The sequence below is a fragment of the Terriglobales bacterium genome, from assembly GCA_035764005.1.
GTDB lineage: Bacteria > Acidobacteriota > Terriglobia > Terriglobales > Acidobacteriaceae > Gp1-AA112.
On record DASTZZ010000021.1, the window covers coordinates 1 to 107,387 of the forward strand.

Genomic DNA, 107,387 nt, shown 5'->3' on the forward strand with positions numbered 1-107,387 from the left:
TTAGGGCAGGTGCTCGCTCAGGTTCAGTGAGCTGTCACGTGTCCGGTGGTAGTCGGTTTGTTATTCGCGTGCGGTTTGGAGCTGTTGATTGCAGCAGCGCCATCTCCCGCGGAAACGAATTGTGCAAGCTGGGTCGCGATCTGGGCTGCAGAGGGCGATCCCAGACCGGTCGCAGCGTCCCATCCAGGTCCGGCGTTGAAGCCCGTAACTCCTGCGAAGGAATTATTGCCGCTGGTAACGTCAAAGAAGGACGTGGCGTAAGCTGGCCGCGCCTGACTCAGCTGGTACAGAGCTGCATTGATGAAGCCGAGGTTGTGCCCGGCCTTCTGGTCGGCGATCGCCGTGATTGCGGCCCACTGCGGTGATCCCGCACTGGTTCCTCCAAACAGCCACCAGCCGCCTCGAAAATTAACCAGCACGCCGTGGTAAACCGCAGCGTTATAGGAGACGTCGGGCGCTCCGCGTTGCTTTCCGCCATTTAGCGTGCCCTGCTGATTAAAGGGCTCATCGTAAACGACGCTGAATCCGCCGCCGGTGGCCTCGCCGCCAATGGCAGATTCGTTCCAGACGATCTCGCCCTGGTAGGCGCCGGCAGCAGGATTCTTGGTTGGATCGCAGCCGAGTTGAGCGAGGCAATAGCTTGCCGCATGCAGCTCGGTGCCGCCAACCGCAGTGACCAAAGGATCGGTCGCCGGCGACGATGCTGCCTTGACGAACGACTTTCCATCGCAGGATCCCTGCGTTGCGCCATAGTCTCCGGCAGACGCGAAGATGGTCATGTTCTTCGCCGTGGCGTCCGCAAACACCTGATGCTCCTGCCCAAGAAGAGTTGGGTCCATGCAGCTTTCGTTTTCTCCGAAGCTTTGCGAGATCACGTCGCCGAGATTGTGGTCGACTGCGTACTTGGTGGCGCTCAGCATGTCAGTGTCATAGTTGGTCTTTGCAACTACGAGGACGATATTTGCGCCGGGAGCGATGGCGTGGGCCCACTCCACGTCGAGCGTGGTCTCCTGTGCCCATCCCTCATCGAATACCGGAGAACCGTCCTTCTGAAGTTGGTAGCCGTCGGGCGCAATTACGGTAAGAGTTGGAGCGCTTGCATCCGTTGTATCGGCTCCGTTCATCTTGGGCAGACCGTAGAAGGTGTCGAACGCCGCCAAATCCGAGGGCAGGTAATAAGGATCCCCAAAGGCATCGATGATGACGATGGTCTTACCCTTGCCGGTATAGCCGGCGCTGATCAACTGGTCAGTTCCATAAGCGTGCCGCATCTGATACGGGTCGTAGCAGGTCGCCGACGACCTGCCCACCTGACAAGTGAAAAGACCGTAGTTGGAGCCAGCAGCAGCGGGAACCGCTTGAGGTCCGACCTTAGAGAAAGGTGAAGCCAGCGCGCGCTTCACGGGGTGTGCATCGGGGTTAAAGGTTTGGGCTGCCACAAAGCTGGTGCCTGTGGCGAGAACGAGAAGACACAGAAATCTTGGGGAACAGAATTTCATAGGGAATGGGGTCCTTACGTCCCGCGGATTTGAACTTGGCTTGCAACGGAGGAGTTCGGAAGGGACGTTGTACTACAAAGGTAGGGACGAAACGGACATCTTGTAAATGGCCGCGACATAGAAAAATTGCCCTAACCCCAGAGTTAGGTGAGAGGAACTGCTAGCTGCTAGCTCCTAGCTAACGGCCACAGCAACACCGGGGAAAACGGCACTCGGCAGTCGGCACTCGGCAGTCGGCGAAGGCAAGGGCAAAACCGATAACAAAGCTGCTGAGCTGCTAGCTCCTAGCTAACGGCAACAGCAACATCAGGAAACCGCACAACCACCACCTCACGAGCCAACTTCAGGCTCGCGGGGACCTCGCTACCGCAGGTGGGAGCAACACCAAAGGCAACGGCGCCACCCGCTACCACCCCACGAGCCAACTTCAGGCTCGCGGAGACCCCGGCTATTGCAGGTGGTTCTGTTAGACCCGCAGTGCACAGTCACAATTTGTGACAGACATTCCCTGTGTTTTTCCCTGATAGCTCGCGAGTTTTCGCGGTGAGGGTCGGCAAGTGCGCGGATTTCAACGGCATAGCTCGAAATTCTTTAAATACGCTGTTAATTCGCTGTTAATACGCTGGTTGGAGGGAAAATTTGCAGATTTTGGGCAGAATTCGAGGGTTTTTCGCCCGCCAATTTTTGATTTCGCTGTTTAATTCGCTGTTAACAGAAATGCGCAACTGATTTTGGCCCTCGATATCCGATGCTTATCTACCCTCTTCCTCCAAAAACTTCTCCACCTCCATAGCCGCCATGCAGCCTGTGCCGGCTGCGGAGATTGCCTGGCGGTAGCGGCGGTCCTGGACGTCGCCACAGGCGAAGACGCCGGGGACTTTGGTGAAGACGTAGTTTTTCGTCAGCAGGTAGCCATCTGGGTCGGTGTCCAGCTGGCCGTTGATCCACTTGGCGTTGGGTTCGTGGCCGATGCCCAGGAACATCGCGCTCGTCGGGAAATCCCATTGCGCGCCGGTCTTGAGATTGCGGAGGCGGAGGCCGGTGACTTCTTTCTTTTGCACGTCGTGAACCTCATCGACGACTGTGTCGATGAGGAATTCGATTTTGGGATGCTGGCGGGCGCGCTCGATCATGATCTTCGAGGCGCGGAAGACGTCGCGACGATGGATGATGGTTACTTTGCTGGCGAAGCGCGTGAGGAAGAGCGCTTCTTCCATTGCCGAGTCGCCGCCGCCGATGACGGTAATTTCTTTTCCGCTGAAGAAAAAGCCGTCGCAAGTCGCGCAGGAGGAGACGCCGTGTCCGATGAGCGCGTGCTCGCTGGGCAGGCCGAGCCATCGTGCGGAGGCTCCGCTAGCGATGATCAGCGTGCGCGTGAGCAACTGCTGGTCTTCGAGATTCAGTACAAATGGTCGCTTGGTGAAGTCAGCGCTGACCAAGTGCCCGATCTTGTAGTCAGTTCCGAAACGGGCCGCTTGCTTTTTGATGTTCTCGATCAGCTCAGGACCCTGAATGCCGTCGGGAAAGCCGGGAAAGTTCTCGACCAGGGTGGTCATGCTGAGCTGTCCGCCGGGCTCGTGGCCTTCGAGCACAAGTGGGTTCAGGTTGGCGCGAGCCGCGTAGATCGCGGCCGTAAGTCCGGAGCATCCGGAGCCAAGAATCACAACGTTGCGAACGGAATTGTCCATAAGTCTCGGAAGATTGGATTCGGCAGACTCGAATAAGACTCAAGCCGCGCGTTTTGGAACACACATTCTATAAGGTGAGCTCGTCAATGGGACGACACCGCATCGCGTGCGCCCTTCTTCGCGGGAGGCCGTGTGGATGATTCGGCGCTCAGCCAGACGATGTCGCTCGAGAGCATGCTTTTGAGGCGAAGGACGCGGCGATAGTCCGAGAGGATCGACGAGGCTTGCGAGAAGATAGCGTCGTACTTGGATTGATCGACGTTTTCGCATCTTGCCAGCGCGACCGTCGATTTGCCTGCACGCTCGACGCGAATGTGTGAGGCTGGTGTATCTGCAGCAAGCACGGCTGAGGGTTTGCTCACCGAGCTCGAAAGCTTGTCTTCGATCGATAGAGCGAGCAGATCTTTTACTTCGCGTCCACGGAAGACGAGCGTCTCTATCGTGTTGTCCGGATCGACGCTCAGCGAGTACTGCACGGTTGCCAGCGCGGACTCGCCCTTCACCTCACGACGCAGCCGGACGTATTTCGAGCGCGTTCCTTCTTCTACCGTCGCAACTCCACGGGAGATTTCATAGTCGGTATCGAACGCCGGAGATTTGGGCAGCTTTGCCAGCGCCGCTTTTAGCTCTTGTTGTTCGTCGGCGCTCGGAGTGCAAACGTTGATGACGTTCACCTTCACCGGTGGATTTTGCTCGTTCTTCGTATCGGGTGCCGCATTTTGAGCAAGCGCGGCGCAGGAGAGCAAAAAGATTGGCAACATTAAGCGCACGAAGCGGATTGTAGAACAAGAGCTGGGATGATCGCGCTTCTCGCGAGAAAGGACTCGAACATTAGCGCCGCATTGTAGGTTTGGGTGGAAGCCGCCGACTTTAATCGGGGGTGAGGCTGCAAGCCTCATCCATGGAAGGCACAGTTCGTGCGCGTGCTTTAGCGCTGGCGCACGCGCGAAGCGCGCTCATCATGCCGGCGTTCTGTACACGCGCGGTGCGTGCGCCAGCGCTAAAGCGCTTCCTTTTCTATGCTTTTGCATACGCACGGCTGCGCCGTGCGCCCCCGACTAAAGTCGGGGGCTTCCATCGAAGAAAAAAACGGCAGCCTTGCGGCTGCCGGCTTTCAATCGATTTGCCATTCATCTCTCGCGAATGTACTCGTTTGCGAGATTAGAACGTGATCTTCGCCGCTAACTGCAGTACTCGTCCCACATTGGCGCCGTTGTTGTTGATCGCCGCCGCCGATGCGAGTCCGAACGTGTTCACGCCCGCGCCGTTCGCGAGCGTTTGTGGGAGCAGGCAGCTCGTTCCCGTTGGAACGGCGCCGCACGCAGTTGTGCTGGTTGCGTACAGCGTGTTCTTCACCGCAGTAATGTTCTGGTGGTTGAAGAGGTTGAACGCTTCGGCAATCAACTGCAGCTTGGCGTGCTCGGTAATGGTTACGTTGCGCGTGATGCGCGGATCGAAGGTGTAGATCGCCGGCATCCGGAATTGATTGCGGACCGTTCCCGGCGCGCGCTCGTTGCGGCTGTTGCCGTCAGCATTGAGATCGCTGCTGACCAGCGCCGTGTATGGCTGCCCGCTCTGAGCGTTGAACGCTCCCGCGAGTTCCCATCCGCCGAGCAGTGCTCGCTCGTAACCGTTCATTCCTTGCGTGTAGTGATCGAGCTGCCACACGCCGCTAAGGATGAAGCGATTACGAACATCATCGTCGCCGGACGCACGATCCAGACTAATGTGTAGCGGATCGTAGACCATCTTGCCATCGTCGGTTCCGGGCACAACGGCGGTTGCGTCCGGACGATCGTCGATCACGTGACTCCATGTGTAGGAAGTCAGCACCTGGAAGTTGTGCGCAAAGCGCTTGTTCAACTCCAACGAGAGTCCGTTGTAATTCGACCCGGCGTTGCTCTCGAACTCGAAGATGCGGCTGAATCCCCCGATCGGACGCGCAGCGGGGAACTTGTTGTAGGTGAGCGTTGCGCCGGTTCCTGCAACCACTGCGGTAGCAGGAGTTTCCGCACTGCTCAGGTTGATGTCACGCGTGCGCTGGATGTGCACACCATGTACGCCGGTGTAAGCGAGCGTGACTGAAGTGTCCGCTGCGATCTGGCGCTCGACGGCCAGGTTGTACTGCTCAACATAGGGCTGCTGATAGTTCTTGGCGAATAGCAGGATGCTGGGCGTAGCCGTCGCGAAGCCTGTCGGAGGGGCGCAGCCTGAATTTGCCTGTGGAGCTCCGCAAAGAGTGTTCGGATACGAAACCGGGAGCTGTGTGACGTTCGTCGGTCCGGTGCCCACGGTGAGTGTGAGCGTTTGGACGTTGATGCCATTGTTCGACAAAGCCGTGCCGTACATGATCGACGGCGTATTTGCGAAGAAGATGCCGTAACCTCCGCGCACTACCGTCTGAGCGTTATCGAATGGCTGCCACGCAAAACCAAGACGTGGAGCGATGTTGTTGTGGTCGTTCGGAATCTTGCTCGTGTCAAGACCTGCCGCAAGCGCGGCTGGATTCTGCACGGTCGGCTGCTTCACCGTCTCAAGATCGTAGCGGAGACCGAGGTTGAGTGTGAGCCGGTTGCTGACGCGATAGTCGTCCTGGACAAAATAAGCTTGCTGCAGCAGATCGGGATGAGTAGTTGCTCCCGTTGTTCCCGCTCCGGGAAACGCCTCGAGGAAGGAATCTCCGGCGGTCTTTGCCGGCTGTCCGAGCAAGCTGTTGCCGAAATCGTCGAGATTGACGAATGTGTACGAGCCGGAGAAGTTGCCCGGAAAGAAGTTGAGAATCTTATCTACCAGTTCGTCAGCGCCCAGTTTGAACGAATGGCGTCCCCAGACATACGAGACCGTGTCGCCGTACTCCTGGCGGTGAATCGTGGTTTCGCGAGGACTGAACGAGTTGCGTCCGACGAACAGCGTCTGTCCTGAGAAGCGCACCTGCGCTTCGGGATTGATGCTGTTGGCTTGTCCTGGCTCGCTGTCGCGCTGGTAGCTGAACTTCAGCACATTCACCAGAGTTGGGCGAAGCGTTGATGTGAGCTGAGCGTTGAAGCTGTCGCTGTTCACGAGCGAGGCGCCGGTATGCTCAAAGGCGCTGGTGGTACCGCTATTTTCTAATCCCTGACCCGTGAATCTTTGAGCGTTGTAACGCGCAGAGAGTTGATGGCGATCATTAATATTCCAGTCGCCTTTGCCGAGGTATACGTCCTGATTAAAGGTGCGGTCGTAGTTGTTGATGCGCGAAGCAAGATAATTCACCGCAGCGGTTTGCGCCGGACCCACAGGCGTCGGCAGCGTTACCAAAACGGGATTGCCTGTCACGTTACGCTGTCCGTCGTAGTCGAAGAAGAAGAACAGCTTGTCCTTCTTGATGGGTCCGCCGACATTTCCGCCGAACTGGTTGAAGTGATAGCCCGGCTTGAGCGGAAGCGGCTTACCCGCTCCGGCTGCGAATGCGCGCTGCAGGCTGTAAATGGGATCGTTGGCGTTCAGGCCGCGATCGCGGAAGAACTCAAACGCCGTTCCGTGAAAATTATTGGTTCCCGATTTGGTAACCACGTTGATGACCGCGCCGCCGGCGCGTCCGAGCTCGGCAGAGTATCCGTTGGTGTTGACCTGGAATTCCTGCACGGCATCCTGGCTGAACTGATACGGTGCGCGACCGGAGCCGGTGCGTCCCAGCGTTTGTCCGAAGAAAGTGTTGTTGTTGTCGGTGCCGTCAACCGTGAGCGAGTTCAAGGTGCCGCGCTGTCCGGCAAAGCTCAGATCGCCGCCACGGACGTCGCGTACAACTCCGGGGGTTAGCAGAGTGAAATCGAGGAAGTTGCGGCCGTTTGTGGGCAGGTTCGCAATCTGACGATCGCCGACGGTGTCGCTCTGGCTGGTGCGCGTCGTCTCAACGACAGGCGCCTCGGCGGTCACCTGCACGCTTTGCACTCCGGTTGCGAGCGGCAACTTCAGGCTAAGGTCGATCTTACTGCCAACGGTGATCTGCACGTTCTGAGTCAGTGTGTTAAATCCGTCGTGGGCAGCGGCGACTTTGTATGGACCCACAGGCAAGAGCGGAAAGACAAACAGGCCGTCGCCGTTACTCGTTGTGTTGAACGTCTCACCAGTGGCCGTGTTGGTTGCCGTGATTTTGCTGTTGGTCAGCACCGCGCCTGATGGATCGGAAGTGGTTCCGGAAAGCGTTCCCTGGCTGACTTGGCCGAAGGCCCCGACAGCAAGAGCAATAAACATCAACGCAGCGACAAGCGATTGCGAGATCCGGCGAACGGTGGTTGAGCCGGGATCAAAGCACGCAGAAGACATAGTATCGACCTCCATCGGGATTGAATCGTCGCGGAACGGCGAGTGGCCTTGAGAATCTGGCCATCGAGTCTCTTCCGCAGTCTGAGAACTTCAGTGTTCTACCCAAAGAAGAACAGAAGATGAAAACCAGGGCATTGCACACGACACCAGGATCAGAAAACTCGAATCCCAACGCCAAAGCAGAGTAGAAGCTGTTTTGAAAAGAATACCCGAAAATCAGTTGAGGATATCTTGAGGATTTCTCGTGCCTCAGAATTCGTGCAACCGTGGGATGGGGCGGGCCCGTTGAAGGACAAACTGCAAACTAACTTATCCGCAGCTTGCGAAGCAATTCATCAACGCTCGCACGGGGGAATTGACCGGGCACAGCCTCTTCCCCGTCGTTCTCAACAACCACGTGGATGCCGGCGCCGGCCAGCAGATCGATCGCGCGCCTGTTCCAATTTGAAACAATTACAAGGTCGGAGACTGCTGAGCCGGCCGCATAGTTCTGAAGCACATCAAGAATGGGATCGTTTGAAGAGAGGCGAACTACCAGGCCTGCATCTCTCGATCGGCTCTCGCCAGGTGCGTGCAGCGCCTCGACAATCATTCCGGCAGCGATGGTGTTATTGCTGTCGGGGTCAATCAGAATGAAGCTGCCTGTCCGACGGTTCTGCGCATACCCATCAAAAATAATCGTGCGATCAGCTTCAATCGCTACAGTCCCAATATCGTTCATGTTTAACGAGCGTGCCGAATCGGAACGCAATGAGTGAATGTCTAGCTTAGTTTCCACTTGAACCCGTGCACGCGTCATCTGGGACGTATGTTTCAGGAGGTATTTTCGAGTACTGTCGAGCGGTTGCTCGGAGAACCAGATCAGTTGTGCACGAAGCGCCTGCGTAGTTTGCGGCGTATCCGACGATGAAGCGAGAACGTCGCCACGACTGATGTCGATCTCGTCGCCGACGGTTAACGTGACAGATTGAGGTGCGCTGGCCGAGTGGAGTTCTCCATCGTAGGTCACGATCGACTTCACACGCGTCCGTCGTCGCGACGGAAGGACGATAACTTCGTCGCCGACCGATACAGTTCCGGCAGCAATCTGTCCTGAGTATCCGCGGAATTGACTGGTGCGCTGAACGAGTTGGACAGGCAAGCGGAACGGCTGGGAGTGCTCAGCTTTTTGCAGGTCTACCGACTCCAGATAATCGAGCAGAGCCGGCCCTTTAAACCACGGCGTGACGGAACTACGGTGGACGACATTGACACCCGAATTGGCGCTTACGGGAAAGAACTCAACAGTTTCAAAGTCAAAATCTTGAAGAGCGTCCAACAACTGTTTGCGTAACGAGAGAAAGACGGCTTCAGAGTACTCGACCAGGTCCATCTTGTTGATCAACACCACAAGATGGCGAATTCCAAGAAGTCCGATGATAAAAGCGTGTCGCTTTGATTGTGGCTGAATTCCTCGGCTTGCATCAACTAGTAAGATCGCGAGGTCGGCAGTCGACGCTCCGGTGGCCATATTGCGCGTGTATTGCTCATGGCCAGGAGTATCGGCGAGAATGAATTTACGCTTTGCTGTGCTGAAATAACGATAGGCAACATCGATAGTGATGCCTTGCTCGCGTTCAGCACGCAGACCATCAGTTAGCAAGGCCAGTTCAAGGCCACCGCGGGAGGCACGTTTAACGGCGTGCAGTTGGTCCTCATAGACGCTCTGAGAGTCGTAGAGTAATCGGCCGAGCAGAGTAGATTTACCATCGTCCACACTGCCGGCGGTTACAAGACGCAGTAGGTCCTTCTGTTGCTCTGAATAGAGAAACTCTTCTGCAGTTAAAGCCGCCCTGGCAACTGTACTCAAAAGTACCCCGCTCTCTTCTTCAACTCCATCGAGCCATCCTGATCGTGATCAATGACACGGTTTTCTCGTTCCGACCGCCGGAAAGAGACGAGCTCCTCAATAATCTTCGGCAGGGTGTCCGCTTCTGAGCGTATCGCGCCGGTGCACGGACTGCATCCCAGCGATCGCATGCGGCACATTACGAGTTGCGGTGTTTCGCCTGGCAGCCGCGGAACGAACGACTGCTCGAGAGAGATCAACTGTTCGCCTCGCACAAGCACCTGTCGCGACTTGGCAAAATACATCGGCACGAGAGGGATGTTTTCCTCATGGATGTACTGCCAAATGTCCATTTCAGTCCAGTTCGACAGTGGGAAGACGCGTACGCTCTCTCCTGGACCAATACGGCTGTTATAGAGATTCCAGGGCTCGGGCCGCTGCCGCTTTGGGTCCCATTGTCCTTTGGCATCGCGGACCGAGTAGATGCGCTCCTTGGCGCGCGACCGCTCCTCGTCCCGACGGGCCCCGCCGAACGCGGCATCGAAGCCACCTTCACGTAGTGCATCAAGAAGCGATTGCGTTTTCAGCAGCTCGCAGCAACGCTGCGTGCCCACCTTAAACGGATTTGTCCCTGCATCGAGTGCGGCCTTATTTGTGTGCACGATCAGCTTCAGGCCAAGCTGTGCCGCCTGTCGGTCGCGGAATTCGATCATCTCGCGAAACTTGTAGCTGGTATCGATGTGCAGTAATGGGAATGGAATTTTTCCTGGATAAAAGGCTTTCTGCGCGATGCGCAGCATGACCGAAGAGTCCTTCCCAATCGAATACAGCATTACGGGTCGTTGAAATTCGGCGACGACCTCGCGAAAAATGTGAATACTCTCGGCTTCCAACGCCTGCAGGTGAGTCAGTTTCGTGCTCATCGAGCTGCTCCTGCTGAACGCGACGGAACAAGCTTGGGGCCTTCTGCTGTTTGTACAACGTGAAGTCCGCATTCTGTCTTCGCGAATCCCGACCAGCGGCCGGCGCGCGGATCTTCTCCTGGAAGCACAGCGCGCGTGCAATGTGTACAGCCGATACTGGGGTATCCGCGGTCGTGCAAAGGGTTATAGGGAACATTGCGTGAATGGATGTATTCCCAAACTTGAATTTCTGTCCAGTCCGCGATCGGATTTAGCTTCACTAATCCGAACTTCGCATCCCACTCCAGCTTGCGAGCGTTCGCGCGCGTCGGCGACTGCTCGCGGCGAATGCCGGTAATCCAGGCGGAGGAAGCTTTGAGTCTTTGCGTCAGCGGCTCCACTTTGCGAATTTGGCAGCAGAGATCGGGCTGGGTTTTCCAAAGCTCATCGCCGAACTTGCGAGCCTGAGATTCTGGGGTTAATTGGGGACGAAGGCGTTCAACGCTGATGCCGTATTTTTCCTCAATCCTGGAGATTAGCTCGTAAGTTTCCGAAAAAAGGAAATCGGTGTCGAGAGTGAAGACAGCGAAAGGAGCGCCGATTCGGGAGACCACGTCGATCAGCACCACATCTTCGGCTCCGAAGCTAGAGGCTAATGCGGCTTTTTCTCCAAAGTCGCGCGCAGCCCAGGCAAGAAGCTCTTCCGCGCTCCATCCCTCTGCCGCGGCTTGCGCCTTAACTAAGCTCTCCGTCATTTGTCACTCCCGGGCGACTCGCGCCCAAAACAAAACCCGCTCACTCGACGCTTACTTGCGTCTGGTGAGCGGGTTCGGGATCTCGAAACTTATCCGGACTCTAAATCATTGCTTTGCCAGAACGCAGCACAAGTGTCATCGCGCAACAACGACAACATGGCATCGCGTTCTGCAGGCGTTGATTCATCCGAGAAACTATTAGTACATTGGTGTTTGATGAAGTGTCAATCGAAAGCGTTGCGAACATTGCGCAAGCATGTTTCATATTGGCATCATCAGCAAATCAAATTTGTCCCATAGTCCAATTAAATTGCATCCCGCTTGACGTCTCGCGAATCTCTCCTGTACTTTGGCTAGGATGTCTAGTTCGACCTTACACATGGCTTGTCGATGCGCACTGTGCATCTGTACGTCGAAGTGTGGGTCGATGGAGGCGCCGTAGTATCTAGGTAAGCGCATAGGTTTTGCCAACGACCCACAAGCGATTTGTGGGTCGTTTTGTTTTTGGGCCACTTCCGCAGTTCACTCTAAAGAAAGACGCCGTAGACATGGAAGTCGTTCTCGGGTTTCTGATCGCAGCGACGGTCGGCATCACCGGCATCGGTGGCGGCAGTTTCACCACGCCCGCGCTGGTCCTGCTGATTGGACTTCCCGCGGGCGAAGCGGTTGGGACAGCGATGGTCTTCGCTGCTATCTTGCGATTGATCGCAGCGCCGTTCTACCTGGTGCGCCGGAGTGTTGACGCAAAATATCTACGTTTTCTCTTGATCGGTGCGGTACCTGGCCTGCTTCTCGGAACACTACTGCTCCGCCTGATGCGCACTCGAGCATGGAGCCCGCTAGCCTTGCTGATTATCGGGTTGATGCTCACGATTTCTTCCGGGTTGACCTTTGTTCCACGACTCCGGCATCCGCATCTCACGCGCGAACGCGGCCGCTGGCTCTCGCTTCTTGCGCTGCCGATTGGCATCGAGACTGGATTCTCTTCTGCTGGAGCAGGCGCGCTTGGCAGCATTCTCCTACTCAACTTTTCAGAACTGCCGGCGGCTACGGTGGTCGGGACGGATTTGCTTTTGGGAATCGTGCTTGCCGTTGTTGGCAGCATTTTTCATTTGAGTTGGGGATCGATTAGTACCGCCTCACTTGTGCGACTGCTCGCGGGCGGAATTCCGGGTGTGCTCGTCGGCTGCGCTCTGGCGAAGCGAGTGCCGGCGCAAAAGCTCCGATTAGCCGTAGCCGCAGTGGCGGTTGTGCTCGGGCTGCAGTTGATCTGGATCGGTGGTTCGCCGCTGGTTCGAACAGAGCAAGCAAAGACGGTCGTGCATCAAGGACCGAAGTCTTCAGAAACGGTTAAATCATCAGCATCAAACCTGCGCGCCGACGCTTCCCCGGGGGTGTTGCTCGAGTCCTTCTACTCCCTCCCAATCGGCGTCACTTTCATTGAGCGCTGTTGTCGATAACTAAGTTCCTGCCGCATACCCTTGCAAGAACTTTCCATCAACCGATTCGGAGAGAGAGCGTGTCGCGAAAAACTACAGTCTCGCAGCTAATTGCCTTTGCATTCCTCGCATCCTCGCAGGTTTTATTAGGGCAGGCCGTAGGCGCTTCCATTTCGGGAATCGTACTGGATTCCACGGGCGCATCGCTCCCCAAAGCGCAGGTGGTAATCAGGAATATTGAGACGGGCGCTCAACGCGAAGTTGTGACCGACGATTCCGGTCGATACTCGGCAGCGTCACTGCCGGTTGGAGCCTATGAAATACGCGTGCAAAAAGAAGGATTCAGTCCAGAGACGAAAGGCGGCATTCAGCTTGTCGTTGGCGAGAGCGCCTCCATAGACATCACGCTGCCGGTTGGCGAAGTGCGTGAAGAGGTGACGGTTGTAGAGGTTCCTCCGCTGGTGAGTCTCTCAACGCAGGACACGTCCGGGCTAGTGAATCAAAAGCAGGTGAAAGAACTTCCCCTCAACGGCCGCAGCTACGACCAGCTCCTCACGCTCAATCCCGGCGCAGTGAACTACACATCCGAGCGTTCGGGAGGAGTGGGAACGTCGAACTCAGCAGTCGGGAACATGTTTGCGATATCTGGTCATCGTCCACAGGAGAATCTGTTCCTGCTGAACGGAATTGAGTACACGGGAGCTTCGGAGATCAACATTACTCCAGGCGGAGCGAGCGGGCAGCTCCTCGGCGTCGATGCCGTGCGCGAGTTCAATGTTGTCGCGGGCACCTACGGCGCAGAATACGGCAAGCGACCGGGTGCGCAGGTAAGCATTGTGACCGCATCAGGTACGAACCAGATCCACGGCACCGCTTATGAATTTCTGCGCAACAACGCCTTCGATGCTCGCAATTACTTCGATCAGGGCGGCACGCCGCAGTTTCAGCGCAACGTCTTTGGCGGCGCGCTGGGCGGACCGATTCGCCAGAACAAGATTTTCCTTTTCGGCAATTACGAGGGCTTCCGCCAGCATCTTGCGTTGAGCGATGTAACACTCGTTCCCGACAACGCCGCGCGAGTTGGATACATTACCAACGCAAACGGCACTCAGACCTATGTTGGGGTCGCGCCTTCGGCCGCGCCACTGCTATCGCTGTGGCCGATTCAAAATGGGCCTCAACTCGGCGGAGGGATTGCCGAAGCGTTCAGCCATCCACTGCAGACGATTCGGGAAGATTTCGGCACAAGTCGGCTCGACTACAACCTCTCGGATAAGGACACAGCATTCGGCGTTTATACAGTCGATGACAGCGCGGACAATACTCCGTCGATTAATCCGTTGAGCCGCGTCGTCGAGAGCCTGCGCGAGCAAGTTGTGAGTCTGCAGGAGCAGCACATTTTCTCTGCATCGGTTGTGAACACTGCGCGACTCGGATTCTCACGCGCGAGCTACTTCTTTACCGGACAAACTCCGGCCAACATTCCCGGTTGGGTGACAGGTAAGCCGATCGGAGCAATCGTCATCGGCGGTGGTACAGCTCTGAACGGCGCATCACAGATCAGCCCGGCGGGAACTAACGCCGGAAGCAATCTGACAACGGCACGCAATCTGTTCACGTATGAGGATCACGTGAACATCTCCCGAGGCGCTCACCAGATCCAGCTGGGAGCATGGTTCCAGCAGATTCAGGCAAACGATAATCTCGCTCAGTACCAATATGGGCAGGCTTCATTTTCCAATCTTAAGAGCTTCCTGCAAGGAACCGTTTCCACCTTCACAGTAATTCCCGCGCCAACGCCTCTAAACTGGCGCTCATTGGAATCGGCCGGGTACGTTGAGGACACGATTAAGTTGAGGCCCAACTTGGAACTGCGAGCTGGCTTTCGCTTTGAATCGACGAATGGCTGGAATGAAGCGAATGGACGCGCCTCCAATTATCTGTTTGACAGCAATGGCGTAATCCAAACGCAGCCGCGCGTCAGCGGCTCTGCGTTTACCAGGAATCGCGCTAACTTTCTGCCGGAGCCTCGCATAGGACTGGCCTGGTCTCTTTTCGGGAATACAAAGACCGTCGTCCATGCTGGATTCGGCATCTATCGCGCGCTCCTCGATAATCTCGATTACCGTCTCGACCAAACTGCTCCGTTCAATGCGACGCAGACATTCAAGAACGTTCCGCTGGCGAGTCTGCAAATCGATCCGGGGAGCGCGGCCCCTACAGGCAGTCTGATCTCGCCCAGCGGAATCCAACCGGACGCTTTTACGCCAACCATCTTGTCATACACATTAAAGATCGAGCGTGAGGTCGCGGCGAACACATCGGTCAGTGTCGGGTACGTCGGCTCGCATGGATACCACGAGATGCTCTCCGTCGATGCGAACGAACCTGTGCCGACCATCTGCCCGGCAGCGCCTTGCCCGACGAATCTTGCTGCTGGAACGGTCTTTTACCCGAAAGGTGCTCCGCTGGCGAATCCGCAACTCGCAAACACGACCACCTGGCTTTCAGAAGGAGTCAGTTCGTACAGCGCGCTTGAAGTCGATGCTCGACGCGCATTCAGCGGCGGCTTGCAGTTTCGCGGAACCTACACATACGCGAAGAGCCTGGACGACGGGACAGCCTGGAACAGCAGCGTCGGAGCAAATGCGCCGGGGTTCGTGATGTATCCGGCGAATCCCAAATTGGATTGGGGACCGTCAACTACCGATGTCCGCCATCTTGCCGCGATCAACGCTACGTATGAGCTTCCAATGGGAAACGGAAAGCCTCTGTTTCGTAATGCTGAAGGTTGGCAAGGCAAGCTGGCGAGCGGATGGAGTCTGAGTGGAATTGAAACTCTGCAGTCTGGATTTCCATTTACCCCGCAGCTAGGCTTTAATCCCACGAACAATGGCGACAGCCGAAACCCGATTCGGCCATCGTGGAATTCTAACTTTACCGGGCCAGTGATCCTCGGAACTCCTAACCAGTATTTCAATCCAAACGCGTTCCTTGCTCCCAATTCGGGAACATACGGGAATGTAAGTCGCGATTCGTTCACAGGGCCTGGGCTCGTGCAACTGGACCTGGCGTTATCAAAAACCACAGCATTACTGGAAAAAGCTCGTCTGCAGTTTCGCGCTGAGTTCTTCAACGTGCTGAATCACACGAATTTCGCGACGCCCAATACGGTGGTGTTCTCTTCGGCTTCGCCGTCACCGTCGCCAACTGCGGGTGTGATCACGGCAACATCGACTTCCTCGCGACAGGTTCAGCTCGGGCTAAAAGTTCTGTTTTAGGCAATTCGTGCAGAACGTGAAGCAGTCCCTCAGTGGGGGATGGGCAAGGGTTACTCCCTGACCCATTCGCTACCGCGAACGGTACCGACACGCCAATACCGACACTCCAATCGCATGTGTTGAAATTCTGTGTTTGTGCGGCTATTGCCTGGCTCTGGCCAGATCCACTCTAGGCGGCAGTCCTTACGTGCACGGCTCTGGTTTAGTCACGCTCGGCTCGGTCATGAGGCGAGCGCGTGCGCTGCTGTTCGCTTATAGATCCGACATCATTCTTTAACCAGATTCTTCAGCGCATCCACATTTTTCTGATCATCACCAGGTTCATCGATCGGCGTCTCGGCGATGAATGCTGCGTGCGCTGTTCTAGGATCGTTGAGCAACCGGCGGAATGGCTCTAATCCGATGCTGCCTTGCCCAATATGTTGGTGCCGGTCGAGCTTCGATGCGCGCGCAGCTTTGGCATCGTTGCAGTGCCAAACTGGGATATTCGTTAGCCCGATCGTATTCTCCAGGTATTTCATCGTGAACTCATACCCGTCGGCCGAGACGATGTCATAGCCGGCGACATGGGTGTGGCACGTGTCGATGCATGCTGCTACCGGCAAGACAGGACGCAGACGATCCACCAACTCCGCCACCTGCTCGAACGAGCTTCCCAGCGAGTACTCCGCTCCGGCGGCGTTCTCGATTAGAACTTTGAACCCGCAGCTTTCCATCTCGAGGCGATCGGTAGCTTCGGCAATCGCGCTCCCAGCCCGTCGCAGTCCCTCTTCGCGCGTGAGCCCGCGATATGAGCCGGCGTGCAGCACGAGATATTGAGCGCCGAGTGCGAGGGCGCGTTCCACTTCGGCACGAAACGCTTGAATGGATTTGCCGAGGAACTCCGCCGTCGAACTCGCCATGTTGACCAGATAACTGGTGTGAATGACCAGCGGTTTGATGCCGTAGTTCTCATTCAGGCGAATCATCTCTTCGCACTGCGATTTCGAAAGCTGATAGGGCTTCCACATGCGCGGCGACGACGAAAACATCTGGAATGTATTACAGCCCAGGCGATAGGCGCGTTCGGCCGCAGTCTCCGGCCCCCCTGAGGTAGAGGTATGAATCCCAATTCGGCGCGACGTGAGCTTGGGAGGAGTCTCCGGAGCAGGGCGTTTCAGGATATCTTTCGCCTCGCGTTCCCACTTCGTCGCCATCAGTCGAGCATAGCAGGAGAAAACGTCCGGTCATTGCGATGCGCCGCGCACATTCATTAGACTGGCACTTCTCAAGGAGCAACGCAGATGTTGGTCGTAATGAAGGCGCAGGCCACAGAAGAGCAGGTGCGCGAGGTCTGTCATAAGATCGAGTCTCTCGGATTTCGCGCGCACCCCATTCCCGGCGCGCAGCGCACAGCGATCGGCATCACTGGCAACCAGGGCGCACTCGAGGCCGGCACTCTGGAGGAGATGCCCGGCGTCGGCGAGGTCATCCGAGTCAGCAAGCCTTATAAGCTAGTCAGCCGGGATGTGAAGCCTGAGAACTCAGTTATTCGCTTTCCCAACTCGCACGTAACCATTGGCGGGCGAGACGTTGTGATGATGGCGGGGCCTTGCTCGATCGAATCGCGCGATCAGGCGATGACGATTGCCGAACAAGTCGCCCGTAACGGCGGCCATTTTCTGCGCGGCGGCGCATACAAGCCGCGCACCTCTCCATATTCCTTTCAAGGTCTCGGCGAAGAAGGTTTAAAGATCATGGCCGAAGTGCGCGAGCAATTCGGTCTGCTGATCGTCACCGAAGCAGTAGACAACGAAACGCTCGATCTCGTCGAACAATATGCCGACATGATTCAAATCGGCGCGCGCAACATGCAAAATTTCTCGCTCCTCAAACGCGCCGGTCGATCACGCAAACCGGTGCTGCTTAAGCGCGGAATGTCGGCCACGCTTGAAGAACTTTTAATGGCAGCCGAGTACATTTTGAGCGAAGGCAATTACAACGTCGTGCTCTGCGAACGTGGTGTGCGCACGTTCGCCGACCATACACGCAACACGCTCGACTTGAGCATCGTGCCCGCAGTCCAGCGCCTCAGTCACCTTCCCATTTTGGTGGATCCAAGCCATGGCACCGGGAAGCGGAACAAAGTTCTCCCGCTTGGACGCGCGGCAATCGCCGTAGGCGCAGACGGCTTGATCATCGAAGTGCACCACGATCCCGATCGCGCCCTCAGCGACGGGCAACAATCGATCACTCCTGACCAGTTCACGGTGCTGATGTCAGAGATAAAGCAGATCGCCGCCGTGTTGGATCGAGGAGTGGTTGCGCCAGTGAGCATAGTGAAAGCCGACGCCCATCTGACGGTCGGGTAACGATTCCAGCTCGTAGGTATTGCTGCGACCTGAGAAGTGAAAGTTAAGCAAGAAAGGCCGCCATCTCTGGCGGCCTGCTTACATTCAGGAGGAGGAAGAACTAACTTTGGTCGTTGCTGGCGCGCTTCCAGTTCATGATCTCGCCTAGCGTTGTAGTCGAACTTGAGACTGGCTGCTTGTACGCTTCGACGTCCGCGCGGCTTGCTTCTTCCCCGACCGCCCGCAAACTGAGTCCGACCTTCTTCTCATCAGGATTCATCTTTATGATCTTGAAGTCGTGCTCCTGGCCAGGTTCGAGCTTGATCGGAGTGCCGTGGCTGTCGGTCGCCTCGGAGTTGTGGCAGAGGCCTTCGACTCCTTCGGAGATTTCTACGAAAGCTCCGAACTGAGCCGTGCGCAGAACCTTGCCGTGAACCACATCGCCGATGCGATGCGTCGCAAAGAACGTTTCCCAGACATCGGGCTGAAGCTGCTTGATGCCGAGTGACAGTCGGCGATGCTCCGGTTCGATCGCCAGCACCTGCGCTTTCACTTTCTCACCCTTCTTCAGGACTTCGGACGGATGCTTTACGCGCTTGGTCCAGCTCAGATTACTGACGTGAACAAGGCCGTCGATACCGTCTTCGATCTCGATGAAGGCGCCGAAGTCGGTCAAGTTGCGAACTTTGCCTTCGACTGTGCTGCCGACCGGATACTTGTCGTGCAACTGCTCCCACGGATTCTGCTCGAGCTGCTTGAGTCCGAGAGAAATGCGACGCTCCGCCGGATTCACGTTCAGCACAACGGTTTCAACTTCGTCGCCGGGCTTCACGATCTTCGACGGATGCTTCATCCGCTTCGACCACGTCATTTCGCTGACATGAACGAGACCTTCGATGCCTTGTTCCAATTCGATGAAAGCTCCGTAGTCGGTAACGCTCAGAACGCGTCCGCGAACGTGCGCGCCGATGGGATAACGCTCAGCAGCATCGAGCCACGGATCAGGCGTGAGCTGCTTGAATCCCAGCGAGACTCGCTGTTTGTCTTTATCGAACTTGAGAACTTTTACATGAATCTCATCGCCTACATTCACCAGATCGCGCGGATGCGTGAGACGCCCCCAAGACATGTCGGTGATGTGCAGCAAACCATCCAGACCGCCGAGGTCGACGAAGGCTCCGTAGTCGGTGAGGTTCTTGACGGTCCCAGTGAGGACTGAACCTTCTTCCAGGTGCTCGAGCGTCTTGGACCGCTTTTCCGCCTGCTCTTCTTCGAGGTGCTGCTTGCGCGAAACCACGATGTTGCCGCGCTTTTTGTTCAGCTTAATGACGCGGACGTCAATCTCTTGACCTTTGTATCCGTCGAGGTTGCGCACCGGCTTGAGATCAACCTGAGAGCCCGGCAGAAATGCACGAACTCCGCCCACGTCAACCGACAATCCGCCCTTTACGCGATCCACAACGTAGCCTTTGATGAGAGCCTTGTCGTTGTATGCCTTCTCGATGTCGTCCCATACGCGCACGCGCTGTGCCTTCTCGTGCGATAGAAGGACATATCCCTCTTCGGTCTCGCCGCGATCTTTGACAACGTCAATGCTGTCGCCCGGCTGGAACTTGGGCTGGCCGTCGCGTCCCATGACTTGTGCGATTGGGACCATGCCTTCAGACTTTGAGCCGATATCGACGACAACATACTTGTCGGTCAGCTTGACGACCGTGCCCTTCTGGACGTTGTCCTCGGCCGGAGCGGCAGCCTCGGCTGCAGACTGCTCGGCCTCGAAGCTCTCCAGAGCGGCGGCGAAATCCATCTCCTGAGCATCCGCGTGTGCGGTCTCGTGCTCGGCGACGGCGGGTTGAGGGTTTTCGGTGGCGAGTGCGGTGGTTTCGGTTTCGGTATTCAGGGTTGTAGTCTCGTGATTGGAATTTTGTGAGCGAGCCGACTCTCCCATCCCGTGAGCTGAATCTTCCGGGTTAGCAGTGTTCTCTTGAACGGCTGGATTGAAATCGCGGGCTGTGCTCTCGTCGAACGACATCGGTCCTTCTTAGTCGCGCTCGCGCCACGGGAATGCTCCCGAATGACAGTGGGTAAAAGCCCGGCTGCCCGCTTGAACGGACTGGTGGCTGCATAAGCTCTCTTTGTGTGTGGGCCCTTCAGGGGGCTAAAGGAAACTCTGCGGCCGGATCGACAAAAAGTGCTTCCACTCCGTATCGATGCTCTGACTATAGCAACCGCTCTGAGAAGGTGTCAAACCAAGTGAAGTGGAGCAGAAACAGTGAGTTAAGAAACGGATAAACGTGCGATTTGGATGCGCGTGGAACGAGGTTTTTTCATCGTTTCGCGCGCAAATCGCCGATTTCGTGATTGCGTGATTTCGCGATTTCGTGATTTGGAAATTCGCCCCAGCGATCATGGGGGAAAGAACTGTTAATCTCTAAGGTCTTTGACGGTCAAGCTGAGCAGCTTAGCCGCTAGCAGCTTCTTTATGGACTATCTCTGGACTCCCTGGCGGTACGCGTACATCACCGAGGCAAAAGACGACCTGCGCTGTGTCTTTTGCGACAAGCAGAATGAGAAGGACGATCGCACCTCATGGATCGTTCACCGCGGGAAGCATTGCTACATCTGTTTGAACGCGTTTCCATATACATCCGGGCACGTCATGGTTATTCCTTACCAACACCTGGATCAACTGCAAAAACTCCCCACAGAAGCGGCACACGAGATGATGGCCTTGTGTCAGCGCACCGAAACTGCGCTGCGTAATCTCTACCATCCTGACGGGATTAACTTAGGAATGAATCTGGGAGCCGCAGCCGGGGCTGGCGTCGCCGGGCACCTTCACATGCACGTCCTACCGCGCTGGGTAGCGGATGCCAATTTCATGACCGTAATCGGTGAAACGCGGATTTTGCCTGAGACGCTCGAGACCACATGGCAAAGGATGCGTGAGGAGTTCGGGCGCGAAACCAAGGGCAGTAAATCGCGGGCTGACGCTGCACCCGCAACAGCACGCGCCAGCAGAAAACAGCGAAAATAACAGGCAAGTGCTCGAAGATGAGGCGAGAACTCGCTCGATTCTGCCCAAAATCCGCAAATCTTTGCCGCAGGCAGGGAACTAACAGCGAATCCGATCTTTTTCCGGCTAAACCACCAGCAACAAACGATTTGCGCTCACTTCCGATCAACCGCGAAATCGGATCAGGGAAAGAACAGGGAATTTTGTGTCCCAAAATGGAACTAAGGCAAATGCGCCACTAAGGGCGGCCCTAAACAAACACTTCCTTGAGCCTGCCGGTCTCAACGTCAAACACGAACCCTCGCACCACGATTTCCTTTCGTACCCAGGGGTGGGACTTTAATTTCTCGAGCTGCTTGCGCACGTTTTCCTCCGGCGATTTGAAAGCGTAAAAGCGCTCCGGCGAGATGCTCGCGGTGCCGGCCTGGCGCTCGATCATCGTCCGCAGCTCTTCTTCGGTGGAGCGCATGAGACCGCAGTCGGTGTGATTGATAACCATGAACTCTTCTGTGCCGAGCGAATAGTGCGAGACCAGTAGCGAGCGCAGCGTGTCGTCGGTAATAATCCCGCCGGCATTACGGATGATGTGCGCGTCTCCCTCAGCCAGTCCCATGGTGGCTTTCGTAAGCCGCGTGTCCATGCAGGTGACTACCGCCAACCGCCGCGTTGGGCGGGGCGAAAGGCTGCGGGGTTTGTGTGTTTGGGCGTACTTCTCGTTGGCTTGAAGAACTTCGTCGATCGTGGACATATCTCTCATTGTGTCATTCCGAGCGGATGCTCACGCGTGGTGTTCGCGTGAGCAGGAGAGAGGAATCCCTACCGCCATATAAATGTTGATGCAAGTGGCATGTGCAGTCCGTAGGGATTCCTCACGCCAACTGCCGGCGTTCGGAATGACACCGAACATCACTCTTTCTCCTTCCCGCGAGTCTTGATCCAGATTGGCGTGCCTTCGAAGCCGAAAGCTCGGCGAATCTGGTTTTCAAGAAAGCGTTGATATGAAAAGTGCAGTTTGCCGCTGCGATTGGTAAAGGCAATGAATGTAGGCGGCGCCACCGCAGCCTGCGTCAGGTACTGGATTCGCACGCCATACCCAGGCGAAGATGCGCGCTCGAAATCGACTGACTTGAGAAAGCGATTCATCTCCCCGGTTGAGATGCGCTTGCGTCTCTCCTGCGCGACGCGCTGCACGGTCGCGAAGACGCGATCAACGTTCTTCCCGCTGGCCGCGGAGATAAACAGCACCGGAGCGTAGCTCAAGTACTTCAGCACAGTGCGAAGCTGTTTTTCGAACAGGATCTGGTCGGCAGGAGGCTTGCCATCTTTTCTCGCTGGTCCAACGAGGTCCCATTTGTTGACGACGATCACGACGGAGCGGCCACTTTCATGCGCGTATCCACCGATCGTCGCATCTGAAGACGTCACTCCTTCGGTCGCATCGATCATAAGCAATGCAACATCAGCGGCTTCGAGGTGCTTGCGCGCCATCACGACCGAAAGCTTTTCGGCCATCAGCTTGGTCTTCCCTTTGCGTCGAATGCCTGCAGTATCGATGAAGCGATACCGATGTTCGTCACGCTGCACTACTTCATCCACAGCATCGCGCGTAGTTCCCGCAATCGGAGACACGATCGCGCGCGATGTGCCCGTGAGTTGATTCAGCAGCGTCGATTTACCAACGTTTGGGCGGCCGATGATGGCAATCTTGGTTTCGATCGCAGAAGATTTTTCTGGCTCAGCCTCGTTCGCCCTCGCTCCGGATGTTTCCTCGATCTTTGAGGCGGCAGGTGCGAGTTCCACTACCTCATCCAGTAACTCGGCAACGCCTGTTCCATGCTCGGCCGACACGGGAAAAATGCGTTTGATGCCGAGCCGACGGAAATCTTCCACGACGGCCTCGAGCTTCGGGGTATCAATCTTGTTGACCGCCAGCAACACCGGCTTGCCGCTGCGAATCAGCAACCGCGCGAGTTCTATATCGGGAGCCGCGAGTTCGGTGCGGCCATCAACCACCATCGCGATCACGTCTGCTTCCTCAAGGGCAACTCGCGCCTGCCGGTAAATCTCCGAGGGGATGAGTTCTTTCTCATCAGGAATAATGCCGCCAGTGTCCACAACGCGAATCTCGCGTCCGTTCCAATTTGCCTTGCCATAGAGACGGTCGCGCGTGATCCCCGGCTCATCGCCAACGATCGACCGCCTCCTGCCGATCAGCCGATTGAAAAGCGTGCTCTTGCCGACGTTCGGACGACCCACGATGGCGAGCATGGGCGTTGCGCCGAATTTCTCGGCTCGTTTTTCGTTGGAAGAAAGTGTGGAAGTTCTCGGCAAAGTGAACTCGTTGCAGGCTGCTGGCTTCTGGCCACTGGCTGCTGGCTGAACCTAATCAAGGCTGTGCTGATTGCGCGTGATGTCCGTAAACTGGAATTGCATGTTTGGCTAGTAGCCAGAAGCCAGCGGCCAGCAGCCCCTACTCGGCAAACGGCGACCTAACTTTCAGCGTCCCACGCTATTATAGAGACTCACTCCGCGCTGCTCGTGCGTGGCCCTGGGCTGCTTTGTCTTCCGTTCCACAAAATGCGACTGCGCCGCAACCTGCGCGCGCCATGGGCTCGCTCTATTCCTTCTTCGCTCCCGGCGGAGCTTTGGCCGCTTCACATCCTGCGTATGAATTTCGACGCGGGCAACTGCAGATGGCCGAAGCTGTCGAGCAGGCGATCCAGGACCGCAAGCATCTGCTGGTAGAGGCGGGTACCGGAACGGGAAAGACGCTCGCCTATCTGCTGCCGGCTCTGCGTTCCGGCAAACGCGTCATCATCTCGACGGGAACTAAGAATCTGCAGGAACAGCTCTTCTACAAAGACGTTCCCTTTCTGGAGCAGGTGCTCTATCCAAACGGCGAAGGCAAGCTGCGCGTCTGCTACATGAAGGGGCGCAACAACTACCTGTGCCGGCAGAAGCTATACGATTTGAAAAACCAGCCGATTCTCACCGAACTCGGCGAAATCGATCAATATCGCGCTATCGCGGAATGGGAACAAAGCACTCAGACCGGTGACCGCGCGGAAATTTCAGGGCTGCCGGAATCCAGCGCGCTCTGGCACAAGCTCGATGCTCGGGCTGATGCGTGCGCTGGCCAGAAATGTCAGCAGTTTGATCGCTGCTTCATCACCGAGATGCGACGGCGCGCGCTGGAGAGCGACATTGTCATTGTCAATCACCATCTGTTCTTCGCAGATCTGGCGATCAAACGCGCTCTCGACGGCACTCCGGAATCCGGAGTTCTTCCCGAAGCCGGAATCGTGATCTTCGATGAAGCTCACGAATTGGAAGATGTTGCCGGAAGTTACTTCGGGGTCTCGGTCGGCAATCTTCGCTTCGATGAACTGGCGCGAGATGTCGAAACTACGCTGCGAATGAAGCAGGTGCTGCCCGCGTCCGTCGTTCAGGCATGCGCAACACTGCGGGAGCGCACGCAATTCTTCTTCGGCCTGCTTCCGTCGGGAGAAGGACGGTTCGCGTTCACCAATCGCCGCGAGTTCCTCGAAGAAAACGGCGATGAATATATTTCGCTGATGCACGCGCTCACGCGCCTCGCTGCTGAACTCCAGCAAATGAAAGAAAAACCGGAAGAGGTCTTTCAGTTTGTGCGTCGAGCTGAAGAAATTCGCGTCCAGCTATCGTTCATTCTGGAATCCCAAGATCGCAACACCGTTTACTGGATCGAGCGTCGCAGTGGCTTCAGCCGCCGTGGCGCCCGGGTCGTCTCATTACAAGCAACGCCGATCGATGTTTCGCAACTGCTGCGGCAGGCGCTGTTCGAAAATCTCGATACCGCGATTCTCACTTCCGCTACGCTTGCCGTGAGCAACGGATTCGACTACATCAAGGGTCGACTCGGGCTCGATCATGCGCGATCGCTGGTAGTGCCTTCGCATTTCGACTACTCGCGCCAGGCATTGCTTTATGTACCCGAGAATCTGCCCGATCCTCGCAGCGATCAATTTCCCGCTCGTGCTGCCGAAGTCATTCGCCGCGTGCTCGAAGCGACGCGCGGTCGAGCATTCTGCCTCTTCACCAGCTACTCGCAGATGCAGGACATCTACGAGCGGCTCCTCGGCGAAATTGAATATCCGATGCTCATTCAAGGTTCGGCTCCGCGCAATGCTCTGCTGGAAGAGTTCCGCACCACACGAAACGCGATTCTGTTTGCGACTTCGTCATTCTGGCAGGGAGTCGATGTGCAGGGCGAGCAGCTTAGCTGCGTGATCATCGACCGCCTGCCCTTCGCAGTTCCGAACGATCCCGTCGTTGCGGCTCGCATTGCGGCCATCGCCTCAGACGGCGGAAACGCGTTCATGGAATATCAGGTACCCGGCGCCGTAATCACACTGAAGCAAGGATTCGGCCGCCTCATTCGTTCACTTCACGATCGCGGTGTGCTCGTGCTCCTCGACAACCGCATCACTCGCCAACGCTACGGCCGAATTTTCTTCGAGAGCCTGCCGAAGTATGGCAATGCTCGAAGCATCGATGAGATTACCGACTTCTTCTCCGCCGAAAAAACGAGAGCTAGAATTTAGTAGGTGAAGCCTCTCACGGCAACGCGCATCTTCTGGACTGCCTGCATAGCTCTATTCATATCTGCCGTGGTGGGCTTGCGCTGGGGAGCGCAGATCAGCATTGCTCTGCTCCCGGCTGAACTGCGCACTTATGCCGACAGCGATCTCCTTCATAACATGTGGATCAAGCGCAGCATTTTTCTGTTTATGCTTTGCGCGGTCTGCGGGTTGATGGGCATCTACTTCAGTCTGCGCGCTTCCGACAGGGGCGAGCCTACGCGGTAGCGCATGTCAGGCGTTTCCAGCATTGGCACTTTCGTTCGTGATTGTTAAACTAAATTACCGGCCATCAAAAGGTTCTCCCTCCAGACTGGCTATCCTGCAAACGTAAGGATCGTGCGTGCAAAGCTACACCCGTCGTCAACTTAAGCAAGACAAATTCAAAGAAGCAACTGAAAGCGCTATTGCCCAGGCGCAGGCGCATCGTCGAGCGCTCACTATCGGCGCAATTATTGTCATCATCATTGTCTGCGCAATCGGCGGCTATTCCTATTGGCGCAACCAGCAAGACGAGCAGGCCAGCGCCGCTGTTGGCCAGGCGATGAACACGTTTTCCGCTCCAATTCGGACCGCCGGCGAACCGGTCGATCCCACCATCATCAGCTTCGCCAGCACCACGGAGCGCGATAAAGAAGCGGAGAAGCAGTTCCAGCAAATCGCCGATCAGTATCCGCATACGGATTCGGGAAAGAACGCTCTCTACATGACGGGAGTGGTCGCGCTCGATGCCGGCAACTACTCCGACGCGGAAGCCCGATTCAAGAAAGCCGCGGACAAAGGCAACAAAGACATCGCTTCACTTGCGAAACTCGGATTGGCTTCGGTGTACGAAGCGACCAATCGCGATCAGGACGCAATCAACATCTACAACGAGTTGATGAAAAAGCCGACGATCTCCGTGCCGCGTGAACGCGCGCAATTCGCGCTGGCATCGCTGTACGAAAGAAAAGATCCCGCCCAGGCGAAGAAAATTTACGATCAGCTCGCGGCAGACAAGTCGCCTTTGATCGCGCAAATGGCAAAGCAGCGGCAAACGGAACTGAAGTAAAACTGGGCTGCCCCCGATCGGGTTGTGCGATTTCGTGATTTCGCGATTGAAAAATCAAAATCACGAAATCGCGAAATCACGAAATCACGAAATCGGAAAATCGCCGATAGATCGACAGAGTTCAGACCATTCCAAAATCACTCCAAGACCTTTGAACCTCGTTCTCTCCGTTCGTTTTCGAACGAAAATCGCTTCAAAATGCGATTATTTCCAAAATAATCACAGAAAATGCGCGAAAAATGCGCTTTTGCCCTTGACACGGAGACTGTGCTCATCGCATCGTATCCTTCGTGACATCGCAAAAACCCGCATGAACACAGGCGAAAACGCTTCTGTTCTCAGGCATCGCGCGGTAAGATAAAGGGCGCGATTCGCAATCAAGTTTCCGATCAATCCCGCTAAGGAGGATTCATGGCAGCAGGCATGACCAAGACAGCTCTCGTCCGCAACATGGCCGAGAAACTCGAAATCAACAACAAACAGGCGGCGGCATTCCTTCAGCACCTCGCTGACACCGCTATCAAAGAGACCAAGAAGAACGGCGTGTTCGTGATCCCCGGACTCGGACGCCTGGTGAAAGCCGAGCGCAAAGCCCGTATGGGCCGCAATCCGCAGACCGGCGAGCCGATCAAGATCAAGGCGAAGACCGTCGTGAAGTTCCGCGTGGCCAAGGCCGCAAAGGACGCGATCGCTCCCAAGAAGGGATAACTGTTCCCATTGCAGGAAAGGCCGGCTTCGTGCCGGCCTTTTCGTTTGCAACAAATTGTTCAGATTCTATGCATATAGCCCTGCAGAAGCTTTGTACAATTGGGAAAGGATGTAGGATGACTTTGCAGCACACAATTAAAGCCGTAATCCGTCCAGGTGAGCAATCCGGTTTCGTGGCCGAGTGCGTGGACATTCCTGTTGTGACGCAGGGCGCAACATTGGAGGCGGCTTTTGCGAACTTGTGCGAAGCTGTCGCTCTTCATCTCGAAGGCGAAGATTTGAGCGAGTTCGGCTCGTGATTTCCAATCGCGAAATCACGAAATCACCCAATCACGAAATTCCTACGAAAACCCGGGCGAGGGCGCCCGGCTCCACGACGGCTTACTCAAGTATCATGGAACAGTAGCGATTCCTCTTACCGCGCACCGAGGCGGCGGAGATCCGCTCCGCTCGAATTGATAAGCACAGAAGGCTAATGGACCGCCAGTACATCCGGAATTTCGCGATTATCGCGCACATCGACCACGGCAAGTCCACGCTCTCCGACCGTCTGCTTGAACTCACGGGCGCGCTCACTGCGCGTGAGATGCAGGAGCAAGTGCTCGACGCGATGGATCTTGAACGCGAGCGCGGCATCACGATCAAGGCTCACGCTGTGCGCATGATGTACAAAGCCAAAGACGGGCAGGAGTATCAGCTCAATTTGATCGACACGCCCGGCCATGTGGATTTTTCCTATGAGGTCTCGCGCTCACTGGCTTCGTGCGAAGGAGCGTTGCTCGTGGTTGACGCTTCGCAAGGAGTCGAGGCGCAGACGCTCGCGAATGCTTATCTCGCGATCCACAACGGGCTTGAAATCATTCCGGTCATCAACAAGATCGATCTGCCCAGTGCGGACATTCCACGAGCGAAGGAGATGATCGAACATGCTGTAGGACTCGATGCTTCCGATGCGCTTCTCGTAAGTGCCAAAACGGGACAAGGCGTTCCTGACGTGCTCGAAGCCATTGTTAAGAGGCTTCCTGCCCCGAAAGCTCCGGCGGACGCACCACTTCAAGGGCTCATCTTCGATTCATGGTTCGATCCGTATCGCGGAGTGATCGTACTCACGCGTATTGTTGCCGGCACTCTGCGCAAGGGTATGAAGATTCGACTCTGGTCGAACGGGAGAGTTTTCGATGTCGAGCAACTGGGTGTGTTGACGCCGAAGCCAGTCGAGATCGATCAGCTCGAGGCCGGAGAAGTCGGGTTTTTGATGGCGAATATCAAGAACGTCGCCGACACAAAGATTGGCGACACCATTACCGACGATACGCGGCCTGCAATCGAGGCGCTTCCCGGATTTGAAGAACTCAAGCCGATGGTGTTCGCGGGACTCTATACGGTCGACGCCCATGAGCACACATTGCTCCGCGAAGCCCTCGAAAAGCTGCGTCTGAATGATTCATCGTTCTTCTTCGAGCCGGAGAGCTCTGCTGCCCTGGGATTTGGATTTCGCTGCGGATTTCTTGGACTGCTCCACATGGAGATCATTCAGGAGCGGCTGGAGCGCGAATTCAACCTGGATCTGATTACAACCGCTCCGGGCGTGCGCTATCGAATCACGAAGACCGACGGCAGCATCGTCGATGTCGATAATCCGTCGAAGTGGATTTCCCAAAGCGAGATCGCCAAAGTCGAAGAGCCGGTGATCACGGCGATGATCATGACCAACGAAGAATTCGTTGGTGGAATTCTGAAGTTAGTTGAAGAAAAGCGGGGAAAGCAGAAAAACTTCGAATACGTGAGCGCGAATCGCGTGATGCTCACCTACGAACTGCCGCTGAACGAAATCGTCCTCGATTTCTACGATCGATTGAAATCTGTTTCGCGGGGCTACGCGTCGTTGGATTATCACCTTTCGGGAACATGGGAATCGCCGATGGTAAAGCTCGATATTCTGGTTTCCGGCGATCCGGTCGATGCGCTCTCGGTCATCGTTCACCGCGATAATGCTTATGAACGTGGACGCGCGCTTGCAGCCAAGATGAAAGAGTTGATCCCACGGCAGATGTTCGAAGTGGCAATTCAGGCCGCGATCGGAGGCAAAGTAATTGCCCGCGAGACGGTTCCGGCAATGCGCAAGAACGTTCTCGCCAAGTGCTACGGCGGCGATATCACGCGCAAACGCAAGCTGCTCGAAAAGCAAAAAGAAGGCAAGAAGCGCATGAAACGTATCGGTCGCGTCGATATTCCCCAGGAAGCGTTTCTCGCAGTTTTAAAAGTTGGGGAGTAGGATTGCTCAGCCGTTTCGCATGAAGCTCCGGATTCTCGTTTTTTCATTCATAACCTTTGCCGCCGCTCCGGCGTTCTGCCAATCCGGTGAAAACACTTCTTCGCTGAGCTGCTGGGACAGCCACCACGGCGGCACGTTTCAGACTCGGCACGCAAAGACTCCGATCATGAAATCGAGCGGCGGGTCCGCCTATGCCGACGTGACGGCCGAAGCCTCGACGAACTCCGGTGAAGCTCAGTTCTGTAAAAACACAGTTCAGGTTTTCTTCGCCAAAGACGGCACGAACTACAAACCGGTCTATGAGAAGGCCGGACTCGATGATGAAGGCGTCGGAATTAGGTTATTGGGCTGGTCACAGAACGGCAGCAAACTGCTGATGGAAACTTCGGTATGGGGCTACGATCTCGATCGCGACGTTTCCAAATCCGCTCTGCTGCTCGATTCCAGCACAGGCGAGGTGAAAGAACTCCCGTTGGCGGATGCCTTCGAGCATGTCTTCGGCAAAGATTGCGAGTTCGATTCCTCTGTTGTTGGGTGGCAGGGTGATGAGCGCGTGCTGATCCGAGTGGGCAAGACGCCTCCAACCACCAAATATCAGCAGACCTTCTGCGTCGAGAAACCGACCATCTACAGCTTCAACTTGAAAGAAGGCAAGATCCAAACCGGCAAGCCGTGAAGTTATGGTTCGTCTTGAACTTAATGTTGTGTTCCCGATCTCTCGGCGGAGCCTTTACTGCATTACCCCCGACTAGATCGGGTCTTCCATCCGGAAGCGCGCGAGCGGCATGTCGATTCCGCTGGAATTCGCCTCCATCATCCTGTCTTCCACAACTTTCTCCTGCATCCCTAATCCGCTGCTCGCATCTAAGCCTTCTAGGGCGGAGTGTCTCAGAGGCGCCAGACGCGCACACGTTAAGACAACTGGATCAGGTTTCATGCCTGTCGGAGAGCGTGATATCCTATTCTCTCCCGGATAGGCGTGCCTACCAGCCATTCATTCTGAAGAACTTACGACGCTCTGCCGATATAAAGTCGAGCCGCGCACTTTATCTGTGTTCGGGCTCGCCGTCCGGCCATCTCGGCCTACAAGCTTTTTGAACTGGAGATGAGTGCTCTTGGCGCTTAACGACAAATTCGACGACATTCAAAAACTAATCGACACAGGCAAGGAAAAGGGATACCTCACCTACGGGGAGGTCAATGATCTTCTCCCTCATGACATCCAGTCGCCTGACGACCTTGACGATCTGTTTACTACCCTCGGCACACAGGGCATCGACGTCTTGGAATCCTCCAAGATGCCCGGCGCCGATCTGAAAGACAAATTCGAAGACATGGAGGCGGGAGAAGATGTTGAGCTCGATCTCACGCCTGGAACCCTGGAAAAAACCAACGATCCCGTTCGCATGTATCTGCGCGAAATGGGAACCGTTCCCCTGCTCACTCGTGAAGGCGAAGTTGAAATTGCAAAACGCATTGAACGCGGACAGCTCCGCGTTCTGAAAGCAATTTCGCGTTCGCCCATCGTCATCAACGAAGTGCTCGCCATCGGCGAAGACCTGAAGCGCGGCGTTCGCTCGATCAAAGAAGTGGTCATCTTCGACGAAGAAGAGATCACCGACGAGATCATCGAAGCGCGCATCAAGGCTACGACGCACCGCATCGACGAAATGCAGAAGCATTTCAAGAAGGCGGAGCAGCTCGAAGAAAAGATCCAGAACGTCGATAGGAAAAAGCGTCCTGGTGAGTTTCGCAAGTGCCGCTGGGCTCTTGGACGCGAGCGTGTGCGCGTTTCGCGCATTATTCGCGAGCTGCGCTACACCAACTCGCAGCGCAAGAAGCTCATCGATCGCGTCGGACACGTAGCTGAACAGATGCGTTCGCTCGACCGTCAGTTCCACAACCTGGAAAAGAAAGTCGACTCCACGCGCTCGGAAGAGCTGAAGAAGGAATACCGTCGTCAGCAGCGCAACTGCAAGGCTGATCTCGAGAAGATGGAGCAGGAGTACGGCATCACCTTCATCGAGCTCAAGCGCACGCAGCGCGAGATCACGCAGGGCGACATCGACGCCGAGTACGCCAAGCGCGAGCTCATCGAAGCTAACCTGCGACTCGTGGTTTCAATCGCGAAAAAGTACACCAACCGCGGACTGCAGTTCCTCGACCTGATTCAGGAAGGCAACATCGGCCTGATGAAAGCCGTGGACAAGTTCGAGTATCGTCGCGGGTACAAATTCTCGACGTACGCAACGTGGTGGATTCGCCAGGCGATCACGCGCGCAATTGCCGATCAGGCACGAACGATCCGTATTCCGGTGCACATGATCGAGACCATCAACAAGCTGATTCGCACGTCGCGTCAGCTTGTGCAGGAACTCGGTCGCGAGCCTACGTCGGAAGAGATCGCCAAGCGCATGGATATTCCCGTGGCGAAAGTGCGCAAGGTTCTGAAGATCGCGCAGGAGCCGATCTCCCTCGAAACTCCGATCGGAGAAGAGGAAGATTCGCATCTTGGCGACTTCATCGAAGATCGCGGCGTAGTCTCGCCGGCAGAAGCCGTGATCAATGTGAACCTCAAGGAGCAGACGGCGCATGTGCTGCGCACGCTCACTCCGCGCGAAGAGAAAGTAATCAAGATGCGCTTCGGCCTCGAAGACGGCTCCGAGCACACGCTCGAAGAAGTCGGCCAGTCGTTCGCAGTCACGCGCGAGCGCATCCGCCAAATCGAAGCCAAGGCGCTGAGGAAGTTGCGTCATCCATCCCGCTCGAGGAAGTTGCGAGCGTTCATGGATGGAGTGAGGGATTAACAGCAGCTTCTAAGCTGCTAAGCTCCTGAGCTTCTAAGCTGAAAGGCGCGACCTGACGGTCGCGCCTTTTCATTTTTTTCATTTTTCACAACATTGTCGGAACCGTTCCCGGTAGGGAATGGGTGAGTTAACGCGCACGTTCCGCTCGTACCGGCACATTCCGCTTGTACCCATTCGCTACCGCGAACGGTTCTGACGATCTGTGCTCTGCTGCCGTGCTCCGATCCAAGCTAACGCCAGTCTTCCAGACGCAACTTTGGAACTCGGCGAAACTCCTGCACATTGCTGGTTACCAAAATCGCGTCCAGGCTAATAGCTTGAGCAGCAATCAGCGTATCGAGTGGTCCGATTCCGGTTCCGGACACCTGTAAGTGGGAACGTATTCTTCCATAGCTGTGCATGACGTCCTTGGTCAATGGAAACCACTGGAATGGCTCGATGATTGTTGACAGCTTCTGTTCCTCACTTTCGCGCAGATGCGGGTATTTGTTGGCGCGAAGTTCAAGTCCAAATTGCAGCTCACAGAGCGTGATTACAGATAGGCCGACAACATGGTTACTGCACACGGTCAGTCTCTTTCGGACAGCTGACGAGTTGGTTCGCAGCAAATCGACAACGACGCTCGTATCGAGTAGATACGTCGGATCATTTGTCGTCATTCGGGAACAGGTCTTCTAGGCCGGGCCGCTCCTGCTGGTGCTGGTCACGGGGCAACTCGAAGTCGCGCGGAAATTCATCGAGAGCAGCGAATGCGGCCGACCACCGATCGGCCGTTTTTGGAATTAGCAGAATGCCTGTTCCCATCCTCTTGACGAACACGCTGTCTCCAGGGACGCGATACTCCTTAGGAAGACGCACTGCCTGGCTTCGTCCGGTCATGAAGACTCGGGCCTCTGCCACCGATTCGCCATGAACCGCTTTTTTGAGATTTTTCGGAACCTTTTTAGAAGTCTTTTTCACCTTACTCATCGCTCGCATCGATATCTATCAAATGATAGATATCATATCTCAATTTGCATTGCGAGCTATTTCTCGACTATAGGCGATAACCCACCAGCGTCCCCGGTGTCGTCTGCAAGAACAACATGTCAGCGATGTCGTCAACCGCGTACGCAGGCTCGTTCTCTTTGCCGAGATTCACGCGCGCTTGCGGCTGGGCTGTGCTCTTGTCGATCTGCAGCAGAACGTTCCCTTTTCCGTCCGGCGCTTTGGTCAGCATGAACACGAATTCAGGCAAATTGAGCGATGCTTTGAAACGCTTCGTTGCCATTGCTGCTGACTGCCGAGAGTAGCCCTGAAGCTGCTGGCCTCCCTGGCTATATGCGGTCGCAAGCTGGCCTGCTACGTATTGTGTGGATGGATCTGAGGACTGACGCGAGGCTTGAGCAAAGGCATCGCCATAGGCTGAGGCTGCGGCGCCGTCGAGGCCTGCGCGTACGGCATTGATGGCGTAGAGAGCTCGCAACAATCCAGGGAGCTGCGGAGCCGGGTAGTACACCTGCTGCTTGATTTGTCCATCTCTGCCTACGATCACAAGATTCTGTGGCGAGCTGAGCACGATCCCTTCGGGGCGAATCTCCATCGCGGTTGGATCTTCGCCGCCCTGCAGCTTGATTTCGCTGCTGAATGCCTTGAATGTTCCCGCTTCGCGATCGACGGCATAGAGCTTGTGGTCGCGGTTGGCGAAGACGTAGAGCAGCTTTCCTTCGACTGCATGATGCAGGTAATAGCGGGCGGCATCGTAGGCATCTTGATTCGATCTCAGAGGCTTCCCGCTCTCGATGGCATCCTGGAATCGCGGCTCACCAGTCGCGAGATCAATGATGTTGACTTCGGCGTTCACACTGGCATCCGGACGAGAGATGTAGAGCAAGCCTGCGGGCGTGAGTTCCGCATACGAAAGCTGGCCCTTGATCTTAGCGTCTTTCTTCAGGCGCAGCGTTGCCGTCGAGACATCGAGGACGTTCACGAACGTTTTCGATTCGGCATCGATCGTGAGCACCACGGAGTTGCCGGCGATCATCGCGTCGATCACGGTGCCGTGCATACGTACCGCTTTGGGAAGAACGGTTGTGCCGTCGTCATATCGGGCTACATTGAGTCCTGTCTGCACCACGCCGTTCACCACACGACGGCTGCCGGTGGCTTCGTTCTCCGGCGGAGCTTCGGGCAGCATCACGATGCCTGCGGGATGCTGCACGATGTCACGAATCCATCCATCCACCTTGGCAGGCTGCGGCCAGAGCGCCTGACCATCGGCGAGGCGATATGCCGTCAGGCTGTCATCGAAGCTCACGTAAATGCGATCAGTCTTGTCGACGGAGGGGTAGAGCTGAACATGGTGAGGAAGGGAGGCGAAGCGCCCTCTGGGCAATGTCGCCGACCAGCGTACGTTGCCGGTGCGCGCATCGAGTCCGCGCAATCCCGTGAGAGTGTGAACCACGATCATCTCGGGCCCGGCCTGGAGCACTTGCAGTTCGGTCGATTGTGATGCGAGTTGCGTCAGTCCCTGCATGAGCGCACCGAAGCCTCTCCTTTTCGGGGCTTCCTCGGGCGCGAACAATGATTCATTCGTCCAAAGTTGCTGGCCGGTGCTCAGGTCGTACAATGCAACCGCGGCTCCGCCGGAAGCACGTTGTCCATGGACAAGAAAGGTGCCGCTCTGCGGCAGCACGCGGCGCGTGATCACCTTCGTGAAGTCGGCTTTGCGCGAATCGAAGACCACAGCGCCAGTCACCGGGTCGAAGATCTCATCAAGGCCTTCCCGTGTCGCTTCCATCAGGAGAGAACCCTCGAGCGGATGGACGTTGTCGATTGCCATTCCTGCCAACTCAGGCTTCTCCCAGGAGAGCCGACCACCATCGGTGTCGATCGCGGAGAGCGCATTGTCGGTCGAAACCAGCAGCGCGCCGGCCGGAGTGACCTGCTGCCATCGAATCGCGCCGTTTACTTTTACCGTCCACGCCGCAGTAGCCGACGACGGCGTCGCTTTCGCAGACTGCGCGCAGGCGTAAAAGGACAGAAAAGCGAGTGCAGAGAAGAGGGCGGCAGCGCGAAGGCCTCGAATCGACGAAGAGGTCATGACGATCTCCGTTCAAAACCGGGAATGGCAGGGGAGAGAACCTCATATTCACTTATGTAGGTTACGTGTGCAAAACACGGAGAGACATGTACTACCACGCGAGCTGCGAATTCGGAGTCAGGCGGTCTTCACCCGATGCGGTCCTTATGCAGCTCTCGGTCCGTCGATCTTGCGCTTCACCTCGTGCTCTTCGCCTTTGATCTCAACGCGCTCGCGTTTGATGTTGAGCCTCAGCCGGTCGAAGATCGACATGTATTGATTCGCCATCCAGACCAGAGCAAAGAGTCCAAGCAGGTATCCGCGCCAATCCGGGAAAATCAGTTTGTAGCGGGTAATGATAAGGAAAAACGCCGTGACCCAATGGCTGAAGCAGTATTCGCAGGTAAACAGATAGAAGAACTTCCGAACGAGCACATGCCGAGCCTGCTTGCTGCATCGCGCGCAAAATTCGCGCGGCTCGCGGAAGACTTCCTCATGCGTGATGGTCCAGCTAATGCTCGCGATGGGCAGTGCGATCAATAGCAGTTCAATGATCTGCACGCCGAGTTGGCCGGGGGGCATACCAAATAAAGAGTCGAGAATCACGAGCGGTGTTGCATTTGGCATCGCCGATCGGCGGATGTTCCATTAGCGAGAACAGGTCGCGGGATGCAGGCAGAGCCATCGTGCTAATTTCAAACCGGTGTTTCTCTACTACATCACCGACCGAAAACAGCTCTCCACGAATGAACACGACGCATGCCGACTGCTGCTCAACCGCATTCGCATGGTCGCTACTGCCGGCGTGGACGCGATCCAGGTTCGCGAACGCGATCTATCCGCACGCGAACTAAGCGCATTGGGAAGACGCGCCGTCGAAATCGTGCGCGCGACGAATCCATCCACGAAGGTGCTGATCAATTCCCGATCCGACGTCGCCATCGCCTGCGGTGCCGACGGCGTTCATCTGCGCTCGGATGACATCTCGGCGGCAGACGCCCGCTCCATCTTCATGCACGCCGGAATTCTTTATCCCATGATCGGAGTCTCGTGCCATTCACGGGCAGAGGTCGAGTTAGCCGAAGGCAATGGCGCGGACTTCGCCGTCTTTGGTCCGATATTCGCGAAGGGCAGTGAAATCAAAGAAGAAGGGGTCGCGTCGCTGGAGGCCGCTTGTAGTCGCCACGCCGCCAAGCCGCCGATGCCGGTGCTTGCCCTGGGCGGAGTCAGCTTACAGAATGCGCATGGATGTCTGCAGGCAGGAGCTGCCGGAATTGCCGGTATCCGCTTATTCCAGAATGGGAATGTCGACGAGGTGACTTCGCAATTGCGAAAGATTGCAAAGTAAGCGCTATTCACCGATTTCGATGCGCTTCCGCAAGGAAATCCCTGCAGGAACAGCGCAAACCGTTTGCTATAATCGAACAGTCGCTCTCACCCAAGTGGCGCTATCGTCTAGGGGTTAGGACGGAAGATTCTCAATCTTCAAACCCGGGTTCGATTCCCGGTAGCGCTACCAGAACTTGCTGCCCATCTCTCGATTGTGGTTTTCATTGATATTTCTATATCTGGGTCCAGCTTAAAATCAGCATAAATGGTTTGATCTGGATTCCTCCGACATAAAGGCATTCAGACGACGCAGGTTCATGTGACCTATTCGCGCGGATTCTTCTCTTCCGTCCACAACTGCCCCAGCGGTCCCAAATCGAGATTCAGGTCCTCGGGTCGAAGGCCGAACTGGGAGGCTAGTTCACGGATTTTCTGTTCCAGCTTCATTAGCGCTAAGCCCATTTCTTCGATTTGAGCGTCGGCGAGGCTGCCGCCTTCCATGCGGCGGATCGCTTGCCGTTCCAGCAGGCGGCGGAGTAACTCGATCAGGCTTAGCACGAGTCGGGCGAGTCCTTGCTCGATGTTCTCGGAGTTGCAGTCGATGCGCTGCGTAGTGCCGCTGGAAAGGGAGGCAAGCTCCTGATTCAGGCCTGCAATCGCTTGCTCCATATCATCGGGCGAGATCTTTTTGGGTTCGTCCCTCAGTCTGGGACTCCCGTTGTGCGAAGGCAAATCCATCGGCGGAATGGCTGCATCCTGAGACAGCAGAATCTTGTCTCTCCCTCTATGCGCCTCCGTGTCCGCCGTGTTCAATGTTTCGCGGAATGCGGTTCGAAGAACTCGGTCGCGGGCCAAGGCCCACTTGCGCGCATAGAAATATGGTTGAGTTTCTCACGAAAGCGTTCAACGGATTTGCTCGAAATGAGAGCGTACAGCCGCATACCGTCGCCGGTTTCTCGTTCCCGCCATTCAATCACAGTGTCGGCGAGCTGATGCTTCACCTGCTGCGCGTGCTCGCTGACCGAGCGTAGCTGAGCGGCACGCGCTCGCAGATGCTCGGCTCCGCTTGTCGCTTCCGGCGTACTTCTGTCCGGGTTAGCGATTCGGAGTTCCATCTGCACATGGTCGGCATGCCTGATCAGAAAGTCTCTGTACCGCGGTGATTCCTGGCGCAGATGTGCCTTCACCTCCTCAGCAGTGAGCCACGTTGGAAATCGAAAGGGAATGACTGCGCTTTGCGCAAATGTGTTTTGAATAACGCGATGAAACTCGAGCGCCGCCTGCTGGAAGTTACTGGGAGTAATGGCACTTCGTTCCATTTCGGAGCAAAGGGCAACCAGGCCCGACTCGGCTATCGCCTCCGCCTTCGAACTCAGGACGCCTTGTCCGGGAAGGCTGATCGCACCGCCGTCGAGGAGAATGCAATACGCGAGCAGGGGCATCCAGGGCGGCTCACCTTCCGAGCTGCTCTGGGTTGATGTGCTTTAGGGCGGTCTCAACTGAAGTAAGGATCGCGTTCAGGCCGAGATAGACGAGATCGACACCGGCAATCGAGATCACCACGCTGCCATGGAGCACTATGCCAGCGTTTAGCACATGATCCAGAACTTCGAGCAGCGAGGCTTCCTGTTCGGGGGCCTGAGCTGGGATCAGGATCGGGTTTTGGTCAGTGCGCATGGAGAAGAGCGAACACCCTTCGACTACGCTCAGGGCAGGCTCCGGTCACGATGAATCGGCTACAGGTCACGAAGAACAAGGCCATTCTAACTGACAGATCCTGCAGCAGCTCTGGATGGGGTGACAAAACCTGTCTCAGCTATTCTCCGTATAATCAAAAAGTTAACAAGATGGGAACTCTCTAATGACAAAACCTTAGGGCCTCGATTAGAATTATGACAACGTGGCGAGGAGTGAAGTTTACTGGTTAGGAACTGCTCGCCGGAATCCCCCGGAGTATAGCTTTGTCGTCCGTCCTCTCGCTGAAGGACAGCTCGCGCGAATTACTGGTTGAAATCCTGGGCGCACTCAATCCCTATTACAGCGACGTAACCGAAAAGTGGCGCGAGCAGGTTGCGGCGGAATTTGGCTTTGGACGGCGTGAACTTGGCGCTCTGGAACGGCTCAGCCTGCAGACCGCGCACTCATTTTTTTCCCACAACGATCTGCCTGGATTTTTCGAAAATGCCGACTACTTCGGCATGCGTTTGGCGAAACTGCAGGTGGACACGCGCGCGGTTGCGCGATCGCTGGAGATTTATCAGGAGCTGTGCGAGCCCTACCTGAGCGGGTTGTTTGGCGCGCGGCTGAAAGAAGTCAGCGCCACGCTGGATGTTCTGAAATCCTCGACCTTCATCACTGTTTCCGGCGCCTACTTCGACTCGAAAACCAGTGAGTTCGCCACGCTCCTGCGAGTGCTCGATGCGGAACTGTCTGCGGGGCAGATTTCCGGCATGTTCGAGAAGGTGCTGGAAATCACCAGCGCAAACTTCGGGGCGTCGATGGCGGCGATTCTGCTGCGTCGTCCTGAAGGTGATGGCTTCCGGCTGGAGAGCTCGCTCGGCGTAGAAGGTTTGCTTCCAAGCGACTCTGAGTTTGAATTGGGACAAGGCTTCTGCGGCAGTCTGGTCGCTACGGGCGAACCTGAAATGGTACTCGACGTCGCCAATGATCCGCGTATTCTGCATCCGGCGATCAAAGAACGCGCGACGTCGCTTTGGGGCGTGCCGCTGAAGACCGGCAAGACAGTAATCGGCGCGCTGATCATTGGTTTTGCGCGTCCTTACGAATGGCTGCCGAACGAGCGCGATCTGATGCGTGCCATTGCGGAACGCACGGTGATGGCGATAGAACGCGCGCAGTTAACCGAAGAGTTACGGGCTCGCGAAGCTCGAATCGCCGAGCTTTCGGCCCATTTGCTGGCTGTCCAGGAAGACGAGCGCAAGCGCATCAGCCGGGAGCTGCACGACGAAACCGGACAGTCGCTGATGGTGATTCGTCTCTATTTGGGAATGCTGGAAGCGCAGCTCACGGGACGAACCGCCAAAGGCAAGATTCGCGAGACGGTTGCAGTAGTTGACCGGACGATCGAGGGCATCCGGCGCATTATTGCCCGTTTGTCTCCACTGTTATTGCAGGAGCTGGGACTGGTGGCCGCGATCCGCAAGGAAGCCAAGGATCTGGCCAAAGCAACTGGCGTGAAGGTCCGCGTTGCCATCAATGAAGACGTTGGCCGACTTGCGCCAGAGATCGAGGCTGCGATCTATCGCGTAGTGCAGGAGTCGCTGCACAACGTCGCCAAGCATGCGCAGGCGAAATCAGCATCGGTGCAGATGAGCCGCCACGAGAACACGGTGTATCTGTCGATTGAAGACGACGGCATCGGCATGCCGGCGAAGGTGAACAGTCCGCGAAGCCACTCGTTTGGCCTTGCGGGAATCAAAGAACGAATAGCTTCTCTGGATGGCGAAGTGCGTGTCCATTCCGAGAAAGGGAAAGGTACGCGGCTGGAGATCATGGTGCCCGCGCGGCAATATCATGAGGCCATGTCGCAGACGGCGTAAATAACGCGAGTCAGGTAATCAAATGCCAAAAATCAGAGTTCTATTAACCGATGACCACACATTGTTTCGTCAGGGCGTCCGTCGCCTTCTAGAGACCGAAGCGGATTTTGAAGTAGTTGGCGAGGCGTCCGACGCAGGCGATTCCGTCGAAAAGGCGCGCGAACTGCGCCCTGACATCGTGCTGATGGACATCGGCATGCCCGGCCTGTCGTCGTTCGAGGCGGCGCGGCAGATTCGTAAGAACCGGCCGGAGACGAAGATTCTCTTCCTCACCATGTACGAGGACGAGGACTACCTCGTGCAATGTCTCGAAGTGGGCGCCGCGGGATACGTGCTGAAGGATACGCCGGCTCCGCAACTGCTTACCGCTGTGCGCGATGTTTACAAAGGCGGGAAGTATCTCAGCTCGCAGGTGCTGGGCAAGCTGGTCGAAGACTTCCGCTCACGCGTGCGCGACACGCGCATGAGGCCGCGTATTTCAACGTTGACTCCGCGCGAGCGCGAGATTCTGAAGTTGCTCGCCGAAGGCAACTCAGTGAAAGAAATTGCCGTCATTCTCGGTCTCAGCGTGAAGACCGTGGAAGCGCACAAGTTCAATCTCATGCGTAAGCTCGACATCCACAACAAGGCACAACTCGTGACTTACGCGATCCAGAAGAAGATCATCAAGATTCCAGTGAACCAGTAGCCTCCTCCTGAATCCTCAAGCCTCGCTTCGGCGGGGCTTCTTTTTTGGAAAGCCGTTTCACCACGGAGACGCGGAGGACACGGAGCAAAGCTCTTATCTTTGTCATTCGGTACCGCTTCTTGTCTTGTCATTCCGAACCGCTGCGTTTGCGGTGAGAAATCCCTACGGAATGCGAAACTGCAGCGCATACCGCGAATTTTGCATCCTGGTTGACCGTATAGCATCATTGAGAGAACGCATGCTAGCGACCCGGTTCAATACGGCGCTCGGGATATCGATCACAGGCGTGTTTCTGATCACAGCGCAATTCGCCATGCTGAGCCATGCGTCGATTACCCATCCGCTGCCGCGGACGATACTGACTTCTCAGGACGCCTCTGATACTGGCGTGAGACATTCTGGAGCAGCGGACTGCCATGAGGAATCCGCGCCGAAGAACCAGGCTCCGCACAATCACGATTGCTGCACGGTGGGCCATCTGCATGCGATCGGATCTGCGCAGGTGAGCATTGTTCCCTCGTTCGTCGTCACTTCGGCCGATAACTCGTTTATTCCATCTGCGAGTCTCGATCAAACTGCTTCGCCCGCCAGGCAGACTTCCGACAGCGGGCCACCCGGTTCCGCAGTTCCAATTCGAGTGTAGATCGAGTTCGCACTGCTGAATTGCGGGACAGCCTCGTCTCGCTCTCCTCACCTTTCGCACCAGCACGCGGAGCCTCGATGCGGACCTTCGTATTCTTCTTTATCACTATCCTCATCACAGCGAACATTTCCGTCGCTCAGAGCGATACTCATTCCACTCAGGGCGGAATGCCGGAACACGCAGGCCACATGTCCATGAGTGGTGGCTCGTCCGCGCTGATCGACGTCATCGAGCAGCACGAGACAGCCGGCACTGACGTGCAGCCGATCTCCACGCCGCAGAACATGCTCATGACTACGCGAGGCAATTGGATGTTCATGCTGCATGGTGTCGCGTTCCTCAACGACACGCAGCAGACTGGTCCCCGCGGGGCCGACAATTTTTTTTCAACAAACTGGATTATGCCAATGGCGCAGCGAGAGCTTGGCCGTGGCACGCTCACGCTGCGCATGATGTTGAGCCTGGAGCCCGCAACCGTTTCCGGCAGACGTTATCCTCTGCTCTTTCAGCAAGGTGAAACCGCGTTCGGCAGGCCCATCGTCGATGGGCAGCATCCACACGATTTCTTCATGGAACTAGCTGCGATGTACGACGAACGCCTGAGTGAGGATACGCTGCTGTCTGTTTACTTGGCGCCGATGGGCAGCCCAGCTCTGGGACCGATGGCGTATCCGCATCGCGCATCGGCTTCGGAGAATCCCGTAGCCACGCTCGGCCATCATCTGCAGGACTCAACCCACATTGCCGATGACGTGATTACGGTTGGGCTCACACATAGCAATTTCCGTATCGAGGCCTCCGGATTTCATGGTCGAGAGCCGGATGAGTTTCGCTGGAATATTGATACGGGAAAGATCGACTCGTGGGCTACGCGATTCTCAGCGAATCCCGGACAAAATTGGAGCTTGCAGTATTCCATTGGACAGCTTCACAGCCCAGAAGCTCTGTCACCGACCGAAGATCTCAGACGGATGACTGCATCGGTCATGTACAACCATCCGTTCCGGAACGGGAATTGGTCCTCACTGCTGCTCTGGGGCAGAAATCAGAGCCTCACAGACGGAAATGTGGGCAACAGCTATCTTGCGGAATCGACTCTTCGGCTTCACCGCAACAGCGTATGGACTCGCATTGAGAACACGGATCGCACGAATGAGCTGTTGCTCGATGGCAATCCCATTCCACCTGGGTTCGAGGAGCGCTACTTCACGCGCGTGCAGGCGTACACGCTAGGCTACGACCGCGAGATCGGCCACATTCCCCATGTGTCAACGGCCGTTGGAGGACAGCTCACGTCGTATGGCGTTCCAGACTTGCTGAAGAATACCTATGGAGGTCATCCAATCGGAGCGAACATATTTCTACGCGTGCGGATTGAATAGAACTTGAGAACGGCCGCAATCAAGCACTCTGACTCTTGAATTCGTTGAAACTGATTTGATTGCCGAATGGATCGATCACGTGCATCGCCCGAGCGCCCCAGAACTCGTCCTGGATTCCGGGGCGTAGGTATTTGTAGCCTTTGCTCGCGACCTCACGATGGAATTCATCGACTCCTGTCATCTCGACGTGAATGTGAGCCCCAGGCGAGCCGTCACCGTGATGCTCGCTCAGATGCAGGCTCAGGTCGCCACGCGAAACCTGCATGTACACGGGCATCCCAGGTTCGAACGTATGTTCCCAGTCGACTTTGAAGCCGAGGAAGCCGCAGTAGAATTCTTTCGCCTTCTCGACTGAGAAGATGCGTAGAATCGGCACCGTGCGGATGAATGTAATCGCGGCCTTCGATTCCGTGCCGGTTGCAGTCATAGTTATCTCGTGAAGATATCTTTGATTGCCTGCTTCATTACTTGTCCCCCGACCTCTGCGATCGCATTGGTCAGGGGGATGTCCTTCGGACAGATCTCCACGCAATTCTGGGCGTATCCGCATTCTTGAATTCCGCCGTCTCCCATGAGGGCATGCAGACGATCTTCTTTCAACGCGGCGCCTGTTGGATGCGTGTTGAATAGCCGCACCTGCGCGATCGTCGCAGCGCCAACGAAGTTGGTCTTGTCGTTGAATTGAGGACAGACCTCCATGCAGCAGCAGCATGAAATGCATCGTGAGAGCGGATACGCGGCTTCCTGTTGTGTGGTGCTTTGTCGTGGACCGGAACCCAGATCGTAAGTGCCATCCACAGGCACCCAAGCCTTCACTCGCTTGAGGTTCTCGAACAGTACAGAACGATCCACCGCAAGATCACGAATGACGGGAAATTTCGAAAGCGGCTCGAGCGTGATTGGCTGTTCGAGCTTGTCGATGAGGGCAGAGCATGCCATGCGCGCGCGTCCGTTGATGCGCATCGCGCAGGAGCCGCAAACTTCTTCAAGGCAATTCGAGTCGTAGGTGATCGGACGCGATGGTTTTCCGTCGCGAGTGACGGGATTGGCGGCGATGTCCATCATCGCCGAGATCACGTTCATGCCCGGCTTCCAGGGCAGCGCGAACTCTTCCCAGTATGGAGTTGATTTGGGCGAGGCTTGGCGTTTGATTTTTATCAGTACGGTTTTGCCGTTTGGGACCATTAGTTTCCAGTCATTTTCCGGTTGTCATTCTGAATCCGCCTCAGGCGGATGAGGGATCCCTATCGCCCCCGTTACGGAGAGTCATAGGGATTCCTCTCTCCGCCTCTCCCAAATGCAGGGAGAGGCTCCGCTCGGAATGACAATACAGCGCAGCTCAGTACTTCCTCGGCCGCGGTTTAATGAGCGACGTATCCACGGGTTCAAATTCAAATCGTGGCTCGTCCGCATCGGGAGCGAAGTACGCTTTCGTTGTCTTGAGGAAATTCACGTCATCCCGCTCCGGGAACTCCGGTTTGTAGTGTGCGCCGCGAGATTCGTTGCGTAATGCTGCTCCCTGTGTGATTACGCGCGCGAGCTGCAGCATGTTGTAAAGCTGGCGCGTGAAGACGAACGACGTGTTCGCCCACATCTCGCGGTCACTCAGGTTGATGCGCTGATAGCGTTCGAGGAGTTCAACGATCTTGGCGTCGGTCTGCTGCAATGCTTCGTTGTAGCGGATGACCGTGACGTTTTTCGTCATGATCTCGCCCAACTCGCGCCAGAGCCGGAAGGGATTCTCCGTTCCCTCCGAGTTCATCAATCGGGCGTTGATCTCTTCCTGCCGCTTGCGTTCCGAATCGAATGCGCCATTCACGCTCGCCGATTTCGACTGATTTCTGGCGTATGCCAGCGCCTGCGGGCCGGCTACAAATCCGCCGAAGATGCAGGACACCAGCGAGTTCGCACCGAGACGATTCGCGCCGTGGTAGCCGTACTCGCATTCTCCGCACGCGAAGATGCCAGGAATACTCGTGGCCTGCTTGAAATCGACCCACAGTCCGCCCATGGTGTAGTGCATGCCCGGGAAGATCTTCATCGGCGTGACGCGCGGATCGTCGCCGACAAACTTCTCGTAAATCTCCAGAATGCCTTCGAGTTTGCGGTCGAGCGTGGCGCGATCGATGTGCGTGAGATCGAGATAGACCATCGGCTGGCCATCGATGCCGAGGTTGTACTCATAAACGACTTTGTGAATTGCTCGTGTAGCTACGTCGCGTGGAACCAGGTTGCCGTACTTGGGATACCACTCCTCAAGGAAGTACCAGCGATCCGATTCGGGAATGCTGCGGGGATCGCGCTTGTCGCCTTGCGTTCTCGGAACCCAGACGCGTCCGCCTTCGCCGCGGGCTGACTCCGACATGAGACGCAGCTTATCGTCCCCTGGAATCGATGTCGGATGCACCTGGATGAATTCACCGTTCGCGTAATATGCACCTTGCTGATAAAGCGCTGACTGCGCCGATCCGGTGCAGACCACGGAGTTCGTGGATTTTCCGAAGATCGCGCCAATGCCACCAGTGGCGATAATCACCGCGTCGGCGGGGAAGGTGCGAACCTCCATTGAGCGCAGGTCCATCGCGCAAATGCCGCGACAAATTCCCTGCGAATCGATGACCGCAGAAAGGAATTCCCAGCTCTCAAACTTGCTGACACGGCCTTCGGATTCGTATCGACGCACCTGCTCATCGAGGGCATAGAGCAATTGCTGGCCAGTCGTGGCTCCGGCAAATGCGGTGCGGTGATACAGCGTTCCGCCGAAGCGGCGGAAGTCGAGCAGCCCTTCGGGAGTGCGATTGAATGGCACGCCCATGCGGTCGAGCAGATCGATAATGCCCGGCGCCGCCTCGCACATGTCTTTCACTGGAGGCTGATTGGCAATGAAGTCGCCGCCATAGATGGTGTCATCGAAGTGCTGCCAGGTGGTGTCGCCTTCGCCTTTGAGGTTCTTGGCCGCGTTAATCCCGCCCTGCGCGCAGACGGAATGCGAGCGCTTCACCGGCACGATGGAAAACAAATCCACGTGTCCGCCGGCTTCGGCAATTTTGATGGTCGCCGATAGCCCTGCCAGTCCACCACCTACAACGATGATCTTTGGATTCGCCATTATGTGTTCGTTGTCATTCCGAACCGCTGGTTTCGCGGTGAGGAATCCTTATCGCCACCCACAAACCAGAGGATTACGAAGCCAACGCTACCGATTCGGAAGAACTCCTGATCGTCCAGGATCTTCATAGCAGTCCGTAGGGATTCCTCACCGCCAAAAACCGGCGGTTCGGAATGACAGCGGAATGCAGCTCAATGCACCTGCTCGCCTTCCACCTGTCTGGCCGTCGCAGGATCAGTGCCCATATGTCGCCACGCCGGATCGGGAGGGGCAACGAAGGCCTTCACCGTCACCATTCCCACGATCACAAACAGCAATCCGATCACCAGGCAGACTCCGCCCACTTTGCGCCTCGCTCGTTCGCCCTGTGCGATTCCCCATTTGGCACAGAAAAGCCAGATTCCGTAGGCAAAGTGCCAGGAGGCGCAGATGATCGCAATGATGTAAAAGGCCAGCATCCAGGGATTCATCAGCTCCTGCTGAACCTTCCCGAATCCGGCGCCGGGATACTCAAGCAGTCGTGGTCCGCTGAATCTGAGGTGGTACACGTGCTGGATGATGTATGCGAATGTAATGATTCCCGTCCATCGCTGGGCCGTGTACATCCAGTTTCCTTGCCACGGGTAGGTGATTACGTTCGATTCGCCGCGATACCAGATGTAGATCCCATACAGGGCGTGATAAAGGATCGGAATATAGATGAAGGTCCATTCCAAAAATGGAACAAAGGGTAATGAATTCAGAAACTTGATTTGCGTTGCGTATGCGTGAGGACCGTTGGTCGCATACGCATTGGAAACGAAGTGTTCGACAAGGAAGGCCCCGATTGGAACAATGCCGCTGAGCGAATGCAAGCGGCGAAGCAAAAATTGATGACCCTGTCCTGCGCGCAACGGCTTAACGCCCGACGATCTCTCCTGCTCGTAACCCGCGCTCGGAGGCGCTGCCGTCGCCATCGTTTTCCTCAACTCTCCTTAGTGGTTCGGGAATGCACTAGCAAACTTCTCATTATCTGGTTCAGCGGAAGAGCGAGTCAAATAAACTCGCACCTATTTCAGTGTAGTCACCTGCGCGCCGGGCGGTTGGTTCAGCACAAATTGATCATCAGAGAGTGGCTTGTTGAGCTCAAGTTTCTCGATCGTGATCTTGATCGTGTACTCCTCTTTTGGACGATTGATCGTAATCACAGAGGGAAAGCTGATTCCACCGTAGTCGGCAAAGTCTTCATAGGTCGCCTTTGTCGCAATGGCGCCGCTGGCGTCGTAGATCATTTGCTGGTGAGGCTTGAGATCGGTGCGGGCAAAAGTGATCTTTCGCTCCAACCGCCACCAGTCGCCGTCGCGCTCAAGCACGTCGATGATGTAGTCGGGAATCTCCCAGCTCTTCTTTTTATCGCGCGCGTCGGGCACGACCTCCGTACTTTGCTCGAGAAACGCGATCTCTGTCGGCTTGATTTCGTGGAGCAGCAGCGAATCAAAGAACACCTTTGGACGAAGGTTCTCGAGCGTGTTCTTCGAAGGCTGGGCGGGCTCGTTCGCCGGTCCAGTGATGAACTTGTTCAGCGGCGGGATCGAGAGCTTGAAACTCGTACCGTCACTCACCATATCGAATGCACGGCTTCCCACCAGCGGTAGCCGACCGAGCACGTGGAGCATGTCCGGATCTTTTTCCAGGATGTTGCCCTTGATCTGCTGAATATCGGTGACTTGCCCTTTCTTGGTACCCCCGAGCGATGTAGCAATTTCAACGGTCGCGCTAAGCGAGTGAATCTTCCGGGCTTCGGTGTTGATTTGCTCGACGAGTTGCGGCAGCGTGGCGGTAAGAAGATTAGAGGTATTTACCTGTCGGCGTTCCAGCTTGCGCGTGTGAACCAGGCACCCGGAAACCGAGAGTGCGAGTAAACCTACTACGAGGGATTGAGCCGCCGATCGTATGTGCATGCCAACGGGTGAGGACTGCCGAAAAATTCAGTATATAAGAGCGCTTCGATTCACAACCGCAGACTCGCGCCAGCGAAACGGTATCGCTCAGCTTTTGCTGCGTGGCAGGGGACTAATTAGGAGTCGAGGTTATCGCCCGCCGCCAACGGCGCGTCGATATTCGGCGACATTTCGCTGATGCTCTTCGAGGCTCTTCGAAAATCGGTGATGTCCCTGGTTGTCGCTGACGAAATACAGGTAGTCAGTGTGCGTCGGATGCATCGCCGCAAGCAGGGAGTCTTTTCCCGGATTGGCAATTGGCCCGGGCGGCAGTCCTTGATTACGATACGTGTTGTAAGGCGAGGAATATTTGAGATCGGACGCGTAGATCGTTCCACGGTATCGATTCGCGAGCAGCGCCGCATAGATCACGGTCGGATCGGTATCGAGCGCCATGTGCTGTGCCAGCCTGTTGTAGAAGACTCCGGCAACCAGCGGACGTTCGTCCGCGACCGCCGTTTCCTTCTCGACAATTGACGCCATCGTGACGATGCGATGCACGTCGCTGGTCAGGCCAATCTGGTGCGCTTCCTGATGGAATCGCTTCACCATTGCTGCAATCACATCCGGCGCTTTGTTCTTGCGCGCAAAGCGGTAGGTATCTGGATACAGATAACCTTCCAGGCTCGGCGCGAATGGATCAAGATCGTGAACCAGCGCGACTTGGCTCCGGGCCTGCTCCAGGAAATTCTGTTGCGAGTCGATCCCTAACTTCTCCACCTCGGCAGCGATGTCGAAGATGTTGTATCCCTCGGGAACAGTGAGAACTCTCGCGTAAGTGTCGCCGCGCGCGATGCGGTTGTAAATGTTGCTCAGGGTGTCCGGATGATCGAAAGCGTACTCACCCGCTTTGAGTGAACGATGCCGGTAGAGATGTACAAGAAGAAACGCCCAGCGGCTGCGAATCATCCCAGCCTGCTTCAGCTCTGTAGCAATGTGTCGCGCTGAGGAGCCGTTCTTAAAATCAACAAAGGTCTGCTGCGACGGGCCGGTACGCATCACATACACGAATCCCACCCAGATGACCGCTGCGACCAGCACGACAATAAACCACGCAAACAGCCTGCGCATTCTCAAATTTTAGATTCATTTCAGCCCCGGCAGGCTCACCGAATCCCACGCCTAAATTCCGTTGGTACAGGCCCCGCAGTTACACGATTGCACAATGCACAGTTCAGCAGTACACTCGTGCGCACTGCTCAAAGAGGCTAGTAAATCGATTTATGAATAGTTCTTTTGCCTGTCGTTCTGCTCTTCGTGCGTTTGTGTTTGTCCTTATTGCCGCGCTCTATGCCGGAGCCGACGATGCTATCCCACGAGCCGCCTGGCGAATTCCCATCGGACAACCGCCGGCCAACCCCGGCGGCACAAAGCCGGAGCTCGTGAATCAGAACATCGACGATGGCTATTGGCAGGGCGCTCCCGTCGGCGGATTCGGCGCAGGTACGTTCTCGCGGTCTTATCGCGGACACTTCGAACGCTGGCACGTCAAGGCCGGTGTTCACAAATATCAGGACGTGCCGTCGAATCAGTTCGCGGTCTTCGTTCAGCGCGAGGGCGAGAAGCCAGTCGCGGAAGTGCTTGCTACAGGCAAACCGCAGGGCGGGGCTCTTGCGGCGTGGAACTGGAGCTATCCGGCAGGAGCGGGCGAATATGCTGCTTTGTATCCGAAGTCGTGGTTTGTGTATCGCTCTTCCGAATTGCCGGTGAGTCTCACGCTGGAGCAGTTCTCTCCGGTTCTACCTAACAACTACAAGGAGTCGAGTTATCCCGTCGCGATCTACAACTGGTTCGCGCAGAATCCGAGCGATAAGCCCGTCACCGTTTCCATTCTCTTTTCATGGACGAACATGGTGGGGTGGTTCCGCGACGAGTTGCCAAACTTCTCGGGCGCACTCAACAACCAGAATAAGAATTTTTATCGCGCCGAGCAGATTGGTAGCGGAAACATGCAGGGCATCATCTTCGACCGTCTGCGCAATAGGCCAGTTCAGGACGAGTGGGACGGCCAATTCGCCATCGCCGCACTGGCCGGCTCGGGCGTCGAGATTTCCTACATTACAAACTGGTTTCCCTTCGGCGGAGGTGAAGAAGTTTGGAAGCCGTTTTCAGAATCGGGACGCCTTCCGAATTGGGCTCCGAAGGTGGCCAGCTCCGGTGAGCCAATGGCCGCGGCGATTGCGGTGCGCTTCACGCTGGCTCCGAACGAGAAGAAGCTCATTCCCATGGCACTCTCCTGGGATCTTCCCATTGTGGAATTTGGAGGCGGACGCAAATGGCTTCGCCACTACACCGAATTCTTCGATGCTTCAGGAACGAATGCATGGAAGCTCGCCAGAACCGCGCTTGAAAGCGATCAGAACTGGAGCGCGCAGATCGATGCGTGGCAGAGCCCGATCGTCAACGACGAGTCCAAGCCGCTGTGGTATCGCGGCGAGCTCTTCAACGAGCTCTACATTCTTGCGGACGGCGGCACGATGTGGGGACACGAGTTGCATGGGCTCGGCAATCCGAAGCATCCATCAGCCAAGCTCGCCGACAGCTTCAGCTACCTCGAATGCTTCGACTACAAGTACTACGGGACGTCGGACGTGCGCTTCTACGGCTCGTTTCCTCTAGTGAAGTTTTGGCCCGAGATCGAGAAGCAAGAGATGCGTGAGTACACCGACACGATCCCCGAAAGCAATCCGCAGGAGTATGTCTGGGCGTGGAAAGCCGAGCACACGCGCAGCCTGACGCTGATGCCGCGGAAGACAGCCGGTTCCGCTCCGCATGATCTTGGCTCGCCAACGGAAGATCCGTTCGTGAACGTGAATCAGTACAACTATCAGGACGTCTCCAACTGGCGCGATCTGAACAGCAAATACGTGCTGATGGTGTGGCGCGATTACGTCTTCAGCGGCTCCAAAGACACGGACTTCCTGCGCTACACATGGAATGCCGTGAAGCTTGCCATGGAGCACTTGCGGCAATATGACACCGATGGCGACGGACTGATCGAAAACGGCGGCTTTCCCGATCAGACATATGACAATTGGGTTGCGCGCGGAGAGAGCTCGTACAGCGGCAGCCTGTATTTGGCCGCCTTGCGCGCTACGGCTGAGATCGCACGCCACATCGGCGATAGCGCAACCGCTAAGACGTATGACGATCTCTTCAAGCGTGCGCAGGCTGCATTCATCAAGAAGCTCTGGAACGGCACGTACTTCAACTACGACGTAGGCAGCGACTACAAAACCGACATCATGGCCGAGCAGCTCGCCGGACAGTGGTACGCGAATCTCACTGGACTCGGCGATCTGGTTCCGGCAGAGATGCGGCGCTCCGCGCTCAAGCACGTCTTCGATTACAACGTCATGAAGTTCCAGAATGGAACGATGGGCGCGATCAATGGCATCGCAGCGGATGGAACTGCGTTGCACGAAAACGAGCAGGTAGAAGAAGTCTGGACTGGAACGACGTTCAGCGTCGCGTCCCACATGCTCTCGGAGGGCATGCGCGACGAAGCTTTCAAGACCGCCGAAGGCGTGTACAACGTAGTCTGGAAGGACCGTGGCTACTTCTTCCGCACACCGGAAGCCTACGATGCTCGCGGATTCTACCGCGCCAGCATGTATATGCGTCCGGGTGCGATCTGGTCGATGGAACTCCCGCCGGCAGCCGTTGCTGTCGCCAGGCGCATGGGAGCAAGGCAGACTGCGAACGGAACCTCAACCGTTCAGAGTTTCCATTAACTTGTTGATGGTGCGGTTCAGATCTTTATCCGCGCGGCGCTGCTCATCGATTTTCGCGATCGAATGCATCACCGTAGTGTGATGCTTGCCGCCAAACTGCCTGCCAATTTCCGGCAGCGAGCAATCGGTCATCTGCTTGGCGAGATACATCGCGATCTGCCGCGGAACAACGATTGACCGTGAGTTGTTCTTCTGCTTGATCTCCGGCAGGCGAAGCCCGAACTGTTCCGCTACTGCTTTCTGAATCGACTCGACGCTGATCTTCCGCGCCTGCGAGTCGATAAAGTTCTTGAGAACCTGCTGTGCTGTGCTGAGCGTCACTTCCGCTCCGGTGAGCGAGCAGTACGCCATCAGGCGGATGAGCGCGCCTTCGAGCTCGCGCACGTTGGTGCGAACGTTGGACGCGATATAGAGCGCGAGATCGGTCGGGAGTGGGACTTTTTCGCTCTCACTTTTCTTCTGCAGAATTGCGACCTTCGTCTCCAGGTCTGGCGGCTGAATGTCGGCGATCAGTCCCCACTCAAACCGGCTGCGCAAGCGATCTTCGATCTCCGCCAACTCCTTCGGCGGACGATCACTGGCAATCACGATCTGCTTCATCGATTCATGCAGAGCGTTAAACGTGTGGAAGAACTCTTCCTGCGTGCGCTCTTTTTGCGCGAGGAACTGAATGTCATCGATGAGCAGCAGATCGACATTGCGGAACTTGTCGCGGAAGCTCGTCATCTTGTCGTAGCGCAGCGAGTTGATCATCTCGTTGGTGAACTTCTCGCTGGAGACATAGCAGATCGCAGCTTCGGGCATGCGCTTCTTTACTTCGTGTCCGATCGCCTGCATGAGGTGCGTCTTACCCATGCCAACGCCGCCATAAAGAAAGAGCGGATTGTAGGCCTTTGACGGACGCTCAGCGACAGCACGCGCTGCCGCGTGTGCGAACTGATTGCCGCTGCCGATGACGAAGGCGTCGAAGGTGTACTTCGGGTTGAGTTGAGCGGCAGTTTCCCAATCAAACCGCGCTTGTGAAGCGCCAGCTGGAGCAGACGCAACTGCACGAGCCGGGGCCGCCGCGGCTCCGTTCCCCATTGAGTGATGGGTCACCGACTGCGCCGGAATTCCCTGGGATGGAGGACGCTGCGCGACTACCGCCGGATCCTCCTCGACGGTGACGAATTGAAAATCTTCAAACTCAAGGCCGAGGTTATCGACCGCTTCGAAAATAAGGTCGCCGTATTTGTCGCCAATGTGGCGGAACTCGGGAGTGGGCACGCGTACGAACATCACCTTGCCCACCGCATGGCTGAATCGCGTTGGCTTGAGCCAGGTTTCGAAAGAGTGTCGATTAACTTTCTTTTCCAGGGCGCCCAGGATGCGCATCCATGGATTTACTTGAGCAGCAGCAGTGGTAGAGAGCGACATTGAATATTTCCAGTAAAGCATCCGCGCGTTCGCCAGCGGCAAAACAAATGTCCGAACGGCGGCTATTGGCGGTTCGAAGGGGAATTATCGAGCGCCAAAGTTCATCGTTTTGAGCCTGAAAAAGCCTTCGCTACGGAATCGAAGGTCGGAGGCTGAGCGTTCACTTGCTGAATCGTTAAACTTGAAACTCAACGGATAGTAGCACAAAAAAATCGGTTGTGGAAAACTTCTGAGAGCCGCATTTTTAGTGCATTTTCTGCACATTTCACAAACTCAGAGTAATACCTGAACATTACGCTCCAATTGCCGCCTGAATCGCGCCGGAAATCGAGTCGGCGTGCTTCTCCATCTTGTCTTTGGACTCGGCTTCGATCATCACGCGGGCCAGCGGCTCAGTCCCGGAGTAGCGGACGACCACGCGCCCATTTCCCGCGAGGTCCTGCTCGGCGGCACGAATCGCAGAACTCACAGCTGCAATTTGATCCAGCGGCTGCTTCTCGCGAACACGCACGTTCTTGATCACCTGCGGAAAAACTTTGAGATCGCCGACGAGTTCATCGAGCTGCTTTCCGTTTCGGGAAATGATTTCGAGGACGATCAGCGCGGTTAGCAGCCCATCACCCGTAGTTGCGACGCGAGAGAAGATGATATGGCCGGACTGCTCCCCTCCCAGCACGGCTCCGGTCTTGCGCATCTCGTCGAGGACGTATTTGTCTCCTACCGGGGCTCGCAACATGCGAATACCCGAGCGCTTCAGCGCGGCTTCAAGTCCCATGTTGGACATCGTGGTCGCTACCACGGTGTCGCTCGCAAGTTCCCTGCGAGCCTGCAGGTCACGCGCCGCCATGAGTAGCACCGCGTCACCATTGACAACGTTTCCGTTGCGGTCGGCAAAAAGCGCGCGATCCGCGTCGCCATCGAACGTCACGCCGAGAGCGGCTCCCCTTTTCTTTACTTCCTCGGCCACCACCTGCGGATAAAGCGCGCCGCAGGCATCGTTGATGTTCTTGCCGTTCGGCTTGAAATGGATGAACTCAGCGCCGAAGCCAAGCATCTTGAAAAGCTCTGGAGCGCAGGCGCTTGCGGCTCCATTGGCGCAATCAATGACAACGTTGCCTCGAATCTTCGGGGTTGAGACCTTTTGCTTCAGCCACGTCTCATATTTTTCCCGCAGCGAGTGATCGCCCGGAAGGCTGGAGACGTTTGACGCTGCTGCTGTGACCTCGCGGTGCGTCTCAATAAAACGAAAAATTTCTTTTTCGATTGCGAGCTCAAGCTCATCGGAAAGTTTGTAACCGTCTCCGCCGAAGACTTTGATTCCGTTGTCGGTCCAGGGATTGTGCGACGCCGAGATCACTACGCCCGCGTCGAAGCCGAGTTCGCGCGCGAGATACGCGATGCCAGGAGTTGTGATCACGCCCGCAGACGAGACCTCGGCCTGGGACGCTCTCAACCCGTCGGAGAGCCGGTCGGCGATCCATGCGCTGGACTGTCGTGTGTCCTGTCCGATGACCACGCGCGGACGTTGTCCTTGATGAGCAAGATGATGACCCAAAGCTAGTCCGATCGCGAAGACGGTGCCTGAATCGAGCGGAAGTTCTCCAGCGACTCCCCGGATTCCGTCGGTCCCAAATAGCTTTCGGCTCATAAAGACAAACAGGAAAGTCTAGCAGGACTGAGGCAACAATCGCCGTGTGTAGGCGGTGGGCCGGAAATGTGTGAACGGGCTAAGTCCGCGCGTTGCTGCGCCCGAAGGCGTTCACGACGATGCGCAGCTGCAAAGAACGTGACTGCCCCACCGGATAGGACCCCTGCAAGCGCAACACCGATGCTCTCCTGCGATCCGCCCTGCTGCCCGCGGTTCTGTTCGCGCGAACCCGCTCTTCTACGCTATTCTTTCTGTTCTCTTCCGCCCGGCTGCTTCGGGCGACTTCCAAGTGATCGTTGAGGCTCGCGCGTGATCCCACGCTACACCCGGCCCGAAATGGGCCGAATCTGGAGTGACGAAAATAAATTTCGCATGTGGCTGCGCGTCGAAGTGGCGGCTACGGAGACGCTGGCCGAAGCCGGCATGGTTCCGGAGTCGGCCGCGAAAGCCATTCGTGAGCGCGGCGACTTCGACTTGTCGCGCATTCAGGCTCTCGAAGCAGAGGTCAAGCACGACGTAATCGCCTTCACCACTGCTGTCGCGGAGAAGGTCGGTCCAGAAGCGCGCTGGCTGCATTTCGGGCTTACGTCGAATGACGTCGTCGATACGGCGCAGGCACTGCAGATTCATGAAGCCTCGTTGATCATTCGTAACGATCTTGAAGCCCTGAAGACCGTCCTCAAACGACGCGCGTTTGAATTTCAGCACACGCCCACGATTGGTCGCACGCACGGCATTCATGCCGAACCCACCACTTTCGGACTGAAGCTCGCCAACTGGTATTCCGAAACGGAACGCAACATCGAGCGCTTCGAGCATGCAGCGGAAGACATGCGCGTGGGAAAGATTTCGGGAGCCGTTGGCACGCTGGCTCACCTTACGCCGGAGCTGGAGGAGAAGATCTGCTCGCGATTGGGCTTGAAGACTGCGGCCATCTCCAGCCAGGTAATCCAGCGCGACCGTCACGCATTCTTCGTTGCGACTTTGGCGGTAATCGCCAGCACGCTGGACAAAATCGCCGTCGAGATTCGTCATCTCCAGCGCACCGAAGTTCGCGAGGCCGAGGAGTATTTCAGCGAAAAGCAAAAAGGGTCGTCGGCGATGCCGCACAAACGGAATCCGATTACCTGCGAGCAAATCAGCGGACTGGCGCGTGTCGTGCGCGGAAATGCGCAGGCGGCGTTCGAAGATGTGGCATTGTGGCACGAGCGCGATATCTCGCATTCCTCGGTCGAGCGCATAATCCTGCCGGATTCGACGATCTTGATCGATTACCTGCTGCACAAGACCACCACGCTGCTCGACACACTGCTCGTTTATCCCGACCGCATGCTGCAGAATCTGGAGAGCACGGGCGGACTGATCTTCAGCGGACAACTGCTGCTCGATTTGGCGGAAGCAGGCATGTCGCGCGAAGACGCCTATCGCCTGGTCCAGAAGCATGCAATGGCGGCTTGGAAGAACGGAACCAACTTTCGTGAAGCGATCCGCAATGATTCCGAGATTCGCAGCAAACTCTCCGGCGAGCAGATCGAAGGTGCCTTTAATCTAAAACGGCAGCTCGGAAATGTGGACGGCATTTTTGCCCGGGTGTTCTCGTCATCGTAGAAAAGCGCAATCGCAAAGACGGGAAGAAGGCATAATATCCACATGGATTCACTGGTCACATCGTCGCCAGACATCCTCGGCGGCACTCCTGTGATCGCCGGAACCCGTGTCCCGGTGCAGACGCTTTTTGAGTACTTACAAGCCGGAGAATCGATTAATAGTTTTCTTGAAGGCTTCCCTTCGGTAAAGCGAGATCAGGTTCTCAGCCTCTTGGATGAAGCTCAGTCTCACCTGGTTCAGGCAGCGCACTGATTGAAGATATTGCTAGATGAGTGCATAGACCGGCGCTTCCGCGATGCTCTGCCGATGCACGAGGTCCTAACGGTTCAAGAAATTGGGCGCGCCGGTATGAAAAAGGGAGAGTTACTGCGCGTCGCTGAGGCGGAATTTGAAGCTCTCGTCACCGTGGACGCAATCTGCAATTTCAGCAGAATGCGAAGAAAGTCAGAATTCCCGTTTTTGTCTTGTGTGCCCGATTAAATCGCCTCGTCGATATTTTGCCGCTTGCCAAAACCTTACTTGCCGAACTCCACCTAGCTGTGCCGGGTAAGATCATCGAAATTCGAAAATAAATTCTGCAAGTCCTGTTCGAGGCCCCGTTCTAACCTGAGGCACTGCTCTCTGTTCCCGTTGAGAGCTATACTTTCAGCCGAGAAAGGAGTTCGACATGGGCCTCTTTCTTCCCGTATTGCTGTTGGGGCTTGCCCAGCCCGCTGATTTGCCCGCTACCGCTAATCATCCTCAAGCGGTTTCCCAAGCTGATGCCAATGCTGGATCGTCGTCCATTCCGGCGCGGCAATTTACTTTGGGCGATCCGAAATTTCGCCGTCTCGAGAATTTTGATCACATTCAGGTAACCGGAGACCCTGATGGTCATTCCTCGGTCTGCCTCACGATGCGGAGCTACTTTTTCGAGCGACGAGATGGATTAGCCCCCGAATTCGTCGGTATGACGACGTGCGATCCGGGACGTGGACGGGTTCTGAAGAAGATTAATCGGCGGCCGGCTCGGCTGGTACCAGCGAATTAACGGTGGAGCACGGCCGGGCTTGGCTCGGCCGTCGTCCTCTCCAGCAGCTCATCTTCTTCGCGCGAGATCTGCGCCTCTTCCCACAATGATCTATCCCTGAGCAGACGCGTGACGAGCGCCGTGTGCATCGCGTGCCCGGCGCGATTGGCAATCACTTTTCCCAGAATGCGATGGCCGAGCAGCGCAAGATCGCCGATGAGATCGAGAATCTTGTGGCGAACAAATTCATCCTCGAAGCGAAGCGGGCCGTTTTTTACGCCAGTGTCAGTCAACACAATCGCGTTCTCCTCCGAAGCGCCACGAATCAGTCCCATATTGCGCAACGCACTTTCATCGCGCAGGAAACCGAAAGTGCGGGCGGGCGCGATTTCTCGCGCGTAGCTGTCGCCGGCTAGATCGATGTCGTAGCTCTGAATGCCGATCGGCTGGGGAAAATCGATGGTGTACGAAACTGAGTAGCGTTCCGCCGGATAAACGCCGAGAAACTTCTGTCCATCCCGTACTTCAACTGGCTTGAGCACGCGCCAGTAAGTGCGTGGCCTCCTCTGGCGTTTGATTCCGACTCGTTGAATTGCTTCAAGAAACGGCCTTGCGCTTCCGTCCAGAATGGGAACTTCGAGCTGGTCGAGCTCGATGCCGGCGTTGTCGATCCCTGCTCCCATCAAGGCCGAGAGAACATGCTCGGTAGTCGAGATCAGAACGCCGCGTCGCATGAGACTGGTCGCGTAACTGACTTTCGCGACATTACGTCCCACTGCCTCGATGTCGAAATTATCGAGATCGACGCGCCGGAAGTTGATTCCACTGCCGGCAGGAGCGGGAAGGATACGCATCTTCACCGCGGCTCCGCTGTGGAGACCAACGCCACTGAAGCTGATCGACTGTCGAATTGTTTGCTCTTGAACCAAGCGGGGGCGCGTAAGGTATTGCGAAAAAACAGAATACCCTGCCTCGGCAAAAACAGGGTGTGGCAAAAAAGCTACATCTGAGAGCTGGAAGGACGCACCTTAAGCATGCGCGCGAAGCAGAATTCTTCAGGCAAGCTTTTTCCGACCTTCTTCTTTCAGACCCACAAACCAGAGATAAATCTGGTCCACGCGGTCGATGTCTTCCTGAAGGAGCAGATGGTCGGCATAGTTGTAGATCCGCTTCGTCGTGACGACGTTTGAGATTCTGCACGAGCAGGTTGAGCTCATCGACTTTGGCGTGCATGATGCGGAGATCATTCACCAGCCGGACTTCGTCGATTTCGAGCCATCGTCCAGTCACATTCTTTGTCGCATGGTTCTTGTCATTCATTCATGGCTCTCTATCTCGGATGCAGCCTCATGCGTCGCGGTGGACCGTTTCGGGAGAAAATGCGGGGACGCACACCGCGATATATTCCGCTCCTTCAGGCGTGGAGTATTGAATCCACTCACCTTTGTACGCAATTACTGCCTGGCCGGCGTGAACATCGATTGATCCAGATGCGTGCGCGACGCGCAGCATGCCTTTCAGAACCAAAGTGAACTCATCGAACTCAGGACGCTGCCCAGGCTCTTCCCACCTGGCGGGACTGCGCATATGGGCGACGCTGGCAGCCTGCGTTCTGCTGTTTACACGGCCAATATATTCGTCGATGAGTTTCGGCTTGGTTCCGGCCGCTTGAATCCGCGCGGGTTGAGAGATGAGAGTCGGCACCTCGGATGTTCCTTTCACTGGAGTTTGGTTCTTAGCGCAACCAAAGGGCGAGTATATGCGCGGGAATGTCTGGCATGGGCATGCTGCACAATACTGCAGCTTAGGCTACTTGACATGACATAAACTGCATCTCTAGGCTTGTATTTGGAGCTTTCATGGAAACTGCTCTTGCCACCGACACTGAGAAGCAGCTGGTTGATTTTCAGACCCACCCGTCCCGCTACCAGCATTGGCAGCTTAAGTTTGATGGCCCCATCGCCACTTTGCTGATGGATACGAAGGAGGACGGCGGCATACGTCCGGGCTACAAGCTCAAACTGAATTCGTACGACCTCGGCGTGGATATCGAACTGCACGACGCATTGCAACGCATCCGCTTCGAGCATCCTGAAGTACGCGCGGTCGTGATCACGAGCGCAAAGCAGCGTGTTTTTTGTTCCGGCGCGAATATCTACATGCTGGGTAGCTCGTCGCATGCGTGGAAGGTGAACTTCTGCAAGTTCACCAATGAGACCCGAAATGGCATTGAAGACGCCAGCCGCAACTCCGGGATAAAGTTCATTGCGGCATGTAATGGGACGACGGCGGGGGGTGGGTACGAACTCGCGCTTGCCTGCGACGAGGTCCTCCTGATCGATGATCGCTCGTCAGCTGTCAGCCTGCCGGAAGTTCCCCTTTTGGGAGTGCTGCCCGGTACCGGCGGCCTCACGCGCGTGACCGATAAGCGCAAAGTTCGGCGCGATCTCGCCGACATTTTTTGCACTACACCAGAGGGCATCCAGGGCCAGCGCGCAAAAGAGTGGCGGCTGGTAGACGATGTGGTGAAGCCGGCGCAGTGGAGCGATCACATCCAGAGGCGTGCGCAAGAACTCGCAAGCCAGAGCGACCGTCCTCACAACGAAACCAGCGTTGAGTTCACGCCACTGAAGCGCGAACTCGATGAGCGCGGGTATCACTACGAGTACGTGGACGTAATCTTCGACCGCGAGGCTCGCACTGCCTCTATTACAGTGCGCGCGCCTGAAGCGGCGCCGGCTAAGACTCTCGCCGAAATCAAATCCGCAGGCGCAAATTGGTGGCCGCTGCAGATGGCCCGCGAACTAGACGATGCCATCCTCATGCTTCGGATAAACGAGCTTGAGCTCGGACTTTGGCTGTTCAAGACCAAAGGAAATGCCAACGCAGTTTTGGAAATTGATCGGCAGCTCGTCGAGCATCGCTCGGACTGGTTCGTTCGGGAGGTTATCGGCATGTTGCGCCGCACGCTTGCCCGTCTCGACGTCTCGTCGCGTTCGATGTATGCGGTCATCGAAGAGAACTCATGCTTCGTCGGTACTCTCTTTGAACTTGCTCTGTCCGCGGACCGCAGCTACATGCTCAATCTCCCCGATAATCCCGAGTCGGTGTTCATCGGACTTTCGGAGATGAATCTTGATGCTAACGCGAACTCAGAAGCTGCCGCATTCTCGGCATTACCGTCTGCCGCCGGTACATCGCGTTTGGTGGCGAGGTTCTATGGCGATCAGCAAAGGCTGTCGGAACTTCGATCGCAGATTGGGAATAAGCTCACAGCAGAGCGGGCGGCCGAACTCGGACTCGTGACCGCCGCGCCCGACGATCTTGACTGGGCAGACGAACTGCGGCTCGCGATCGAGTCGCGGGTCGCACTTTCGCCCGACGCTCTCACCGGCCTCGAAGCGAATCTTCGCTTTCCGGAACGGGAAACGATGCTGACGCGTATCTTCGGTCGCCTATCTGCGTGGCAGAACTGGATCTTCATTCGTCCGAACGCGGTTGGACAATCGGGCGCCTTAAAGGTTTACGGCACCGGCAGCAAGGCGAAATTTAATTGGGAGCGGGTATGAAGCCCTCTCTATCTGTCATTCCGAGCGAAGCGAGGAATCCCTACTCCGTCGAAACGTGCTGGGCACAGTAGGGATTCCTCACTGCGTTCGGAATGACACACTGTGTGTAGGAACACATTCATGAACATCGACTACTCGCAACGCATTCCTAATAACGTCGATCTCGCCGGAGACCGTACGCTTCAGCGTGCCCTCGAGAAATGGCAGCCGGCTTTCCTGGGTTGGTGGAATGACACTGGTCCGGCGGACAGCACGGATCTGCAGGTATATCTACGCACTGCGATCAGCGTCGATCGCGATGGCTGGGCCAATTTCGGATACGTCCGCATGCCGGACTACCGATGGGGCATTTTCCTCGTGCCGCGCGACGAGGAGCGGAAGGTTCACTTCGGTGATCATCAGGGGCAAGCAGCGTGGCAGGAAGTCCCTGGAGAATATCGCTCGACGCTGCGGCGCATCATTGTCACGCAAGGTGACACCGAGCCTGCGTCGGTGGAGCAGCAGCGCCTGCTGGGAAAGACTGCACCGTCTCTCTACGACATGCGCAATCTTTTCCAGGTGAACGTCGAGGAAGGACGGCATCTGTGGGCAATGGTCTATCTGCTGCATCGCTACTTCGGGAAAGACGGACGCGAAGAAGCCGAGTACTTGCTCGAGCGCCGTTCGGGTGACGCAAACAATCCGCGCATTCTCACTGCCTTCAATGAGCAGACGCGGCACTGGATTGCGTTTTTCATGTTTGCCTTTTTCACCGATCGCGACGGAAAGTTTCAGCTTTCCTCGCTGGCAGAATCGGCTTTTGATCCGCTCTCGCGCACCTGCCGGTTCATGCTGACCGAAGAAGCGCATCACATGTTCGTCGGCGAATCGGGCGTTGCGCGCACGATTCAGCGTACCTGCGAAGTAATGAAGGAGCACGGCCTCACCGATCCCTCCCAAGGGCGTGAATTCGGCGTAGTCGACCTGCAAACGCTGCAGAAATTCGTGAACTTCCATTTCAGCGTGACGCTCGATCTGTTCGGGTCCGAGATCTCGTCAAACGCTGCGACGTACTACACGACCGGCCTAAAAGGCCGCTATGAAGAAGGAAAGAAGCCCGATGACCATAAGCTCACCGCAGACGAATATCCGGTGCTCGATATGGATAACGGCCGCATCGTCGAAAAGCGGGTTCCTGCACTTACGGCGCTGAATGCGCGGCTCCGCGACGACTACATCGAAGAGATTCAGGGCGGCATCAACCGCTGGAACCGCATACCCGACCAGCTCGGAATCCCATTTCGGTTCAAGCTGCCTCACGTCGGATTCCATCGCAAGATCGGCAATTTTTCCGGACAGTTCAATACTCCTGACGGACAAGTCGTCAGCGAGTCCGAGTGGAACAGCCGCCGTTGTGAGTGGATGCCGTCCGAGAGTGATCACCAGTACATCGAATCGCTCATGGGACAAGTCCTTGAGCCGGGCAAGTTCGCCAACTGGATCGCACCGCCGGCACGGGGAATCAACAACAAGCCGATCGATTTCGAGTACGTGAGGTTCAATTGAGTGCGGACCTTGTGGTAAATGACATTGGAATGAGTGATCGGTGGCCAGAAGGTTCTATCCACTCGGTCGAGGTTCGAGAATTTTCGGACAAGCTGCGTTCCGTTTCGGCACAAGCTCGCAAGCTCTTAGCTCACATTGCAGAACTCGCTTATCACGGCCGCGGACAGCAGCGTAAGCCCGACGTAGCTTATTTGCCCGAGCTTCATGAATCCTGCGGACTCGATGTTGAAGCCATGTACTCATTGCTCAACGAATTGCAGCAGGCAAGGTTGATTCAACTGGAAGATCCCTATCCCTTCGAAGACGTAAAGATTCTGCCCTCTTCTGCGGGCTGGAATGTGCTTGAAGCGCTCGCGAAATTTTCTGAGACAGAAAAGCTTCCGCTGCGGGAGGTGCTCGTCAATTTTCGGGCAGTATCCTAGATGGCCACGACTTCCCAAAACGGAGTTCATTCCTCACCACTCAAGAGCGGGGCGATGGAACCGCGGAGCGATTCCGAATATCTGCAGCTACTGGGAAAAAACATTCGATCGGCGCGCGCCGAGCGTGGGCTGACGCGCAAGGCTCTGGCCGCAGATTCGGGCGTATCTGAGCGCTTTCTCGCGCAGCTTGAGACCGGATCGGGAAACGCCTCGGTGCTTGTTCTGCGACAGATTGCCCGCGCGCTCGAAGTGCCACTCGAGACGATCCTGACAGTAGAAACGTCGCCTTCTTCCGATCTGAAACACACGGTTGAATTTCTTCGCGGGCTCGCTCCGGAACACGTCGCTCGAGCTCGTCAGGTATTAACTGAACACTTTAGCAATCACCATGGCAACTCGAGGAATGAGCGTATTGCGTTGATCGGGTTGCGCGGAGCAGGCAAATCCAGCGTGGGCAGGCTGCTCGCAGACAAACTCCGCATTCCCTTTTTCGAACTTGACCGCCTGATTGAGCACGCGAGCGGGGTGTCGTTGTCGATGATCTTTGACTTATATGGTCAGCCTGGTTTTCGGCGCTTCGAGCGGCAGTGCCTCGATGACTTGCTGCGGAGTCAATCTCGATTTGTTGTAGCCACGGGTGGCAGTCTCGTTTTGGAACCGGTGACGTACCGCACTCTCCTGAGCTCCTGCTATACGCTCTGGCTGCAAGCCACCCCGGAGGAGCACATGGCGAGAGTCGTAGCGCAGGGAGACATGCGGCCGATGGCACACAATCCCGAAGCTATGTCTGACCTCCAGCGCATCCTTGGAGAGCGCGAGCAGCTCTACCGACAGGCAGACGCAGCCATCAATACCAGCAAGCTTTCCGTCGATCAAGTTGTTGCCGAGTGCCTACAGAATTTGCAGAACGCAGAGAACGATCGCGCAGGCATTCCCGTTTAGGGTTTCAAAGAGATTCTAATGCGGGAAGCTCCAATGTATTTGTCCGCTCCGCCATAATAGATCCACCACTGCTTCCCGATCTGGACCATTCCCTCGGTAAACACCACATTAGGAACTTGTCCCACGCGCTGCCATTCCTTCTTAGGACGTAAGAACGGCTGCTCGGCTCTCGCCAGAAGCTTGGTCGGATCATTCTTGTCGAAAAGCGCCCAACCGGTTGTGTACACCAGATTGTCGTCTGCTCCGTTGTAGATGAGGAGAATGCCCTTGGAAGTGATAAGCGGCGGAGGTCCGGGCTCCATCACGCGCGAGTCGAACGCTCCTGCGTTTCGCGGAAGTACGGGTTCTTGGGTCGCATCAGCCCAGTGCAGCAGATCGTCAGACGAGGCGAGCCCCATGTAATCGTGGTTGTCAGACTTCGTACCCAGGTAATACATCCACCATTTGCCGTTGATCTTCTGCGGGACAATGGCTCCCGATTTTGTCCATTTCGTGTTCCAGGTTCCTTTATAGGCAGGCAGCAGAATGCCTTTGCGATCCCAGTGGATCAGGTCTTTCGAAGTCGCCATGCAGAGCTGGGCATCGCGCTTGTTGTAGCCGGTGTAGGTCATGTAATACGTGTCACCGATTTTGAGCACGCGCGGATCCTCAACGCCGCCATCTTTCTCGTAGTCAGTTTCTGGCGTGAGCACTGGCTGGGCGCGAAGCGTAAAGTGCACACCATCGCTGCTCGACGCGTAGCCGATCCGAGACGTGCCTGCTTTATCCTGCTCGCGATAAAGAAGAACCGTCCTGTTGCCGACGCGCACTGCAGCAGGATTAAACGTGCCCGCAGATGCAGCGCCTGAACCCGAAGGCGAGATCAGGGGCGTGGGACTGCTCCAGTCAACTGTGATTTTGGGGGGAGTGTCGGCAGCGTCTTGCGCCCCGACGCTGCAACTCAATAGCAGCGATCCTGCCAGAATGATTGCTTTCAGCATTGACTCACCCGTTCCCGGAGGGGCGAACACGAAGGTCACGAAGTTAACACATGAGGTCACAAAGAAATTCTCCGTGACCTCTTTTGTTGCCTTCGTGACCTTCGTGTTCGCTCTTCTCCGGCTCAGCCTTGCGGCTTATTTTCCTGAGATGACTGCAATTCTTCCGATCTCTTCAACTCGCGCTCAGCATCAGCCTCGCGGCCCAGACCCCGGTATGCTTCACCCATAAGGTGATGTGCGATGTAGTTTGCCGGATCCATGCGCAGTGATTTTTCAAGATAATTCAGAGCCGATGCGTAATCTTTTTTCTTGACCAGCACTTTGCCCATCAGGATGTAAGGGCCTGTGGCCGTAGCATCGAGCAGGATCGAACGTTGCAGAGCTCGCTCCGCATCGTCGTATCTCGCGACGCGACTGTAGCAATCTCCAAGCCGGTCGTAAGTACCCGCGTACCCTGGATTCAGCTTCTGCTCCATCTCAAACTCTTCGATCGCTTTCTGCACATTCGACTTGTACAGAAAAAATTCCCCGAGTAGATAATGAACCAGCGGCAGCTTGGGATCCATCGCCGCTGCCTGCTGCGCATTCTGTTCCGCAATGGGATCGTAACCTTGCCGCAGCAACATACGCGCCAGAAACAGATGCGCCGCCGCCGAGTCCGGAGCCACACCATACATTTGCGCGAAGGACCTGCGCGCATCGTCGTACTTCTGGGTGTGCATGTAGCAGAGCCCCAGGACGTAGTTGGCGTCAACGTTCGCTGGACCAATCCAGGACTGCACCTGTTTCAAATAGGGAATTGCGTCGGCGGGACGTCCGAGTTGGAAGAGACTTAAACCGCGTAATTGAACCGCCTCCCGATCGTTGGGGTCTTGTTGCATCGCGCGCGCGAACGCATGCTCGGCTTCGGCGAAGTCGCCCTTGCGGTAATACGCCAGTCCGAGCTGATGCTCCACACGCCCGTGCTCCGGCTGCTGATTGCGGAGAGGCAGAAGTAGCCCAATGGCCTGATCAAGATTGTTCTCGTCGATCAAGTGTTGCGCCTGAGAAAGAACACCTTGGGGCGAAGTCTGGGCCGTTTTCTCCGAAGCAGCTTGAGCTGCAACGGACACACCTGCACTCGTCGGCAAAATCAGAAGAGCTGCGATCGCTCGCACAATGTTGGCGGAAAATTGTTTTGAGAGAATACGCAGCATCAGCGCAAGAAGACTGCCTTCCTGTCGAGAGCAATGAATTCCATCTGACTCATTTGCGTTCTAGCGAACAACTCGGCGACGCAGAATTGAGTTGCGAGAGTAGCGATCTGCCCAGCCCGAAATCAGGATTGAACTCCAGCACTCGCTCGACATAGAACTTTGCACGATCATAGCGTTCGGCGGCGCAGTAGCCCATCGCAATGTTTATGCCAACGCTGCTGCGCCATGGCGAAAGTTCGAATACTTTCGTCCACAGAGCGACCGAATCGCGCAGACGGCCTTCCCGCGCCTCTATCACTCCCAGATTGGTGGCCGCTTCCGCCGAATCTTCGTCGTAGTGCAAAGCTTCTTCATAGTATTCGCGAGCTTTAGCTGCGTCGCCGCGAAGCTGCGCGTCATATCCGAGAGCTGCGAGAACCGGAGCGTCAGTCTTGTCGCGCTGAAGTGCAAGCTGCAGGAAGCTATCAGCTTTCGTCGCCGCGGTCGCATCTCCTCGCTCCGCCAGGGTTTCATATGCCAACCCGAGATCGCGAGGATCATCTTCCGCTCCAGCCTTTCTTTCGGGAAATGGGCGCAGCGTCATTTCCAGCGTTTGCGTTCCATCAGTGTGCGCGGAAGCAACGCGGAGAATGCGATGATCCGTCGCCTGTGTATGACTGATATCTTTCGTTGCAAGGCTTGGCATGTGGCAACTCACGCAATCGCGGCTTTCCGGATGATGCTTCTCGGCGAATTGCTCCCCATGGCAGTTCAGACATTTTGCACGGAAGTATTCAACCTTCTTCGAAGCCTCGGGCGTGAAGTGCGGGTCGTGACACGTAGTGCAGGTCATCTTATCGCGCGATGCGCGCTTACAAGCGCTCTGCGCCAGGGCTTCGAACTGACTCACGGCGCGTCCTTCTCCTTTGTCAGCAAAAACAAAGTAGCGCACGAAATCCAAAAGATTTTGCCCCGCGTGAAAGTTATACGCGTGCTGGTGCGGACGTTCGACAGCCACATCGCCTTCCAAGTGACACTGCATGCAGATCTGCTCTTGCCGCTCAACAGGAAGACGCGAGATCTGCAGCATCTTCTCGCCGCGCGCCACATGATTCGCTGCGTCACCGTGACAGCGCTCGCAACTGATCCCAGCGTGCGTAAACGGCGGAATCGGATAATGATTGGCTGTTCCCGCAATCGGAGCCTGCATGCCGCTGGAATGGCAATTCAAACATTCAGGAAACGCAGGCAGGTTCAGCGGAGCTTCACGCGTCGCTCCATAATTCGGAGTCATATCCCAGACACGTTGCTGGGCATACCAGTTGATGGGAGATTCAAACAGGAAGCCGTCTTGCGAGAAAAGATAAGTTCGCCCTTTTAAAGTGCCGGAACCTATGTAGTAGAGCAGTTCCCGTTTGCCTTCCAGCTTTGGATCCTCAGCTCGACTGAAGCTCAGCCACAGCTTGCCATCACGACCGTACACCTCATACTTCACCCGAGACTGGGGATGATAAAAACTGCCGGTGATTGGAGAGTCGGAAGCGAGTCCACTGGCGTGCGCCATTGCGGTCTTGGAGTAGCTGTCGACGAGCGTTGCATGGCACATCGCACACTTGCCGTAATCGCGTTCGAATTGCGTTAGGGAGCTTTGGCCCAGCGCGGCGGCGCCTAAAGCCGCTTGCAGCGCAACCACCAGCCATAGGCAGAGTGCTACCGTTCCCACGCGGTGAAACTGTTCTCGCAAATAAAAAAGGGAGCGGATGACCGCTCCCTTGTAGAACGAGCCCAAGGCAACTTCTTTCTGCCAACTAGAAGGCGAGCTTTACTCCAAACTGCAATTGTCTCATTGTCGAACCGTTCTGGATATCAACGATCTTGCCGTTATTCCCGCCGCAGTCGATGCAGGTTCCGCCGGTAGCGCCAAAATCCTGCGCGCTGAAGCCGTACACCGGGTGGTTAAACACGTTGTACGCATCTACGCGGAACTGAGCGTTCACTCGTTCGGTTACGTGGAAATTCTTCGCAAGGGACATATTGTCGAAGAAACTTCTTGGACCGAAGAACGAGTTCCGACCCACGTTTCCGTCGGTTCCACAAGCCGGCAGCGAGAACGGTCCCGATGTCGGACGCGGCAGGGAGCAGGTATCCGTACCTACTGTCAACGAGGATGCAGGGTAGGCCAATCCGGACACAGGTGTGAAGTACACCACTTGGTGTGTGATCGGGTTGAATGAGCCTGCCCCCACAGAAAACGAGCCTTTGATGTTGGGCAAGCACGGACCGGTATCGTTCACTTGTCCGCATTCGCCGGCTGATGGTGTCCAGGGCAAACCGCTGCTCCAGTTCGTCGTATTCGTGAGCTGCCATCCGCCGATGATCAGATCAGCAGCGCGATTGATGTCGGAGCCAAACGTCTTTCCTCGTCCAAACGGCAGGTCGTAAACGGCGTTGAAGATGAACACGTGATCGCGGTTGAAATCATCCGGACCATAACTCAAGCGCGGATCCACGGCATAGATGTCTCCAAGATCGTTGCTGAAGTTGTTCGCGTGCGAATACGTGTAGTCAGCTTGGAACTGCAGACCATGACTGAATCGGTGATCAACGCGCGCCTGGAATGATTCGTAGTTGCTGCTGGCATCATTGCCGAAATAATTGCCCATGATGCCCCCCGCGCAGCAGGTGAGCGTTTTGCCGGTGGTTGGGTCTACAAATCCGGGATAAGTGAACTTACCGAAATATGGGCGCCGTTGGTCCGCAGGCGTTGTAGGAGTGAACGAAGGCGCTGTTCCTGCAGTTGTCACAATTGCAGCACCCGGACCAAACGCTACGGGGTTCAGGTCATATGCCGGACCATTGCCCGCAAACCCATGAGTCCCCTTGTTTGCAACGTACGCCACTTCAACGCTCGTGTTATTCGTGACCTGTCTCTGCAGAGTCACGTTCCACGCGTCAAGAGTGGGCAGGCGTTGGAACGTTGGACGCATTCTCGGTTGGACATTGCCCGCAGGACCTCCCAAAGGCAGCACGCCATTGGACGGGATCGGTGGGAACGTGAACACTGGAGGCCCAGCGGTTAGGGTAAACGCCGGGAAGAACGAGTTGTTGTTTACGGCCAGACCATTGTTGTTCGCGAGCACATCCTGGTTGACCAGAACGGGAAGGTTTTGGGTGACAGCGTGTCCAAAGTTCGACCCGAATACTCCGATATCGAAGCTGCGTCCGTATCCCATGCGGAGTACCGTTTTGGGAGTGAACTGATACGCGACACCGAGTCGCGGAGCAAATGCCTTCCAGCTGTTATCGATATTGCCGTTCAAACCATACGGTCCATAACCAGCGATACGAATAATTCCTTCCACCGGATTGGCAAATCCGCCGTTGCCTTTTCCGTTTACCGACTCTGGGAAGTAAATCTCCCAGCGCAGGCCATAGTTCACAGTCAGCTTGTTGGTTGCGCGCCAAGTGTCCTGACCGTAGAAGAACCAGCGCTTCTGGCGCTCGGCCGCGTTCGTGGTTGGGCTCACGAATCGGTTCATCTCCTGCACGTCACCGAGCAGGAAGCTGGCAAAACCGAGACCGCCAACTCCAGCATTCGATGTAGGACCAGAACGGAAGTGGAAGTCCCCGGCACGATCTGCGTCACTCGGAACGCGAAGATTCATTGCATAGCGAATATCGGCGCCGAACTTGAACTGGTGGTTGCCGTTGATCTTGGTCCAGTTATTCACGAATTGGAACTGCTGTTCGCTCTCGACCAGAGGACAATTGCAACGCCCGACATTTAGACCATCACCAAAGCTGGAGATCGGACCAACGTCTTCAAAGCTCGGCAACCCTGACGTGAAGACGGTGCCCATATTCACGTTTGGAATTCCGAAGTCCTTGGCAGGCGTCGTGCCCTCGTCTGGCTTGTGTGTGGTGGGGTTGTACTTGAACCAACCAAAGCGGAAGTCCGTCAGCAACGTACCACTGAAGGTCTTAGTGAAGCCGGAAGCAAGACTGTAGTTGTGCGTAATCGAGCTGCCCGCCAGACCGTTCAGACCGGTTCCTACTCCGCCGAGAGCACCGAGCGAGCCCTTGCCGCTCAGATTAAAACGAGCCACGCTGAAGCGCCCGAACACCTGGGTCGACGCTGTCGCATCGTAATCGATGCGGGTATCGAACGAGTTGGCATTAAATGGGCCGCTGCCGGAGGCGATGAAGTTGTTCTGAATCCCGCTGCCGGTTGGTGAGGGGAACAGCTTGAGAATGTTGATCGCTTGTGGCGAGAGTCGGCCAATCGGAATTTGATTTGCATTCGCCGGCGAACATGCTCCTGGAGCGACGCTACCTTGTGAACCGCAGAACACAGAGCGACCAGCTCCAGTTACCGGATCTCCCGTCGCGGGATCGTAAATAAAGTTGCTCGGATCTCCCGGCGTGCCATTCCCAATTACGGAAGCATACTGCGATAAGTTGCAGAATGGCCCAGTCGTGCAGGAACTCAGCACCGTCGCCGTTGGTACGGTGAGCTGGTTAGTAATACCGCTTGTCTGTCGGGTTCCCTGATAATCGCCGAAGTAGAAGAGCTTATCTTTGATGATCGGACCACCAATCGTTGCTCCGAACTGCTGCCAGCGCGAACGAGGAAGGAACCTGCCGGTAATCGGATCAGGCGCAAACTGCGTGAATGGATCGCGGGCCTGGTTGGCATCGCTGCGGCGGAAGTAGAAGCCGCTGCCATGCATATCATTGCTGCCCGACTTGGTCTGCACCGTGACGATACCCGCGACGGCCTTGCCAAATTCTGCGTCATAGTTCTGCAGTGCGACCTTGGCTTCCGTAATCGCATCGAGGTTCGGATTGATCACGATGATTCCGAGAATAGGATCCTGATTATCCGTTCCATCCAGCTCGTACCCGGTACCGCTGAAATGCTGACCATTCACGTAAATCTGCTGCGAGCCTTGTGGATTTTCCGTGGAAGCGTGACTCCAGCCGACCAGCTTTTGCGTTCCCGGAGACAGCAGCTCGAACTCAGTGAAGTTGCGGTTGAACACCGGCAGTTGCTCGACGTACCGGTCGTTGAACTCAATCGCGACATCGGACCTGTCCGTCTTGAGCTGTGGCGCCTCTGCCGTTACCTGGACAGTTTCCGTCTGTGCGCCAGTCTTTAATGAAGCATCGAAGTGCGCTCCAGTGTCAGCGGACACTTGAATATTGTCTGACTGCGCGGTAGTGAATCCCTGCGCTTCGATCTTGACCGTGTAGATGTCAGGAATCAGGTGAGTAGCGCTGTAATTTCCCGATTCGTTGGTCGTGAAAACGTCCGACGTTCCCTTGCGAACATCCGTTACCGTCACCTTCGCGTTGGGAATTACCGCTCCCGAAGGATCGGTCACTGTTCCGAAGATCGACCCGTACACGGCCTGACCGAAGCTCTGCAACGGCAGCAGAAGCAAAAGACCGAGTAAGAGGAAGAATAAGGAGGCAAATCTCGCACGCTTCATTTTGGTTTTGACCTCGCTTGCCTGGAGAAGGCCGCTGGGTTCGCCAGCCGCCGAATTGAGCTTCACGTCTGAAGCTCGGATTAATTTCGCCCTCGCAAAAGATCCCCATCGAAAGCGAGAGCGTCGCGCTCGAGGCGCAGTTTTAGAGCAGAGTTCTGCTTTGCCGCCGGAAGTTAGTTGAGGTCAAGCAACGATGTCAAGACTTGGGAAGTTTCCAGGTACGATGAAACGGTTACGTCTCAGTGTTTCTTCTGCTTGCAGTCGATTTTTCAGCCTGTTACGCTTTGTTACTTACATTTTGCAATGTCCAGTAACTCGGTGTCTGTCACGGAAAAAGATCAGCTTCTGACTGAAGTCGAGAAGATTGCGACCAGCAGCGTCCTACAGAATTCGGAATCCCTGTGCCGACTGCTCCGTTATCTCGCTCGGCATACCGTTCAGCATCCGGGAACCCACCTTAAGGAATATCAGATCGCGACCGAAGTTTTCGGGCGGCCGGCAGCCTTCGACCCTCAGGCCGACTCGACCGTGCGAGTGCAGGTCGGCAGACTTCGCCAGAAATTGCAGGAGTATTACCACACGGAAGGTGTCGGCGACGTGCTCCAGGTTGAACTGCCGAAAGGGTCGTACGCTCTGGAGATTCATCGCGCTCCAGCAAACGTGGAGAAACGCACTATCGCTGCGGCTGCGCCTTCACGAGTTCTTCAGGAGTCGGACCGGGAAAAGAATAAGTGGGCTGCGGCGGTGTTCGTGCTCTCTCTGCTGTTGGCAGGAGCAATCGTGCTGCTGCTACTGCAACGAGCCTCTTTCAGCCGCGGCGCGTCGGCACAGGCAGCAGAGAACGACTCCCCGCCGGCGTTTCGCGTCTTCTGGAAGGCGTTCGCGTCCAGCTCTGACGAGCCATGGGTAATCTTCAGCAACGCAGCCTTCGTTGGACGTCCCGAGACGGGCATGCGCTATCGCGATCCTGTACGCGATGTAAACGCCAAAGTTCTCGATCACTACACCGGAGTGGGCGAGGTTTTGGCGATTCACCAGCTTGATGGCGTCTTTGCTCAGCTCCATCGTCAGATCCTGGTGAAGCGCGGCAGCCTGCTCTCTCTCGACGACGTTAAGAACAACAATCTGATCTTTGTTGGATCGCCGGCGGAGAACCTGACTTTGCGTGATATTCCAAGCACGCAGGAGTTCGTGTTTCAACGCATGACTTCCGGACCACGCAAAGGCGATCTGGGTATCGTGAATGTTCATCCGGAGGCCGATGAGCAGCGCGTCTTCTTCGGCACACCGAACAATCTGACTCTTAGCGACGACTACTCAGTCATTGCACTCGAGCGCGGATTGAATCCGGCACGATCAGTGATGATTCTTGCAGGCACGACTACGCTGGGCACGCAAGCAGCAGTCGAGTTCGTCTGCCGCCAAAGTTCGGTTGAGCAACTGTTGCTGCGGCTTGCAGTTTCACCGAACGGAGAACCGGAACCATTTGAAGCCGTCCTTCATGTGAAAGTCACGCGCGGTGTGCCGATTGAGAGTGAGCTGGTGGCGTTGAGGAAGCAGCAGTAGAGAAGAACAGGGGACAGGTTACAGGGCACAGGGAACAGGGGATGAAGAATAGGGGGAAGGTTACAGGGGACAGGGAACAGGGGCTTCGCAGCCGCGAGAAGCTTGGCTTCTCCCTATTCCCTGTAACCTGTTCCCGCCCCTCTATTTCTCCACCAACTTCCGCGCAATCTCTAACTGTTTCTCTGATCCCGCTTTATCTCCCCTGCGCGCGAGCGCAGCGGCTAGCTGCTGGTGGGCGGGAGCGTACGAGGAATCTGCCTTGATGCCGGCCTCAAACTGTGAAATCGCCCCCTCTACGTCGCCGACATTCATCAGACGCATTCCCGAATTGGTATCGAAGACTGCAGCCTGGCGCGTCATTTTTTGCTGCACCATCTCAGCTCCAAGTTTCGCTTCAACTTCCGCCCCCGCCGTGTCACCCTGCTGCCGCAGCACTGCAGCGAGCGTCGTGTGGGCACCGGCAAAGTCAGGCTGCAGGCGCAGAGCCTGGTGAAGCGCCTGGACCGATTCAGCCAGTTTGCCTGCCTGCTTGTACACAGTTCCGAGCGTGTAGTATGCCTCCGCATAATCCGGCTTCATACGGACGACATCGCGTAGCTCAGTGATCGCCTCGTCGAACTTCCCAGTCTGCCAATAAATAATTCCCAACGTGTAGTGCGGATCAGGAAGCTGCGAATCCAGCTCTACGCTTTTCTGCAGTTCTGTGATTGACTTCGCGAGGTCATCCTTCAGCTTGTAGGCGAGTCCCAAGTTGTAGTGGAGTTCGGCATTGTTCGGTGTGATTGCTATTCCTTGCTTATACTGCTCGATTGCCGAATCAAAGTCGGACTTCTGTAGATACACCGCGCCAAGGTTGTTACGGTAGCTGCTATCTTTCGGGGCGAGCGCAATTGCAGCTTGAAACTCTTTGATCGCTTCTTCCGCTTGCGCAGTTTGAGCCAAGGCAAGCCCCAGATCGTTGCGGGCGCTGGGATTTTCCGGCTCAGCAGTCGCGACGACACGAAAGGATTCAATCGCTGTCGGCATATCGCCGGCTCGTTGCGCAAGCAGGCCAAGGCGAGTTCGCAGCGGCAGAAAGTTCGGCAACACCTTGGCCGCGGCCTGATATTCCTCCAGAGCAGCCTCTTGCTTCTGCTCCGCTTCACAAATTGTCCCGAGATAGTAATGAGGTAAACCATCATCAGGCGCAATTTGCGTCGCCTGCTGCAAAAGGGTTGTAGCTTCTGCCCGCTTTTCATCATTCAAATAAGCAACACCTAAATGAAGCAACGCTGGTTCGTACTTCGGATTGATTCGCAGCACTACCTCAAATTCGTCTTCAGCGAGCTTGAATTGCCGGTTCTGAGCCAGCAGCGAGCCGAGTTCATCGTGAATTTCGATGGTGCTCGGTGCGAGCTGCAGCGCGATCTTCATCTCCGCAATCGCATCGGTGATTCTGTTCTGTGCGCTCAGCGCACGGGCTAAAGCTTCGTGCGCCTGCGGCTGCTGTGGAGCAAGGCGAACCGTGGTCCGCAGTTCCGCGACCGCTTCGCCCACCTTGCCGTTTTGTAAGAAGGCTTGCCCAAGATACATGTGAGCGATAGCCAGACTTGGCCGCAAACGAGTTACAGCCTCAAAGTGGACAATCGCTTTGTCGATCTTCCCTTCCTTTAGGAGGGTCTGTGCCAGTGCATTCTGCGCGTCGGCATTGCGGGGATTCGCTTTGATCGCCTGCTGAAAAGCAGCTTCTGCGTCTGCAATCTTGCCTTGGTCCATGGCCTTGAGCCCACTCTCATAGGCTTTCATGTCAGGCGATGTGCTGGTCTGGGCCAGTGATAAACAGCAAATGACGCTGCTTAGAAGCATGTAACGACAGATTGTCTTGACACGATTTCGCTGGAAAAGTAGGACCACGGAGGCTAAGTAGAAGTATTTGTTAGCTTACGTGCAAAAGAAGGATTATTTCAATGCTAAGGCGCTGCGCGCCTTCCATTCCAAAGCAGACTGCGGGATACTTTCTGGAACCTCGATTCCACAGGATTTGACGTTCTCCGTGTTTTTCAAGCGTGATCTTGCAGCGAACTCATTTATCCCCATGGTATACGCAATCGTGTTGCTGGTGACGAGCACGGCCACTGCGCAGTTAAAGGCGATTGATCTTTCCGGCAACAGGATTGATCTGGCGCAAGCTGCTCATGGAAGGACGAACGTCCTGATATTCGTCAGAACTGATTGCCCTATTTCGAATCGGTACGCACCGACCTTACAGAAACTCCGGGCGCGGTACGCGGAAAAAGCGACATTCTGGCTGGTTTATCCCGACAAAGCAGAATCCGCAGCGGCGATTAAACGGTATCTGCACGACTATAACTACAAGCAAATTTCTGCGGTTCGGGATCCCGAACACGCGTTGGTCAAGCTCGCGCACGCACAGATCACGCCGGAAGCTGCGGTTTTCAATGCGAACTCCCGCCTCGTTTATCGCGGACGAATCGATAATTGGTTTCAGGGCTTCGGGCATGCTCGTCCACAGCCCACAACCCACGATCTTGAAGACGCAATTCAAGCAGCCATAGAAGGTAAGCCGATCGCAGTCGCTGAGACACAGGCCATCGGATGTTTCATTTCGGACCTACAATGAGAAGAAATCTGCGTCTGATCTTAGACATGGGAGCAGTCTGCGCATTCTCACTCACCACATTGGGTATCGTTACACACCCGGTAGTTTCTGAGCATGAGAGTCGATCGCCAGCTACCGCCGCCCAACAAATCACGTTCAACCGAGACATCGCGCCGATTATCTTCGCAAACTGCTCGGTTTGCCACCGTCCGGGAGAAGCTGGCCCTTTCCCATTGCTGAACTACGAGCAGGTGAAGAAGCACGCAAGACAAATTGCCACTGTCACTGCGTCGAAGTACATGCCTCCATGGCTGCCGGAGCCCGGTCCGTACAAATTTGCCGACGAGCGCAGCCTCACTTCTGCGCAAATTTTGACCATTCGAAAGTGGGTCGATGGAGGAGAACTCGAAGGCAACTCGGCGGATTTACCTCCGCAACCGAAGTTCGCATCCGATTGGCAAATAGGAAAACCGGATATGGTCGTGAGCGCCGACCGCGCGTTTGCTCTGCCTGCGAGCGGTACGGATCAATATTGGAATTTCATTCTGCGCGTCCCCATCAGTGAAACGCACTGGTTGAGGGCGGTTGAAATACGTCCGGGAGACAAGCGCATTGTCCATCACGCCAATATTTTGGTAGATCGCATGGAAGCTGCGCGCCAAATGGAACACGAAGGGGGCGCAGGATTCGCCGGAATGGATTTGAGAATCGAGTCGGAAGCCTTCGATCCAGACAGCCATTTCCTGTTTTGGAAACCGGGAACTGTGCCTTATGTGTATCCCGAAGGCATGTCGCTGAGGCTCGACAAAGGCACCGATCTGGTTCTCAACACGCATCTGCAGCCGTCGGGAAAGCCTGAAATGGTGCAGCCCAGCGTGGCACTTTACTTTACCGACAAGCCGGCAACGCTCCATCCAATGCTGCTTCAGATGGAAAATGATGCCGCGCTGGACATCCCGCCAGGAGCGAAACGTTTCCTCGTGGGAGACGATTTCAAGCTTCCAATCGATGCGGACCTGCTCGCGATCTATCCTCACGCACACTATCTGGGTAAGGATCTTGACGCATTCGCCATTTTTCCAAACGGAACCAGGAAGGACTTGATTCACATCAAGCAGTGGAATTTGAATTGGCAGGCGGTTTATCGGTACGAGAGGCCTGTGGCTCTCCCCAAAGGAACCACCATTTCCATGCGTTATGTGTACGACAACTCGGAGGACAACATCGCAAATCCCAACCATCCGCCGCAACGTGTAACCGCGGGCAACCGGTCCAGTGATGAAATGGCGCATCTTTGGCTTCAAGTTTTGCCGCACAAACAAGCAGGAAACAGCGAAGATCCACGCCGTCTGCTCCAGGAAGCGCTGGCACGCCACGATTTAGACAAAAATCCTGCGAATTTCGAGGCTCGTTACAACCTCGCTGCCCTGCTTCAGGCCCGGGGAAATGTGGCAGAAGCCCTCCCACAGTATGCGAAAGCGCTACAAATCAGACCCGAAGATGCCTTGGCAAATAATGCATATGCTGGCGCATTGATGTCGGCCGGCAGACTCGATGAAGCTATTCAGCGGCTCATGACCGCGCTGAAGTCGCGTCCCAGTTATTTTGACGCGCACTACAATCTGGGAAATGTCCTCGCTATGCGAGGAGATTTCCCGCATGCCGTTGCCCAATTTCGCGCTGCGGTAGAGATAAACCCGGAAGACGCAAATGCGCAGACGAACTTGGGCAGCGCTTTGGCGCAAGTGGGACAGCTTTCTGAAGCCAAACTGCACTTTGAACGAGCCCTTGAGATTAATCCAAACCATCACCTTGCGCGCGAAAACCTGCAAGAATTACAGCAGGAGATGAGTTCTCATTAGTACTTTGAATCGTTTGCGAATCAATTTTCGGCTTCTCATACGAACCTTTGAGCGACTTTTGCAGTCCTTCGCGGCGATTGTCCTCGGATTTTGCCTGCTACTGGGGCAGTTTTCCCCTGCCCAGAACACGAATTTGAGCGTTCCCGGCCCGACTCAAGCAGCAAAACCGCAAGTCGCGGACTTCGAGGATGTGGCCGAGAAAGCCGGCCTGAAGTTCGAAATTGTTTCAGGTGACAAGAACACCAAGAAGTACATCATCGAGACGACCGGCAGCGGCGTCGCCATCTTCGATTATGACAACGATGGCTGGCCCGACATCTTCATCGTCAACGGCACCACGCTCGATGCTCAGCCTGGAACGCCTGCTCCCACCAATCATCTCTTTCACAACAATCATGACGGCACCTTCACGGATGTGACCGACAAAGCCGGCCTGCGCTCCAGCGGGTGGGGACAAGGCGTCTGCGCGGGCGACTACGACAACGACGGCTTCGATGATCTCTACGTTACTTATTACGGCAAGAATCGGCTCTATCACAATGAAGGCAACGGAACATTCAAGGAAACAGCTGAAGCCGCAGGGGTTTCCGGAAACGGGAAACAGTGGGGCACCGGCTGTGCATTCGTCGATTACGACCGTGACGGCCAACTTGATCTGATGGTCTCGAACTACGTCGATTTCGACTTGGCCAACACGCCTGCTCCCGGACAGGGCACTTCATGCATGTGGAAAGGCGTCCCCGTCATGTGCGGTCCGCGCGGACTAAAGAGTGCGCCCAACGTTCTCTATCACAATCTTGGGAACGGCAAATTTGAAGACGTCAGCAAGAAAGCTGGAATCGAAAAGACTACCGGACATTACTCTTTCAGCGTGTCGACGCTTGATTTCGACAACGACGGCTGGCCCGATATCTACGTCGCGTGCGACAGCACCCCGAGCATTCTCTATCGCAACAACCACGACGGAACGTTCACGGATGTTGCGGTAGTCGCAGGCGCAGCCTTCAACGAAGACGGACGCGAGCAGGCGGGGATGGGTTCCACTGTCGCCGACTACGATGGCGATGGCCGCCTCGATATCTTCAAGACGAACTTCTCCGACGACAGCTCCACGCTGTACCACAACAACGGCGATGGAACGTTCACCGATGCCACTTATGCATCCGGCATCGGATTGCACACACAGTATCTCGGTTGGGGAACGATGTTTCTGGATTTCGACAACGACGGCTGGCCCGATCTGCTGCTGGTCAACGGCCACGTATATCCGGAGGTCGATCAGTTCAAGCTGGGCTCGGAGTATCGCGAACCGCGCATTCTGTATCACAACAGCGGCAAGGGGACATTCGACGATGTTTCGGACCGCGCCGGTCCAGCGATCCCGCGACGCGCCTCAGGCCGTGGGCTCGCTATCGGAGATCTGTGGAACAACGGCAAGATTTCTGCCGTGATCGTCAATATCGGCGATGCGCCGAGCCTGCTTGTCAACCAGATGTCGTATCCCAATCATTGGATCGCAATAAAGACGATCGGGACAAAATCGAATCGCGACGGGATCGGCGCGCGCATCACAGTGAAAGCTGGCGGACGCGCCTTCGTCGATGAAGTTCGCAGCGGCTCGAGCTACAGCTCATCTAACGATATGCGCGTACATTTCGGGCTCGGTTCGGCTGCGAAGATCGATTCGCTCGAAATCCGCTGGCCGAGCGGATTGGTTGAGACCTTCGACGCGAAGGCCGACGCCATCAATACTGTCAAAGAAGGCAGCGGTACCGCGGTGGTGACCAAAAATCCAGCGGCGAGTAAATCAACACCTGCGCGGTCGCGAATCTCGTCTCGATCGACTGTTCGCAAATGAACATCGTGCGTCGAAGGCGAACGCTGTTGACCCGCGCCACTAGCCGCTAAATCCCTGCAACGTCTGAACATCGAGGCTCCTGCCGTTGGCTACCAGCGTGCCGTACTGAACATTTCGAGTCCCACTGCCGTATCCAAATCAAACTCGAGGAGCGCTCGTGGACAAACTCCTGCAGGAACTTCGGTACGCATTTCGCCAACTGCGCAAGTCTCCCGCCTTCACGACCACTGCCGTTTTAACGCTGGCCTTCGGCATTGGAGCGAACGTCGCGGTGTTCAGCGTGATGAATGCAGTCCTGCTGAATCCGAGTGGACTCCACAACCCGCAGGGACTGGTTGCGCTGAGAGCGCGATACACGCTCGGTGGCCTGAGCAACATAAGCATCTCCGCTCCGGACTTCCAGGATTCACTGGAAGGACGCAAAGTGTTCTCCTCCGCGGCGATCATGATGCCGGGCAGCTTCAACTACACCGGATCAGACTCTCAACCGATCCGCCTGCAGGCCGCCCGCGTCTCATGGCAATGGTTCGACGTGTTCCAGGTCAAGCCGTATCTCGGCCGCAACTTCCGTCTCGAAGACGATCAGCCCAACGCGAACTACTCGGTTGTCCTCTCGTATCAAACGTGGAAGAAGCGATTCGGAGGAGACCCAAACATCGTCGGCCGCAAGCTGCAACTGAACCAGCAGAGTTATGAAGTGATCGGCGTGATGGGGCCCGAATTCGGTTGGCCCAACGACGCAGAATTCTGGACTCCGCTGGCAATGCCTCCCGGCCGATTCTTCGATCCGAATGACCGCTTCAATGAAAACCTTTTTGGTATCGCGCGCCTGCGTCCGGGCGTGACCGTCAATGAGGCGAACGCCTACCTGAACACGCGCGCTCAGGAAGAGATTGAACGCGAAGGCGCCAACAGCTTCGCGCGACGCGCGGGCTGGGGCATGTTCTCGATGCCTCTGATCGACTATGTTGCCGGAGACTTGCGTCAGCCGTTGTACCTGCTGCTGGGAGCGGTGGCTTTGGTCCTGCTGATTGCGTCATTGAACATCGCAGGATTGCAGCTTGCCCGCGCCTCCGATCGCGAACGTGAGAACTCGATCCGCGTTGCACTCGGAGCGCCTAGTGGACGGCTGATCGCACAAGCGTTCCTCGAAAGCTTCCTTCTCGCCTGCGGCGGCCTAGTGCTCGGCGTATTTCTCGCTGAAACCGTGATCCCGCTTCTGCTTCTGCTGGCGCCGGAGAATCTCGTCCGCAACATTCAGGTACACCTGGAGACTCCAGTCCTGCTCTTCGTTGCTGCCGTCGCGATCATCGCAGTATTGCTATGCGGCAGCGCTCCAGCCTGGCAGATGACGCGCTTCAAATGGGTGCAAGCTCTGCGCGACAACGGACGTTCCGATACGGGAAACCGCGCGCGTCAGCGCCTGCGCTCAGCTCTCGTCGTCTGCGAGATTGCAGTCGCGATGCTGCTTCTGGTCAGCGCCGGCCTGCTGGTCACGAGTTTGCGCAAAGTCGAGCAGGTAGAGACCGGATTCGATCCGCAAGGCCTCATTTCGGCGCGCGTCTCGCTGCCGCGGAGCGTCTACGGCACAGATGAGAAGCAGGCCGCGTTCTATACGGCGCTATTCGATCAAATCAAGAACATTCCCGGCGTGACCGACGCTGCCATCGCCGACTCGTTGCCGTTTACGAACGAAGGCGGATCAGCTTCCTTCCAAATCGAAGGACGTCCGACCGGTCCGGGAGATCCGGGCCCGCACGCCATCATTCGCGCAGTCTCCGCCGACTACTTCCGCACTCTGCGTATTCCGGTAATTCGTGGGCGCGAATTCACAACCGAAGATCGTCCGACGACGCAGAAGGTGGTCATCATCGACGAAACACTTGCCAAGCAATATTTCCCAAATCAGGACCCGCTCGGCCAGCATCTGAACTTCGGCAGCAAGGATTCCTACACCATCGTCGGTCTGGTGAAGCACGCGCGCGTCTCTTCGCTCGATTCTGATACCAGCGAAGGCATTAACTACTTGAACCTCGCGCAGAGTCCGGACACGAGCGCCTCGGTAGTGGTACGCACGCAGCTTTCCCATCCGGAACAGCTAACCGGAGCAATTGCGAATGCCGTTCACGCCGTTGACCCGAATCAGCCGATCTACGAACCGCAGACGATGGAAGAGTGGGTAGACAGCTCTTTGGTGAGCCGACGCTTCCTGGTGATACTGCTCTCTTCATTCGCCGCACTGTCGCTGTTCCTCGCAGTACTGGGGCTGTATGGCGTGGTCACTTACATGGTGAGAATGCGCGTGCGCGAGATTGGGGTGCGCATGGCTCTGGGCGCACAGCGCTCCGATGTCTTGACGATGGTGGTCAGGAGCGGTGTGCAATTGGCGCTGATCGGGTCTTTGATTGGAATTTTCGTAACTTTCGTCGCCGGACGGGCACTTTCGACGATGCTGTATCAGGTTAGCCTCTACAATCCAGGCACGCTGCTGAGCACATCCGTTCTGCTGGCGTTTGTGGTTCTTATTGCCAGCTATCTCCCGGCCCGCCGCGCAGCCAATCTGAATCCGATGGAGACGTTGCGCGACAACTAACAGAACTGCCGGCGGTAGCTAGTGGTCGGAGACCGCCAGACGGCGAACTCCGGGCGGCACGATACAGTACGGATTTTGGAAAAGCGCAGCCGCAACACACGCGGCTGCCCTACCGCTTACCGGCGGCGGTTCTGTCCATCCAGCGCTGACGACGGCTCATGACGCAAACTGCCGTAAATGCATGCGTCAACCTGCATCTAACCAGAGCAGCGGTCCACCGCTCATGAGAGCTGCTGATTGCCTGGAACGATCAATCCCGTGCAGGGGCAAAAAGAATCTTCTCCATCGAGACCGATCTCACCTCGAAGGCTGACGATTCGCACACTTCTTCGGCCGCACCTAGGAACGCTAAGTTTTGGGCTATTAGCTGTCATCGGAGAGAGCGCGGCGAACCTGCTCGAGCCGTGGCCGATCAAGATCGTTCTCGACAACGTCTTCGACTCCAAGAAGAGCAAAGACCTTTCCGGTTGGCTTGAGCATCTCGTTCACTCCCTCGCTGGCACCGACAAGCTCGTGATCCTAAAATTCGCGTGCTTAGCCGTGCTCGGGATTGCTTTACTCGACGCGGTCTGCTCCTACGCCGAGAAGTACATCACTACCAGCGTCGGGCAATGGGTGACACACGATCTGCGTCGCGCGCTGTATTCGCATCTACAGCGGCTCTCCCTTGCCTATCACGATCAGAAGCGCACCGGCGACCTGATCAGCACAGTCACGAGCGACATCGACTCCATCCAGAGCTTCATCACCTCCGGACTTCTTGGAGTGCTGATTAACCTCATCACTCTCGTCGGCATGATTGGCGTGATGCTCTACATGAACTGGCGGTTCACGCTCATTGCCCTTTCTGTTGCGCCGTTCCTGTTCGTGGTGGTCTACACCTACACGCGCCGGATTAAAAAAGCTGCACGCGAAGTACGCAAGAAAGAGAGCGAGATCGTCTCGATCATCGAAGAGGTTCTCGGGTCAATTCGCGTAGTGAAGGCCTTCTCTCGTGAAGACTATGAAGTGCGGCGCTTGGACGAAGAAAGTCTCGAAGGAGTGGAAATCGCGCTGCGGGCGCGCAGCCTGAAAGCCAAGCTCGCGCCCATCGTGCAGATCATCGTCGCGGTCGGCACCTGTCTTGTGCTTTGGTTTGGCGGACGTTTGGAGGTCACCTCAGGCACGCTGGTCGTCTTCATCATGTACTTGGCAAAGATGTACAAGCCGATGCAGGAGCTCTCGAAGATGACCGACTCCTATTCGAAAGCCCTGGTGGGCTACGAGCGAATTCAGGAAGTGCTTGAGACCGATAAAGAGGTCAAAGATCTTCCCAAATCGAAACCGGCGCCGCGTCTAAAGGGGAAAATCGAATTCAATCGCGTGAGCTTCTCGTACTCTCCGGAATCTCCCATTCTGGAAGACGTCAGCTTCAAGATCGAGCCCGGCCAAGTCGCCGCGTTCGTCGGTCCAACCGGCGCAGGCAAGACCACCATTATCAGTCTGATTCCTCGCTTTTACGATCCCAGTTCGGGAACCGTGCGGATCGATGGCATCGACATTCGCAACTTCCGCCAGCGCTCGCTCCGTCAGCAGATCAGCTTTGTGCTGCAGGAGACCGTGCTCTTCCACGGTCCAATCTGGCAGAACATCGCTTACGGCAAACCTGAAGCTCGTCGCGATGAAATCATCGGCGCAGCAGAACTGGCCAACGCAACCGAGTTCATCGAGCGCATGCCGGAGGGCTTTAACACCATCGTTGGCGAACGAGGAATGACTCTGTCCGGAGGACAGCGCCAGCGCATCGCCATCGCCCGCGCTCTCATTCGTAACACTCCCATCCTGATCCTCGACGAGCCCACCTCCGGCCTCGATGCCGGCGCAGAAAAACTCGTGGTTGAGGCCTTGGAGCGCCTGATGCGGGGCAAGACCGTTATCACGATCGCGCACCGCCTCTCGACCATTCGCGCAGCCGACGTAATCTTCGTGATCAAAGACGGCCGCATCGTCGAACAAGGTACGCACGACCAGCTCGTTAGCAGCGGAGGTCTGTACGCAGAAATGGAGCGGTTGCAAATAGGAGACGGAGAACGATCCGAAACTCTCGATGATGCTCTCGAATACCACACCGGTTCTCAGGATCGCTAGCCCTACCGGCATTGTAATGTTTTCCATTACATTGTAATATGTGTTTGTTGTGGCTTCCTCCCGACTATCCAAGGTTTACACAATCAGCTTGCCGCCCGATCTAGCGCTGAAGGCCGAGGCTCTGGCCAAGCGCGATTCTCGCAGCATGAGCGAGCTCTTTCGCGAAGCGTTCCGCACCTACTATGCGCAGCAAGCAAGACTTAGCCTGGAAGAGATCGGCGAATATGCAGCAAGCCGCAATCCAAAGCGTTATGCGGAGCGTGACGTGTCGCGCCTGATCAAAGAGGTTCGTCGAGGCCGCCGCGCCTCCCGGACGCAGTGATCGTCGTTTTGGATACCAACGTCTGGATTTCGGCGCTCCAGTTTGCAAAAGCATATGGAACACCGACGCGGGCATTAGCCAAAGCAATGAGCCAGGACGTCATCGCGACTGCCGACGAAATCGAGCAAGAAATCCTTCGCGTCTTAACTGAGAAGTTCTCATGGGATCCCGAACGGGCTGATCTCGCCCTTGAGATGGTTCTGGCTCGATCCATTCACGTGAGTCTTCGCGGAACCGTTAAGAAGTGTCGCGATCCGCACGAGGACAAATTCCTGGAGTGCGCAGCTCTCGCTCACGCCGACTTGTTGATCGCGGGAGACAAAGATCTACTGGTTCTCAAGTCGTTTGCCGGAGCACCCATCATCACTCCCGCGGAATATCTCGCGATGTAACCTTAGCCATCTTCTAAGGTTCGGAAAACAGGAGAGGAATAAATTCCCGATGTTCAAAGAATGGTAGGCCCGAATGGACTCGAACCATCGACCTCTTCCGTGTCAAGGAAGCGCTCTAACCAACTGAGCTACGGGCCTACAGAGGCAGTTTTTCTATTTTAGACACTCGCCCAACCTCGAGCAACGGTAGAGACCCATCGCAGGACGAATTAAGCCCTTCCCCCGATTGAGAGATTCGACCCAATGGCTACACTCGACTTATGGGAATGGCGGGGGATTTCGCGCGTTTGGTGCTTGGCCTGATCGTGGCCGCGTTTCATCGCCCAATCGCTGACTTCATCATGGAGCGCGAGCAGGCGTTGCTCGGCTTCTTCCGCAGTCATGGCGTTCACTTCCCTGACCCACCTAGCGAGGCCACACTGCACAATATCTACTTCGGCCTTGGACTATTCATCTCCCTGTTTTCGATCGTACGCATCTGGACGACGCTTTAAGGAACAGTCGGCAAGCTGTGCACTACTTCTTTTTGATGGGTGCGCAACTAGGCGCAAGCACCTCGATCTTCAAGACTCGAAACTCGTGCTCGGGATGGAGCTTATCGTCCGGCTTGCTGGATGAATTCGGGTCGCTGGGATCGTCCTTGTCTTTTGCCACAAAAGCGCCGCTCGCCTTTACCTGCTGGCCGATATGACTGGCGAGGTCCTCGGCGCTGCTGACTGGAACCTTGCTGCCTCTCTGAGATACGAGGACGATTCCATTTTCCGCATCTTTCACCAGACAGCCCTTCATGGAACGCACGCCACCAGGGATCGACGGACGATGCGTGCGTGGGCCCGAACTCTGGTTCCGCGGCGGCAATGATTGGGCCACCAGCAGAGTCGACATAAATAAGACCGCTACTGCTTTACTAACCAAACGAATAATTTCCTCTCTGCGAATGCTGTTATCTCGTCTCAAGGACAGCAAAAGTTGAATAGAGGCGTTTCTTCCATTCTCAGACGTCGGCCGCGAATTTGCCAAGTTACGCACAGACAAGCCTCGCGAGAGTTTTGCGCTTCCACCCTCGAATCCGTATCATCTCTCTCCGACCACAATGAACCCGCCGAGCGCAATTTCTGAAACCGAGCAGAACGAATTGCTCGCCATGGCCAAGCACGCGTACGAAAACTCCTATGCCCCGTATTCGAACTTCCGTGTGGGCGCCGCAATCCTGCTCGCGAGCGGAGAGATTTTCTATGGATGCAATGTCGAGAACGCCTCGTATGGACTCACGAACTGTGCTGAACGCACGGCGGTCTTTTCGGCAGTTGCTGCCTTGGGCCCCAAGCACGTGCGAATTCGTGCAGTCGCAGTCGTGAATGACCGCAATGTTGCCTGCTCTCCCTGCGGCGCGTGCCGGCAGGTCATGAGTGAATTCGGACCTGACGCCGAAATTTTCTATCTCGGACCGAACGGCATTCAGCGAAGCTCGATGCGGGAACTGTTGCCCCATTGTTTCGGCTCCGATTCGCTGGCCTGATCTGCAATTACAGCTATTCAGTTCTCCTGAAGTCCTGTAATCTTGCACTTCCCTCTATGACATCCAGGAGTGCCGCCGAGAGCCGATGCGCATCGTCGATCTGATTCGCCGCAAACGCGACGGACACGAACTCACGCGCGACGAAATCCAGTTCATCGTTCGTGGGTACACGCGCGGCGACTTTCCTGACTACCAGATGTCGGCATGGCTAATGGCCGTGCTGCTCAAGGGCATGTCAGGCGCGGAGATCGCCACGCTCACTGAAGCGATGCTGCACTCGGGTGTCACGCTGGACTGGTCCGACTTGGCTGGCAAGAAAGTGGATAAGCACTCCACCGGCGGCGTCGGCGATAAAACCTCTCTCATCCTCGCCCCCATCGTTGCGGCCGGTGGTCTGCTCGTGCCCATGATCAGCGGACGCGGCCTCGGCCACACCGGCGGCACGCTCGACAAACTCGAATCCATTCCGGGATTCAACGTAAACCTCGCGCCCGACAAAATGCGCGAGGTCCTGCGCAAGTGCGGCATGGTTCTCGTCGGACAGACCGAGCAGATCGTCCCGGCCGACAAAAAGATGTATGCACTGCGGGACGTGACCGGCACGGTCGAGAGCCCGGCACTCATCTGCGCTTCGATCATGAGCAAGAAAATCGCCGAAGGAATCGACGCGCTGGTGCTCGACGTGAAGACCGGCTCCGGCGCCTTCATGAAGAAAGAATCCGACGCCGTGCACCTCGCCGAGCTGATGGTCGACACTGGCGTGCGAATGGGCAAACACATAGTCGCGCTCATCACCGACATGGATCAGCCGCTCGGCCGATACGTCGGCAATGCGCTTGAGGTGATCGAGTGCGTTGAAGTTCTGCACGGCGGCGGCCCAGCCGATCTGCGTGATCTCAGCTTTGAACTCTCCGCCTGGATGTTCTATCTGGGCGAAAAATCCCGTTCGGTAGAGGAAGGTCGCAAGCTTGCGCAGCAGATGATTGCCACCGGCGCAGCATTTAACAAGTTTCGCGAATTGACGACTTTACAGGGCGGGAATGCGGATGCGCTGCGCGACACCAAGAAGTTGCCCGAGGCGCGAAATCGTCGTGAGGTTCGCAGTCGCGGCGCAGGTTACGTACAGTCGATCAACTGCGAGCAAGTCGGCATTGCCAGCCTCGTGCTCGGCGGCGGACGCGAGAAGAAAGAAGATTCCATCGATCCCGCAGTCGGAGTCGTGCTGCATAAGAAAGTCAGTGATGCCATCGGCAATAACGAGCCGATCTGCACGTTGCATTACAACTCCGATGCACGGCTTGCCGACGCTGAATCATTGATTCATTCGGCGTACCGGATTGGGAATGAGAAGGCTGCGGCACCGGGCAAATTAATTCGACGCGTGATCGAAGGAAAGAAGACATAAAACCAAGAGCGAACACGAAGGTCACGAGGGTAAACACAGGAGGTCACGGAAAAGTCTTTGTGACCTCTCTGTGTTGTCTTCGTGACCTTCGTGTTCGCCTTTCCAAGGTAAAACATGATTAGACTCACCGGCCTGATTGGCATCGTCGGCATCGTTGGACTGGCGTATCTTTTCTCCACCAACCGCAAAGCCGTTCGTCTGCGCACCATCGCCTGGGGCCTTGGACTCCAGCTCGTTTTCGCAGTGATTGTGCTGCGTTGGACCTTCGGCCAGCGCATCATGAGCGCCGCCGGGGACGGCGTCACCAAGCTACTCGGATACTCCGCCGCCGGCGCCCAGTTCGTGTTTGGAGCGCTAGGCATACCCGCTCCGCCGGTTGGATTCGTCTTTGCTTTCCAAGTTCTGCCGACGATCATCTTCATCTCGGCATTCTTTGCGCTCTTGTATTACATCGGCCTCATGCAACTCATCATTCGCTTCTTCGCCTGGCTGATGAAGCTGACCATGGGCGTGAGCGGCGTGGAATCGCTCAATGTCGCGGCATCGATCTTCATGGGTCAGACCGAGGCCCCGCTCACCATCCGCCCATTTCTCCCCGAGTGCACGCGGTCGGAGCTGATGACGATCATGACCGCCGGCATGGCGCACGTTTCGGGCGGGATCATGGCGGCATATATCGCATTCGGCGTCGAAGCCAAACATTTGCTCGCTGCCGTCATCATGACTGCTCCGGGAACGATTCTGATGGCCAAACTTCTCGTTCCCGAAACGGAAATGCCGAAAACGCAAGGCAAGGTCGAGATGTCGGAAGAAGACATGCACAAGGACGATAACGTCCTCGGCGCCATCGCGCGCGGCACCATCGACGGCGGACAACTGGCCTTCAATGTCGCCATCATGCTCATTTCGTTCCTGGCGTTGATCGCGCTCATCAACGGGATCTTTGGCGGAATTCATCGCCACGCTGCATTCTTTCCGGTCAGCCTTGAAAGCTTGCTAGGGCACATCTTCGCGCCAGTGGCTTATGCGATTGGCATTCCCTGGCACGATGCCATCTCAGTCGGAAATCTGCTGGGGACACGCATGGTGATTAACGAACTGGTCGCGTATCAGGCGTTAGGCGCCGTGAAAGCAGCACTCGATCCGCGTTCCGTCACTATCGCGACCTTCGCGCTCTGCGGCTTCGCGAACTTCTCCTCGATAGGAATCCAGATCGGCGGCATCGGAGCGTTGGCCCCGAATAAACGTTCCGAATTGGCAAAGCTAGGCTTCCGGGCCATGCTGGCTGGGACCATGGCCAATCTGATGTCGGCGTCGATCGTGAGCTTGTTAGTGCAGCACTGAGGGTTGCCGATGCACCACAGAACCGTCGGCGGTAGCCGATGGGGCAGCCGCGCGGTTGCGGCTGCGCAATCGAGATTGTTGGCTGTACGGCATCACTCGGAGCTGGCCATCCGGCCATCTCCGACCCATCGGCTACCGCCGACGTTCCGTTACCGGGTCGAGACACTCTGCGCGAACTCGCTGTGTTTGCGGCTGTAGAAGAAGTAGATCGCTAATCCAATAAAAAGCCACACGAAAAATCGCACCCAGGTGATGAGCAACAGCCCGCTCATCAGCGAGACGCAGAGCACAACCGAAATCAGTGGGAAGAGCGGCACCAGCGGCACACGGAACCCCCGTGGACGCTCCGGCTGCGTTCTTCGAAGAACGATCACTCCAAGGGAAACGAGGACGAAAGCAAACAAAGTCCCGATATTCGAAAGATCCGCCGCATCCCCAATATCTACAAGCCCAGCCGGAATACCCACGGCAGCCCCGGCGATCCAGCTCGACCAGTGCGGCGTTTTGAACCTGGGATGAACTGCGGAAAAAATTCGCGGCAGCAGCCCATCACGCGACATGGCAAACCAGATTCGCGTTTGCCCATATTGGAACACCAGCAGCGACGAGATCATGCCCATCAGCGCGCCGATGATAATCACCGCTTGAAAAGCCGGCTTGGCTCCGAGATGCTGCAGGGCGTAAGCCACCGGGGCCATAGCCGCATCGCCGGAGAGAAACGTCGTGTACTTCATCATCGCCAGCAGTACCAGCGCGACTCCGACGTAGAGAATTGTGCACACGATGAGCGAAGCGATGATGCCAAAGGGAATGTCACGCTGAGGCATCTTGGCTTCTTCGGCAGCGGTAGACACCGAATCGAAGCCGATATAGGTGAAGAAAATGATCGCGCCACCCGCGAGAATACCGCTGAATCCCGCCGGTGCAAACGGATGCAGGTTCGCCGGACTGGCAAGCATTCCGCCGACCACGAGAAACGTGAGGATCGCACCGATTTTAATGACGACCATCACATTGTTGGCTTCGGCGGACTCGCGCACGCCGCGCACAAGTAGCACGGTCAAGACGAAGACGATGAGGAATGCAGGAAAGTTGAAATAAGCGCCCGTCCACTGCCCTCCTTGCCAAACAGGGTTCGACCATTTGTCAGGAAGCAGGATGTGGAACTGTGCGAGCTGTGACTTGAAATACCCGCCGAATCCGATCGCTACGGCGACATTGCTGACCGCGTACTCGAGAATCAAGTCCCAGCCAATCACCCACGCAAAGATCTCTCCCAGCGTGGCGTACGAGTAAGTGTACGCGCTTCCCGCGATGGGAATCATCGATGCCAATTCGGCGTAGCACAGCCCGGCAAAACTGCAAGCAATAGCAACCAGAATGAATGAAATCGCAATCGCCGGGCCGGCAGGCGGACGCCCGTGCATGATCACGCCGGAAGTGGTTCCGTGCTGAATGAGATTGAGGAAGAGATCGAGCACCTGTGCCTTGAAAATCGACGGCACCGCAAAATGCTCGCCCGCAGCCGCAGTGCCAGTCAGAACGAAAATTCCAGAACCGATGATCGCGCCGATCCCCAAGGCTGTAAGCGACCACGGTCCGAGAGTTTTCTTTAACCGATGCTCCGGTTCTTCGGAGTTGGCGATGAGCTTGTCGATGGATTTCTTGGCAAGAAGTTGGCTGGGCAGAGCAGGCTCCAGGCAAAGGTGTGAATACGGGAACCCACGATTTCAAAGGAAGTTGGCGCTTAGGTCAAGGGAGAAAGGAATCGGGTCATCGGGTCATCGGGTGAAGTGAAACCGAAAACATGACGCGGATTTCGCGGATGGGACGCGGATCAACGCGGAAGATTAGGAGTGTAGGGCAAACTGCATCCGAAACGCACCATCATTTGTGTCAGAGCAGCGCAGGCGAGAGCCGCAAACGAAAGCCTAACTTCCGCCAAATACGCGTCCCATCCGCGCAATCCGCGTCGTGTTTTGGTTTTGGTGTTGCTTCTCACTTCACCCGATGACCCGATCACCCGACGCGGATTCACGCGGAAGATTGGGAATGTAGGGCAAACTGCATCCGAAACGCACATCATTGTGTCAGAGCAGCGCAGCCGAGAGCCACAAACGCAAAGCCTGGCCTCCCGCGAAATCCGCGTCCCATCCGCGCAATCCGCGTCGTGTTTGGTTTTGGTGTTGCTTCTCACTTCACCCGATGACCCGATCACCCGATCACCCGATCCTCACGATGGGCTTTCCACCGTCTCCAAGCGCGCGGAGCGCTCGCGTTGGCCGGAGCGCTCCACTTCGAAGGTTAGACGGTCTTTCTTTTTGTCGGTGTCGATCACGACATGATCGCCGTGCAGCACTTCGCCATCGAGGATCTTCATTGCCAACGGGTCCTGCACCAGGCGCTGGATCGCGCGCTTGAGCGGACGCGCGCCATACACGCGGTCATATCCTTCCTTGAAGATCAACTCCTTGGCTGCCGCCGTTACTTCGATCGAGATTCTGCGGTCGGCCAGCAGCTTGCGCACGTTCGCCAGTTGCAGATCGACGATGCGAATCAATTGTGCCTCTTCGAGCGGACGGAAGATGATGATGTCGTCGACGCGATTCAGGAACTCGGGCCGGAAGTGCGACTGCACTACTTCCATCACCTGCTTGCTCGCACGATCAAATGCGTCGCGCGTCGCCAGAGCTTCGGTATTCAGGTAAGTCGCGCCGAGGTTCGACGTCATGATGATGACCGTATTCTTGAAATCAACTGTGCGGCCTTTGCTGTCGGTCAGTCGGCCATCATCGAGAATTTGCAGGAGCACGTTGAAGACGTCGTTGTGCGCCTTTTCGATTTCGTCGAATAGGATGACTGAGTAGGGACGACGGCGCACGGCTTCGGTAAGCTGTCCTCCTTCGTCGTAACCGACGTATCCCGGAGGCGCGCCGATTAGACGTGCGACTGCGTGCTTCTCCATGTACTCGGACATGTCGATGCGAATCATGTTGTGTTCGTCGTCAAACAGGAATTCGGCCAACGCACGCGCCAACTCGGTTTTTCCGACGCCGGTCGGACCGAGGAAGATGAACGACCCGATCGGACGACGTGGATCACTCAACCCTGCGCGTGAACGCCGAATCGCGTTTGAAACGCGCTGCAACGCGGCGTCCTGTCCGATAACGCGCTCGCGCAGACGCGCTTCCATGTTGACCAGCTTCTTGACCTCGCCTTCGAGCATTTTCGAAACGGGAATGCCGGTCCACTTGGAGACGATGCGTGCTACATCCTCTTCATCGACCTCTTCTTTCAACATGCGAGTCGCAGGACCTTTCCCGTCGTGCGCACTGGCTTTCGCCAACTCGGCTTCTGCCTGCCGCAACACGCCATAGCGAATCTCGGCCACGCGCTGCAGATTTCCGCGGCGCTCTTCCTGCTGCTCTTCGATCTTCAGCTTCTCGATGCGTTCTTTAAGCTCCTGCACGCGCCCGATGGACTGCTTTTCTTCTTTCCAGCGGGCTTTCAGCGCATCAGCCTGCTCGCGAAGTTCTGCGAGTTCTTTTTCGACAGCAGAGAGACGATCCTGTGAATTCGGATCGCTCTCGCGCTTGAGCGCCTGACGCTCGATCTCGAGCGAAGTCATACGGCGTTCGAGTTGATCGATTTCGGTCGGCATCGAGTCGATCTGAATGCGCAGCGATGCGGCGGCTTCGTCGATCAGGTCGATAGCTTTGTCCGGCAGAAAACGATCGGAGATATAACGATGCGACAGCGTAGCCGCCGCGACGATTGCCGAGTCCTTGATGCGGACACCGTGATGAACTTCGTAGCGTTCTTTGAGGCCGCGCAAAATTGAGATCGTGTCCTCGACGTTCGGTTCGCCGACGAAGACGATCTGGAAGCGTCGCTCGAGCGCGGCATCCTTCTCGATGTACTTGCGGTACTCGTTCAGCGTAGTCGCGCCGATGGCGCGCAGTTCGCCGCGCGCAAGCGGCGGCTTGAGCATGTTTGAAGCGTCAATCGCGCCTTCGGCTGCGCCGGCCCCGACAAGCGTGTGCAGTTCGTCGATGAACAGGATGATCTGCCCGGCCGAATCTTCGATTTCTTTGAGGACTGCCTTGAGACGATCTTCAAATTCGCCGCGATATTTTGCTCCGGCAAGCATTGAACCTAAATCAAGGGAGACGACTCGCTTGTTCTTCAAAATTTCCGGAACATCGCCGGAAATGATGCGACGCGCCAATCCTTCGACGATGGCAGTCTTGCCAACACCTGGCTCGCCGATTAGCACAGGATTGTTCTTGGTGCGGCGCGAGAGGACTTGGATGACACGACGAATTTCTTCATCACGTCCGATCACCGGATCGAGCTTGCCTTTGCGCGCCAGATCGGTCAGGTCGCGAGCATAGCGCTCCAGCGCCTGGTACTTGGCTTCGGGATTCTGGTCCGTCACCTTCTGCGAGCCACGTACCTGCGTGAGGGCCTGCAGAATGACATCGTGCGTGGCGCCTGCGGCTTTCAGCAGACGCTGCGCCGTGTCGTTCCCGATCTGGGAGAGAGCTAGCAGTAGATGCTCGACGGAGACGTACTCGTCCTTGAAGGTGTCGGCCTGCTTGAATGCCGAGTCCATCACCTTCTGCAATGCCGCGGACATGTGCGGCTGAGCAGACTCGCCCGAGACCTTGGGCAGCTTCGCGATCTCCGAATTGGCGTCGCTCAGCAGCTTCTCCGGACCCACGCCGATGCGGCGCAGCACCGGCACAACGATGCCCTCTTTGTCTTCGAGCAGCGCTGCCAGCAGATGGATCGGCAGCAGCTCCGGATTGCCGTTTTCGGCCGCCAGTTCGCTCGCCTTCTGCACGGCTTCCTGTGACTTAACAGTTAATTTTTCCCAACGGATTGCCATGTGTGTGTCCTACTTAATCTTGATGCGTTGTGTCTGAGAAGGGCTATCGGCTTTCGGCTATCGGCGTTCGGCCAGTCAACTTTCACGATAAAAGATGGGCCGAAAGCCGACAGCGCTTAGTCAGTACCGTCCGCGGTAGCGGATGGGTGAGCATCGACACACCCGGCTGCTACTGCAGACGGTACTGAGTTATCATCCGCCGGTAAAACAAAATAGGAGACGAACCAGGGGCCCGTCTCCCTCTTTCGGTTCCAACTTTACTCCTCGAATTACGCTGCCTGGCTCTTGCCTTCGGCCTTGGTTCCCTCGACGGTCTTGCCCAGAGTTTTGCCGGAGCCGATGTTTACTTTGATCTGCTTCGGTTTCGCTTCGGCGCGCTTTGCCAGTTCGATCTTCAGCACTCCGTTCTCATAATTGGCGCTGACGCTCTCCGGATCCAAGGTATTCGGCAGCGTGAATGAACGGGCGAAGCTGCCATAGCGGCGCTCAATGCGGTGGAAGTTCTCTTCCTTTTCTTCTTTTTCGAACTTGCGCTCGCCACTCACGGTGAGCGTGTTGTTCTCTAAACGAACATCGACATCGTCCTGATTGATGCCCGGGATTTCGAGCTTCAGCGTGACCTTGTGCTCGTCCTCGTAAACGTCAACGGCGGGAACGAAGCTGCCGGCGGTGGTCAGTTCGTCCTGACCTGTGCGGCCGTAGTCCTGAAAAAGGCTGTTCACGCGATTCTGCAATGAGGCAAGCTCACGAAAGGGGTCCCAACGTGTAACGACCATAATGTTTTTTCCTCCGAAAGCGATTGAATCAAACTCTGCTTGGCATTCAGCCCAGCTATAGGCTTTGATGCTTACCTAAGCCGTAAAGAAGCATAAAATGTGAGTGTGCTGTTGTCAATAGTGTAATAGTTTGTAGTATATGACGTGTTTTCAGTTACATACTGATACAAGTATCCATAGGTTAGCTGGCCGCAGTCGCGAAGTTGAGAAACGCAATCCATCCCACTTCCGGCGTTCGCTTTTGAACAGACTGTCCCATCGACGAGCAGGTTCACCGACTTACCCTGCTAGCAGACCCCTTGGTCTGAGTAGCCTTTTCTTGTACTTAGAGGGAAGGAACCGGTCGGCAGCTCAGTTGCGTATATCTCCGCAGACGTTTCTTCAGAGGAGTTGAGGGCACCTCATGAGGCAACACCGGGAAGCGATCGTCTTTTCGACTCTGCTGAGCTGCTTGGTTTTGTTCTGCGGCTTCATCGGCAGAGAGCCAGCCAACCCGACTCGTTCGACGGAAGACGGCATCAGCCGACACATTGCGCAGCTCCGCTCCGGGGAAGCGCAGCGCAGGGCAGCAGCCGCATATTGGCTAGGTAGCCGGGGTACGGCCGCAGAACGGGCGATTCCAGCACTGGTGGATCTGCTCGGCAACGCGACTCAGGTGGAAGTCTCGAAATACCGCAAGCCCGACTCGCCGGAGACCACTACTGCCACTTTGGGCGAGGAAGCCGCCGCCGCGCTGGTGAATATCGGCAAATCGTCGACGGACGCGCTCATCAAAATTCTGATCACTTCGCCCGAGCCGCACGCACGCGAAAACGCCGCCTGGGCGCTTGGAGCCTTGCACCGTCGTCAGATGATTTAGCCGCCTCTTACTGGGCTGCAGTCGAAAGTTCCAATTTGGAACAAGAATTCCCTGAGGTTCCCTGATCCGTTCTTGTGCTTCTGGCGAGCATGGTCGCTAAGTCACATAGCAAAAGAGCTTGGACGGCGTTTTCCCTACTTTCCCTGATAAATCCCTGCCTAAGTGACAAATTTGTGAAAATTGGGCAGAATTTGCAGGTTTTTGCGAAGAGTCTGCGTAGATCACTGTATTTTTCGCTGTTCCTCGTGAAACCGGGAAAATCCGCAGTCTCATCCCGCCGTTTAGAATCGTTCACGAATGCCTGCAACTTATGAATCCGCGGTGGAGAGGCTGCTGTCTCTCGCGCCCGAGCTTTGGACGCAGAAGGGGCAGAAGCCGCGTCGCAAGTTCGATCTCGAGCACATGCGCGTGCTCACCGAAGCTCTTGGCCATCCCGAGCGGCGGTTCCCGAGCGTTCTCATCGCCGGCACGAATGGCAAGGGTTCGACATCGGCCACGCTGGCCGGCATTCTGAAGGCATCGGGATACAAAACCGGCCTCTACACGTCTCCGCACCTGGTGCGCGTGAACGAGCGCATCGCCATCGATGGTGAGACTATCAGCGACGCCGAGTTCACCGAAGTACATTCGCGAATTGATGACGTGTCGGAATCGCTCGTTCGCGCGGGAAAACTCGATCAACATCCCAGCTTCTTCGAGACGCTGACTGCAATGGCTTTCGAATACTTTGCGAGCGCAGGCGTGGAGATTGCGGTGCTCGAAGTCGGCATTGGCGGCAGGCTGGATGCGACAAATGTCGCCGATCCACTGCTCTCGGTCATCACCGACATTTCCCTCGATCACACAGAGTGGCTGGGAAATACACTCACCGAGATCGCACGCGAGAAAGCGGGAGTTGTCCGGCGGAATGGGATTCTCGTCACTTTGCCGCAACATCCCGAGGTCAACGATGCGCTCGGCGAACGGGTGAGAGATCTGGGTGCTCGCGTGGTGAATGCCAGCCAGTACATGCCTTCGGTGACGCCCGCTGCTGACTCTTTCGAAATCAGCGAGAACGGCCTGCCACACAATCGTTATCCACTGGAAGTGATGGGCGCGGAGATTACCGTTGATTCCCCCCTTGCCGGGCGGCACCAGACCCGAAACGTCGCGCTGGCGATCGCAGCGGCGGTCGAACTGAAACAGCGTTTCGGATACAGAATCACTCCTGCGGTGACCGCCACAGGAATCGCGAGCACGCACTGGCCTGGGCGCTTTCAGGTAATCCCGGGCTCACCTGAGATCGTGCTCGACGTCGCACACAATCCTGCGGGTGCCTGGGCGCTGCGCTCTGCCCTTTCGAGTCGCTATGACAATGCTCCGCTCACGATTATCTTCGGCGCCATGCGCGACAAGGACATCGCCGAGATCGGTGAGATCATTTTTCCGCTGGCTGAAGAAGTAATCGCCACACGCGTGAGCAGCCCACGCGCCGCATCGCCTGAAGAGATTCGCGAGCTAACTTCCCATATTGGAGTGCCAATCCTGGGTGGCGACGATTTGCAGGACGCTCTTCGCATCGCGCGAGAGCGCGGCAGAGTCACTGTGATCACCGGTTCTGTCTATCTCGTTGGGGCCGCACTGGGCTTAGTTGGCCAGTAGGCATGCGCTTCGGTAATTCTCGATCTGTTATCTGCGTTGCAGCAATGCCCTTGCGGGCGCGGCCTCGCGTCCAGCGAGTTTGAGCGGCAACACAATCAGCGTGTAATCGCCTTCCGCTACGTTGCGAAGATCTAAGCCTTCCACGATCAGCACGTTGTTCCCGAGCAGAGTTTTATGCGTGGGTGCTTCTTTCGCTTGAAACTGCTCGGCGGAAAGATAATCCACCCCCACCAGATCGATGCCTGCTTCTACGAACTTGCGCGCCGCGTCCGGAGCGATGCCGGTGTAGTCCTTGTGAAACTGGCGATCGTAGAGCCAGTTGTTTGCCGAAGCACGTGTGCGAAAGAGAACACGCTTAGCGCCGGCGAGATCGTGCTTGCGCAGCTCTGCGGCGTCGATTACATCGACTGCAGGATCCACCGAGATTACGCGCGCAGGTCCGATCAGTTTCGAAATGGGAACCTGATCGATGGTCGTGCCGTTCTCAACAAAATGAAGAGGAGCATCGACGTGCGTGAGCGTATGCAGCCCCATGTCCATGGCGGAGAGATTGTCCTTATCGCCCTTGGCGATCTGCTTCGCCCAGCGGAAGTGGACGGGAGGATCGTCGGCGAAAATCGGGGCAGTTTCAGGACACACGGCGGCGGAAATGTCGATCCAATCCATGCTGCTGGCGAGTAGAGACACGAACCTTCTCCGAACAACTTAGGTAGGAGTTGCGCGATGCGAAGAAGGTTATCTATTCACAAAGCTGACACAGCAATCGAAGGAACTACTGCCCCTGAATTGCGCCTTTCGAATCCAGCAGAACCAGCGTGACGCCGTTCGTCCAGCCGAAACCGACGACGTTCGTCTTGTATCCGGCTGAAACAGCAGCTTGCGTCGAGCGCGTGATCACGTTGTACTTCTCGCGAATGGTCTGATCGCGCTTGAAGTTGTCATAAACATCAGAGACAAATTCCTGCGAGATGCGGTCCGCATCCGCATTGAACCCGTAGCGACGCAGCCCTTCGACGGGAAGAAGTTGCAGCGGCGCCCAGCCATAAGGAAGATCCCACTGCATACCGGTTATGCGATCGCTCATGGCGATGCCGCCCTCATGTTCGAACAAGCTGAGGTTATGCTCAACCGCCTGCGCTTGTTCCTGAGTCGCTAAACCCGCCCAAAGCGGATAGAAGGCCGTCGCATAGTAATAGCTCGACTGTCGATCGTGAAGGAAGTCATAGTCGAAGAACATCCCGGCCTGAGCGTTCCAGAAGTATCTATTGATCGCTGCCTTGCGCATCTCCGCGCGCTGCTTCCAGTTCGCAGATTCGTCTGAACGCCCCAGCAGATTCGCCATTTCTGCGAGGTCTTGTTCTTCTTTATAAAGAAGGCTGTTGAGACAGACCGGCGCAAAGTGGTGCGTCGACCCACTGTATGGACCAAATCGGAACGAGGGGTCGAATCCCGACTCACGCATGGCGCGATCGCCTTTGTAGTAGTCCTGCGAGAGGCTGATGTGCTGTGCCTCCGCGCAATGCGCTGTCCCAGTTCCCTTTGGCTGCACTGCGCAGACCTGCAACTGAAACACTGGACCTACCTGTGCGGTGGACATTGCCGGTGAAGCTCCCAGGTAAGCATCGGCAATGCTGCCCATCGTAAGCAGGTTGCTGGTTACATCCGAGTAGTACGTCGGGTCGTCTCCCATTTCGGGAACCGGTCCTTCGCCCAAATCGAAATAGCGTGATAGCCCAGTATTGCCCGCGAGCTTGGGCTCATGAGTCCAAAGCTGATAGTCGCGCTTTGCGTAGTCGTAAGCGCGCGCCAGCCATTCGCGATCCTGCTTGCGTGCAGTCTTCTGGGCGTCGTAGTACGACATGATCATCGAGGTCAGAAACGGCGGCTGCGAGCGCGTGAAGTAATAAGTGCGATTGGCGTTCAGAACAGCGCCGTAGTGCTCAATCTCAAAGAAGAAGTTCTCGATCATGTTGCGCGCCATCGCTAGCTCGCCGTCACGCACCAGCCCGCGAAGGATGAAGTAGCTATCCCAACCGTACATCTCGTTGAAACGACCACCAGGTACAACGTATGGATTGGGCAGGTAGAGCAGACCCGCCTCAACCTCCGAAGCCTTTACGTCGCCTAAATTGTGAATCACGCGCGGGAGCTTCGCGACGCGAGTGCCGCATTTCGCTTCGACCTGCTGCACGGCAGCTGGGACTTGAATGTCGGCTGGAACGTAAAGCACTGGTTTCGTAGTGAGCTTTGTGTCGATCAGAGAAGCGCAGTCGGTTTGGGAGCGCGTGAGTGTCTGCCAGGCAGAGTGGATGTAATTCTTGAGTTCTGCGGCCTGTGCGGCGGTAAGTGCATGAGACTTGCTGCCTGGTTCGGAATTCTGCTGGGAAAAAGCCGGACTGATCAGGAAAATCGACGAAAGCGTCAGAGCGAAAGCACGCAAGCAAACGCCAGCAGTAAGGTTGGAAGTCGCGGCTTTCAGACGGCTCAGGTACAAGACACAGGCACTATCATTTTGGAACTTCATTCAGACATTCACGCTCGCAAAGAAAATAAATTCAAAAACGAATCGAGATTTCACGTTCGACGTACTCTTCTGCTCCGCTCGAAGATGGAATTTCAATCTCGATGATCTGCTCGCCATTGACCGCCGACTTCAGATCGCCACCGGCGACAGATTGCATTTTCGCGCCGTAAGCTCGCAGCCCGTACGTACGGCCGGATAATCCGGCAACTCTAAGTGCCAACTGGCGCCGGTCTGGACTCCATTGCTCATGCGAGATCTTGAGATTGCTGCTTGCGGCCCCAAGTTCCGGCAGATCCGCATCGGCAACCAGGCCAAAGTCGTCTGCAACTTGGAAGCTGACCTCTCCCGTCGAATCGACTTTAACGGCAACGTGCTGGTCGTTCTCATTCTGATCAATTTTGTACCCAAGCTTCCGGCCATTTAGCGTCGCTCCAAGAACTCGCGCGTGTTTGCTTATGGCGGGAGAGAAGGTGAAAGTGCAGCCTGAGCCTGTGCCAGTCACGTTGAAGCTGATCGTGCGATCACTGCGATGGAAAGATATGTCATATTTGCTGCCGCATGCGCTGAGACCATGAATAGCAAAGTCATTCCAATTGGCAGGAAGATGCGGAGCGAGCGCCACGCTCTTGTTCTCTTCATCCACTGATAGGCCAAGCATTCCTCGAATTGCCGGGCTGAGCACCATCGCCGATGACCATATCTGGTGCGGCGACGCTGTTCCAAGTCCTTCGTAGTAAGCACCAGAGAGGACCTCGGTGACATGTCCGAGCGAACCATCGAGCGCGAGCATGGAATTCGCCCGCAGATTCGCGTATGCCTCGAGTGGGCGGTGGTTGCGGTATTCCGCTACCGAGGCCCAGCCAGTGAACAATGGCCATACCGAGCCGTAGTGATATCCGGTGGGTCCGTACAAGGAATTCCGCTCGGAGATAATGCGCATGCCCCAATCCGCGGCCTCATCCCAATTGGCGAGATGGTCGATCGTCGCGTTCGCCTTCTCAGGATCGAAGACATCGAACCACATGGGAGCCGTGCTTAAAACTGTCGGTGTGCGAACCTGGCTGTTCTCCCGATCGAGCGCGAAGACCAGCGTGTGATCGGAAGGGTCCCAGAACGAATCGTTAATCTTCTTTCTTTGCGCATCGTATTCCTGCTGCAACGTTGCCGCCTCGGTCTGCTTGCTTGTCAAACGCGCCAGAGAAACTACCGCGTCGAGTGCAGCAGTCGCAAGCCCGCTCTGATACGACTCAGTTTCGACCGGCAACAGCGGGCCGCCTTCTACCCAGCCGTGTCCAATGCCGAAGTTGCGCGGCAGCCCATTTGCATCATAGGTGGACTTCAGGAACTGATAAGCGCGCCAGACATTGTCCCAATGCGAAGTAGCGAAGGCCATATCGCCAGAGGTCCGGACGTAGTCGTTCATCGCGATTAGGAACAGCGGCGTTGCGTCGGCAGAGGCGTAGGCGTACGGAAACCCTGTCCACCAGTTGACGAGACTGGCAGTCTGCGAGATCTCGTGTTCGATTTTGCCGTCCTGGCGCTGGTATTTAGCAATGAAATCGAGCGCGGTCCGCGTAGTCTCGAAATCGCCGATGGAATCGAGCGCAAGATCGGTCCAGAGCGAATCCCGCCCGAAAAACCAGGCAAAGCCGGGACGCGCAGTTTCGCCAGACGAACGATATCCCGCAACCAGTCCGGTTCCCAAATAGGGATTGGCGACGAGTCCCTGAATTGTACTGATGCGCGCCCAATCGTAAGCTGCCTGAAGTTGCGCATCGGGGAGTTCGAGCGACAGTGTTCGAGAGAGATAGTCTTCGTAGTACTTGTGAGCGGAAGCAAAAAACTGTTCGGGATTCGTTCCGAGCCGCTGATATTGTTTGCGCGCGTCGTCGGGCCCGCTGGTTGACCCAGCGATAAAGATGTAAGCGACAGAATGGCCTTTCTGCGCGCCAGCAAGCCGGAACGTGCTGCGCGTGGTCGCATAGCTGTTCGAAAAGAACTCAGGATCGGCAGAGACTGCGCTCGGCGATCCAACCACGGCGGCAAACTTACGGCCTTCCTCGCCGAATTCGAATGCGCGCATCGAGGCAATCCAACTCATGTAGGTGCCGCCCAGTCCTGCAGGCCACATGAGCTGAAAATCGCGCGTGAACGATGCTTCGATCTGCAGCGGCTCCCAGGTATCGATCTCGAAGCGCACGATCGCGCCGTTCTCATCCGGCGGCGCCAGCCAGCTTTCATTCACGGTGAATGAATCAGAAGCGAACGTGAGCGTTGGACCTTCGGGATGCATTACCAGTCTTCGCACTAAAGACGATGCGGGAATGCTGCGATCACCGAGGACAAACGTAACCTCGAAATCGCGAAAGATCTTAATCGGATATACCCAGGCCTCGAACCGCCCGCTTTCGTTTCCGAGCAAGCCGGAGTGCTTCCCAACGGCATCGAGGAACTCCCAAGGCCGCACGGGACGTGAGAGCTCATGCGCTCCGATCTCGACGCGAGGAACCTCGGAATACGCTGCAAGTACAAAACACCAACAGCAAAACACGACACGGATTGCACGGATGCTACGGATTCCACGGATCGAGCAGGTGCCTGGCAGGAGTGTTTTGAACATTTATCGCTTTATCCGTCTGATCCGTAAAATCCGTGCAATCCGTGTCGTGTTTTGCCTGTGCGGGTTCTTTTTCCCGCGCCGTGTGCTTAAATGTTTTGAAAAGCGGCAGAAATCCTAACACGTCCAAAGGCTTCCCTTGCAGTTTGACCGTCGTAACTTTCTGAAGTCCATCAGCCGCACCGCGCTGGTCTTAAGCATTGATCAGATCTTCGGATTCGCGGGCCTCGGATCAAGAAGTTGGGCTTCTGAAATGCAGACGGCAAACTCCCCTTCGAAGGAGGAATCTGCTCCGCTAGGCGTCAGCTTTGTCAATGTCGCGCGCTCGGCCGGACTGAATGCCAAAACGATCTACGGCGGCGTCAAGAAAAACAAGTACCTGTTGGAGACGACTGGCTGCGGCGTTGCCTTTTACGACTACGACAACGACGGCTGGCTCGATATCTTCCTGGTCAACGGATGGCGCCTCGAAGGATTCCCGAAAGGGGAGGAGCCGACGTGCCATCTGTTCAAGAACAATCGTGATGGCACCTTTACCGATGTCACAGCCAAGGCAGGTTTGGCTCGATCTGGCTGGGGACAGGGCGTCTGCATCGGCGACTACGACAATGACGGCTACGAAGACCTCTTCATCAGCTACTACGGCCAGAATGCGCTCTATCACAACAACGGGAACGGCACATTCACCGATGTGACCGCAAAGGCAGGACTAACGCAGAAGGCGACGCGCTGGAATACCGGCTGCGCATTCGTCGATTACGATCGCGACGGCCATCTGGATCTGTTCGTAGCCAACTACATCGATCTCGACTTGAAGACGGCTCCAGTTCCCGAATCGGGACCTTGCCTGTACAAAGGCATCATGGTCGCCTGCGGTCCTCCCGGCCTGAATGGGGGCAAGGACATCCTCTATCACAATAACGGCGACGGCACCTTCACCGATGTCTCCGAGCAGGCGGGAGTCACGAAAACCGCGAGCACCTACGGCCTCGGAGTGCTCACCGCCGACTTCGACGAAGACGGCTGGCCCGATATCTACGTCGCAGATGATTCCACGGCCAGCGCGCTGTTCCACAATTTGAAGAACGGCAGATTTGAAGACATCGCCATTGCCGCAGGCGCGGCCCTAAGTCCAGACGGCAAGCCCCAGGCCGGGATGGGCGTTGCCGCAGGCGACTACGACCACGATGGACATCTCGACATCGTAAAAACCAACTTTGCCGGCGACACGCACTCGCTGTATCGCAATCTCGGCAACGACAACTTCGATGACATGACGTTCCAGTCCGGACTCGGCCTGAATACGCGCTATCTTGGCTGGGGCTGTGGCTTCTTCGACATGGACAACGACGGTTGGCTCGACATCCTCATCTGCAACGGCCACGTCTATCCCGAAGTGGAACAGTTGCGCACCGAAGCTGCTTACGCACAAAAAAAGTTTCTTTATCGCAACCTGCACAACGGCCGCTTCGAAGATGTTTCCGCAGAAGGCGGTCCAGGCATCAACACGCCCGCTCCTGGACGCGGCTGCGCGTTTGGCGATTTCGATAATGACGGCGACATTGATGTTGTCGTTAATTGTGTGAATGACATCCCGCAGCTTCTCCGCTGCGATTCGACCACCGGAAATCACTGGATCAAAGTGCGGACGATTGGGACCAAATCAAACCGTAGCGGCATCGGCGCGAGAATCAAATGCGTCGCCCGCATTCCAGGAGTCGAGAAGCCTCTCGAGCAGGTAGATGAAGTACGCAGCGGCGGCAGTTATTTTTCCCAGAACGATCTGAGAATTCATTTTGGGCTCAACAAAGCGACCAAAGTTGATCTCATCGAAATACGCTGGCCGAGCGGGCATGTTGATCAGTTGAAGGAGCTTGAAGTCGATCGTGTGATCTACGTAAAAGAAGCCGGCGGTATCGTCAAGACGGATGTCTTCCGCAAACCCTGAGCACATACCGGGCTACAGTCCTCCTTTATTTTGTTCGTCTCTGCTGACTCGCTCAACACTTAGAATCGAAGCGAACGCTCAATGTACCTGCTCTATTCCATTCTTTACGCAATCGCTTTAGTGATCAGCTCGCCGTACTGGCTGGTGCGAATGCTGCAGGAAGGAAAATATCGAGCAGGCCTGAAGGAGCGACTAGGTTCGGTTCCTGCCCGGCTGAAGCGTGCGGCTACGGCTCAGCAGTCAATCTGGATTCACGCTGTTTCCGTCGGCGAAGTGCTGGCGATCAGCGGACTCGTAAATGCTCTGCGAAAGCAATTCCCGGAACGAGATATTTACGTTTCCACGACCACTCTGACGGGCCAGACGCTCGCGCGAGAAAAGTTCGGTTCTGAACGGGTCTTCTACCTCCCGCTCGACCTTCCCTTTGCGATCAATCCGTTCTTAGCTGCCGTTCAGCCCGCGATGCTGGTGCTCGCGGAAACGGAGTTCTGGCCCAATGTGCTGCACATCGCGAAAGGAAGCGGTTGCCAGATTGTGGTCGTGAATGCGCGCATCTCCGACCGGTCGCTTCCCGGATATAAACGATTTCGTTTTCTGCTGCGACGAGTGCTTAACGATATCGACCTCTTCCTCGCGCAGGCGGAAGTTGATCATGAGCGCCTTATTGCAATTGGGGCAGATGCCGAGCACGTGCGCGTGGCGGGAAATTTGAAGTTTGATGTGAAGGTTCCTGCTGAGTCGCCGCTTTCGCAACAGCTTCGCCGCGTTCTTCAGCCTAACCAACGGACTCTCGTCTTCGGCAGCACCGTCGAGGCAGAAGAGGAGCTGCTGATCCTCTGTTTCAAATCGGTACTCAGAGACTATCCCAGAGCGCTCATAACCCTCGCGCCGCGGCATCCTGAGCGCTTCGATGCTGTGGCCGAACTTCTGCGCAGTGCGGGCGTAAGCTTTTGGCGCCGCTCAACCTGGAGTGGAACTGCGCTTGGCGGTGGCGTTCTCCTACTCGACACAATCGGCGAGTTGGCGTCGGTGTACTCGGTCGCGGAGATTACCTTCGTTGGCGGATCGCTCGTTGCTCGCGGCGGGCACAACATTCTCGAACCAGCACAGTTCGCCAAGCCAATTCTCGTCGGCCCTTATTACGAGAACTTTCGGGAGATCGTGCGGACCTTTCTCGCCAGCAATGCCGTGCTCGTAGTGAACACGGAACAGCTCAGTGCGACCGTGCTTCGTCTGCTGCAGCAGCCGCATGAAGCTACCCAGCTTGGCTCGCGAGCCTTTCACGTGGTGGAAGGTGGGCGCGGGAGCACACAGCGTACTCTGGCCGCCATCGTCGAGTTGCTGGATCGTCAAAGCACCGCAGTTACGAACTTGGGTGCATCGCAGCAATGATCGGCGCTTCCTTGTATCGCTCTGTCGTCGCAGTGCGCAACTACTGCTTCGATCATGAGATCCTGCGCGCGCGCCGCCTGTCATGGCCCGTGATCAGCGTGGGAAACATTTCCGTTGGCGGCTCCGGTAAAACACCGTTTGTCATCATGCTCGGCGAGTTGCTGAGACAGCGCGGAATTGAGGTCGATGTGCTCTCGCGAGGCTATCGTCGTGCTACGACCGGAGTACTGCGCGTCGATCCCGGCGGCACTCCCGAGCAATTCGGCGACGAACCTTTGCTTATCGCGCGTAAGCTTGGCTGCCCTGTTTTTGTCGGTGAGGATCGTTTCGATGCGGGACTCGAAGCGGAGGAAACCATCAAAGACTCGAAAGCAAATCGAGTCCACCTGCTCGATGACGGTTTCCAGCACCGCCAACTCCATCGCGACTTGGACATTGTGCTGCTGAATCAGGAAGATCTCTCGGACAAGCTCTTGCCCGCAGGGCGCCTTCGCGAGCCTCTGTCAGCATTGCAACGAGCAGATGTTGTTGTGGTGGACCAAGACTTTCCCCGCGATCAACTACCCCGAGGCGACTTCCAGGTCTGGACAATCGAGCGTAATCTCTTTGTTCCCAAATCGGCTCGTCCGGTAATCGCGTTCTGCGGGATCGCGCGTCCGCAGAGATTCTTCTCCGCGCTGCGGAAGCATGGGTTGGACGTTCGGGAGGAGATCGTCTTCCGCGATCATCACCGTTATACGCCTGACGATGTTGCGCGGTTAACTACCGCTCGGGCGCGGCATCCCGGTTCACAACTCATCACGACCGAGAAAGATGCTGTGAATCTCGGCGCGCATGCCGCAGAGTTGAACTCTGTCGTTGGGCCTCTTGAAACTCGGTTGAAACAAGCAGACGAAGCGGTCGCTTTAATGCTGACCACAATCTCCGAGCGGCGAACAAGCGTCTGAGACTTCTTATGTTTCTGGCGGACTTAGAGCGATTTTCACAGTTGCTATGTCCGACGCGGAATTATGAATTCCCCATAACGCGCGCCTGGAAACACCGAAGACGCTGAGACTTCCTGTCCTGGTCTTCGACGAATAACGCAGTTCTAAATCGGGAACGTACGTCAGCCGGGCACTCAGGTATCGGAAAAAAATTCCGAACAGACTGTTGCCGATTTCGCTTGACTTTCGCCCTATTTCGTCATAGCACAGAGTCGTGGATGTAATTGGAGACTTGGAGTGAACCCCAAAAATGAGACAGGGAAATAAGGGACTGAGTACATTGAATGGAGAAAGGCAATGGACTTGGCCCGAGGCAGCTACAGTCGTGATTTCAAGATATCGGTGATGCGGGCGATGGATGCCGGCGAGAGC

At 56.2% G+C, this 107,387-nt stretch carries 83 protein-coding genes and 2 tRNA genes; 43 read left to right on the plus strand and 42 right to left on the minus strand.

The genetic code is table 11. The features are described 5' to 3' along the window. Window positions 1-23: 23 nt before the first annotated feature. From VFU50_03315 to VFU50_03345, 7 genes are all read right to left on the minus strand, one after another. Entirely contained in the window at window positions 24-1,499 is a 1,476-nt protein-coding gene (locus VFU50_03315) for a S53 family peptidase (GenBank protein ID HEU5231865.1), read from the minus strand. 752 nt (window positions 1,500-2,251) lie between these two features. Then, window positions 2,252-3,187, minus strand: coding sequence for a thioredoxin-disulfide reductase (gene trxB, locus VFU50_03320; protein ID HEU5231866.1), 936 nt, complete (start codon window positions 3,185-3,187; stop codon window positions 2,252-2,254). Between the two features lie 83 nt (window positions 3,188-3,270). Next, window positions 3,271-3,948, minus strand: coding sequence for a hypothetical protein (locus VFU50_03325; GenBank protein HEU5231867.1), 678 nt, complete (start codon window positions 3,946-3,948; stop codon window positions 3,271-3,273). A 400-nt stretch (window positions 3,949-4,348) separates the two neighbouring features. After that, the gene (locus VFU50_03330) at window positions 4,349-7,492 is read right to left on the minus strand and encodes a carboxypeptidase regulatory-like domain-containing protein (protein HEU5231868.1); all 3,144 of its coding nucleotides are present in this window, start codon (window positions 7,490-7,492) and stop codon (window positions 4,349-4,351) included. Between the two features lie 304 nt (window positions 7,493-7,796). After that, window positions 7,797-9,341: a GTP-binding protein gene (locus VFU50_03335; protein HEU5231869.1), complete on the minus strand. Its 1,545-nt coding sequence runs from the start codon at window positions 9,339-9,341 to the stop codon at window positions 7,797-7,799. Further along, on the minus strand, window positions 9,338-10,243 hold the full coding sequence (cysD, locus tag VFU50_03340) for a sulfate adenylyltransferase subunit CysD (protein HEU5231870.1): 906 nt from the start codon (window positions 10,241-10,243) through the stop codon (window positions 9,338-9,340). The genes VFU50_03335 and cysD overlap by 4 nt, the downstream gene beginning before the upstream one ends. Further along, window positions 10,240-10,977, minus strand: a complete 738-nt coding sequence (locus VFU50_03345; GenBank protein ID HEU5231871.1) for a phosphoadenylyl-sulfate reductase — start codon at window positions 10,975-10,977, stop codon at window positions 10,240-10,242. The genes cysD and VFU50_03345 overlap by 4 nt, the downstream gene beginning before the upstream one ends. 488 nt (window positions 10,978-11,465) lie before the next feature. Here VFU50_03345 and VFU50_03350 point away from each other — a divergent pair, with 488 nt between their 5' ends. Beyond that, window positions 11,466-12,437, plus strand: coding sequence for a sulfite exporter TauE/SafE family protein (locus VFU50_03350; protein ID HEU5231872.1), 972 nt, complete (start codon window positions 11,466-11,468; stop codon window positions 12,435-12,437). Window positions 12,438-12,496: 59 nt separating this feature from the next. Next, window positions 12,497-15,697 (plus strand): carboxypeptidase-like regulatory domain-containing protein, encoded by a 3,201-nt coding sequence (locus tag VFU50_03355; protein ID HEU5231873.1) that lies wholly within the window; start codon window positions 12,497-12,499, stop codon window positions 15,695-15,697. A gap of 266 nt (window positions 15,698-15,963) precedes the next feature. Here VFU50_03355 and VFU50_03360 read toward each other — a convergent pair whose 3' ends face one another. Beyond that, window positions 15,964-16,893 (minus strand): deoxyribonuclease IV, encoded by a 930-nt coding sequence (locus VFU50_03360; GenBank protein ID HEU5231874.1) that lies wholly within the window; start codon window positions 16,891-16,893, stop codon window positions 15,964-15,966. An 87-nt stretch (window positions 16,894-16,980) separates the two neighbouring features. Here VFU50_03360 and aroF point away from each other — a divergent pair, with 87 nt between their 5' ends. Continuing rightward, window positions 16,981-18,048: a 3-deoxy-7-phosphoheptulonate synthase gene (gene aroF / locus VFU50_03365; protein HEU5231875.1), complete on the plus strand. Its 1,068-nt coding sequence runs from the start codon at window positions 16,981-16,983 to the stop codon at window positions 18,046-18,048. A 100-nt stretch (window positions 18,049-18,148) separates the two neighbouring features. Here aroF and VFU50_03370 read toward each other — a convergent pair whose 3' ends face one another. Beyond that, window positions 18,149-20,059, minus strand: coding sequence for a 30S ribosomal protein S1 (locus tag VFU50_03370; protein HEU5231876.1), 1,911 nt, complete (start codon window positions 20,057-20,059; stop codon window positions 18,149-18,151). 450 nt (window positions 20,060-20,509) lie between these two features. On the opposite strand from VFU50_03370, the gene VFU50_03375 reads away from it, so the two are divergent. Continuing rightward, window positions 20,510-21,064, plus strand: coding sequence for an HIT domain-containing protein (locus VFU50_03375; protein ID HEU5231877.1), 555 nt, complete (start codon window positions 20,510-20,512; stop codon window positions 21,062-21,064). A 229-nt stretch (window positions 21,065-21,293) separates the two neighbouring features. On the opposite strand, the gene VFU50_03380 is transcribed toward VFU50_03375, so the two are convergent. Both VFU50_03380 and der read right to left on the minus strand, forming a co-directional pair. Beyond that, complete coding sequence (locus VFU50_03380) at window positions 21,294-21,800, minus strand: carbonic anhydrase (GenBank protein HEU5231878.1); 507 nt, start codon at window positions 21,798-21,800, stop codon at window positions 21,294-21,296. A 149-nt stretch (window positions 21,801-21,949) separates the two neighbouring features. Next, on the minus strand, window positions 21,950-23,374 hold the full coding sequence (der, locus tag VFU50_03385) for a ribosome biogenesis GTPase Der (protein HEU5231879.1): 1,425 nt from the start codon (window positions 23,372-23,374) through the stop codon (window positions 21,950-21,952). A 275-nt stretch (window positions 23,375-23,649) separates the two neighbouring features. On the opposite strand from der, the gene VFU50_03390 reads away from it, so the two are divergent. The 8 genes from VFU50_03390 to rpoD all read left to right on the plus strand — a co-directional run bounded on the left by VFU50_03390 (window position 23,650) and on the right by rpoD (window position 32,503). Next, entirely contained in the window at window positions 23,650-25,626 is a 1,977-nt protein-coding gene (locus VFU50_03390) for an ATP-dependent DNA helicase (protein HEU5231880.1), read from the plus strand. 3 nt (window positions 25,627-25,629) lie between these two features. Then, on the plus strand, window positions 25,630-25,890 hold the full coding sequence (locus VFU50_03395; GenBank protein HEU5231881.1) for a hypothetical protein: 261 nt from the start codon (window positions 25,630-25,632) through the stop codon (window positions 25,888-25,890). Between the two features lie 115 nt (window positions 25,891-26,005). After that, on the plus strand, window positions 26,006-26,713 hold the full coding sequence (locus VFU50_03400; protein HEU5231882.1) for a tetratricopeptide repeat protein: 708 nt from the start codon (window positions 26,006-26,008) through the stop codon (window positions 26,711-26,713). Between the two features lie 411 nt (window positions 26,714-27,124). Further along, window positions 27,125-27,421 carry an HU family DNA-binding protein gene (locus VFU50_03405; GenBank protein HEU5231883.1) on the plus strand — a complete coding sequence of 99 codons (297 nt, stop codon included), beginning with the start codon at window positions 27,125-27,127 and terminating at the stop codon, window positions 27,419-27,421. A 116-nt stretch (window positions 27,422-27,537) separates the two neighbouring features. Further along, complete coding sequence (locus VFU50_03410) at window positions 27,538-27,720, plus strand: type II toxin-antitoxin system HicB family antitoxin (protein HEU5231884.1); 183 nt, start codon at window positions 27,538-27,540, stop codon at window positions 27,718-27,720. A 176-nt stretch (window positions 27,721-27,896) separates the two neighbouring features. Next, complete coding sequence (gene lepA / locus VFU50_03415) at window positions 27,897-29,696, plus strand: translation elongation factor 4 (GenBank protein ID HEU5231885.1); 1,800 nt, start codon at window positions 27,897-27,899, stop codon at window positions 29,694-29,696. Window positions 29,697-29,862: 166 nt separating this feature from the next. Continuing rightward, window positions 29,863-30,372: a hypothetical protein gene (locus VFU50_03420; GenBank protein HEU5231886.1), complete on the plus strand. Its 510-nt coding sequence runs from the start codon at window positions 29,863-29,865 to the stop codon at window positions 30,370-30,372. Between the two features lie 439 nt (window positions 30,373-30,811). Continuing rightward, complete coding sequence (gene rpoD / locus VFU50_03425) at window positions 30,812-32,503, plus strand: RNA polymerase sigma factor RpoD (GenBank protein ID HEU5231887.1); 1,692 nt, start codon at window positions 30,812-30,814, stop codon at window positions 32,501-32,503. Window positions 32,504-32,733: 230 nt separating this feature from the next. On the opposite strand, the gene VFU50_03430 is transcribed toward rpoD, so the two are convergent. The 4 genes from VFU50_03430 to VFU50_03445 all read right to left on the minus strand — a co-directional run bounded on the left by VFU50_03430 (window position 32,734) and on the right by VFU50_03445 (window position 36,191). After that, complete coding sequence (locus VFU50_03430) at window positions 32,734-33,162, minus strand: PIN domain-containing protein (protein HEU5231888.1); 429 nt, start codon at window positions 33,160-33,162, stop codon at window positions 32,734-32,736. Beyond that, entirely contained in the window at window positions 33,149-33,472 is a 324-nt protein-coding gene (locus VFU50_03435; protein ID HEU5231889.1) for an AbrB/MazE/SpoVT family DNA-binding domain-containing protein, read from the minus strand. Before VFU50_03435 ends, VFU50_03430 begins: the two co-directional genes overlap by 14 nt. A gap of 67 nt (window positions 33,473-33,539) precedes the next feature. Beyond that, a complete protein-coding gene (locus VFU50_03440; GenBank protein ID HEU5231890.1) occupies window positions 33,540-35,585 on the minus strand; it encodes a PQQ-binding-like beta-propeller repeat protein in 2,046 nt (681 codons plus the stop codon). A 144-nt stretch (window positions 35,586-35,729) separates the two neighbouring features. Continuing rightward, window positions 35,730-36,191, minus strand: a complete 462-nt coding sequence (locus VFU50_03445) for a hypothetical protein (GenBank protein ID HEU5231891.1) — start codon at window positions 36,189-36,191, stop codon at window positions 35,730-35,732. A gap of 76 nt (window positions 36,192-36,267) precedes the next feature. Here VFU50_03445 and VFU50_03450 point away from each other — a divergent pair, with 76 nt between their 5' ends. Continuing rightward, a complete protein-coding gene (locus VFU50_03450; protein HEU5231892.1) occupies window positions 36,268-36,912 on the plus strand; it encodes a thiamine phosphate synthase in 645 nt (214 codons plus the stop codon). Between the two features lie 96 nt (window positions 36,913-37,008). Next, window positions 37,009-37,083: transfer RNA gene (locus VFU50_03455), tRNA-Glu, on the plus strand. 134 nt (window positions 37,084-37,217) lie between these two features. Here the strand turns inward: VFU50_03455 and VFU50_03460 are convergent. From VFU50_03460 to VFU50_03470, 3 genes are all read right to left on the minus strand, one after another. Then, window positions 37,218-37,631: a gas vesicle protein K gene (locus VFU50_03460; GenBank protein ID HEU5231893.1), complete on the minus strand. Its 414-nt coding sequence runs from the start codon at window positions 37,629-37,631 to the stop codon at window positions 37,218-37,220. A 71-nt stretch (window positions 37,632-37,702) separates the two neighbouring features. Beyond that, window positions 37,703-38,335, minus strand: coding sequence for a GvpL/GvpF family gas vesicle protein (locus VFU50_03465; GenBank protein ID HEU5231894.1), 633 nt, complete (start codon window positions 38,333-38,335; stop codon window positions 37,703-37,705). A gap of 10 nt (window positions 38,336-38,345) precedes the next feature. Beyond that, entirely contained in the window at window positions 38,346-38,570 is a 225-nt protein-coding gene (locus VFU50_03470; protein ID HEU5231895.1) for a gas vesicle protein, read from the minus strand. 284 nt (window positions 38,571-38,854) lie between these two features. Here VFU50_03470 and VFU50_03475 point away from each other — a divergent pair, with 284 nt between their 5' ends. The 4 genes from VFU50_03475 (at window position 38,855) to VFU50_03490 (ending at window position 43,166) form a co-directional block, all read left to right on the plus strand. Further along, a complete protein-coding gene (locus tag VFU50_03475; GenBank protein HEU5231896.1) occupies window positions 38,855-40,453 on the plus strand; it encodes a GAF domain-containing sensor histidine kinase in 1,599 nt (532 codons plus the stop codon). 22 nt (window positions 40,454-40,475) lie between these two features. Next, window positions 40,476-41,141, plus strand: a complete 666-nt coding sequence (locus tag VFU50_03480) for a response regulator transcription factor (protein ID HEU5231897.1) — start codon at window positions 40,476-40,478, stop codon at window positions 41,139-41,141. A 238-nt stretch (window positions 41,142-41,379) separates the two neighbouring features. Beyond that, window positions 41,380-41,784 (plus strand): hypothetical protein, encoded by a 405-nt coding sequence (locus VFU50_03485; protein HEU5231898.1) that lies wholly within the window; start codon window positions 41,380-41,382, stop codon window positions 41,782-41,784. Window positions 41,785-41,861: 77 nt separating this feature from the next. Next, the gene (locus tag VFU50_03490) at window positions 41,862-43,166 is read left to right on the plus strand and encodes a hypothetical protein (GenBank protein HEU5231899.1); all 1,305 of its coding nucleotides are present in this window, start codon (window positions 41,862-41,864) and stop codon (window positions 43,164-43,166) included. Between the two features lie 19 nt (window positions 43,167-43,185). Here the strand turns inward: VFU50_03490 and VFU50_03495 are convergent, their stop codons facing one another. The 6 genes from VFU50_03495 to mltG form a co-directional block, all read right to left on the minus strand. Next, entirely contained in the window at window positions 43,186-43,593 is a 408-nt protein-coding gene (locus tag VFU50_03495) for a glyoxalase superfamily protein (GenBank protein ID HEU5231900.1), read from the minus strand. A gap of 2 nt (window positions 43,594-43,595) precedes the next feature. Continuing rightward, window positions 43,596-44,351: a succinate dehydrogenase iron-sulfur subunit gene (sdhB, locus tag VFU50_03500; protein ID HEU5231901.1), complete on the minus strand. Its 756-nt coding sequence runs from the start codon at window positions 44,349-44,351 to the stop codon at window positions 43,596-43,598. 154 nt (window positions 44,352-44,505) lie between these two features. Beyond that, window positions 44,506-46,278 carry a succinate dehydrogenase flavoprotein subunit gene (gene sdhA / locus VFU50_03505; GenBank protein HEU5231902.1) on the minus strand — a complete coding sequence of 591 codons (1,773 nt, stop codon included), beginning with the start codon at window positions 46,276-46,278 and terminating at the stop codon, window positions 44,506-44,508. A gap of 188 nt (window positions 46,279-46,466) precedes the next feature. Beyond that, a complete protein-coding gene (locus tag VFU50_03510; GenBank protein HEU5231903.1) occupies window positions 46,467-47,231 on the minus strand; it encodes a succinate dehydrogenase in 765 nt (254 codons plus the stop codon). A gap of 93 nt (window positions 47,232-47,324) precedes the next feature. Beyond that, on the minus strand, window positions 47,325-48,215 hold the full coding sequence (locus VFU50_03515) for a DUF4292 domain-containing protein (GenBank protein ID HEU5231904.1): 891 nt from the start codon (window positions 48,213-48,215) through the stop codon (window positions 47,325-47,327). Window positions 48,216-48,344: 129 nt separating this feature from the next. Continuing rightward, window positions 48,345-49,325 carry an endolytic transglycosylase MltG gene (gene mltG, locus VFU50_03520; GenBank protein HEU5231905.1) on the minus strand — a complete coding sequence of 327 codons (981 nt, stop codon included), beginning with the start codon at window positions 49,323-49,325 and terminating at the stop codon, window positions 48,345-48,347. Window positions 49,326-49,477: 152 nt separating this feature from the next. On the opposite strand from mltG, the gene VFU50_03525 reads away from it, so the two are divergent. After that, window positions 49,478-51,988 carry a non-lysosomal glucosylceramidase gene (locus VFU50_03525; GenBank protein HEU5231906.1) on the plus strand — a complete coding sequence of 837 codons (2,511 nt, stop codon included), beginning with the start codon at window positions 49,478-49,480 and terminating at the stop codon, window positions 51,986-51,988. Here VFU50_03525 and dnaA read toward each other — a convergent pair. Together dnaA and glmM are read right to left on the minus strand one after the other, a co-directional pair. Next, entirely contained in the window at window positions 51,965-53,404 is a 1,440-nt protein-coding gene (dnaA, locus tag VFU50_03530; protein HEU5231907.1) for a chromosomal replication initiator protein DnaA, read from the minus strand. The two genes, VFU50_03525 and dnaA, sit on opposite strands and share 24 nt — an antisense overlap. A 292-nt stretch (window positions 53,405-53,696) precedes the next feature. Then, window positions 53,697-55,052: a phosphoglucosamine mutase gene (glmM, locus tag VFU50_03535; protein HEU5231908.1), complete on the minus strand. Its 1,356-nt coding sequence runs from the start codon at window positions 55,050-55,052 to the stop codon at window positions 53,697-53,699. Between the two features lie 309 nt (window positions 55,053-55,361). Here glmM and purB point away from each other — a divergent pair, with 309 nt between their 5' ends. The 3 genes from purB (at window position 55,362) to VFU50_03550 (ending at window position 57,690) form a co-directional block, all read left to right on the plus strand. Then, window positions 55,362-56,660, plus strand: a complete 1,299-nt coding sequence (purB, locus tag VFU50_03540; protein ID HEU5231909.1) for an adenylosuccinate lyase — start codon at window positions 55,362-55,364, stop codon at window positions 56,658-56,660. A 42-nt stretch (window positions 56,661-56,702) separates the two neighbouring features. Then, window positions 56,703-56,912 carry a DUF433 domain-containing protein gene (locus VFU50_03545; protein HEU5231910.1) on the plus strand — a complete coding sequence of 70 codons (210 nt, stop codon included), beginning with the start codon at window positions 56,703-56,705 and terminating at the stop codon, window positions 56,910-56,912. A 415-nt stretch (window positions 56,913-57,327) separates the two neighbouring features. Next, window positions 57,328-57,690 (plus strand): hypothetical protein, encoded by a 363-nt coding sequence (locus VFU50_03550; protein HEU5231911.1) that lies wholly within the window; start codon window positions 57,328-57,330, stop codon window positions 57,688-57,690. Here VFU50_03550 and lpxC read toward each other — a convergent pair. The 3 genes from lpxC to VFU50_03565 form a co-directional block, all read right to left on the minus strand. Continuing rightward, a complete protein-coding gene (lpxC, locus tag VFU50_03555) occupies window positions 57,687-58,598 on the minus strand; it encodes a UDP-3-O-acyl-N-acetylglucosamine deacetylase (protein ID HEU5231912.1) in 912 nt (303 codons plus the stop codon). The two genes, VFU50_03550 and lpxC, sit on opposite strands and share 4 nt — an antisense overlap. Window positions 58,599-58,724: 126 nt before the next feature. Further along, window positions 58,725-58,886, minus strand: a complete 162-nt coding sequence (locus VFU50_03560) for a hypothetical protein (protein ID HEU5231913.1) — start codon at window positions 58,884-58,886, stop codon at window positions 58,725-58,727. Window positions 58,887-59,016: 130 nt separating this feature from the next. After that, window positions 59,017-59,373 carry a cupin gene (locus VFU50_03565; protein HEU5231914.1) on the minus strand — a complete coding sequence of 119 codons (357 nt, stop codon included), beginning with the start codon at window positions 59,371-59,373 and terminating at the stop codon, window positions 59,017-59,019. Between the two features lie 155 nt (window positions 59,374-59,528). Between VFU50_03565 and boxC the strand changes: the two genes are divergently transcribed. From boxC to VFU50_03585, 4 genes are all read left to right on the plus strand, one after another. Next, complete coding sequence (gene boxC / locus VFU50_03570) at window positions 59,529-61,238, plus strand: 2,3-epoxybenzoyl-CoA dihydrolase (GenBank protein ID HEU5231915.1); 1,710 nt, start codon at window positions 59,529-59,531, stop codon at window positions 61,236-61,238. A 120-nt stretch (window positions 61,239-61,358) separates the two neighbouring features. Then, on the plus strand, window positions 61,359-62,783 hold the full coding sequence (gene boxB, locus VFU50_03575) for a benzoyl-CoA 2,3-epoxidase subunit BoxB (GenBank protein ID HEU5231916.1): 1,425 nt from the start codon (window positions 61,359-61,361) through the stop codon (window positions 62,781-62,783). After that, complete coding sequence (locus VFU50_03580; protein HEU5231917.1) at window positions 62,780-63,205, plus strand: hypothetical protein; 426 nt, start codon at window positions 62,780-62,782, stop codon at window positions 63,203-63,205. The genes boxB and VFU50_03580 overlap by 4 nt, the downstream gene beginning before the upstream one ends. Further along, window positions 63,206-64,147 carry a helix-turn-helix transcriptional regulator gene (locus VFU50_03585; GenBank protein HEU5231918.1) on the plus strand — a complete coding sequence of 314 codons (942 nt, stop codon included), beginning with the start codon at window positions 63,206-63,208 and terminating at the stop codon, window positions 64,145-64,147. Here the strand turns inward: VFU50_03585 and VFU50_03590 are convergent. The 4 genes from VFU50_03590 to VFU50_03605 form a co-directional block, all read right to left on the minus strand. Further along, window positions 64,144-65,187, minus strand: coding sequence for a glycoside hydrolase family 130 protein (locus VFU50_03590; GenBank protein HEU5231919.1), 1,044 nt, complete (start codon window positions 65,185-65,187; stop codon window positions 64,144-64,146). The two genes, VFU50_03585 and VFU50_03590, sit on opposite strands and share 4 nt — an antisense overlap. 62 nt (window positions 65,188-65,249) lie before the next feature. Then, window positions 65,250-66,323 (minus strand): tetratricopeptide repeat protein, encoded by a 1,074-nt coding sequence (locus tag VFU50_03595; protein HEU5231920.1) that lies wholly within the window; start codon window positions 66,321-66,323, stop codon window positions 65,250-65,252. Between the two features lie 49 nt (window positions 66,324-66,372). Continuing rightward, the gene (locus tag VFU50_03600) at window positions 66,373-68,025 is read right to left on the minus strand and encodes a multiheme c-type cytochrome (protein ID HEU5231921.1); all 1,653 of its coding nucleotides are present in this window, start codon (window positions 68,023-68,025) and stop codon (window positions 66,373-66,375) included. Between the two features lie 85 nt (window positions 68,026-68,110). Beyond that, window positions 68,111-71,794, minus strand: a complete 3,684-nt coding sequence (locus tag VFU50_03605) for a TonB-dependent receptor (GenBank protein ID HEU5231922.1) — start codon at window positions 71,792-71,794, stop codon at window positions 68,111-68,113. A gap of 303 nt (window positions 71,795-72,097) precedes the next feature. Between VFU50_03605 and VFU50_03610 the strand changes: the two genes are divergently transcribed. Beyond that, on the plus strand, window positions 72,098-73,360 hold the full coding sequence (locus tag VFU50_03610; protein HEU5231923.1) for a helix-turn-helix domain-containing protein: 1,263 nt from the start codon (window positions 72,098-72,100) through the stop codon (window positions 73,358-73,360). A gap of 141 nt (window positions 73,361-73,501) precedes the next feature. Here VFU50_03610 and VFU50_03615 read toward each other — a convergent pair whose 3' ends face one another. Beyond that, window positions 73,502-75,205, minus strand: a complete 1,704-nt coding sequence (locus VFU50_03615) for a tetratricopeptide repeat protein (protein HEU5231924.1) — start codon at window positions 75,203-75,205, stop codon at window positions 73,502-73,504. Window positions 75,206-75,284: 79 nt separating this feature from the next. Here VFU50_03615 and VFU50_03620 point away from each other — a divergent pair, with 79 nt between their 5' ends. The 7 genes from VFU50_03620 (at window position 75,285) to VFU50_03650 (ending at window position 85,113) form a co-directional block, all read left to right on the plus strand. After that, window positions 75,285-75,980, plus strand: coding sequence for a redoxin family protein (locus tag VFU50_03620; protein ID HEU5231925.1), 696 nt, complete (start codon window positions 75,285-75,287; stop codon window positions 75,978-75,980). Continuing rightward, window positions 75,977-77,821 (plus strand): tetratricopeptide repeat protein, encoded by a 1,845-nt coding sequence (locus tag VFU50_03625; GenBank protein HEU5231926.1) that lies wholly within the window; start codon window positions 75,977-75,979, stop codon window positions 77,819-77,821. The genes VFU50_03620 and VFU50_03625 overlap by 4 nt, the downstream gene beginning before the upstream one ends. Before the next feature lie 58 nt (window positions 77,822-77,879). Then, complete coding sequence (locus VFU50_03630) at window positions 77,880-79,679, plus strand: CRTAC1 family protein (protein HEU5231927.1); 1,800 nt, start codon at window positions 77,880-77,882, stop codon at window positions 79,677-79,679. A 157-nt stretch (window positions 79,680-79,836) separates the two neighbouring features. Beyond that, entirely contained in the window at window positions 79,837-82,272 is a 2,436-nt protein-coding gene (locus VFU50_03635; GenBank protein HEU5231928.1) for an ABC transporter permease, read from the plus strand. A gap of 258 nt (window positions 82,273-82,530) precedes the next feature. Next, window positions 82,531-84,399 (plus strand): ABC transporter ATP-binding protein, encoded by a 1,869-nt coding sequence (locus tag VFU50_03640; protein HEU5231929.1) that lies wholly within the window; start codon window positions 82,531-82,533, stop codon window positions 84,397-84,399. Between the two features lie 88 nt (window positions 84,400-84,487). Continuing rightward, a complete protein-coding gene (locus VFU50_03645; protein ID HEU5231930.1) occupies window positions 84,488-84,721 on the plus strand; it encodes a ribbon-helix-helix protein, CopG family in 234 nt (77 codons plus the stop codon). After that, window positions 84,718-85,113, plus strand: a complete 396-nt coding sequence (locus tag VFU50_03650) for a putative toxin-antitoxin system toxin component, PIN family (protein HEU5231931.1) — start codon at window positions 84,718-84,720, stop codon at window positions 85,111-85,113. Before VFU50_03645 ends, VFU50_03650 begins: the two co-directional genes overlap by 4 nt. 61 nt (window positions 85,114-85,174) lie before the next feature. Here the strand turns inward: VFU50_03650 and VFU50_03655 are convergent. After that, a tRNA-Val gene (locus tag VFU50_03655) sits at window positions 85,175-85,251 on the minus strand. Between the two features lie 122 nt (window positions 85,252-85,373). Here VFU50_03655 and VFU50_03660 point away from each other — a divergent pair. Continuing rightward, the gene (locus VFU50_03660) at window positions 85,374-85,607 is read left to right on the plus strand and encodes a hypothetical protein (protein ID HEU5231932.1); all 234 of its coding nucleotides are present in this window, start codon (window positions 85,374-85,376) and stop codon (window positions 85,605-85,607) included. A gap of 22 nt (window positions 85,608-85,629) precedes the next feature. Here the strand turns inward: VFU50_03660 and VFU50_03665 are convergent, their stop codons facing one another. Beyond that, the gene (locus VFU50_03665; protein ID HEU5231933.1) at window positions 85,630-85,998 is read right to left on the minus strand and encodes a hypothetical protein; all 369 of its coding nucleotides are present in this window, start codon (window positions 85,996-85,998) and stop codon (window positions 85,630-85,632) included. A 208-nt stretch (window positions 85,999-86,206) separates the two neighbouring features. Here VFU50_03665 and cdd point away from each other — a divergent pair, with 208 nt between their 5' ends. The 3 genes from cdd to VFU50_03680 all read left to right on the plus strand — a co-directional run bounded on the left by cdd (window position 86,207) and on the right by VFU50_03680 (window position 89,381). Next, complete coding sequence (gene cdd, locus VFU50_03670) at window positions 86,207-86,632, plus strand: cytidine deaminase (GenBank protein ID HEU5231934.1); 426 nt, start codon at window positions 86,207-86,209, stop codon at window positions 86,630-86,632. An 85-nt stretch (window positions 86,633-86,717) separates the two neighbouring features. Beyond that, the gene (locus VFU50_03675; GenBank protein ID HEU5231935.1) at window positions 86,718-88,037 is read left to right on the plus strand and encodes a thymidine phosphorylase; all 1,320 of its coding nucleotides are present in this window, start codon (window positions 86,718-86,720) and stop codon (window positions 88,035-88,037) included. A 114-nt stretch (window positions 88,038-88,151) separates the two neighbouring features. Continuing rightward, window positions 88,152-89,381 (plus strand): nucleoside transporter C-terminal domain-containing protein, encoded by a 1,230-nt coding sequence (locus VFU50_03680; protein ID HEU5231936.1) that lies wholly within the window; start codon window positions 88,152-88,154, stop codon window positions 89,379-89,381. Window positions 89,382-89,530: 149 nt separating this feature from the next. Here the strand turns inward: VFU50_03680 and VFU50_03685 are convergent, their stop codons facing one another. The 3 genes from VFU50_03685 to VFU50_03695 form a co-directional block, all read right to left on the minus strand. Continuing rightward, the gene (locus VFU50_03685; protein HEU5231937.1) at window positions 89,531-91,039 is read right to left on the minus strand and encodes an amino acid permease; all 1,509 of its coding nucleotides are present in this window, start codon (window positions 91,037-91,039) and stop codon (window positions 89,531-89,533) included. A 575-nt stretch (window positions 91,040-91,614) separates the two neighbouring features. After that, window positions 91,615-94,272 carry an ATP-dependent chaperone ClpB gene (clpB, locus tag VFU50_03690; protein ID HEU5231938.1) on the minus strand — a complete coding sequence of 886 codons (2,658 nt, stop codon included), beginning with the start codon at window positions 94,270-94,272 and terminating at the stop codon, window positions 91,615-91,617. 269 nt (window positions 94,273-94,541) lie between these two features. Next, a complete protein-coding gene (locus tag VFU50_03695; GenBank protein ID HEU5231939.1) occupies window positions 94,542-95,048 on the minus strand; it encodes an Hsp20/alpha crystallin family protein in 507 nt (168 codons plus the stop codon). Between the two features lie 403 nt (window positions 95,049-95,451). Between VFU50_03695 and VFU50_03700 the strand changes: the two genes are divergently transcribed. Both VFU50_03700 and VFU50_03705 read left to right on the plus strand, forming a co-directional pair. Beyond that, window positions 95,452-95,907, plus strand: a complete 456-nt coding sequence (locus VFU50_03700; GenBank protein HEU5231940.1) for a hypothetical protein — start codon at window positions 95,452-95,454, stop codon at window positions 95,905-95,907. Between the two features lie 297 nt (window positions 95,908-96,204). After that, window positions 96,205-97,548, plus strand: a complete 1,344-nt coding sequence (locus VFU50_03705; GenBank protein ID HEU5231941.1) for a folylpolyglutamate synthase/dihydrofolate synthase family protein — start codon at window positions 96,205-96,207, stop codon at window positions 97,546-97,548. Between the two features lie 27 nt (window positions 97,549-97,575). Here the strand turns inward: VFU50_03705 and VFU50_03710 are convergent, their stop codons facing one another. From VFU50_03710 to VFU50_03720, 3 genes are all read right to left on the minus strand, one after another. Beyond that, window positions 97,576-98,235, minus strand: a complete 660-nt coding sequence (locus VFU50_03710) for a cyclase family protein (GenBank protein ID HEU5231942.1) — start codon at window positions 98,233-98,235, stop codon at window positions 97,576-97,578. Window positions 98,236-98,320: 85 nt separating this feature from the next. Then, window positions 98,321-100,072, minus strand: coding sequence for a trehalase family glycosidase (locus VFU50_03715; protein HEU5231943.1), 1,752 nt, complete (start codon window positions 100,070-100,072; stop codon window positions 98,321-98,323). Window positions 100,073-100,103: 31 nt separating this feature from the next. Continuing rightward, complete coding sequence (locus VFU50_03720; GenBank protein ID HEU5231944.1) at window positions 100,104-102,539, minus strand: amylo-alpha-1,6-glucosidase; 2,436 nt, start codon at window positions 102,537-102,539, stop codon at window positions 100,104-100,106. A gap of 403 nt (window positions 102,540-102,942) precedes the next feature. Here VFU50_03720 and VFU50_03725 point away from each other — a divergent pair, with 403 nt between their 5' ends. The 3 genes from VFU50_03725 (at window position 102,943) to lpxK (ending at window position 106,976) form a co-directional block, all read left to right on the plus strand. Continuing rightward, complete coding sequence (locus VFU50_03725) at window positions 102,943-104,637, plus strand: CRTAC1 family protein (GenBank protein ID HEU5231945.1); 1,695 nt, start codon at window positions 102,943-102,945, stop codon at window positions 104,635-104,637. 81 nt (window positions 104,638-104,718) lie between these two features. Continuing rightward, complete coding sequence (locus tag VFU50_03730; GenBank protein HEU5231946.1) at window positions 104,719-106,029, plus strand: 3-deoxy-D-manno-octulosonic acid transferase; 1,311 nt, start codon at window positions 104,719-104,721, stop codon at window positions 106,027-106,029. Then, the gene (gene lpxK / locus VFU50_03735; protein ID HEU5231947.1) at window positions 106,026-106,976 is read left to right on the plus strand and encodes a tetraacyldisaccharide 4'-kinase; all 951 of its coding nucleotides are present in this window, start codon (window positions 106,026-106,028) and stop codon (window positions 106,974-106,976) included. The genes VFU50_03730 and lpxK overlap by 4 nt, the downstream gene beginning before the upstream one ends. Window positions 106,977-107,387: the final 411 nt, after the last annotated feature.

Excerpts from the sequence above, each read along its gene's own strand:
- VFU50_03315 (HEU5231865.1), bottom strand. The coding sequence starts at position 1,499 with ATGAAATTCTGTTCCCCAAGATTTCTGTGTCTTCTCGTTCTCGCCACA.
- trxB (HEU5231866.1), bottom strand. The coding sequence starts at position 3,187 with ATGGACAATTCCGTTCGCAACGTTGTGATTCTTGGCTCCGGATGCTCC.
- VFU50_03325 (HEU5231867.1), bottom strand. The coding sequence starts at position 3,948 with ATGTTGCCAATCTTTTTGCTCTCCTGCGCCGCGCTTGCTCAAAATGCG.
- VFU50_03330 (HEU5231868.1), bottom strand. The coding sequence starts at position 7,492 with ATGTCTTCTGCGTGCTTTGATCCCGGCTCAACCACCGTTCGCCGGATC.
- cysD (HEU5231870.1), bottom strand. The coding sequence starts at position 10,243 with ATGAGCACGAAACTGACTCACCTGCAGGCGTTGGAAGCCGAGAGTATT.
- VFU50_03345 (HEU5231871.1), bottom strand. The coding sequence starts at position 10,977 with ATGACGGAGAGCTTAGTTAAGGCGCAAGCCGCGGCAGAGGGATGGAGC.
- VFU50_03360 (HEU5231874.1), bottom strand. The coding sequence starts at position 16,893 with ATGGCGACGAAGTGGGAACGCGAGGCGAAAGATATCCTGAAACGCCCT.
- aroF (HEU5231875.1), top strand. The coding sequence starts at position 16,981 with ATGTTGGTCGTAATGAAGGCGCAGGCCACAGAAGAGCAGGTGCGCGAG.
- VFU50_03370 (HEU5231876.1), bottom strand. The coding sequence starts at position 20,059 with ATGTCGTTCGACGAGAGCACAGCCCGCGATTTCAATCCAGCCGTTCAA.
- VFU50_03375 (HEU5231877.1), top strand. The coding sequence starts at position 20,510 with ATGGACTATCTCTGGACTCCCTGGCGGTACGCGTACATCACCGAGGCA.
- VFU50_03380 (HEU5231878.1), bottom strand. The coding sequence starts at position 21,800 with ATGAGAGATATGTCCACGATCGACGAAGTTCTTCAAGCCAACGAGAAG.
- VFU50_03390 (HEU5231880.1), top strand. The coding sequence starts at position 23,650 with ATGGGCTCGCTCTATTCCTTCTTCGCTCCCGGCGGAGCTTTGGCCGCT.
- VFU50_03405 (HEU5231883.1), top strand. The coding sequence starts at position 27,125 with ATGGCAGCAGGCATGACCAAGACAGCTCTCGTCCGCAACATGGCCGAG.
- VFU50_03410 (HEU5231884.1), top strand. The coding sequence starts at position 27,538 with ATGACTTTGCAGCACACAATTAAAGCCGTAATCCGTCCAGGTGAGCAA.
- lepA (HEU5231885.1), top strand. The coding sequence starts at position 27,897 with ATGGACCGCCAGTACATCCGGAATTTCGCGATTATCGCGCACATCGAC.
- VFU50_03420 (HEU5231886.1), top strand. The coding sequence starts at position 29,863 with ATGAAATCGAGCGGCGGGTCCGCCTATGCCGACGTGACGGCCGAAGCC.
- VFU50_03430 (HEU5231888.1), bottom strand. The coding sequence starts at position 33,162 with ATGACGACAAATGATCCGACGTATCTACTCGATACGAGCGTCGTTGTC.
- VFU50_03435 (HEU5231889.1), bottom strand. The coding sequence starts at position 33,472 with ATGAGTAAGGTGAAAAAGACTTCTAAAAAGGTTCCGAAAAATCTCAAA.
- VFU50_03440 (HEU5231890.1), bottom strand. The coding sequence starts at position 35,585 with ATGACCTCTTCGTCGATTCGAGGCCTTCGCGCTGCCGCCCTCTTCTCT.
- VFU50_03445 (HEU5231891.1), bottom strand. The coding sequence starts at position 36,191 with ATGCCAAATGCAACACCGCTCGTGATTCTCGACTCTTTATTTGGTATG.
- VFU50_03460 (HEU5231893.1), bottom strand. The coding sequence starts at position 37,631 with ATGGATTTGCCTTCGCACAACGGGAGTCCCAGACTGAGGGACGAACCC.
- VFU50_03465 (HEU5231894.1), bottom strand. The coding sequence starts at position 38,335 with ATGCCCCTGCTCGCGTATTGCATTCTCCTCGACGGCGGTGCGATCAGC.
- VFU50_03470 (HEU5231895.1), bottom strand. The coding sequence starts at position 38,570 with ATGCGCACTGACCAAAACCCGATCCTGATCCCAGCTCAGGCCCCCGAA.
- VFU50_03480 (HEU5231897.1), top strand. The coding sequence starts at position 40,476 with ATGCCAAAAATCAGAGTTCTATTAACCGATGACCACACATTGTTTCGT.
- VFU50_03485 (HEU5231898.1), top strand. The coding sequence starts at position 41,380 with ATGCTAGCGACCCGGTTCAATACGGCGCTCGGGATATCGATCACAGGC.
- VFU50_03490 (HEU5231899.1), top strand. The coding sequence starts at position 41,862 with ATGCGGACCTTCGTATTCTTCTTTATCACTATCCTCATCACAGCGAAC.
- VFU50_03495 (HEU5231900.1), bottom strand. The coding sequence starts at position 43,593 with ATGACTGCAACCGGCACGGAATCGAAGGCCGCGATTACATTCATCCGC.
- sdhB (HEU5231901.1), bottom strand. The coding sequence starts at position 44,351 with ATGGTCCCAAACGGCAAAACCGTACTGATAAAAATCAAACGCCAAGCC.
- VFU50_03510 (HEU5231903.1), bottom strand. The coding sequence starts at position 47,231 with ATGGCGACGGCAGCGCCTCCGAGCGCGGGTTACGAGCAGGAGAGATCG.
- VFU50_03515 (HEU5231904.1), bottom strand. The coding sequence starts at position 48,215 with ATGCACATACGATCGGCGGCTCAATCCCTCGTAGTAGGTTTACTCGCA.
- mltG (HEU5231905.1), bottom strand. The coding sequence starts at position 49,325 with ATGCGCAGGCTGTTTGCGTGGTTTATTGTCGTGCTGGTCGCAGCGGTC.
- VFU50_03525 (HEU5231906.1), top strand. The coding sequence starts at position 49,478 with ATGAATAGTTCTTTTGCCTGTCGTTCTGCTCTTCGTGCGTTTGTGTTT.
- dnaA (HEU5231907.1), bottom strand. The coding sequence starts at position 53,404 with ATGTCGCTCTCTACCACTGCTGCTGCTCAAGTAAATCCATGGATGCGC.
- glmM (HEU5231908.1), bottom strand. The coding sequence starts at position 55,052 with ATGAGCCGAAAGCTATTTGGGACCGACGGAATCCGGGGAGTCGCTGGA.
- VFU50_03545 (HEU5231910.1), top strand. The coding sequence starts at position 56,703 with ATGGATTCACTGGTCACATCGTCGCCAGACATCCTCGGCGGCACTCCT.
- VFU50_03550 (HEU5231911.1), top strand. The coding sequence starts at position 57,328 with ATGGGCCTCTTTCTTCCCGTATTGCTGTTGGGGCTTGCCCAGCCCGCT.
- VFU50_03560 (HEU5231913.1), bottom strand. The coding sequence starts at position 58,886 with ATGAGCTCAACCTGCTCGTGCAGAATCTCAAACGTCGTCACGACGAAG.
- boxC (HEU5231915.1), top strand. The coding sequence starts at position 59,529 with ATGGAAACTGCTCTTGCCACCGACACTGAGAAGCAGCTGGTTGATTTT.
- boxB (HEU5231916.1), top strand. The coding sequence starts at position 61,359 with ATGAACATCGACTACTCGCAACGCATTCCTAATAACGTCGATCTCGCC.
- VFU50_03585 (HEU5231918.1), top strand. The coding sequence starts at position 63,206 with ATGGCCACGACTTCCCAAAACGGAGTTCATTCCTCACCACTCAAGAGC.
- VFU50_03595 (HEU5231920.1), bottom strand. The coding sequence starts at position 66,323 with ATGCTGCGTATTCTCTCAAAACAATTTTCCGCCAACATTGTGCGAGCG.
- VFU50_03605 (HEU5231922.1), bottom strand. The coding sequence starts at position 71,794 with ATGAAGCGTGCGAGATTTGCCTCCTTATTCTTCCTCTTACTCGGTCTT.
- VFU50_03610 (HEU5231923.1), top strand. The coding sequence starts at position 72,098 with ATGTCCAGTAACTCGGTGTCTGTCACGGAAAAAGATCAGCTTCTGACT.
- VFU50_03615 (HEU5231924.1), bottom strand. The coding sequence starts at position 75,205 with ATGCTTCTAAGCAGCGTCATTTGCTGTTTATCACTGGCCCAGACCAGC.
- VFU50_03625 (HEU5231926.1), top strand. The coding sequence starts at position 75,977 with ATGAGAAGAAATCTGCGTCTGATCTTAGACATGGGAGCAGTCTGCGCA.
- VFU50_03660 (HEU5231932.1), top strand. The coding sequence starts at position 85,374 with ATGGGAATGGCGGGGGATTTCGCGCGTTTGGTGCTTGGCCTGATCGTG.
- VFU50_03665 (HEU5231933.1), bottom strand. The coding sequence starts at position 85,998 with ATGTCGACTCTGCTGGTGGCCCAATCATTGCCGCCGCGGAACCAGAGT.
- cdd (HEU5231934.1), top strand. The coding sequence starts at position 86,207 with ATGAACCCGCCGAGCGCAATTTCTGAAACCGAGCAGAACGAATTGCTC.
- VFU50_03675 (HEU5231935.1), top strand. The coding sequence starts at position 86,718 with ATGCGCATCGTCGATCTGATTCGCCGCAAACGCGACGGACACGAACTC.
- VFU50_03680 (HEU5231936.1), top strand. The coding sequence starts at position 88,152 with ATGATTAGACTCACCGGCCTGATTGGCATCGTCGGCATCGTTGGACTG.
- clpB (HEU5231938.1), bottom strand. The coding sequence starts at position 94,272 with ATGGCAATCCGTTGGGAAAAATTAACTGTTAAGTCACAGGAAGCCGTG.
- VFU50_03695 (HEU5231939.1), bottom strand. The coding sequence starts at position 95,048 with ATGGTCGTTACACGTTGGGACCCCTTTCGTGAGCTTGCCTCATTGCAG.
- VFU50_03700 (HEU5231940.1), top strand. The coding sequence starts at position 95,452 with ATGAGGCAACACCGGGAAGCGATCGTCTTTTCGACTCTGCTGAGCTGC.
- VFU50_03705 (HEU5231941.1), top strand. The coding sequence starts at position 96,205 with ATGCCTGCAACTTATGAATCCGCGGTGGAGAGGCTGCTGTCTCTCGCG.
- VFU50_03715 (HEU5231943.1), bottom strand. The coding sequence starts at position 100,072 with ATGAAGTTCCAAAATGATAGTGCCTGTGTCTTGTACCTGAGCCGTCTG.
- VFU50_03725 (HEU5231945.1), top strand. The coding sequence starts at position 102,943 with ATGCAGACGGCAAACTCCCCTTCGAAGGAGGAATCTGCTCCGCTAGGC.
- VFU50_03730 (HEU5231946.1), top strand. The coding sequence starts at position 104,719 with ATGTACCTGCTCTATTCCATTCTTTACGCAATCGCTTTAGTGATCAGC.
- lpxK (HEU5231947.1), top strand. The coding sequence starts at position 106,026 with ATGATCGGCGCTTCCTTGTATCGCTCTGTCGTCGCAGTGCGCAACTAC.